A 115,343-nucleotide genomic window follows, 5' to 3' on the forward strand; every position below is an offset into this window, starting at 1 on the left:
TTGAACTTGACAATATTGAATTTAACCTTAAGTGATTCTACGGAAATCCAGTGAAACGAAGGTTGATTAGTTTATTAGGTCAAGCTAGTGCAAAGAATTAAAATATAGTTGGATAGAGTGTTTCATAAACTGCTACATAGTATTTATAAATAGTAAATAAGCCCAAATGTTACCTGAAAAAGATGAGGATTTATCCTTGTTCCATTCTGAAAATGAGGTTCTTGATCAATTAAATCGTATTCTCTCCAGCGATTTATTCTATAAGTCATCAGTACTTTGTAGTTTTTTGAAATTTGTGGTAGAAGAAACTATTGCTGGTCGGACAGATGGGCTCAAAGAATATACTATTGGCGTAAATGCTCTGGGGAAACCCGCTGATTTCAATCCCCAAATAGATGCAATAATTAGAATCCATGCGGGAAGACTAAGGCGTTTGCTGAATGAGTATTATTCAGGGCCAGGAAATCATGACTCGATTAAAATCGAGATAGTTAAAGGCACTTACGTACCGTTGTTTCGGAATCAGGTAATCATTAAAACAGAGGGTGAAGTTACGGAGCAACGTAAATCTGTAGAATTTGACCGAACAAAGCTCACACTTGCTGTGCTTCCTTTTCGAAACCTCTGTAGTAAAAATGAATTTCAGTTTTTTGTAGATGGCTTAGGAGAAGAACTGACCCGTAATTTTAGTCTCAGTCAGGATATTTCTGTAGTAGCACATTATTCTACCCGTAAGTATGCTGCTCAGCCAGAGGATATTCGTGTCATAGGTGCCGAACTGGGAGCTCATTATATGATTACTGGTTCAGTAAAACGTAGCGCTGGTGAAATTAGAGTAAATGTAGCTTTAGTGGAAACCATGAAAGGGATAGAGGTATGGTCCCATACCTATACTAATGTGCTGAATATTGATAACCTGATGAATATACAGGATCAAATTATTGAGAACATATATTCTTGTCTTGGAGGGTATTATGGGGTTATTATTCGAAAGAGTACTATAGCCCAGCGTAGAGGATTTTCTAATATTGCGTCTTTTGATGCTTCACTGTGGAATTATTATTATCACATGAACTTTTCACTAGAATCCTATTTAACTACCCGAAAGGCTTTGGAAGAGGCATTAGCAGTAGACCCTAATTATGCACATGGGTTGGCTATGCTTGCTGAATTGCACTTGGATGCTTATTCTCTTGGCTATCCTACAGTGGAAGATCCAGTTAATGAAAGCTACAAACTAGTCAAAAAAGCGATTAAAATTGACCCTGAATGTCAGCATGCCTATCAAGAGTTGGGCTGGACTAATGTTTATTTGAAAAGAAAGGAAGATGCCATTAATGCATTGGAACACTGCTTATCCTTAAATCCTTCTTCCGTTTCATCAATTGGTGCTGTAGGTTTTGGGATGGCATGTGCTGGTGAATATAAGAGAGCTCATATCTTGCTTACCCAATCCATAGAACTTAATCCACATTGCCCTTGGTGGTTTTATTTAGGCTTTTTCTTGGTGTATTATCAAAATAAGCAATACGAGAAAGCATTAGAATTTGCAAATAAAATTGAAACGAAGGATGTGTTTATGGATCCATTAGCCAAAGTCATCACAAAAGCGCAATTAGGCTTGACAGATAAATCTCAAGATGATTTAAATAAATTAGCTGAGGAGTTTCCAGAGATCATGGCCGATCTAGGGCCCACGCTTAATACATTTCTGCTGGATAATTCCTTGATAGATGATATAATGGCTGGTCTGAACAAGGCAAAAGTCACAGTTGCAAGGACTTTTTAGAGTATGATGGTTATTGATGTTTTTCCATTTGAACTTTTATCGATTTAATACCTGAGGAGCATCGAATGTAAAATAGAATTTGATAAACTCATGGATTGCGGGTATTTGGATTTCCCGTCTTACCTGGAGGAAACCAATATCGACATACTAATAGAATCCTTGCTGACTATCACAATAGGTATTATGGGTAGTGATTTTTCTACAGTCTTTGGTAATAAGAGCATTGACATTGCTTATAAACAGAGTCATATCAAAGAGGCGCCGTTCCTCTAAAATCGTATTGTTTCATGGACTAAGATATGCGGTTGATTTTACGGTTAAGTTACCGTGAAACACTTACTATTAGTTATGCTTCAAGGTAGATTCGTGTCTATATCAAAATTAGTACAAACCCTATGGCAGAAAATATAGAATCTATCGTTCGCGTATTTCCGCTTTATGAAGAGAAGATTGATTTTTTGTTTCAAGCCGACGAGAACTTCCGGGACCTCTGCAAAGATTATCTTTTGTGCGCAGGAAATGTATTAGAGATGAAGAAAAAAGCTGATTCCTATAGTGCTGAAATTGAGGAGTATGAGGAGTTACAAAGAAATCTAGAACAAGAGATTTTGCATATAATCATCAAAGAAGATCCAGCATACTAGTAACTATAATTAGTAGCGATTAAATACAGAAAACACAAAATCAAGTCAATTATGAAAAAAATAGTTTTAATTATTTCATTAGTCACGTTGTCCTTTCCAATACTAGCGCAAAGCAACCAAGAAGGGGTAGATATGATCCAATCTATATTTGGGATGGAAAAGAAAGAAGTCGTTTCTGAATTTATATCCTTGGAAGGATTTGAAGCAGATACGTTTTGGGCATTATACGATGAATACGAAACAAAGCGCAAAGAGCTTGGTAAAGCTCGCCTTGATTTATTAGAAGTTTACGCAGAGACATATGATTCCATGGATGAGGACACTGCGGATGACATCTTAAAAGAGATGATGAGGTTACAAATCAGCAATGATAAATTGATAAGTAGCTATTCCAAAAAGATTAAGAAGAAAATTAACGTAAAAACGGCAGCGCAATTTTATCAGATAGAAGGATATGTGTTAAGTAAGATTCGAACTGAAATTCTGGAAAATATTCCTGTGATAGGAAGTATGGATCCTATGTAAATCATCTTTCATCTTGCCTATGACTCACAGTAATATTGGGTTGTACGCGAAGGTGTGCGGAAGTAATGAGTATCATGGCGACCGGCTTCCTGCATAGGGAGCTGTTCTCTTAGATTCGATGTAACCAAATAGGGTAATTCTATCATAGGATTTTTACCAATCCCAATTCACCAATAACCAGTATGTTATGAATTTCAAACTCAAATTACCGATAGCTATAGCTATGCTCTCGATGATGACATTAAGCTGTCAAAATCCTAATGAAAATCTTCAAACTGAAGCTAAGGATGGAGAGTCCAGCTCACTAGCATCGATCAAAGAGAAGTACAATACCAATATTCCTGATAAAATTTTGACTCCTGATGTAGTTGAAACGCGACTAGGAACCTTAAACTTCTTTGATGGATTGCCATCGGAAGAGACTGTTGTAAAAGTTTATGACAATCTCGACTTTATGAGAGCGGTGGAAACTTTTCTTAATGGGATTCCAGCTACATCCATTGAAGGTATTCGCTTAGGGTTGGAAGAAGCAGGTTCCAAAAGCTCTAATCAAGTAGTCATCTTTGATGATTTGATGGATTCTAATCCATTATTCTTGACTGGTAATACCAGCACAGTATATGCAACTTCCTTTTTAGATTTAAAAAAGGATGGCCCCACGGTAGTGGAGATTCCTGCAAGATGCGGCCCAGGCACAGTCAACGATGCCTATTTTAGGTTTGTGGTAGATATGGGAGCACCAGGTCCAGATAGAGGAAAAGGCGGGAAATATTTAATACTTCCTCCAGATTACGAAGGAGATGTTCCTGAAGGTTATTTTGTAGCTAAATCAACAAGCTACGTCAATTGGCTTATTCTGAGAGGCTTTTTGGTAGATGGATCACCTGATTTCTCATCGCAGATGTTTCGTGATGGATTAAAAATCTATCCTTTAAAAGATATTGGTAATCGTCCTACTATGGAATTTGTTAATGGATCAAAAAAGTTGTTTAATACAATTCATGCTAATAATGAGGATTTTTATGAAGAATTGAATGATGTTATTCAGCGTGAACCAGTTTCATTTTTGGATCCTGAATTGCGTGGTTTATTTGCAAGCATTGGCATAGAAAAGGAAAAACCTTTTAATCCTGATGCAAGAATGAAAGCTATATTAACAGATGCTGTAGCAGTAGGGAATGCCACAGCACGAGCTATTACATTCAAAACCAGAGAGAAAGAATCTTCAATATTTAAAACTGGACAGTGGGAATCTGGCTTCATTGGCGGTAATTATCAATGGTTGAAAAATGAAGGCAAAGGCGGTCGTTTCTTAGATGCGCGAACACGCTTTTTTTACGCTGCCACGGTGAATACTCCTGCCATGGTATTAAAGATGATAGGATTGGGATCACAGTATGCCATAGCTTTTCTAGATGGAAAGGGTGAATATTTAGATGGAAATAAAAATTACAGCCTCACTATTCCTGCGAATGTTCCTGCAAAAGATTTTTGGTCGATAGTAATGTATGATCCTCAAACACGGTCGGAGTTGCAAACTAGCCAAGCTTTGCCTAGCATTAGCAGTCAGAGAACGCCACTTGTCGAGAATGAAGATGGGTCGGTGACTTTATATTTTGGAGCCACAAACAATGCCCCCAAAGGAATGGAAGCCAACTGGCTTCAATCTGTGCCTGGCAAAGGGTTTTTCGTAATATTCAGATTATATGGTCCACTAGATCCTTGGTTTGATCAGACATGGCAGCCAGGTGATTTTGAAGAGATAAATTAAAATCAGAAGGTCAAGAAATAAACTTATTGATTAAGCCAACAATCCCGTCTATGTACTAATACATGGGCGGGTTTTTGTTTTAGTAGACAGCTAACTTTCATTGTTGTTTTTGCACCACTATTAGCAAACCCAGGTCTTGGAGTTTGTCAGTAGGATTAAGGCCAGAAAGTTGCCTAAAATTCTGTTTTTTGAAATCTCTTCATATGTGGCCATTGGGTTCAAAATTCACAATTCTTAAAATCTCAACAGGCTTTTTTCATTTTGCACCCTGAAAATTTACCGAGTCTGTATTTTTATTTTGCATAATCCAACGATAGCAGTACTTTGATAGAACTATTACAGCTATTCTAATCACCATTAATCTAACCATACACTTTAACCAGGAGGTCAATTGAAATCGAGCATGAGAAAACCTACAGATCGTGGAAAAATAATACATGCCAGGTTCCTTTTGATTGCCCCGATACAAATCGGGGGGATGACCAAAAAAACAATTATTAACACATGAAAAGAAGAGATTTTATCCACCTTTCCGGAATGGGGCTTGGAGCCCTTGCCACTTCCGGATTAGTCATGATGGGAAATCCTGTCTCGGCTGAGCAATTGCTTGAGCCGGGAATGGATCCTGCGGCTAAGAAAGTACTTTCTGACATTGCGTTGAATGCCGCCCGATCCAAAGGCGCTACCTACACAGATGTTCGTATTGGAAGATATTTGCGCCAAAATGTAAGTACACGAGAGAAAAACGTACAAAACATCTCAAATTCTGAGACCTTTGGTGTGGGTATTCGAGTGATTGCTAATGGCACTTGGGGCTTTTCGGCAACTTCGGATGTTACCCCAGATGGGATCAAGAGTTGCGCAGAGACTGCAGTAGCTATCGCAAAAGCGAATTCTAAATTGCAAAAGGAGCCTGTAGTCCTAGCGCCTGAGAGCGGGCACGGAGAGGTGACTTGGAATACCCCTATCAAGAAGAATGCAATGGAAATCCCTGTGAAGGACAAAATTGATCTTCTTCTGAAAGTGAATAATTCAGCCATGGAGAATGGCGCTGCCTTCGTCAACTCAGCCTTATTTGTGATCAATGAGCAGAAGTATTTTGCATCCACAGATGGATCCTATATTGATCAGGATATACATCGTATCTGGCCGACCTTTTCAGTGACTGCTGTGAACAAAGGCGCAGGAGGATTTAGAAGTCGACAGGCTCTTAGTGCGCCGATGGGTATGGGTTATGAGTACCTGGATGGCCTAGCAGAGGATAAAATCATGAATCCTGCAGGCTTCAATAGTTACCGAAATTCCTATGATATGGTAGAGGATGCTATTAATGCCGCCAAGCATTCCAAGGAAAAAATTACTGCAAAATCAGTTATTCCAGGTAAATATGATTTAGTACTGGATCCAGATCACTTGGGTCTTACTATTCATGAATCCGTAGGACACCCGCTGGAACTGGATAGAGTGTTGGGTTATGAGGCAAATTATGCTGGAACCAGCTTTGCTACTTTGGATAAATGGAAATCAGGAGATTTCAAATATGGATCTGATAAGGTAAATATCGTCGCTGATAAGACGCAGCCTTTTTCTCTAGGGAATACAGGGTATGACGATGAAGGAGTGAAGTGTAAAGAATGGGATTTGATCAAAAATGGTATTCTGGTAAACTATCAGGCAATACGGGATCAAGTGAAAATCTTAGGGGAGAATGAGTCCAACGGTTGTGCATTTGCCGACAATTGGAGTTCTGTTCAGTTTCAGCGTATGCCTAATGTTTCATTGAAGCCTGGTACAGAGAAATTGAGTTCAGCGGAAATGATCAAAAACGTGGAGAAAGGTATTTATATCCTTGGTCGAGGATCTTATTCCATTGATCAGCAGCGTTACAACTTCCAGTTTGGAGGTCAGTTGTTCTACGAAATCAAGGATGGAGAAATTACGGGTATGCTCGAAGATGTAGCTTACCAATCCAATACCCAGGAGTTTTGGAATTCTTGTACGCAGATTTGCGACAAAGATGACTACAAGTTCTTTGGGTCATTCAATGACGGCAAAGGTCAACCTTCACAATCATCAGCAGTTTCTCATGGCAGTTCCACTACCCGTTTTGACGGAGTGAACGTGATCAATACGGGAAGAAACATTTAACCTCAACGCGGACATTATGGCCATATTAACTAAAGAAGAAGCAAAGAAAATTATAGACAAGGTACTTTCCTATTCCAAGGCGGACGAGATGGAAGTATCTATTTTCGGAGGAAAAACTGGTAACATTCGTTATGCCAGAAATACAGTCAACACAAGTGGAGAGACAAATGAGATACGTTTGTCTGTAAATTCAGTATTTGGTAAAAAAGTAGGATCATCATCTACCAATGAGCTGGATGATGCCTCTCTGAAAAAGGTGGTAGCACGTGCGGAAGAAATCGCAATGCTTGCTCCTGAGAATCCAGAGTACATGCCAATGTTAGGTCCTCAGGTTTATCCTGAAACGGCTACTTTCAGTTCTTCTACCGATAAGATCACCCCTGAATTCCGTGCGAATTTAGCTTCGGACAGTATTCAGGTGAGTGGTGGAGGAAATCTTACTGCAGCAGGTTATCTAGAGGATTTCTCAGGATTTACAGCTATGGGGAATAGTAAGGGGCAATTTGGGTACAATACCAGTACCTCTGTAGATTTCTCAATTACGGTAAGAACATCCGATGGAACAGGGTCTGGATATGCAATACGAGACTTCAATGATGTCAATCTTCTGAATTCAAAGGAGGTGACAAGTATAGCTATGCAGAAAGCACAGGCATCTGCAAACGCGCAGGCAATAGAGCCAGGCAAATACACGGTTATTCTTGAGCCTACTGCTGCAGGAGATCTATTGGGATTGCTTACGAGAGGTTTTGATGCTCGTAGTGCAGACGAAGGCAGAAGCTATATGAGTAAGAAGGGTGGAGGTACGCGGATTGGAGAGAAATTATTCGATGAGCGGGTTACTATCATTTCAGATCCCTTCAATACGGAAATTCCAACATCTCCTTGGGATGGAGATGGTTTGCCAAAGCAAAAAACTACCTGGGTAGAAAATGGCGTAGTGAAAAACCTAGCTTATTCTCGCTATTGGGCAGAAAAGCAGGGGGTAAAACCACTTTCCAGTGCTGGGGGAAGAGGATTTGGTGGTGGCGGATATATTTTCTCCGGAGGAGATGAGTCCATTGCAGATATGATTAAAAGCACCGAAAGAGGCGTGCTAGTTACCAGATTTTGGTATATCAGAGCTGTAGATCCTCAGACCTTGCTATTTACTGGATTGACTAGAGATGGTACTTTCTACATAGAAAATGGTCAGATCAAATTCCCGGTTAAAAACTTCCGTTTCAATGAGAGCCCGATTATTATGTTGAACAACATAGAAGCTATGGGTAAGCCTCAGCGAGTAGGAGGAAGCCTGATCCCACCTATGAAGATCAGAGACTTTACCTTCACCAGCTTATCTGACGCAGTTTAAATAAGTATTCAGTGATCAGTAGCAGTTTGCAGTCCTAGCTTGACTGCAAACTGTTTACTGACTACTCCCTGCGAAGTACCTTGCAAACTGAACACTAATCCTTAAAATGCAACCTTTCTTTTTCACTAGAATCAAATACAATTCCGGCAATTGGGATACAGATCAGCGTATGCCTGTCAACTTGCTCAATTCGCTGGTGGAATACACAACCATTCCAGTGGATGAGAAAGAAAAAATAGTAGAGTTAAGTAGCAAGGAGATTTTCAAAAGTCCTTTTTGCTATATCAGTGGACATAAGTTGGTGGAGTTTTCGTCTGAAGAGCGACAGAATTTCAAGACTTATGTGAACAACGGAGGTTTCGTCTTTGCTGATGATTGCAATCATGACATAGATGGGCTTTTCGCAAAATCCTTTGAGGCCGAGATGGCCAAGACTTTTGGAGAAGATGCGCTCCAAAAAATACCCAATAACCACCCCATATATTCCTCTTTTTTTGAATTTGAAGATGGGCCTCCAGCTACATCATTTGAACTCAATGGTTGGGGAGATGATCTGATTCATGATTACTTGAAGGCGATTGTTGTAAATGGAAGAATAGGAGTTCTTTATAGCAACAAAGATTACGGCTGTGAGTGGGATTATGACTTCAGAAATAAACGATTCTTAAAGGTTGATAATACCAAGTTTGGTGTCAACATAGTGGTTTATGCATTAACACAATGATTTTGGAAAAAACAGATTTAGCAGCCTATAAAGAGCTAGTGGATAAAATCCCCTTGCTCAAGAAAGAAATAGCAAAGGTGATCGTCGGTCAGGAGTCTGTGATCGAAGAAATCATCATCACTTTACTAGCTGGTGGACATTGTTTGCTAGAGGGAGTACCAGGATTGGCAAAAACGCTGATGGTGAATTCCCTTTCTCAGGGAATGGATATGAACTTTAAGCGAATTCAATTCACTCCCGATTTGATGCCTGGGGATATCCTAGGAACAGAAATCTTAGAAGAGGACCATGTGACAGGTAAGAAGTTCTTTCAGTTCAATCGTGGGCCGATCTTCGCTAATATGGTTTTGGCTGATGAGATCAACAGAACTCCTTCCAAAACCCAAGCTGCCTTGCTAGAAGCTATGCAAGAGAAGGTGGTCACTTATGGCGGGCAGCATCATCCGCTACCAGATCCTTTTTTGATTATCGCTACCCAAAATCCAATTGAGCAGTCTGGAACCTATCCGCTGCCAGAAGCACAACTAGATCGCTTTCTTTTATACATCAAATTGGGTTATCCTTCAGAGAGGGAGGAGTTGGAAGTGCTGGAAAAAACTACAGGAACTTACAAGGGCAAACCTGAGGTAGTCTTCAGCGGTACAAATGTGAAGACTTTGCAGAAGCTCACAAGAGAAGTACATATAGATTCTAATTTGCTTGCCCATGTCAATAAGTTAATTCGAGCTACAAGGCCTGATCATTCAGAAATACAGTCGGTTATAGATTACGTAGAGTGGGGTGCAGGCACCCGTGCTGGACAGGCTTTGATTCTTTGTGCCAAAGCTAGGGCGCTGGTGAAAGGACGCTTTGCGGTCACGCCTGAAGATATCAAGACACTGGCTTATCCCGTCTTGAGACATAGACTATCTCTACACTTCAGAGCAGAAGCTGAGAACGTACAGCCTGACGCTATCATTACCAAAATCCTTGAAGCATTACCAATCCATGCAAGCAAGTAACCTGGAGATTATCAAACTCAAAAACCTAAAGTTGGCTGCTAAAATCATCAGCGAACAACTCAAGCATGGGGTACACCTAGGCAAGCGCGTGGGCGTCGGTTCTGAGTTTGAGCAGTACAGGTATTATGAGCCGGGTGATGATCCCAAGAGGATTGACTGGAAGTACTTTTCCCGATCCGGTAAGCATATGATCAAGGAATCACAGACAGAAAGCCATTTGCATGTCCGTATGATGCTGGATCTCTCTGGATCGATGAATTACGAAGAGGAGGGGATCAAACGCCTTGATTACGCTAAAAACCTTATCGCCTCACTTTCTTTCCTAGCACATCAGCAAGGGGATTCTTTGACCTATTTCACTTTTCAGGATGGAAAAATCGAGCAGAAGGTATCGGCATCCCCGAAGTCATTCCAACGCATATTGTATTACTTGGAATCCGAAACAGCAGCAGGAACCTGGCCGACCTTAAAACAGGATTTTCCTGTTTTGAAAAGCAAGCAACGGGAATTGATTATTCTGGTATCTGATTTTTTGCAAAAGGATAGGGAATGGCTCGACCTAGTGGAGCAAATGAGGCATCCCAAAAAAGAGATTGTGCTGTTTCAGATACTGGGAAAACAAGAAGAAAAATTTGATCTAAAAGGCAATTTTAATTTTCATGATTTGGAATCTGATCGTACCATTATTCTGGATGGAAAAGCGATAGAAAAAAGCTATAACGATTCTATAAATACTTATTTATCAAATTTTAAGAAGTCTTTACTTCTACCTCAAGTTCATCTATTTCAAGTTCGATTGACAGATTCAATCGCTGGAGTAATCAGTAAGTTCCTCGCAGAAAGATCCCTATCCTGATGCAGTTTCTCCAACCCATTTTGCTTTGGGGATTGCTTGGAATATGCATCCCAATCCTTATTCATCTTTGGCGGGGAAAGAAAGGTCAAGTCATGTATTGGGCGGCCATGCACTGGCTTTCCACACAGGAAAGCTCAGTGGCTAAAGGGGTTCGATTGGAAAACATCTTGGTGCTACTACTAAGGATACTAATGCTAGTCTTGCTGGTGTTTCTGCTAAGTCAGGTCTTTATTCCATCGCTAAGCAAGGTCTCTGAGGAGAGAATTATTCATCTGGTACAGCCGAGTATTCAGATTAGCCAAGAGTATAAATTCGAATTGCAGCAGGCCTTGGAAAAGGACGAGGAACTGTATTGGGCTGATGAGAATCTCACAGAAATTGAAGACTTAGATGAGTTAAATCTAGCAGGAAGAACTGAAGATATTCAAGCGGCACTTAACCAAATTCCTTATGAGGCTACCCAGCTTAATTTGTATTTGAGCAACTCTCAAAACAACATAGGGTCTAAGAATTACCTCAGTAAAATCAAACCAAGACTTTTTTTGGGCTCAGCTGACTTGAAGAATTCATCACCACAGGTTATATCAATTGATGGAATCAAAACGATGGAGTTGAATCAAAATGGCCTTTTAGATTCCATTGCAGATGATCAATCGAGTGCTGATGGGATTAATTTGGAGGAGCGTGATTTCGCTTTCTATATGGGTAATGTATCCACATCTGAGCGTCTATTCATCAAGGCTTCACTCGAGGCTATCCAAGATGTCTACGGATTTGATTTTGTTGAAAATGAAGAGCTGGATGAGGCTAAGCTAGTTTTTGATCATGAACTTCCAAAAGGGAAAGACAGCGAAAAGCTCTACATTATCTCGAATAATTTCACTTTCTCAGAGCAAGCAAATTTGGTTTCTTTTTCGGATGAACTGGACTTTGAGCATTCTGAATTAGTACAAACAGGGAAATTACCTGAAGTTATTTTAGAGAGATTCCTAGCCTATTCTGGGCTTGAGCAGCAAGATGTGAAGTTGAGCCAAACTCAGCTTGAAAGTAGATTTTTGGTAGATAAGCCCAAAAACCAAAACAAAAAGGCAAATCTCAATTTGATACTCATAGGATTATTTTTGCTCTGTTATGCCGCAGAGCGTTACTTCGCAAATAAACAAGCGATATGAGTACCATTGAAAGCTATATCGCCAAAATTGAGCTACAGTTGCGTGTGCAAACTGGCTTGAAGGCTTTATTGATAAGTTTATCGCTGCTGGTATTTGGATATATTTTCACCTCTGCCCCTGCAGCAATCATAGTTCTAACTGTCCTTGGGTTTTTCGTTGCTGGATACTACTTGGGCTTATTTGTGAGACAGCGGCAAAAAGCTATTCAGATTCTTCATGAGCGATTTCCAGACTTGGAATTCAGTTTAGAACTCCTTGAGAAAGCGGACAAAAATATAGCAGAACAACTTCAGTGGGAGCGAGTGAATGCTAATTTTAAGGGTGGGGAAGTCCAACTTTGGTACAAGAATATCTGGCCATTTTTGACCGCATTACTTATTATGTCTGGAGTTTATGGACTGTCACAATTGAACCTTTCAGAAAGAAAGCCTGCTCAGATTCAGGCTAAAATGGAAGATAAGGTAGATGCTATTCCAGTAATAAATCTACCTGTGGAGATGAGTACAGTTGAAGTTTCCATCAAGCCTCCAGCCTATACAGCTTTACCAAATATCATTCAATCAGAACTTTCGATAAAGACTATTATTAGATCTGATATTGAATGGCTTGTGAGCATGAGTAATATTGAAGATGCCTCATTGGAATTGATTAATTCGAATGGTAAAAGTCTGCCTTTTTCTAAATCAGGAGAAAAATTTATTCTTAAGGACAAGGTTATAGGCTCTGGTATTTATGCACTTCGGGCGATAAAAGATCAGAAGGTTGTTTACGAATCTGATTATTTTCCACTGGAGGCAATTGACGATTTTGCGCCCCTGATCCAGCCAAGCGAAAAGGAGCTTTATAAATACCACTTCATCAAGGATCCACAAGTCATGGAGGTGAAAGCCAAGGTGTCTGATGATTTCAAAGTGATGGAAGTTTACTTGGTCGCTACATTGGCTAGAGGCTCTGGTGAGAATGTCAAGTTTCGAGAGAATCGCATTGCTATACCCTCACAGAATTTCAAATCCAAAGAGCTATCTGTTGCTCTGGATTTGAATGCATTTGATTTCAAGCCTGGCGATGAGTTGTATTACTACTGGGCAGCTAGGGATAATCGTTCTCCTGAACCTAATTTCTCTCGCTCTGATACTTATTTCCTCAACTATGTGGATTCTTCAGGGATTCAGGAGGAGGAATTAATTGGGATGGCGATCCATGTCATGCCCGAGTATTTCCGTAGCCAGCGGCAGATTATAATCGATACAGAAAGCCTTATTGCTGCCCAGAAGAGTAAGTCTGAGAATGAATTCAATTCTGCTTCCAATCTAATCGGTAGCGATCAGAAGCTGCTTCGGATGCGCTATGGTCAATACCTTGGTGAGGAGAATTCAGAAACTAATAACGGCTCGGAGCCAGTGGATTTCCTAGCGGGTCACGATCATGATCATGCCCATGAAGCCGGTCATGTCCACTTAGTAGATGAGCCTGAAAAGGTTAAATCAGATAGCAGCGCTCAAAAAGTTGTGTCAAATGACCTTGAGGATGGAATGGGAGGGCTTATGAGTGCATTTCTCAATAAAAGTCAGACCACTACACAAACTAATCTAAATGAGAATTCCTCGATGAACCTGCTCAAACTTGCCTTAGAGCAGATGTGGGAATCTGAGTTGCACCTTCGGCTTTTTGAACCAGAAAAAGCGCTACCCTTTCAGGAAAAGGCGCTGGAATATCTGAAAACTGTTCAGCAGAAGTCAAGAGTGTATGTAAAGCGATCTGGTTTTGATCCGCCGCCGATCAAGGAAGGAGAAAAGCGCTTGACGGGTGATCTGGATAAATTGAAAAATCAGATTGAAATCGAGCAAATAGCATTGACAAGGAACTTGGCTCCTCTAGCTGCTCAGGTACTTGGCTTACTGCCAAAGGCTCAACTTTCGGCTGTTGATAAAGCAGCAGTGCAAAAACTAGGCGAACTCTGGACTACACGCATGAATTATTCCGGAATTCAGGATTGGTCCGTTTTACTTAGACTGCAAGAGTTGAATGCTGGCAAAATTACAGAGGAGGGCAAGAGTGAATTGTTTCAGAAACTATATCCTCTGACAGCCCAAACTGAGGGTGTGAATGCCTCCTCACTCAAACAAAAAGAATTAGAAAAAGCCTTTTGGAACAAGTTGCAATGATTCAGATCGAACCTTTGATTTCCTGGACTTGGACATGGCTATTCGCTATAGCGATTATCCTTATTTTGGGTGTTCAGCTATTCTGGATACTTCAGGCAGAATTGAAAGCTTCTAGAAAAGTGATTAAAATCGCTTTGAATACGCTGTTTTCAATTGTTTTGCTTGCTTACCTTTTGCAACTAACTTGGACTTCGGATAGGCCAGAAGAAGCAGTGCTGCTACATTCTTCATCTAGTACAAAGGAGAAAGTACGCTTTTGGAAAGACAGCTTGGGAATCAAAAAATCAGTGGATATCAAGAATTACCAAGGGGAGGGGAATCCTCTTTATTTACTGGGATCTGACTTTTCAGAGCTTGAATTATTGAAATTAGGAGATCGGGATATTCAATGGGTTTCAGATGTCGAAGAAGGCGAGATTTCATTTCTGGAGTGGAAAGGGATACTTCGAAAAGGAGAAATGCAGAGGCTGAGGGGCAGAATAGCCTCAAGCGAATCATTGAAAATTTCCCTTTCTCAGCAAGGAGAGATCTTAGATGAATCTCAATCAGAATTAAATGAGGGCACATTTCAACTTGAATTTCCAGCAAAAGTTCTGGGTAGGAATCAGCTGGACTTGATGGTGAATGATAGCCTATACGGCAGCATTAACTTCTTTGCGCGTCCAGCCAAAGCAATTCAATACAGTTTGCAATTTGCTTTTCCTGATGCTGAAATCCGGAATTTAACTCAGTTCTTGATCAACTCTGGAGAAAAGGTCAATGAGAGTATCGACGTATCAATAAACTCAAGAATAAGCTCAGGAAGCTCTGCCTCCGATTCCCTTCAGTTTCTGATCATCGATCCAGCTCAGCTCAGCAAGAAGTCAACACAAGAGGCAATTGAAAATGGAGCCTCCGTCTTGGTGATTAACCTCAATGATATTGGCAAGGATATCCCAGCAGTCAATAAGGCCTTTGAAACCAAATTCAACGTGACGCGAAGCACGCCTGAAGAGAGTAGAGAAGTTGAGACTGATTTGGATGCTTATCCATACGAGTTCGAGTCAGTGATCGCTCAAAAACAACTTTTTGAAAATGCCTTTGCTGTACAGCAAATCGGAAACGCTAAGCTGGGAGTAAGTTTATTGGGTAAGACTTTTCCAATCAAACTAGCAGGAGATAGTCTGAGGTACCAAGCTATTTGGCAGAAAATATTAGGAGCAATGATCCCTCAGGAATCAGGCTCCATCGAGCTAAATCAGCCTATTTTTACAGGAATTCGAGCTGATATTCAGTTGAACCAACAGAAGTTCAAGGAGGATTTTGTAAGTGTTGAATCTGATTCAATCTTTCTTCGACCATCACTTGTCAACCCTTTTTCTAAAACTGCTGAGTTTGTAAGTCTGGACTCTGGATGGGTTTCTTTATCTGATAGTCTAGAATACTACAGCTATACTGATAATGAATGGCCAAGTCTTCAGTCCTCTAAAATGCGTGCTGATTTCTTGAGCGCAAATTCGCAATCTGATAGATCTTCAGCAGCTTTAGAAAACCATCAAAAGATTTCTGATTGGATCTGGTATGGGTTGTTTTTATTGGTCTTGACGCTGCTATGGCTTGAGCCTAAGCTTTTGAAATGAGTCTAGTTTTCAATGTTTTTTGCAGCTCATTTGAATTATAAGGGATATTTTCTACAATTTGTCTTAATTGTGACATTAAAATCCAGCCTGATTGGATTGATTTGAGTTAAATAGGAAGAGGCTGATTGTTTGATCAGCTAAAACCTAAAAAAGGATATGATGAATGATTATATAATAAAGGTGATGCTCAGTGTTGTGTTAATGCTATTGGTGGCTGTGGCTTATGCACAAAAACCGGAAGTATTTTCCAAAGATGAGAAAGCTATTGAAGGATATGATCCAGTTTCATATTTCACGGATTCCAAAGCCAGGCTAGGCAAGGACAAATTTACCTTTGTTCATGCTGGAGCCAATTGGTACTTTTCCTCAGAAGAAAATTTAGAATTGTTTCAATCCAACCCTTCGAAATACATGCCTCAATATGGCGGTTATTGCGCCTACGGTTTAGCAAGTGGGTATAAAGCACCTATTTCACCACAAGCCTGGACGATAGTGGATGATAAATTGTACCTGAATTACAATAAGAAAATTCAGGGTGATTGGCTGGCAGATCAAACAGAGAAGATCAAAAAGGCTGATGAAAATTGGCCAAACGTAAAAAATGACCAGTAAAAAATGCAGCTAGTAGCCAAAGATAATCTGGAAATACCGGAGCTAAACTCTACAGATTGGGAAAGGATGCCGGATCCAACTCGAATGACCAATTCATTTGAATTTGGACCTTCTTGGTGGTTTCATCTACCTATGGCATTAATCGGGATTTCATGGGCAATCCGACTGTGGAAAGCCAATTACTTCGCTGCCGCAAACCCAGCTTTGGAAAATGGGGGCTTGTACAACTACTCTAAGTATGCAGCGCAAAATCACTTTCCACAGGCTAATTTACCAGCAACATGTCTGATACATTCTGAGGAAGATATTGAGATGATTATGGAAAAGATAAGCGCTCAAAACTTACAATTTCCTTTTATTATCAAGCCTGATGTGGGAGAGCGGGGAAAGGGAGTAAAGCTAATTCATCAGCAAGAGGATTTAGAAATTTACTTGAAGGAGCAGCCAGTCGAGGCATATTTGATTCAAGGTTTCGTAGCAAAGTCGCAGGAATATGGTGTCTTTTTCTTTAAGAATCCTGCAACTGGAGAGTTGGAAATTCCTTCGCTCACTAGAAAGATTCCGCTTCAGATCCTTGGTGACGGTATCTCTAAGCTTTCTGAATTAATTCAGAATCATCCCCGTGCAAGTCGATATCAAAACCTTATCGAAGTTTCAGATCCGAGCTTTGTCCCGCTGCAAGGAGAACTGATAAAACTTAGTCCCATGGGTAACCACTGCAAAGGGGCGGTTTTTCTGGATTACAGCGCCTATATCAATGCCGATATGATAGCTGCATTGAGAAGAATCTTTGAATCTGTAGAGGGGATCAATTATGGCAGGTTGGATGTGAAAGTAGACCATTTAAGTGATCTTTCTGAACCTGATAGAATTTCCATTTTGGAAGTAAATGGTGCAAATGCTGAGCCTGCTCATCTATATTCCCCAGAGAAAAATTACCATGATGGATTGAAAACCATCAATTCCTATTTCCACACAATGGCGATGATAGCAAAACAGAACTTGCAGGACAGTAGGAATCGATATCGCGAAAGTGATACTTGGGCTAGTTTAATGCAGTATTTGAAAAAGTAAAGACTCGATTACCAGAAAGTATTTTTACTTGTAAACATCAACCACTTGGCCAGCTTGATACTTTGTGTAATTTTAAAAAATCAGAATTAAACCATTATAATAAGTACCTATGCTAGCTCAATTGAATTCAGAAGTTTTAGGAGAATTATCAGATTTTTTGGCCCAATTGAAATCAGAAGATTTTGCCGATCTTTCTCCAGTTTTGAAGACCTCGAGTATAGGCCAGCATGTTCGTCATGTTTTGGAATTGTATGAATGCTTGATTTCTCAGTATGAGTCTGGTTTTGTTTGTTATGACGATAGAAAGCGGGACAAAAGCCTGGAAACAGAGGTAAATATTGCCATGGCTAAGATCAGAGTACTCCAAGCAAATCTTCTTTTGGAGGATAAGGAGATTGTCCTAAAAATGGCTGTTGGCGAAGATTTTGAAATGATCCGGAGTAGCTACAACCGCGAACTATGCTATAATCTAGAGCACTGCATTCATCATCAAGCTCTGATCAAAATAGCCTGTAATCAGCTTGACTATATTACTTTGCCAGATAGTTTTGGGGTAGCCAAATCAACAATTGACTATGTCAAAAGCTTAGAGTCAAGCATTAATTGACATAGTCAAGTCGATAATTTTATTGCACTACAAGAACTACATTCTCAAATTCTTCATGTCAATAAGCTGTGGCTGGAATGGCTGGTCATAAAGCCTTTTGCCCGTTGCCTTGTACAATGAATTGCCCAAAGCTGCAAAAACGGGAGGGAAGAGTGGTTCGCCCAATCCGGTAGGATCTTCCTTATTATCCACGAAGTGAACTTCGATTTTCTTCGGTGCTTCTGAGTGTCGGATCATTCTATAGGTGTCGAAATTTCTTTTGGTAGGAGCTCCGTTTTCAAATGCCATTTCCCCATAGAATGCATTGCCTATCCCATCAATTATCGCCCCTTCACCCATGTTGGCCGCTGCGTCTGGATTTACTACGATTCCGCAATCCACCGCTGCATAGACATTTTCTACCACGGGTTGATTGTCCTTGATACTCACATCCACCACTTCGGCTACATAGGAATTGTGACAGAAATAGGCCGACACGCCTCGGGAAATCCCATTTGGTACGTTAGACCAGTTGGACTTATCCCTCACTAATTCCAGCACTCCTGCATATCGCTTAGGATCATAGTCGTTGTCCTTGCCCACGGGATTTGTTTCTGCTCTTTTCAGCAATTCCAGTCGGAATTCAATTGGGTCTTTGCCCATTTCCTCAGCCAATTCGTCCAGGAAGCTTTGCTCTGCTCCGGCGATAAAATTGGATCTAGGAGCCCTGAAAGCGCCGATAGTAATATTGGATTCTATTTGCCAACCTTCTGCCAGATAATTATCAATTGCCCCAGCTGGGAATCTATTCGCATGAATAGGAGATTCAGGTATTCCCCCTGCCTTCACATGAAGTGCTAACAGGTTATTATTTTCGTCTAATGCAGCCCGATACGTCGCTGAGTAAGTAGGTCTGTATACACCTGCAGTCATATCATCCTCTCGGGTATAGACCATTTTCACTGGAGCTTGAATTCTCTGGGATATCAAAGCAGCCTCAGTCAAATGATGGCTATAAGCCCTACGACCAAATCCTCCGCCCATCCGGGCAAGATTGATCTGAACGTTTTCTTTTTCTAATCCAAGGCTATTGGCTACAGTACCGTGGATAAAATCTGGTATTTGGGATGGACCATAGATAATTGCTTTATCGCCTTTCACATCTGCAAAGCAATTGATTGGCTCCATGGGATTGTGAGCTAAAAAAGGTGCAGTATACGTTCGTTCGATTACTCGGGAAGCTTTCTTAAATGCTCCTTCAGGATCACCGTCTTTTCTAAGAATATTACCTGGTTTGGTAATGTATTCAGCCATTTTTTCAGAATGGGTGGATGAGTTTTCAAGCCCACTTGGGACTTTTACTTCTGAGACATCTGGTCCCCAACCACTCATTTTGAAATTACTCTCGGGAGCTATTTCCCAATCTGCTTTCAATGCTTTCTTAGCCTGCATCACTTCCCATGTGGAATTTCCTACGATGGCGATGATCTCTGGAAAAGTAGTTGTATCAAAAGCATGTCGCTCAAAACCTTCCTTAAACAACTTGATAGAAAAGACGTCCTGAATCCCCGGCAGGGAGGTAACAGAAGCTTCGTCAAAGGACTTTATTTTCATTCCAAAAGCCGGAGGATGGACAATGGCGGCATATTTCATGCCTTCCACTTTATGATCCATTGCGTACATAGGTTTGCCGGTGACTATCTTCGAACCGTCAACATTCTTTTTAGAATTACCAATGATCTTAAATTCTGAAATATCTTTCAGTTTAACTGTTTCAGGATCTGGAGCTTCCAATGTTCCTGCTAAAGATGCTACTTCACCGTAACCTGCTCTATTACCACTTCCCTTATGTTCTAAATATCCTGTATTGGTTGTGATTTCGGTAGCTGGAACATTCCAGGTTTGGGCTGCGGCATTCACAAGTAACTGTCGTGCTGTTGCCCCAGCTGTTCTTAGCGGAACCCAGCCTGATCGAATCCCTTGGCTACCACCGGTAAACTGACGTTCAAATCGCTTAGGATAAAAATCTGCCTGCTCTACAAATACGTTCTTCCAATCCACATCCAGTTCTTCTGCTAGAAGCATAGGAAGGGAAGTTTTTACATTTGAACCAAATTCAGGGTTAGGATTAAAAAGCGTAACTGCCCCATTTTCACCGATTTTGATGTAGCTGTTGATTTCAAACCATTCTTTAGGCATGGTGAGAACCTGCTCGGGAGTGGGCTTACATCCTGCCAGCCAACTAAAGCTCAGCATCATTCCTCCTCCAGCAAGTGTGGAGACTTTCAGAAAGGACCTTCTATTTAACTTTTTATCTATTAATGTCATGATCTCGGGATTTAAGCTGATTTAGCGGCAGTTTTGATAGCCGCTTTGATTCTAGTGTAGGTTCCACAGCGGCAGATATTACCGTTCATCGCATTATCGATGTCCTCATCACTAGGACTGGGATTGCTTTTCAAAAGGGCAGTGGCTGACATAATCTGACCTGCTTGGCAGTAGCCACATTGAGGAACATCATGCTCCAGCCAGGCTTTCTGTACAGGATGATCACCATTTTCGGAGATACCTTCTATGGTGGTTATTTCAGTATTTTCTGCAGCCGAAACTGGCAATTGACATGATCTCACTGCATTGCCATTCAGATGAATTGTACAGGCTCCGCATTGTGCGATTCCACAGCCAAATTTGGTGCCGACCAGATCCAGATGATCTCTCAAAACCCAAAGCATAGGAGTGCTAGGATCGACATCTACGTTGAGAGATTTCCCATTGATAGTTAAGTTGTACTGTGCCATAAGTATTGTATTTATCTCTAAATTAATTATTTACAAGGAGTGATGCTTACGAAATTCAAACGAAACGCATATTCTGCCACTGATTTGAGTTATTTAAAAGGGTTCTAAATTTTTCTAACTATTTAACTGATTGATAAAAGGCTGATCATAGAACCTTTTTCCACTTCCTCTATATAAGGCATTTGCCAAAGCTGCAAAGACAGGAGGGTAGGCAGGTTCGCCCAGCCCAGAAGGATCTTCCCCATTTTCTACAAAATAGGTTTCTATAGAATTTGGAGCTTCCTGCATTCTTATCATTCTATAGGTATCGAAATTGGATTTGCTCGCCACACCTTCTTCAAATGTCAGCTCCCCAAACATAACGGTTCCGATTCCGTCAATGACCGCTCCTTCGCAGAGGTTTTTGGCTGCATCAGGATTCACGACCAATCCGCAATCTATCGCATTAATCACCTTGTCAATTTTCACCTGACCATCCACGATTTTCAAATCCAGGACCTGAGCCGCGTAACTGTTGTGGCAGAAGTAAGCAGAAAATCCTCTTGAAATTCCTTCCATATCTTGACCCCAATTGGATTTTTCTTTTGCGAGTTTAATTACTTCCGCAAACCGATCCGGGTCGTAATCATTCCCTTCTCCTACTGGATTAGCTTTGGCTTTCGCCAGTAATTCCAGACGGAAATCAATAGGATCTTTTCCAGCTGCCTCTGCTACTTCATCCAAAAAAGACTGCTCCACACAAGCCATAAAATTAGATCTCGGTGCACGGAATGACCCCGTAGTGATATTGGAAGGCACTTCCCAGCCTTCTGCCAGGTAATTAGTTACTGCACCTGCAGGAAAACGATCTGCATAAAGAGGGTTCTCAGGAAGTCCACCCGCATTGACATGAAAAGCAGTCAATTCATTGTTTTCATCCAAAGCTGCTCTATAGCTTGCCTGATATCTCGAGCGGTAAATACCTCCGGTCATCTCGTCTTCCCGGGTATAAATCAGCTTGATCGGCGCATTCATTTTTTGGGAAATTACAGCCGATTCTATCAGCCAATGCGCATAAGATCTTCGCCCATAACCTCCGCCCAATCGGGTCATTTTGATCTCAATGTTTTCTAAAGGAATTCCCAATCGGGAAGAAAGTGCCTGCTCGGTCAACTCCGGTTTCTGCAAGGGGCCGGCACATTCCACTTTTTCCCCTTGTACATGGGCAAAAAAGTTCATTGGCTCCATACAGTTGTGGGCTAAAAATGGCCCTGTATAACTTCTTTCTATGATTTTTGCGGCTTTGGCAAAAGCAGCTTCCGGATTTCCATCTTTTCGTTGCGTTTGAGGATTTTTTGCGGCTTCTATCATAGCCTGCTCCTGTGAGGCTGAACTTTCCAATCCTTTGGGAACTACTCTTATTCCCTCTCTGCCAAACATATCCCGCTTTTCCTCATAGCCTTCCTGGATTTCCCATTCTGCCTCTATAGCTTTTTTGGCCTGCAAAACCTGCCAGGTACTTTCACCCACTATTACTATTAAATCAGTGAATTGAGCGGTGTCGAAAAATGTCCTTTTGTAATCATCCTGCAAGGATTTGATCTGAAAAACATCCCTGATGCCAGGCATGTTTTTGGCTTTTGAGCGATCAAAAGATTTCAGTTTTTTACCGATTGCCGGTGGATGGACGAGCATGGCGATGAGCATTCCTTCCCGTTTAGTATCTATACCAAAAAGTGGTTTGCCAGTCACAATATTTTTAGCTTCCACATTCTTTTTGGAGCTACCGATAATGCCGAAATCCTTGCTGTCTTTCAGTTGCACCTCTTCCGGCACCGGCATCGTAGCAGCCAAGGAGGCAAACTCTCCAAAATGTGCTGATTTTCCAGATTGCTTATGAGTAATTGTTCCCGCTTTTATCGTGATCTCCGATGCGGGTACATTCCAACTTTGGGATGCTGCTGCGGCCAGCATAGCACGGGCAGTAGCTCCTGCGGTTCTAAGATTAGTATATCCTGAGCGTATCGCCTGACTTCCACCAATGAATTGTCTGGTAAAATACTTGGTATCCAAATCCGCCTGCTCCACGATGACATTTTCCCAAGCCACATCCAGTTCCTCGGCGACAATCATAGGCATGGAAGTCTTCACATTTTGCCCGCCTTCTGGATTCGGTGACATAATGGTGACCAATCCATTTTCCCCGATTTTGATGAATCCATTGAACTGAAACCACTCCTTTGGCATCTCTAAAGTTTCTGCCTGCTTGGGATTGCATGCTGCCAGCCAGTTGAGACTAAGCAGCATTCCGCCTCCGGAAAGTGCAGAGACTTTTAGAAATGATCGACGGTTGATTTTGGTGCTTTCAGTTTTCATGAATTGAGGTCAACTAGTATGATAACAACCACTTAGGCCTTTAAAATTTACTTTAATTGAGGTTTACAACAAAGGTTTTTTGAATAGAATAGGTCGTTTAGACCTTATTTTAAAGTCAGAAAAGCCAGACCCACACGGACCTGGACTTTCTCTTGTAACCCAATCAATCTATATTTTCAATCTTCGATCTGCGAAATTGTGAGGGATTCATGTCCATTTCCTTTTTAAAGAAGTTGTTGAAATGTGTCACTTCTGTAAAACCCAAGGCATAGGCTATTTCTGATACATTCCAGTCGCTTTGCTTTAGAAGACGCTTGGATTCTGCCAGAATTCTTTCCCGGATAATCACCGATGTTGCCTTATTGAAAATCGATTTGACACTTCTGTTAAGATGATTTACATGGATATTGAGCTTTTGGGCAAAGTCCGAAGCTGATCTTAGTTTAATTGTATTTCGCAGGTCTGTCACAGGAAATTGACTATCCAACAGTTCCATAAAATCTGCACTGATCCTGCTTGCGGCAGTATTTCCTGACATATCAGTTTTTATTTTTATTGGTGATTTACTTGCTGTCCGAATCATCCTGTTTTTAGTGCTGGTTAATTTTTTCTGGCTTCAATTTGAGGTTTTAAAAACCCAAGCTGCTCAGCCAGTCATTGACTTCCTTTTTTACTTCAACTTCTTTGGTACCCTCCATGACGAACAGGATTCCATCCCGCTCTATGCCTCCTTTTGTAGAATAGCCTTTCAGAATCTTACTATCCGGGCAAAGCTCCTCTACTTTATCAAAGCTGCTACCTATCCCATAACCAGCGTTGGTATTGAAAGGGATGACAAACTTTCCACTAAGATCATTTTCACTTAAGAAGGTTTTCATAGGAGGTGGCAGTTGCATTCCCCAAGTAGGAAAACCTAAAAAGACCACTTCATACTGGGTAAGATCAATTTTTGTCTTTAAGGGAGGTAGAATTCCAGTTTCATTTTCCTGAGCTACCTGCGCGACTATTGCTGCATAATCTTCCGGATAGGGAGTTTCTAGTTCCATAGTAACCAACCTTCCACCTACCTTTTCGTGAATCATTTCCGCCACAGCTTTGGTGTTTTTGGTGCGTGTGAGGTAAACAATAAGGATTTTTTCCGATGCTACCTCACTCAGCTGCACTTCAGGCTGGGTTTGACTGCTACAGCTCAGCGAGCTAATGAGGAAGATGAATAGGAAGAAATACTTCATGGTTAGTTTGAATTGTTGTGGCTAGTGCTACACTAACTGGGCTGTCGTGCCAAAGTGAGTGTCGCACTCACTTTAACTTACCGATCCCCAGGCCCCATTAGTTTGGTAAAGGAGAGCGAGCCAAGTTTCCATCCCTCAGCCTTTTTGATGTACACTTCCGTGACTTCAAATGGATTGGTTACTTCATTGCCACCGACTTCGGCGATCAGTGTGATCCTATTAAGTAGAATAGCGGTATTATCGATGATCTCTACAGAAACCTCGTGGACATCGGCTTTTTTATACCAGATACCACCCCTCCGAATGATGTCAACTTCCCTGTCTTTGCCCCAGGCACCGCCCATGTGTACGAAAACTGATTTGTCATCAAATAGCTCCGCAAGTTTATCAGCATCCTTGTCTGCCATCCATTGCCACTTGGCTTTGGAAAGCTCGATAATTTCCTGTTTGGTAGCTTCTTCTTGCGCGTAGGTAAACTGGGCTGCAAAAAGAAGAATTAATACTCCTAAGATTGTCTTTTTCATGATTGCTTGGTTTTGGGATTAATGTTCTATCTCGTGGGTATCTCTTACACTGCTGAATGTCAAAGCCAGCATTTTCCATTCTTCGCCCTGTTTTTGATATACCTCTGTCACGGTAAATTCATTTTCCACATCATTTCCTCTCACGTGAGCAGTCAAGGTGATTCTATTCCAAACCAAAGCAGTGTTTCCCGAAATCTCAATCGCCGTATCGTGTACATCCGCTTTCTTGTACCAAATGCTTCCGGATTCGATGATTTCCAGTTCCCGGTCTTTTTTCCAGCTTCCACTCATGTGAACAAACTTTGCTTTGTCATCGAATAACTTTTCCAGTTTGGCTACGTCCTTATCTGCCATCCATTGCCATTTGTCCATGGAAAGCTTTTTGATTTCCTGCTCTGTGGAAGATTGGGCAAAGGAGAAGGAAGCGTTTAATACTACTAGGATACAAAGGAGGAGGTGTTTTTTCATTTTCATGGTTGCTTTGGTTTTAAATGAATTGTTTTCAATGAGTTATAGTTTTGATTGACCCATTTCATCACTACTAATAGACGAAAAAATATCCAAGAGTTTGGCGCAAATCAATAGACAGCAAGGTTCTCTCACCCAGTCAACAGCTTTGATCTACGAATGAAAAATTATTTAGCATGTCTATCCTTAATGATGCCAGTAGCAGAATACTCTTGGCTTTACAGGACAGAGGACCGAAGCCAGGTGACCGATGTGCTTAATTGTGGAATTTAACTTATTCTTAGTTGCTTATACATCTTTGCTCGATAGAAAATGGAAGTACAAATTTCCATATAGGTAGTATAGGGAGGTTTTACCACTTGTTGGAGAAATACTGTCTTCTGTAGAGCGCAACAGTCAGTTGGATGATCGCTGAGATTTGGTGTTATTTAAAATTCTAAATTTCGAAAATGAAGAATACTGTCATATCGCGTCCGGCATTCTATGCGCTGCATGTACTTTTCTGGTTTTGCTATGGAGCCATATTATTTGCCTCACTGAGCAGCTGGATTGATTCTCCGTTGGAAATTTGGAAAATCGTCATTTCGGATGTGTTGACTTCCTCCGCCATCACCTATCTGAATTACTATTTGCTCCTGCCGAGGCTGTATGCTAAAGGCAAGCATCTTTCCTACGTTATCGCCTCACTTGCTTTGGTGATTGTCATTGTGCTTCTGAGGGTCAATATGCTCGGCATGTCACATCAATCTGTTGCTTATACTTATTTCATCAGATCGGTTCCGGCCATTGGTTTCTATTTGGTCACGACGGTGGTCTGGTTCTTTGCCAATCTGATCAAAGCTCAGCGAAATGAAATTGAACTTCGCAACAGTCAATTGGCCTCCGAACTGAAGTTTCTGAAGCTTCAGCTCAGCCCACATTTTCTCTTTAATACCTTGAATAACATTTATTCCATGGCATATTTCAAAGAGAATAATACAGCTCCGGCGATCATGAAACTCTCCGAGATGATGCGGCATATGCTCTATGAAGATCAGGGAAAGTTTGTATCCCTTTCCAGGGAAATCACCTTTATGGAGAATTTTATTGAGCTGTGGAGATTGAAGTTGGATGAGAAGCCCAAGATATTTTTTACCTATGAAGGTGTGAAAGATCGGCACAGGATTGCCCATCTGATATTTCTGGTTTTTCTGGAAAATGCCTTTAAACATGGAAATACAATTGATGGTACGATTGAGATCAAACTGACTATTGATGCAGATGACAGGTTACATTTCTATAGTAGAAATGATGTGATCGATGCCCGTAAGACAGCAGAGGAAGAAAGTGGAGTGGGGCTTTCTAATGTGAAAAAGAGATTGAATCTGATCTATCCGGAAAAGCATGAGTTGACCTTGGATCAACATGCGACGTACTTTGAAGTAAAGTTAACCATTGAATTAGGATGAGCTACCATGTTTTAATTGTAGACGACGAGCCACCAGCAAGGAAGTTGCTTTCCGATTATGTATCCAAAATGGCGAGTTTGGAACTCGCTGGGGTGTGCAAAAACGGGGAGGAAGCCTTGGGGTTATTGAAAGAAAATCAGGTTGATATCCTATTGCTCGACATTCGCATGCCGCTGATGACGGGTATGGATTTGCTGAATGAATTGAAGGAAAAGCCACTCACTATTTTTGTGACTGCCTATGAGGAATATGCAGTCAAAGGCTATGAGCTGGATGTGATTGATTACCTGATGAAGCCGGTTTCCTTTGAGCGGTTTACAAAGGCAATCGAAAAGGCAACAGAATACCTTTCGACGCAGGTGATTACAGAAGAAACCGCTGAGAAACCTGATTATTTTTTTATCAAGACCGATACCCGCATCGTGAAGTTTCTTTTTTCAGAAATCCAGGCGATAGAAGCCCAAAGAGAATACGTGAAATTTATAACCCCAAACCGAAAAGTAATGTCACTGGTTTCCCTGACCGGGATTGCCAATGCTTTGCCCGGAGAATTTGTGCGTATCCATCGATCTTTTATCATCAATATGCGGCATATCGATGAAGTGCAGGCTAATGAGGTTTTGATAGGAAAAGAGCTTTATCCTATCAGCAGGAATTATCGGGAGGATTTTTTCAGGAAATTGGATGGGATGAAGTTGTTGTGAGACGAGTTGTCAATATAGAAACCCAAATAACCAAAGGGGGATTTTGTTCTCCCCAAAAAACAAAAATACAGATTGTATTGTGGAGAGAACAATATTTTTGGATACGATATTTATCAAAAGGATAAAGCCCAAATAGCGTAATCAAGATAGCCAGGAAAGGTATTTAGCAGTCTTACTTTTGGGATACCTTACACCTCCAACTTGATCTTGGGAAGCAAGGGTTTTTTCTTCTGAAGTGACGTTGTGAGTTGACTTCTGACTCCACCAAAATCCACTTGTGTATTATATGAGGAAATAGTCATCTTTTAGGCTGTTTTTAATCCTCCGAGCCGTAAATTCGGGGCTGAAACTGAATCAACCTATTATGTCTATTTTCAAAACCCAAACTTTGGCCAAGCTTTCACTTTTTGCTGGACTCAGCTTAGCTTCTCACATTTCTTTTGCTCAAACCAATGATTCCATTCCAGAAACTCAACTTGGAGAGGTAATGGTAACTGCGCAGAAAGAGACTGAAAACCTTCAGAAGGTGCCAATTTCTGTGTCGGTAGTTGATGATCGGAAAGTGGAGGAAATGAACTTGTGGCAGACAAAAGATCTGCGTGGTTATATACCTAATCTCTATACATCCAATCCTGGAGATAATCGAAATGTCATTTCAATTCGTGGTATCACCACCACATCTTATGAGCCGGCAGTAGCAACTTACGTGGATGGAGTGAATCAATTTGGTTTGGACACCTATTTTTTCTTACTAAATGATGTGGAAAGAATCGAAGTTCTACGAGGGCCTCAAGGGACACTCTATGGTAGAAATGCTATGGGTGGAGTGATGAATATAATCACCAAACCTAAGTCTGATGAGTTGTCTGGCTTTGTAAGAACTGATATTGGTAATTATGGTTTTGCTAGAATTGCTGCCGGTGTGAAGACTATGGTTCTTCCGCAAAAATTATATGCTGGCTTCTCCGTGTTGTCGGACAAATTAGACGGGTATTATACCAATCTGTATGATGATACTGATTTTGATAAACAAAAGAACCTTTTGTTTTCGGGAAATGTGAATTATCTCTTTGCGAAAAATTGGGAGGCTGTTTTAAACTTCAAAAGTAACACTGGTAGAAATAGAGGGCCATTTTCACTTGCTCCTGATCCTGATTCAGCATTGGAGTTTCCTTTTGAAGTCAATCAAAATGCTACAACAGAAATGGTGGACAATAGCCAAAATATCTCCTTGGTATTAAAAAATGCTGGTCCGAAATTCAACTTTTCTTCACAGACCTCCTTCCAACATAATTATCGTTATTACAAAACTCCGATTGATGGCGATTTCTCCCCTATAGATGGAGTATCTATAGTAAATAACTATGGCAAAGATTGGAACACAGTTTCCGTTTGGACGCAAGAATTTAGGTTGGCTTCAGCAAATACTGGTCAGAAACTGAATTGGCAAGTTGGATTCTTTGGCTTCAACTCTGATGCCCCAACTAAGCAAGGTGTTTATTTCGGAGATGATGCAGCCTTAGTTGGCTCGCCTATTTCCAATTTTACTACGATCAATACTAATATTGCCACAGGATATGGTTTTGCATTTTTTGGTCAGGCGACTTACAGCCTAACAAATAAATTGAAAGTTACTGCTGGTCTGAGATCGGATTATGAGAAAAAGGAATTGACTGTTGGACAGGAACTGGACTTTGGTGGCTCTCAAGTGGTGACACAAGCAGATACGACGGGTAATGTGAATTACAATGCAATATCTCCAAAATTGGCTTTAGCCTATCAGCTCGCAGCTACTAATGAGGTATATGGTAGTTATAGCCGTGGTTTTAGACCTGGAGGTTTGACCCAGATAGGTTCAGATCCTAGCAACCCACCGCTGTTTGCCTACGATCCTGAGTTTTCCAATAACTTGGAAATAGGAAGTAAGAATTACTTTTTCGACAGAAGAGTTCGAGCAAATGTTTCCGTTTTCTATACTACTATTTCAGATGTACAGATTCCAGGATTGATCCTGCCAGATGCGATCGTGGTAACCCAGAATGCGGGTGATCTCACTAGCACAGGTGTAGAGTGGGAGATTAATACTATCCCAACTAATAATCTGAGCATTGATTGGAGTTTTGGCTATACCCATGCCACCTTTGATAATTTAATCCTTCCTGAAGATTCAGGTGAAGTGGACTTCTCGGGCAACAGGCAAATATTCACTCCTACTATGACTTCTATGGTGGCAGCACAATGGAACCCACAGTTTTTCAATTCCAGTACGCTCGATTGGATGCTGAGAGGTGAGTGGTTGTATTTTGGTGAGCAGTTCTTCAATTTGGAGAATACCATCAGCCAGGATGCTTATCAGATTGCCAATGTGAAGTTTGGCGTAGTTTCAGATACAATGGAGTTGACTGTATGGGGAAAAAATATCTTTGACACTACTTACATTGATTATGCATATAACTTCGGCCCATCTCACTTAGGCAATCCAGCGACCTTCGGTGTTACAGCGATGTATAAGTTTTAAAAATTCGAGAGTAGACAGGCGCGTAATTAGAAAATAATAGCCTTTGAAATCTTATGATCTCAGAGGCTTTTTAATGAGCTATTCCAATGCATTATCAGAAGTAGACTGCTATTCAAGCTTCAAAAATTCTTTGAAATATTTGACCAAATACCTGTAGTCCTCATCGTTTATAATCCCGTGCTCAATCACTTTCTTTACCACCTGGTATATTTCATTGAATGGATAGGTTTCACTAAGGTGCTCATTTTCATCCATCCATTTTTTGAGCATTTCCAGCTCATATTTATTGATGTCGCCGTCAGCCATGATACCATAGCAAACTCCCTGAAGAAAATGCAGATCAGCCTTGGTTTTATCATTTTCTTCGAAGTTCAACGCATGTTTTACAAGGATTTCTTTGAGTTCAAAGATTTCTTCCGAACCGATGGTTCCAGTTTTTACTTTAGCCGATATTTCCTCAAAAAAGGAGTGAAAGGGTTCTACGGAACAAAGTCCCTGATGTGTTTCACACCAGGCTTTTAATGCCTCATATTCGCTAGTGGTAATGATGCCATCCACGGCAATGCTATTGACCAAGCCATTTAAATTGTGAAAAGCTACTTGGGTTTGGGTCAAAAAATTATTTTCCATAATCTCTACAGTTTCGTATAAGATACAAAGTCTTGATAAACAATGAAATGAACTTGCTATACTATTTTATGACGTTTGAAGAAAAAACGGATTTTAGGATGCGATTGCTCAGACTTAAGCCTGTCTGGGATGAAAGTTTTTGAGATGAAAGAAATACGGCTGTTCGTGTGGACACGAACATGGGCGGGAGCCTCTGGGTCACCCTCCGTGTGCTTTGCGGTTTAAAAAGACTCTTTTATCTGAAATTCATCGTGAACACTGTGCGCTCGTTAGGAATAGAAGTTACTTGAAGACTGCCACGATGTAGATTCATGATTTGTCTCGAGATGGCTAGCCCAATGCCACTACCAGTTTTTTTGGTAGAGTAAAATGGCACGAAAATCCTTTCCAAGGCCTCGGGAATAATTCCCGGCCCACAGTCTTCCACTTGTATCATCAAGCCCAAATCTCCCTGTCCAATCGAGGATAGCCAAATCGTACGATCTGCCTGATTTTGAAGAGATTCTGAAGCATTTTTCACCAAATTGATCAGGATCATAGTGATCTGATCTGGGTCGCAATGAATCTCCAAATCAACAGGATGGATCTTCGTTTCTATTTTAACTTCAGCCGTTTTAAGATCCTCTTTCATCAAATTCAGCACATTTTCGAAGAGTTGACTTACCGGCATGGTTACTTTTTTCGGAGCAGGGATATTGGTATAATCCCGATAAGCATTCACGAAGTTTACCAAACCTTTACTCCGGTTGGCGATCGTGTCCAAACCTTCCTGCATATCCATAAATCCGTCTCTTTTGATCAAGAAACCTTCCTGTTGTACGTAGCTATCCTCATCCAAAATAGTGCGAAGTGAATCCACCAAACTTGAAATCGGTGTAATGGAATTCATGATTTCGTGACGAAGTACCTTAGTCAGATTTTGCCAAGCTTCGAGTTCGTTGGACTGAAGTTCCGCATTGATATTTTGAAGGGATAGTAAAGTCCAGCTTTGTCCGCCCATCTTCAGAGAAGTGGATTGTATAATGAGGTGGAGGGAGGGATTGACCTTTTTTGAAATTCGCTGTCCAGGCTTCATATCCATTACATCGGCCAGTAATTTTGGAGATAATTTCCCTAAATCACTGATATCCCGAAATTGCGGAATTTGCAACAAATGCTTTGCAGAATTGTTGATTACCCCAATTTTTCCTTCGTCATTGAAAGAGATTATTCCGGTATTGATGTGCTGAATAATTACCTGAAGGAAAAGCATCTGCTCTTCTTTTTCGGCACGCGTTTGCTTGAAAACATCCATCACCTCATTGAAGGAGGTATTTACTTCGCGAAAGGAGCTCCCCATTTTACTGTCTGAAGTAAAGGAACTAGAGAAATCAGCGTATCGAATGGAATCTAAAAACCGAGCAAGCTTATGATTGATGGAGTTGACATAATAGATCATTTCTCCAATCTGGATTAGGGCAACTATGCCCAAAATAGCTGGGGCCAACCAGAGGTCCTGACTGTAATACAGCCAAAGCCCGAGATAAAGACTCAGGATAATTCCGAAGATCCGTAAGCCTACTCCAAGTGAAAACCGCTTATAAACCATATTTCTCCAGTCTGCGATACAAGGAAGATCGAGTCAGACCGAGTTCCTCAGCCGCGCGAGTAATATGACCATTGTGTTTTTGCAATGCTTTACGAATTAGGATGCGTTCCACATCTTCGATATTCAAATGCTCCAAACTCACGGATTCATCCTGACGTTCCGGCTGATTCATCTTTTGCAAAAAGAGATCTTCTGGCTGCAATACATTATGATTTGACATGATTACCGCACGCTCGATACTATGCTGTAACTCACGGATATTACCAGGCCAGTGGTATTTTGTCATGCGTTTCACTAGCGGTTCAGAAGCTTTTCGGATGTCTTTATTGTATTTTTTTGAGTAAAAAGCAATGAAGTGATCAGCCAAAAGTGGGATGTCTTCGACACGCTCCCGAAGTGGAGGTAATTGTATTTCTATAGTATTGATACGATAGAGTAAATCTTGTCGAAAGCCATTATCATAGACCATATCATGTATCGGCATATTGGTTGCAGAGATCAGGCGGATATTTACATCCACCGCACGATTAGCACCTACGCGGGTGACTTGCCGATTTTGAAGTACCGCCAAAAGTTTGGATTGCAGTGGAAGTGGAAGATTACCAATTTCATCCAGGAAAAGTGTTCCTTTATTTGCCTGCTCAAATCTTCCTGCACGATCTTCTTTGGCATCAGTAAATGACCCTTTTTTGTGTCCAAAAAGCTCTGATTCGAAGAGCGTTTGTGTGATAGAACCTAAATCCACACCGACAAAGGCTTCTCTATTTCTACGTGAATGCCTGTGAATAGCCCGAGCAATTAATTCTTTTCCCGTGCCATTTTCTCCCAAAATCAACACATTCGCATCGGTAACCGCTACTCGCTCGATAGTTTCGAAAACCTTCTGCATAGACTCACTTTGCCCGATAATGTCCTTAAACTTATTATCTATGTCTTGCTGCATTGCCTCCTTCTGATCTTTTAGCAGATTCACTTCCATTTTCTTTTTGCGAAGCTGCAAGGCTGAATTGAGTGTAGCGAGTAAGCGCTCATTTTCCCAAGGCTTCAGCACAAAATCTGTAGCGCCTTCTTTGATTGCTTTCACGGCAAGATTCACATCTCCATAGGCCGTGATCAACACCACCACAGCTGAAGGATCCAGTTCTAGAATTCGATCCAGCCAATAGAACCCTTCCTGACCAGAACTCACATCTTTGGTGAAGTTCATGTCCAGCAAAATTACATCATAGGATTCGTTGTGTGTGAGGATGGGAAGTAGGTCAGGATTGGTTTCTGTATCCACTTGTGAAAAATGACGCTTAAGAAAAATTTTTGCCGCCTTTAAGAGGTCTTCGTTGTCATCTATTATAAGAATTTTGCCTGTTCGTTGCTCGCTCATAGTAAAAAGGAATTAATAAAGCCTGGAAATATACCTTGCTTGCTCTGGGCTCTTGTTCCAAAAGCATACCGAAAAAGCAGGTAGTATAAAATTGCTGCAAAACGTTTGATTTCGGACAATATGAGCCTGTTTTTGGGAAACTGAGGAAGTTTATAAGTTAAGAAAATATTATTCGACTTTGAATGCTTTTGTTCGCTTGCGGACGAAAATGTTCGCGAGTCTAGCTCCATCTTTTTTGTAAATCAACCAAACGAGCCTCTAAGGGCGATTTTTTGCATGGCATACCATTTGGCATACTGGGGTTAGCCCGAAAATGGCATTTACACACAATGGATAGAAAAATAGCTAAGAAAACCTGGACCCCTAAAAGAATCGCCTGGATAGTAGGTGGAGTCATTTTGGTCGCCGGAATTATTTACCAAATCGGATATGCTGATCATAGATCTACAATGAATGTGGAGAAGGATCGCCTCAGTATCGCAACAGTTTCGAAAGGTGAGTTTACGGATTATATATTGGTATCTGGACAGATCGAACCAGCCCAAACTTTCTTCCTCGATGCCGTGGAAGGTGGTATGGTAGCCGAGATTGTTCGTGAGTCTGGTGCAGTGGTAGAGGTGGGGGACACGATTTTGATTATGGCCAATTCCAATCTACAGTTGGACGTGATGCAGCGGGAAACCATGCTATATGAGCAAATAAACAACTTGCGTCAAACTCGACTGTTCTTAGATCAAAATGATTTGAGCCAGCAGGGGCAATTGGCAGAAATTGATTATCAGATCAGTTTGCTTCAGCCTCAGTACAAAAGATTCAAGGAGCTTCATGAGAAGAAGCTGGTTTCGGATCGGGAATTTGAGGAAGTGGCAGAGCAATATGAGTATAACCTGAAAAGAAAGGAATTGACCTATAAGTCTTATAAGAGTGATTCCATCGCTAGGTCTTATCAGCTAGCGCAGCTTCGACAATCAGAAAGTAGAATGAATGCTTCGCTGAATGGTGTGGGGCAGATTCTGAACGGCTTGGTGATCAAAGCTCCTATAGCAGGTCAGTTGGCAATGGAGCAAATCGAAGTAGGACAGGCGATCAATTCCGGCGAGAGATATGGTCAGATCGATGTGCAGGATGAATTTAAAGTGAGAGTTCCAATCGACGAATTGTATTTGCCAAGAATCGGTCGTGGTTTGAAAGGAAAGTTTACCCTTAGTGGTGTAGACCATGAACTTGAAATCATGAAAATATATCCAACGATTACTAATGGTCGATTTGAGGTGGATATGAAATTCACCGGTGACAGCCCTCAGGGAATCAGAAGAGGGCAGAGTGTGAGAATTAGATTGCAACTGAGCGACAGTGAGCAAAGCTTATTATTGCCAACAGGTGGATTCTTCAAGGATACTGGTGGAAACTGGGTATTTGTGATCAATTCAGACGGAAATGCAGAAAAGAGAAGTATCAGACTTGGAAATAAGAATCCTGAATTCTACGAAGTACTTGAAGGCCTAGTAGAAGGTGAAAAAGTCATCATCTCCGGCTACGAGAACTTTGGGAAGAATGAGATTTTGGATTTGAAGTAAGGAAAAAGTCGGAAGACCGAAGACGGGAGACGGAAGACGGGAGATTGCGGTTAAGTAACGTCATTGCGAGAGAGGTACGAACGAAGCAATCTTTGTGTCTTAATGAACAGATTGCTTCGGGGTTGATTCGCTATACTATCATTTGGCATAAGAAAACCCCTCGCAATGACGTGTCAAAACATTGTACTCAATTATGGTTATCGAATGTCTAAAAAAATAAAATAACAACTCATTAAGAATAAGCACTGAGCTATATCCGACACCAAACAATAAAAAAATGAACGTAATCAAAACAGTCAATCTTCGAAAAATGTATGCTACCGAGGAGGTAGAGACAACAGCATTGGATAGTATCCAGATCGAAATCAAAAAAGGCGAATTCGTCGCAATCATGGGGCCATCTGGTTGTGGTAAATCCACTCTCCTCAATATCCTCGGGCTACTGGATAATCCAGATGATGGAGAATATCACTTCCTGGATAATGAGGTGGCTAAATTCTCTGAAAGACAGCGTTCCTCACTCAGAAAAGGAAACATCGGCTTTGTATTCCAGAGCTTTAACCTGATCGACGAACTGACTGTATTTGAAAATGTAGAGCTTCCGTTGCTTTATCTCAAGATTCCAACCGATGAGCGCAAGACAAGAGTAGAAGAAGTACTCACTCGCATGAATATCATGCATAGAAGAAATCACTTCCCTCAGCAGCTTTCCGGTGGTCAGCAGCAGCGTGTTGCGATAGCCAGAGCAATCGTAGCGAAGCCTTCTGTGATCCTTGCCGATGAGCCTACAGGTAACTTGGATTCTACCAATGGCGAAGAAGTAATGCGTCTTTTGGAAGAACTCAATAATGAAGGAACAACCATCGTAATGGTAACTCACTCTCCTCATGATGCTAACTACGCACACAGAACCATCAATCTATTCGATGGTAAAGTAGTGACTGAGAATATCAGAGAGCAGTTCCACGTGTGATTTTGACCGATGTTAGATGACGGGTGTCGGGTGTTTGCATCGGGCACCGGACATTGGACATTGAGCAAATTTCAACTCTCCTAGCTAAAATTAAAGCCTTCGCCTCGGTTTGTGTCCTCACAGACCGAAATACTGATGGTATGTGCAGATAAAGAACACGGTGCCAAGACCGAAGTTTGCTCCGTCACTACGGGGAGGCACGACGAAGCAGTCTGCTATTGGAAAGATTGCTTCGCTTTGCTCGCAATGACGATCACTTGAACCTTTAGTATATAAACAGATTGCTTCGCCTCGATCCTCGTCTACCAATGACGTAACCAACAACATTTAACTAATCACAAACCATGCTTCGCCACCAACTTACCCTAGCTCTTCGCAGCTTTATGAAGTTCAAAAAGATCTTCGCTATCAACTTGTTTGGTTTGGCGATAGGTCTGACGACCGTGGTGTTGATTATGCTTTGGGTCAAGGATGAGCTAAGCATCAGTCGCAATCATGAAAAGATAGATCGTATCTATGCTGTGATGACCAATCACGATAATAGCGGTGGAATTGTGACGATTGGAATTACCCCTGGCGATATGGCAGAAGCCATGAAAGCTGAACTTCCTCAGGTAGAATTGGCTGCAGGAACTTCTCCTTTCATCGATGGAGTCTCTTTTGAAAATGGGGATACTAAAATGACTGGAGCAGGTCTCTATGTAGATCAAGCATATTTTGATATGTTCTCTGTGGATTTTATCGAGGGGAATCCAAATCAGATCATGACTGGTATCAATAGCCTTGCGATATCTGAAACTATGGCCAACAAATTATTTGGCTCAGCTCAAGATGCCTTGGGTCAATCAGTGAAATGGCAAGTTTTTGACTTTCACAACGATGTGGAAGTTACTGGTGTTTACAAGGATTTAGATTCTAGAAATGTCGATAAGCCTGACTATTTCCTTTCCTTTTCCTTCTTCAAGCAGATGCTTGGCGAAGGAGTTCACTGGGATAATTACAATGCTTCCACCTATTTATTACTTCGCGAAGAAACAGATGTAGCTGCTTTTAATGAGCAAATCGCTGGTTTCATTAAAGCTAAAGCGGAGGGAAGTAATGTTTCGGCTTTTGTGCAGCCATATGGAGACACCTATCTCTATGGAACCTATGAAGATGGGAAAGTAGTAGGAGGAAGGATCAGTTACGTGAAGCTGTTTTCGGCCATTGCCATCTTTATCTTGATCATCGCATGTATCAATTTCATGAACTTGACTACGGCCAGATCTATGTCCCGACTGAAAGAAATTGGAGTTAAGAAATCTATGGGAGCAAGCCGGGGAGGCCTTTTTGGACAGTTTATGGTAGAGTCTCTGCTGTTGACATTCTTGGCTTTGGTTCTAGCGATAATTGCCACATTTGTATTGCAACCATTTTTCAATCAGGTGACATCCAAAACAATAAGTATGTCATTTCAGCCCGAGTTGATCCTCATGCTATTGGGGATTTGGCTGTTGACCAGCTTTTTGGCAGGAATATATCCAGCTGTTTACCTCTCCAAGTTTAAGCCTGTGGAGGTGATGAAATCTAATATCAAGGGAAGTTTTGGGGAATTGCTGGCGCGAAAAGGCCTGGTGGTTTTTCAGTTTGCGATTTCTCTGCTACTGATCATCGGGATCTCCGTGATCGGCAGGCAAATGTCCTTTATCCAAGATCAAAACCTGGGTTACAACCAAAGTCATCTGCTTCAGATCAATGCATCTGTAGTTAATCCAAATCAATTAGAGTCATTTTTGGCAGAACTCAAGGATACTCCGGGAGTGGAGAATGCATCAAGTTTGAGTCATCCGCTGGTCGGCTTGAGCAGTTCGACGATTGGACTTACCTGGGAAGGAAAAAATCCTGAGGAACAGGTGAAGTTTGAAAATGTGTCGGTCAATATGGGTTTGATCGAAACTATGGGTTTTGAATTAGTCGGTGGAAGAGCATTTTCTCCAGAATTTGGAGAGGAAGAGTCAAAGATAATTTTGAATGAAGCTGCAGTTCGAACCATAGGTTTCGAAGATCCTGTGGGACAGATTGTTAACCTTTGGGGAGAAGACAAAGAGGTGATTGGCGTGATCAAAGATTTTAATTTCGAGTCACTGAAGGAGAGAGTAAAACCAGCTTTTCTGAAATATGATCCTGGTTTTGCCCAAAGAATTATGGTGAGAATTAATGCTCAAAATCAGGCAAAAACCATTGCTGGCATAGATGAGCTATTCGTGAAGCAGACGGCTCAGCCTATGGATTATTCCTTTATGGATGAGGATTATCAGTCACTTTATGCTTCCGAACAGCGTGTTTCCAAACTCGCGAAATACTTCGGCGTGATGGCTATCTTCTTGTCTTGCCTTGGGCTATTCGGTTTGGCGGCATTTACAGCTGAGAAGCGTAAGAAGGAAATCGGAGTACGTAAAGTGATGGGTGCATCTACCTTCGGGATTCTGACTTTGGTGTCCAAAGACTTCGTGAATCTCATTTTGATTTCCATAGTAATTGCTGTGCCGATATCCTGGTATTTTGCAGATTCCTGGCTGAAAACTTATGCTTATCAAACTAATCTCAGCTGGTGGATTTTTGCGGGTGCAGGTCTACTATTGGTGTTGATTTCTGTGATTACAGTTGGCTATCAAGCTTTCAAAGCTGCCTCAGCAAATCCAGTGAATTCATTGAAAAGTGAATAAGTAGTTTGTATCAAGACGTAAGAAATTGACTGGGAGTGCGTCATTGCAAGAAGGAAGTATGACGACGAAGGAATCAAAGACTTAATAATAGAGATTGCTTCGATCGTTCCTCACTGCCAATGACACGAGGTTAGGAAGGAGGAGCGGAATATCCAGCCTAGTTCTCTGTCTTCACTGACCGAAATACATAGGATGCACTTTCGCTTCAATCCGTGTCTTCAAGGACTGCTAATAAAAATGGCCCGTGAAGACAAGGGCCATGGCAAAGGATTGTGGATTGACACCAGTTTAGCTTCCAAATCTTCCTCGCGCTTAATGTCATTTCAAACCTCGGAAATAAACCTATAAGCTTTGCCCGAAAGCGAACGTTTCTGTACGAACTTAGATGGATAAAAAATTGAAAATTAGCTTTCTGGCCTCCAGAGCACTTTTTTTTAAATGGCATAAATCCTGAATAGCTGCTGGAACACCTTGATAGCCAATCTTAAATTCTATTTGCTATGCTAAAGAATTATTTCAAAATCGCCCTCAGAAACTTAAAGAAACATAAGTTCTACACCTTTATCAATATCCTTGGTCTATCGGTGGGAGTGGCGGTCTGTATGATTATTTCACTTTTTGTGATCAATGAGCTTTCCTATGACAAGCACTTCAAAGATGCTGATCAGATTTATAGGATACATGCCGATATCATATTTGGCGGAAATCACTGGGATATGATCCAAGCACCGGCTCCCATGGCTGAGGCGCTTCCGGAGGAGTTTCCCGAAGTAGAATATGCTGTTAATTTCCGTGCACGCGGATCTTATTTGGTCAAAACCATAGATGAAAACATCAAGGAAAATAATGTAATCTGGGCTAGCAAGGACTTTTTTAAGGTTTTCGGGACGCCACTAATTGAAGGAAATCAAGATGGGGTTTTGGCAGAACCAAATACCATGGCCATCAGTAAAAGCATGGCTGAAAAGTATTTCCCAGGGGAAAGTGCCTTGGGGAAATCCCTGATTTTGGATAATGATATGGACTTTAGAATCACTGGAGTTTATGAAGATATCCCGCAGAACAGCCATTTCCATTTCAACTTTTTACTTGCCATGGAAGGTTTGGAGGAATCCAAAACCACCTCTTGGCTAAGCAATAATTTCCAGACATATCTGAAAATCAGAGAAGATGCAAATCCTGAGAATTTGAATCAAAAACTGAAATCCCTTGTCGAGAAGAATGTAGAACCTGAATTAGGGCAATTATTCGGTGAGGGAGCCACTTTGGATGCCATGCTGGCCGATGGAGGGATGATGGAATACGAAGTTCAGCCCCTGCTGGATATTCACTTGAAAAGTGACTTGATGGGAGAGTTTGAACCTAATTTCAACATTACTTATATCTATCTATTTATTGCTGTAGCACTCTTTATTTTGGTGATTGCCTGTATCAATTTTATGAATCTGTCCACGGCGAGATCCTCCAGCCGTGCCAAGGAAGTGGGAATCAGGAAGGTGATGGGCTCTTTTCGCTCGCACCTGATCCGTCAGTTTTTGATGGAATCCATACTACTGAGCTTTATCTCCTTTTTGATAGCGATACCTCTGGTTTCCATCTTACTGCCCTTTTTCAATGATTTGGCGGGAAGAGAACTCTCGGTTCCCTTTACATTAGGTCCCTTTTACGGGATACTTCTTGTAGGAGCTATTGCTACAGGTTTGTTGGCGGGGATATATCCTGCATTTTTCCTATCAGGCTTCAAACCGATTAGCATTTTGAAGGGAAAAGTGTCCATGGGGATGAAAAGCGGAATGATTCGAAGTTCGCTGGTGGTGTTCCAATTTGCTATCTCTATCATTCTGATCATTGCCACCATCGCCGTGTTTAATCAGCTGAATTACATACAGAATAAGAAGATAGGCTTCAATAAAGAGCAGATTATCACGGTAGATGATGTTTATGCCTTAGATGGACAGGCGGAGACTTTCAAGCGAGAGATTTTGGCCAATAGCATGATGGAGTCCGGGACAATTACGGGTTATCTGCCAGTCTCTGGTACCTGGAGATCTGATACGCCTTGGTGGGCTGAGGGAAAAGATCCCAAGCAGACAGAGAATATGGTCAGCTTGCAAAACTGGGAAGTGGACTACGATTATGTGAAGACCATGGGGATGGAAATCGCTGAAGGAAGAGATTTTTCCATGGATTTCCCCTCTGATTCCAGTGCTGTGATTCTTAATGAAACAGCAGCAAAGAAATTCAACTTCGTCGGAGACCCTATAGGTCAAAAGATATATACCATGGCAGGTAATAACGAGACGGCTAATTTGGATGAATTGGAAAGCAAGACTGTGGTAGGAGTGGTCAAAAATTTCAACTTCGAATCTCTCAAAGAAAATATAGGCTCAGTGATGATCTTTCTGAGCGAGAGTCCAAGTGGGATCGCTTCCTTCAAATTCAACTCTTCTAATACCGATGAGGTAGTCAATTTAATCGAGACCAAATGGAAAGAAATGGCTCCCGGTCAACCCTTTACCTATTCCTTTTTGGATGATAGATTTGGGCAGATGTATGCCTCAGAAACCCGTCTGGGTAAAGTCTTTGGGATCTTTGCAGGCTTTGCAATTATGATAGCCTGCCTGGGATTATTCGCCCTGACGGCATTTACAGCAGAGCAGAGAACCAAGGAAATTGGGATACGAAAAGTGCTGGGTTCCAGCATAGGAAGTATAGTAGTATTGCTCTCTAAGGAATTTGCCAAGCTTGTTCTTATCGCATTTGTGATCGCATCGCCTATCGCTTGGTATGCCATGCAAAAGTGGCTGGAAGACTACCAATTCAAGCAGGAGTTAGGCTGGCAGGTATTCCTTGGCGCAGGTTTCTTCGCTATTCTGATCGCCTTGCTGACGACGAGCTATCAATCGATAAAAGCAGCTACCTCGAATCCGGTGGATTCTCTGAAGAGCGAGTAGTTTTTAGAGTAGCAAGAAGCAAGAAGTAAGACATAAGATTCATGACACAAGAGCCAAGTAAGAAAATTAAAGTCAGAAGTCTGAAAAATAGTTTTAATCAACGGATGAGGAATTACCCTGAGGGCTTGAGATAATAGAGTCTCGAAATCGAAAAATTCGAAGGTATTGGTTTTTTCTTAATTGAATTTATGCTATTTCATTTATTGTCAATTCGAAAATATTCGCCAGACTTTGTTTGCGTTGTAATTATTTTTGTCACTTGACCTTCCGTATAAATAAATTCAATGTAAGTCTTTATTCTCCTTATATCAGGCAAGATAAACTTTGTGGATGAAATGGACTTTAGAACCATTTTATAACCTGTCCCATTCAAGAAGTCAGCATATAAATTTCCATTTTCACTATAGATTTTAATAGTTTCATCGTACTCCTCGTTTTTATATAAACCCACATAATTTGCTATAGTTGATGAACTAAGCATGAGCTCCTTATCAGACTTAGTGCTGTTATTCTCTAAGATAATATTGCTAATAGTCTCAAATAAGTTTTGCAAATTATCTCGGTCACTGTTTCCTAATAAAGTAATGAAAATATCTTCCTCAGGATAGTACATTTCAACTGCCCTGAAACCATCAATAGCCCCTGGATGACCGAAGGATCTCCTATTGGTTTCATTATCGATAAAAAAACCATAGCCGTAGTTACTAAGTTTACCATCAGGAAATTTATAGGGTGTAATAGCGTTTAAGAAAGTTTCTTTCCTTATTAATTTTCCTTCATTCAAAGCTTTATGCCATTTGAATAAATCACTGACATTTGATCGTAAAGCACCGGCACTATAAACAAGAGACATACTAATAAAGTCAACATTCCAATACTTCCCATTCGAAAAAGAATAACCATTTGTGCGATTAGGAATTATTTCTATTTGATTTTCATAGTAGGTTGAATTAAGTCCTGCAGGGCCAAAAATATTTTCCTCTAAGTATTGCTGATATGATTTTCCGGTAATTTGTTCTATGATATAACCTAATAGGTAGTAGTTTGAATTGCTATAATTAAATTGAGTATTTGGTTCAAATTCCAAGGAAACTTTGTCAAGACTGTCAATCATAGCTCTTATCGGAAATTCCACTCGCATGGCATTTGGAATTTTTGAATCAAACTGTTCATAACCTCTTATTCCGGATGTGTGTGTGAGCAAATTTTCGATGGTAATTGTTTTACCCTTGAACTGGAAGTTCTTGATGAATTTTTGAATACTATCAGTAAGTGCCAGATCTCCTTTCTCAACCAATTGAAGAATTGCTATTGCTGTGAACTGTTTTGTTATAGAACCAATTCTAAAAACCATTTCAGGTTTCGTAGCTACACCCAGTTCCAAGTTTGCAGTTCCATAGGCTTTTTCAAGAATAACCTTTCCATCCTTAGCTATTAGTATAGCACAGCCTGGAGCAACATTTTCAAAACTTTCTAAAATTATTTTGTCAATTTGATCAATTATTCTTTTGTCATTTCTACTCTGCCCGAATGTATAAGTGGATAGGGAAATAAGAATTATAGTAAGAAAATGTTTCATAAAAATACTAGGTTTATACAATTGCTGGAAATAGAATTGGCTTTGAAAGGTTTTACTGAAAATTACAAATTTATCCAATTATAAGATGCCAAATTCTAAATGAATTCCTACTTTAAGCTTTTGCAGTGTATTCATTTGTTTTTATTATTTCTTCATTTTAGCAACTTCTTCTAGGTAGCTCTTATAATCAGAATAGGGTTCGTCCGATCTGTTATTCGGTTTTAAATAAGGGGCACCATTTTTATTGTCTAGGATTGCATTGAAGTGATTGAGCACTTGGTTTCCAAATAAAGTAGGTATTCCTTGGCGCAGGTTTCTTCGCTATTCTGATCGCCTTGCTGACAACGAGCTATCAATCGATAAAAGCAGCTACCTCGAATCCTGTGGATTCTCTGAAGAGCGAGTAGTTTTTAGAGTAGCAAGTAGCAAGAATTAAGACATAAGATTCAAGTCACAAGAGCCAAGTAAGAAAACTAAAGTCAGCAGATTACTAAAGTGTGGTGCCGTCATTGCGAGCGAAGCGTGGCAATCTTTAATGAGCAGCAAGTATCAAGTAGCATGACCCCAGAACCAAGTCAGAAAGCTAAAGTAAGAAGTCTGGAAAGTCATTTAACGGTTGAGGTTTTTAAAACTTCGAAGGTTGTTACCCATTACAAATGGGTAAGGATACGAGGGGTGGGACGGAAGGGTCTCATCGCAGGTAATTACTATTTACTGGAGCTAGCCTAGTTGCTGTCATTAAGCGACATTAAGATTTTTTCCAGGCTGGATAAAAGTGGCCAACAATCAATTGGTTGCTTAATCACTCGACTCACCCATACTGTCCTATCCGAATCCCAGCCATTAGTAGGAACAATATGATCATTGGAATCCCGTTTTGAGCCTTCCATTTTCAGAGTTCTGGCGACCCTATCTATTTTTGGAGACAGGCTATAAATGGGAGCTTGCCACCAAGCGGTTTTTTCGCAATAAAGAGCTACTAGAGTTTCATCATCACATGGGGAAAGATCTAAAAGTCCCTTTGGGTAGTAAGATTTTATCAAAAAGCCTAATTCTTGGGGATCATATGCTGTTTCTCCTACCTTTTTTGGTATATCATAAATCATCCATGGAAGTTGCGAATTGCCTCCTTTCTCTAAGCTGTTGAAAACTTCTGTATGAGTTGCACAAGCAATTGCTCCAGCCTTATAAACCCAAAGATATCGACTGTCCACTCCTATACCTACGAAATTAGCCCATGGTGAGACCATAAACTGATTCGTGGGTTGTTGTATATTTCCGTGATCCCATGTTATACCTCTGTAGCCAACACTTATTTCCATATGGTCTCTAGAGTTATAAGTCGGCATCACCATTCCCATCTTTGCTTTTCCTGCCTGACTTTTATCCGCTAATACCTCACAAGCCCCATATATAACGTGATTAGTATCTATTGAAAGTGTATTTTCTTCATCTTCAAAAGGCTTAGGTACCACAGCCCGCACCATTCCAACTTTATAACCATCAGGCATAGGAAACTGTCCTCTAAATAGTAGTTTCGTTTCTTCATCCGCTGTGTGTTCTTTACTTCCTTGTCTCCAAAATGTGATTTGTTTTCCTTCGGCAGTATATAAATCGATCTCACCTATATTGTGACCAGGAATAGCCCATACATCAAAATAATCAGGTTTAGAATTTGTATTGAAACGGACTAAAGTGTGTTCTTTTGCACGGCTGCTTAGCGGGGATGTTCCATACCTGGCAGATAGGATACCAGATCCAGAAGAGGCATGATCATCTTTTCGGAATGGATGATCTAAAAGAGTCGATTTTTCTCGAACCCAATCTTTATTCGCAGCAAAGGGATAGGTATTATCGATTGTGAATAATGCAATAGACTGCTTTTGGTTACCCATCTCAGAGGTTCGCTTTGAAACGGCAAAGCCTAAGGGGGTATTCTTTAGAGTATACTTCTGCCATTCTTTCTGATGTGAAACCACTGCATTCCGCTTGAATATTACGGATCCTCTAGGTCCATCATTCTGACTTCTGTTGCGGGCTGCCCAAACTGTGCCTTGATTTTGAGCTGCAGGTTTTATCTCTTGGATAAATTCTAATTGCATTTTATTCCGGCCTTTTAACATAGCTGTCAGATAGGTAATGTCTATATCTTTTTCAACTATGTTCATTGCCATAGTAAAGGCTTGCATCAACGAAAGATGTGCATAACAATGCCCAGCTAACACCGCATCCCAATGCTCAACATCTTGATTCCTCTTTATCCATTGACCAGCTTGTGTCATTTTCAGGCCTTTGTTTTCAATATCGAGAGATTTTTGAATTCTGTCGAATGGGAATTTTAATTCGCTTTTAGTATGTGATATAAATTCATCTATAACAGTGTTGATTTCTATTTGGATCGCTTGAAGTGAATCTTTTAACTCTTTCGCATCATGAGTGTCAATCACACTTTGTAGTTTTTGTTCGATTGATTTTTCTGGCTTCTGTTCAGAAAACATCTTCAAAATCATAGAAAAAATAGATAGAATTGAGCTTACAATAGCTCCTGGAGGGCCCCCACTAGCGCTCACTATCGAGCTAATCATAGTCACCATATTTCCAACAACGTCAGCCACCGCTGCACTACCTGCAATTGGGTTACCTCCTTGAAAGCTTTTTACTGCTCCTTGAATGCCAGTGGCAATTACAGGTAGTCCTTTTGCAATGGCACTTACTTGTCGATTATAAGTCTCTTTAGTCGCCTTGCTCGAACTAGCGGCTGATGCAGCTTTCGCAGCTGTTTTGAATTCTTCTGTACGCTCTTCAACCCAAACCAACATAGCCATCTGTTTATCGGGGTTTTTCTCCAAAGTCGCAATTAGAGTTCCAAGATCACTAAATTTATCAATATCGAAATCTGACATTTTTGTAACTGATTATTTAAAAATTGTATTTGAAAAAAAATGTTTTATGCCTTAAACTTTTTCATTTTCATAAAAGTTTTTCACCCTTTTCTTCAATGAATTACTCTTATGTCCTTGTTATTCTGAAAATAAGATAGTCCTATTTAGGGTATTTCTAGTTAATCATATGGAGTTTTTATAAAGAACTTAGCTAATCGAAAAGGCCCCTAATCAATTATTTTTTAGGATATGTAACGGATAAAAGCAACTAAACCCCGCTTTTTGTTATTCTCTTCACCTCGGTCTGTATCTGCTCCTCGGTCTGTGTCCCACAGACCGAAACGACATAAACTGAAAAAAAATGGTCTGTGTCTCGCAGACCATGGCACGGAAATTACAATGACGGTGTCAGGCTGACACCAACCCCACTACCAATGGCAGATTGATTTGAGGACACCAAAAACTGGTCAGTTCGAGCACCCGAGAGACGGGAGTCTAGAGGTTCGAGAACCTTTCGAATTCGAGACTCTCGTCTCTCAAGTGCTCAAGGTGACCATGGTTATGGTTTCAAAGCAAATTACTGTTATTTCATTTTTGTATGTTCAAAGAATATTTAATACTCAACCTGACAGTTATATAATCTGAATTGCCTACTTCCTCTCAATAACGTATTTTTAAAAATCCTGAAATAAACTTAACCAACACATGAAATTCCTTTCATTTTTTGCCTTAAGCTCAGCCCTTTGTTTTTGTACCACAAAGCTTCCTGCCAGTCAAGGAGAAGAAACTGTCCAAGAAATCAAAACAGGGGCGGAGCAAACGGAGCTGTACCTGCCACTTTTGGAGGGCAAAAGAGTAGCTGTTTTAGCGAATCAGACTTCCATCATTGGAGAAACTCATCTGGTGGATAGTTTGCAGAATCTGGGGATTAATATCGTAAAGGTGTTCGGGCCAGAGCATGGTTTTCGTGGAGATGCCAGTGCTGGGGCTACAGTGGCTGATGCAATAGACAAACAAACAGGCATTCCCATCATATCCTTGTATGGCAGAAAGAATAAGACTAGCAAAGAGGATTTAGCGGATGTGGATATTCTGATCTATGATTTGCAGGATGTTGGAGTGCGTTTTTACACGAATATCAATGCCCTATCCCGCCTGATGGAAGCTTGTGAAGAGAATGATAAACCCCTGATAATCCTAGACAGACCAAATCCTAATGGATATCTGATTGATGGACCGGTGCTTGATATGGACTATAAATCAGGAATTGGGATGTTTCCTATCCCTATGGCTCATGGACTTACGGTAGGTGAGTTTGCTATGATGGCCAATGGTGAAGGCTGGTTGACTAACAAAGTTAAAGCTGATATCAAGGTGGTTCCTGTTGCCAACTATGCACATGATATGCGGTATGAATTACCCGTTGCTCCCTCGCCAAATCTGAATACCCCGCAGTCGGTGTTGCTATATCCTAGCCTTTGCATGTTTGAAGGCACTTATATTAATTTGGGTCGTGGCACTTATTTTCCTTTTACTGTATTGGGAAGTCCGGCTTATAAGGGGATTTACGATTTTAGCTTTACTCCAACGGGTATCAAAGGCATGGCGGAAACTCCGCTTTTTATGGATGAACTTTGCTATGGCATTGATCTTCGGGAATACGATACAGAAAAATTGAGGGCTAGTGGCCAGATTAATTTTGACTGGATAAGGGAGCTTTACAAAGCCAGTCCAGAAAAGGAAAAGTTTTTTGATTCCAAGTTGAGTAATCAGATGAATAATATCGAAATCCAGATTGGAAGGGGAGATTTCAGACAGCAGATCATCGATGATGTTCCTATGGAAACGATTAGAGCTGGTTGGGAGCCTGAACTGACAGCTTATAAGAAAATGCGGGAGAAGTATTTGCTTTATCCTTGAGGGATTCTATTTGAAAAGAAAGTAAAGCCAGTTTTTGTTAGAGATTACAAATCTCAAGTATCGCTTGAAGCAATCTGTTTTGTGGAATCACTGGTAGATTGCTTCAGGGCAAGATGGTTGATGTAGAGCGTATATTTTGTTTTGCCCTTCGCAAAGACGTGTAGGCAAGGGGAATCTTAGTGATCTAGCTTAATTTCTGAATTCCTTTTTCTTAACTCCAAAGCGGTACTGCAAACCAGTCATAAGGAATCGTTGTGAGTCTGAAACACCATACTCTCCTCGAAGCATCCACGATTTATTTAGTTGTAAATTAAATCCGAACTGAAAAGTAACGGTCTGGATAAGGTCCTTTTTAATGTAATAATTAATGTTTGTAGTGAAAATCCCAGATTCATTTACTCCGTCTTCGATTGTTTGTAACGCTTGATTCTGAGCTTGAAGCTTGATCTTCTCAGCGGCTGAAGTAGAAGGGTCATTAATTATAGCATCATTACTAGCGATTTTTTCGTCCACCTTAGTATTAAATGCATCATCTAGTCCAGGAAAAACTTCATCCATGGATATATTCCCATTGCTTCCTCTATCGCCTACAAAGTTTCTGTACATTATTCCCATATAGGGTGCTAAAAAGAGGTCTTTATTATTTTTATTCAAGAAAAAACGATAGCCCATACGAGCAGACAAGGTCAGGTAACCTACTTGTTTTTCTAATAGCTCCGTATCAGTACGGGAATAGTTCATGTCAATGCTGGAAAAATATCCATTCCAACCATATACGATGGTAGTACCTGCCCCATAAGCTAAAGCATCGAATTGCACATTGGATGAAAACTCTGGTAACTGCAGAATTATTTCTCCTGTGGCATCTCTCCAAGTTGGTTGAAGCGTGACATCCGTGCCACCTGTGACTGTGGAGAACAACCCGTAAACATTCATAAATGGAAGAACCCAGGCATCAGCACGAAAGTTTGCGCCGTTGGTAGTCGCATTTACATTCGTGAAATTTAGGGTTTCGGTATTCAGAATTCCCGAGAAGTCTTTGTCCCCGATCATTAGCTCAAATTCTGTGATATTCAATTCCATATAGGCGTTGACATAATTCACATTAAAACCAAAAGGAAGCTGAAGTTGATCGGCCATGCCGCGCTCTTGAACTTTATCACCCCAAATAGGCAGTACATATGGAAAAGCTGTGCTGTCTTGTGATTGAGCGAAAAGGAATGTGCTAGAGCTAAAAAAGCAAAGTACTAGTATCAGAGTAGTTTTCAAGGTCATGATTTTGTTGGCTATCAAGGCGCAATATAGGATTTGTCCTCGATTTAAGTTCATTCTTTTATATAGGAACCATGTATAGAACAAGCTTTTTCCTTTGTTATTAAACAGTTTGTTTATTGGGAAAGTAGGGTTAAAATCAGGCCTATGACTATATAGTTGGAAAGAATGCAAGATTGTCGTCAGTCGTACTACCTTACTCTTTTTGGTCTTTTTTCATCCTTATTCATGTCATATGGAAGCTTCCAAACTTTCCCTTTACTATTACCAAAATAAAGCTGGGATTGACTTATCTCATCCGGGTTTCCATCTGCCCAAAAGTATAAGAAAGGATCTTTTCCGTTAACTACTTTTCGTACATAGTTATGGTTTAGCTCAGATTTCTTAGTCAATTGCTTAGCGTTTTCCCAAGTTATACCAGCATCGCTACTTTTCCACATCATCACTTCTCCACCTGCTCCCCATTGTTGAGGGCTATCCTCCGAAGGTCCTATCACCATCCATTCGTCTCCATCAATAAATATGCTTCCAGTATCATAGTTTTGGTCAGATTCGGTGATCTTATGATGCTCCCATTCAGAACCTTTATAATGGGCTATAAACCATTCTCTAGCGCCGTTATCTGGTCCCGGCTGATGGCCAGATCCTGCCAGATAAAGTGCTATGGGATTCCCTTGCTCATCAAAGTTTACATCCTTTATGTACACATTCTTTCCTTCGCTGTAAAATTCTTTCACCAATGAATGAGAATTGACATCGCTTAGCGGAATGTCAAGTTCTTCACCAGCTACAGTTGTCCATGTTTCACCAAAATCTGTGGTTTGGAGGTAGTAGATATTAGTTCTCAGATCTACATTTCCATCAGGATGCCAATTGAAGAAAAACACCACTTTTTCACCCAGTTGACCAGAGATCTGATAGTGTCCACCATTCTTATCTTCTGGTCTTTTCATGCCTACCAACTTTTGGTCTTCTGTCCAGGTCAGGCCATCTGGGCTGGTCTCGAAATATAATTCACGAATACCCGTGTACTTAGTGAACAAATGGAGAAAGCCTTTTCCAGGGATATATTTTGGCTGGGGATAGGTCATCTCTTCCTCTGTGATTTGCTCAAATGATGCAGTGCTGTATGGCTCGCTAGATCTGTATTTAAACCCTGGACGGCTCTTTCCTCTCCCGCTTACAAAAACCCAGAGGTATCCTTCTGCATCTATCGCCAAGCTAGGATTGTCGTGTGGATCGTCAACTCCCTGCTTATCATAGACGACGGTAGGTTTGGTGACCTTTCTATTGGAATGGTCATAGCTGCCTATCATACAGAGCAGGTAGCGATCTTCTGGGCCTGTAGTCCCTCCATAGACAAAGAAAGTCTTATTCACTTCTGGCGAATAGATGGACAGCGGAATATGCTTGGCAGTGTAAGTTCCCAATCCTCCCGAGTACTTATCTCCATACTCAGAAAACTGCCCGAGAGTAAACCAGATGCCTTTATACCCATCCACCGTTTGGTTATTTAGTAGGGTTGTATCCTGAGCTATGGAAAAATTAGCAAACAATAGCATTAAGAGGATTAAACAATTTTTCATGAGTGACTTCGATGAGTTTAGTTTGAATTTACTATATGATTTTTGGTAAAAGCTCTCGTATTCAAAAAATTATCGATTTTCTTTGAAATAGCCTGCTCCTTTAGCTTTGTGCCAAAATAATTGGATTACTTTGAATAGCCTCCTGCTTCAGAGGCACATAAACGGGTGATTGCCTAGTTGGGCTTCTTAATTCTATAGCCATAAAAAAATGGTCTGTGCGGACACAGACCATAATGGAGGTAGATGTATATGGGCGAATAAACATTCGCCCTTTTAGGGCTAAGTTTTATCTACTATCTTTTTCCCCGAACTCCGTGCAGGGTCATGAATGGTTAAGCACCTTCAGTGCCACCTTTCGATGATAGGCCCTTCGACTTCGCTCAGGCTGACAAAGGTTGTTTTGACCACTGGCGAACAAATATGTCCGTTTGATTTTAGGGGATTTGGAGGAATAGTGTCCAATTAGGCTCTGCCGAGGGTTATTGGATGGCATTAAAGTGGAAATACATCTTAAGTAATTTTTGCCTTTAGGGAAACAATTCACTCATATCGCCATGCTAAAACATCATCTGCTCCTTATCTACCGAAATCTCAGAAAAGACAAAAGTACTTTCCTGATCAATCTAATTGGGCTTTCTACCGGGCTAGCGAGCGTATTGCTGATTTTTCTCTGGGTAAATGATGAGCTGCAAATCGATAAGTTCTATGCCTCGGATGCACAACTGTATCAAGTGATGGAGAATGTGGATCAGGCTGGGGGATTGATTACGAGACAAACTACCGCCGGGCCTACAGCCCAGGCTTTGGAGGACGATTTTCCTGAGGTAGAGTCCGCTGTCACTGCCTTTTCCAACTATATTACAGGTAGCATCCTTTCATTTGATACCCATGATATAGAGGCGAAAAAGCTTTATGCCAGTGCTGAATTTTTCAAGCTTTTCCCCTACAAAATCACTCAAGGCAATAAGGATGAGATCAAGTCCCAACCAAATACCATTGTGATTTCCGAAAGTCTGGCTGAAAAGCTTTTTGGATCAGTTGAGAATGCTTTGGGCAAAACAGTGGAATTTGATCACAAGGAAGATTTAGCTGTTTCGGGGGTGTTTGAAGATGTTCCTACTGCATCCTCTATGCAGTTTGATTTTGTGATGTCTTTCGAAGATTTTCGTGAGGAAAACGAATGGGTGGAAAGCTGGGGTAATACTGCGCCATCCACCTTTGTGCTATTGAGAGAGGGAACTGATATTGCGGAATTCAATGCAAAAATCAAGGACTATGTGAAAACAAAAACTGAGGGTGAGATCACACACCGTTCCCAGTTTATCACCAAGTTTTCCGATGTTTATCTGAACGGCAGCTATGAAAATGGGGTACAGGCTGGAGGTAGAGTGTCCTATGTGAAGCTGTTTTCCATTATTGCAATTTTCATTTTGGTGATTGCCTGCATCAATTTCATGAACCTGTCCACGGCCAAGGCTTCCAAGCGAATCAAGGAAGTTGGGATCAAAAAAGCAGTGGGAGCCAGACGAGGGGAATTGATTTTTCAATATTTGGGAGAGTCTACGATGATGGCTTTTCTTTCGCTATTACTTGCGCTTCTACTGGTGATTTTACTCCTCCCTCAGTTCAATGTCATTACTGGAAAGCAGCTGTCTTTAGTATTCAGTCCTAGTTTGGTTTTGGCTATTGTCAGCATTGTATTGTTTACTGGCCTGATTGCTGGAAGTTATCCTGCCTTGCACCTTTCCAGTTTTAGTCCCTCGGCTGTTTTGAAGGGGAAAATAAGCTCTGCTGCCGGTGAACTATGGATAAGAAAAGGTCTTGTAGTTTTTCAATTCGCGCTTTCGGTAATCCTAATTGTATCAGTTTGGGTGGTGTATTTACAAATAGATTTTATCCAAACGGAGAATCTGGGCTATGAAAAAGACAATGTTCTGCTGATCAATAAACTGGGTCAGCTACAGGACACAGATAAGATGGAAGCCTTTATTTCAGAACTGAAATCTGTTCCGGGGGTAATTGGTGCTACGAGTACAGGGCATGATATGACTGGTCATAATGGCGGAACTTACGGAATAGAATGGCCGGGAAAAGATCCGAATGATAGAACAGAGTTTGAGCGAGTGGCGGTCAATTATAATATGATTGAAATGATGGGGATTCAGATGAAGGAGGGAAGAGCCTTTTCAGATGAGTTTGGAACAGAAACCGAAAAAATCATTTTCAATAAGGCAGGAATAGATTTTATGGGGTTGGAAGATCCAATAGGAAAAGTGGTCAAACTTTATGGAGAGGAAGTTGAAATCATTGGTGTCACAGAAGATTTCCATTTTGACTCCTTCCATGAGGTAGTGAAGCCACTCTTTTTCTATTACAATCCTAGCAATACCAACTTGATTGCAACGAAAATAGCTGCGGGAGAAGAAATGAAAACCATCAAGAGTATTGAAGCTTTGTACAGCAAATTTGATCCTGAATTTCTGATGGAATATCGTTTCCTCGATGAGGATTATCAGTCACTTTACGTTTCTGAGCAGCGTGTTGCCACCTTATCCCAGTACTTTGCTGGAATAGCTATTTTGATATCCTGCCTAGGATTATTTGGCTTGGCCACCTTCACAGTAGAACGAAGAGCGAAGGAAATCGGAATTAGAAAAGTGCTGGGTGCTAGTGAGTTTAAAATCGTCAGCATCTTATCCAGCGACTTTGCCAAAATGGTCCTAGTAGCAATCCTTATTGCACTTCCTTTAAGCTTTTTTATAGCTCAGGAATGGTTGGCAGGTTTTGCCTTCAAAATAGGCTTGAAGTGGTGGTTCTTCATCGGAGCCGGTGTGCTGACTATGCTGATCGCCTTGCTGACGGTAAGTTTCCAGTCTATTAGAGCTGCCTTGATGAATCCAGTGGAGAGTTTGAAGAGTGAATGATTTCACGTCATCCGCTAGCTACCTGATGAAGGGTAGGAAGGGGCGAGAATCTTTCGCGCTTAGGGCTTTACCATGGTCTAAGCTAAATAGTTTTTCGACCGAAATCGAACAATATTGTCCGATTGATTTACTGTAACAAGTGCTTATTGTGTCTGTTACAGCCATTTCATGGGTTTTTGGATGGCATAAAAGTGGAATAGAATATTGCGTCATTGCGAGGCACCAAGCAATCACTTTTGAAACACAGATTGCTTCGTTCGTTCCTCACTCGCAATGACGAATAACACGAATGATGAACGCTGAATGTCGAAGTGTTGAAAACAATCATAATCTAAGAACTAATCAAACCATGTGGAAAAATTACCTTAAAATCGGCTGGAGAGTCCTGAAGAAAAACAGACTTTACACAGTGCTCAATGTGCTGGGGCTGACGATGGGTATTTCTGGTTTTTTGATGATAATGATTTTCATTCAGGACGAGGTAAACTACGATCGTTTTTACCCAGATTCAGAGTCAGTTTTTAGGATTTCTTCCTATTGGGGAGATAATATAAATGGAGGAAATGCCACGGTAGCACCTTCAGTGGGTCCAAGAATCAAATCGGATATCCCAGAAGTGGAGGCAGTCACCCGAGTGCTGAAATGGAATGATTTCACCATACAACCAGCTTCTGGGAATAATAAGGATCAGGTTTTCCGAGAGGAAAAAGTCTTCTATGCCGAACCCAATTTCTTTGAAGTTTTTAATCTCAATTTGTTAGCTGGAAATAAGGAGAACGCGCTCGTTGACTCAAGAAATGTAGTTGTCACCGAAAGTTTGGGGCATAAATATTTTGGTGATATCTCCCCAGGAGAGATGATTGGCAAGACCATTTTGATGGGCAGTAACAATCCAGACCCCAAGCAAATAGCTGCCGTGGTGGAGGATATTCCTGCGCAGTCGCATTTTCATTTTGAGATGCTGGTGTATGAGCCAGGGATGAATGCAGAGATTTTTGATTCGGAAAACTGGTCTTGGTCTATCCTTCATACCTATGCCAAATTCCCAAAGGAAAAGCAGCAGGTGGTTGCCGCAAAGCTAGATCAGATGGTTGCTACCTATGCCAATTCCACATTGGATGCTGGAGATGAGAGCGGCACATACAATCTGAAAGTTATGCCCGTGCAGGATATTCACCTAAACTCTCATTTGCTTCGGGAACATGAGGCAAATAGCTACCAGAGTTATATTTATATTTTTTCCTTAGTCGCGGCTTTTGTACTGCTATTGGCTTGTATCAATTTCATGAATTTGGCGACAGCCAAAGCTGGGCTTCGCTCCATGGAAGTGGGCGTACGCAAAGTGATGGGCTCTCAGAAATCCCAATTGATTTACCAGTTTCTTATTGAGGCGTTGATTCTAGTTCTTATTAGCGTGCTGCTTTCCTTGGTGTTGGTCTCCCTTTCCAATGGGTTTTTTAATCAGCTAACTGGCAAAAACATCCAATTTAATCTTCTGGATAATACTATGATTCTTTGGATGATTCCAGCCTTGGTCGTCCTACTGACTCTTCTTTCTGGCTTTTATCCGGCTTTTTACCTTTCTTCTTTCAAGCCGCTACAGATCATCACAAAGCAATTATCTGTAGGGAAAAACAGCCATAGTTTCAGAAATGGGCTGGTTGTCTTTCAGTTTGCTACCTCACTTACTTTGATCATCTGCACCCTGCTGGTTCAGCGGCAGATGAGCTTTATCCAGAATTCAGATCCTGGGTTTGAGCGGGATCAGTTAGTAATTATTCATAATGATGGAGAAATTCAAAACTCACAACGTGAAGATTTCAAAGGGCATTTTGCATCCAGTACTAATGTGCAATCACTGAGTTTTTCCACCGGAATCCCCATGTCAGGCAAATTTCAGATACGCACCTTTAACCTCCCGACCAGTGATCTGAAGGATGGAATGAACTGGTATGAAGGGGATGCTTCCTATTTGGATACCTACCAATTTAAACTGCTAGCCGGGCGAAACTTTTCGGAGATCTCTGGAGCCGATCAAAACAAGGTGGTTATCAATGAGACTGCAGCTAAGCATCTGGGGATCTTGGATGATGCCATCGGTCAGTTGATCGTCAAAAATGAAGGGGAAAAGGATGAGGCTACTCTAGAAGTGATAGGGCTGGTGGAGGACTTTATATTTGAATCCTTTCGAAATGAAATCAAGCCACTGGTGATCGAATACATGCACGATTACTTCCTTCGAGATTATATTTCTGTGAAAATCCAAGGTGGAAATATCGAGGCAGGACTGGATGAGATGGAATTGGCTTGGAAGCAATTTGAGCCTAGAGTTCCGATGAATTATAGCTTCTTGGATGAGGATTTCGGCAGAGTGTATGAGTCTGAGATGAAAATGGCAAACCTGCTTCAAGTGTTAACAGGTATTTCGATTTTGATTGCTTGTTTGGGCTTGTTCGGCTTGACGGCTTATACTACAGAGTTGAGAAACAAGGAGATCGGAATCCGCAAAGTCTTCGGAGCTACCATGCCTGAGATATTTATGATGCTTTCAGCTTCCTATTTCAAATTGATTTTGATTTCTATGTTGTTCGCAGTACCACTGGCGATGGTATTTATGCAGAACTGGTTGGAGAGTTTTGCCTATAAAACAGGGATAGAAATTTGGGTAATTGTGGCGGCGATTGTGGCTTGCTTTGGATTGGCATTGGCTACGATCTTCTTTCAGACATATAAGAGTATTAGAGCAAATCCGGTGAAGGCGTTGAAGAGCGAATAGGGGGGGGGCAGTGATCAATTAACAGCCGCAGTGATCAGTTGCAGGTAGTCGGTAAGCTCGGAGTATGTATAAGGGTTCTTAGTTGTAAGTTGTAAGTTGGGGTAAATAGACGAGAAGTAAGGTTGTATAAATGAGATAAATGGGCTTTTCGTCAATGCGAATGACGGAGGACTGAAGCAATCTGTTAGTGAAAGTGAAAGAGATTGCTTTGCTCGTTCCTCACTCGCAATGACGGCATGTTTACGTCATTGCGAGGCACGAAGCAATCCCTTTTGTTCCGCAGATTGCTTCGTTCGTACTTTCTTCGCATTCAGAAGCGGATGACCATAATAATGAATCTTTCAATTATAAAAAACATGATCAAAACATATATCAAACTGGCGTTTAGAAACTTATTGAGAAATAAGACTTCGACGGCGATTCATATTGCGGGATTGGGAGTAGGGATCGTCTCAACCTTGATGATTTTGTTTTACGTGAATTATGAAAGGAGTTACGAGGATGTGCATGCCAAAGCAGAGAATATTTACCGTATCTCCCTAGATATCTATAATGGAAATGAGTTTGTCCTGAATGACGCGCAAACCTATCAGCTGATAGGTCAGGAACTGAAGGATCAAATGCCTGAAGTGCTGGATTATGTACGGATGTTCCCAATGGAGCCGATTGAGTTTAAGGCGCCATCTACCAATGTGAAAAGTTATGAATCCAGAGTCTATCTCGCAGATGAGTCAATACTGGATATCTTCACTTTTGAATTGATCGAGGATCAGGCGATCTCTAAGTTTTCGGAGCCTTTCAAAGTGATTATTTCTGAGTCGACTGCAGAGAAATATTTCGGGAAATCAAATGTAGTGGGAGAGATGCTCAGTTTTCCATATGATCCAACGCCGCTAGAAGTGGTAGGTGTGATGCGGGATTCACCTCAGAATACACATATAAAATATGATTTGCTAGTATCTCATACCACACTACCGATTGTTCAAGGTTGGTACAAAGAAAACCTTTGGAATGCCAATAATGAGTATACTTTTCTCCTGATGAATGACGGGGTGGACCTGGCTGATTTCAATCAAAAACTGGTGAAGTACTCGGAGGACAATGTACAGATGGAAAGTGAAATAGTGCTAGCAGAGCCTATGGAGGATATTCACTTGTACTCCAATAAAACCTATGAGCCTGAGGTAAATGGTTCTGCTCAAACGGTCAACTTTATGTTGGTAATAGGTATTTTGATTCTGGTGTTGGCTTGGATCAATTACGTCAATCTTTCTACCGCAAAGGCGATGGACCGGGCAAAAGAGGTGGGGATCAGAAAGACGATAGGTTCTACCAAAAGTCAATTGGTGTTCCAATTTTTCACTGAGGCATTCTTGACGAATTTGATTTCTGGGCTTGTCGCTATTCTGATATTTATAGTGCTCTTACCATACTTCAAATCCTTTACCAAGCTGGATTTGAGTATTGCCCATTTTGGTGAAATGAGACTATTTGCTTTGCTATTGGGCGTGGTACTTTTCGGTACCTTGGTTTCTGGTTTTTATCCGGCTATGGTACTTTCTGGCTTCAATCCGATTTCGGTTTTGAAAGGAAAATTCTCTAATACTGCCAAGGGTGTTGCGCTGAGAAAAGGGCTTGTCTATGTGCAGTTTATCGCTTCGGTAGTTTTGCTCTGTGTGACCATGGCAGTTTTCAAGCAAATGCAATTTTTGAACTCGCAGGATCTGGGAGTGGAAATTGACAATACGCTGGTCGTCCGATCTCCTCAAAATGTTCCAGACTCTCTTCGTCAAAGCCTAATATCGGCATTTGAATCTCAGGCTTTGCAAAACTCTTGGGTAGAAGGCCTGACTCTGGCAAACTCAGTTCCAGGCTCTGAAGTTAAGGACCTGAGCTCATCTTCAGGTGTCAGAAAACTGGGAGAGGATGAAAGCACTGGAGGCTTTACTTATTATCATTATGGAGTCAAGGAAAACTACCCAGAAGTAATGGGAATAGAGCTTTTGGCTGGTGAAAATTTGGAGCCAGAAACACCTTTCGAGCGAATTTTGATCAGTGAAACGGCAATGGAAAATTTGGGATATGCTACTCCTGAAGAAGCTGTAGGAGAGATCATAACTTTTTACAGAAGTTCAAAACCATCTGAAATTCAGGGTGTTTTCAAAAACTTTCATCAGCGCTCTCCAAAGGAAGCTTACATGCCCCTGATTATCTATAGAGGCAATATTCCTGACAATATCATTGTAAAACTGAACACTTCGGATTCTAAAATGGCAGTTGCAGGCTTGGAAGAAATATGGAATAAGGTCTATCCTGAGTCTAGTTACGATTACTACTTTCTCAATGATACCTACAATGCCCAGTATCAGCAAGAACAGCAGTTTGCAAAAACGGTCTTGCTCTTCACCTTATTGTCTATTTTAATTGCAGGATTGGGGCTATTTGGATTGTCAGCCTATATGGTGCAGCTGCGAACTAAGGAGATTGGTGTTCGCACGGTATTGGGAGCTTCCAAACCTTCCCTTGTCTGGATTTTGTCCAAAGGCTTTATGGGAATTGTAGCGACCTCAGGCTTGATCGCCATTCCAATTTCCTATTACTTTATTCAGACTTGGCTTGGGAATTACGCTTCTCAGGTGACTATTGGTTGGCAGTTATTTGCGATTCCATTACTATTTATATTGACGATAGCCATGGTCACAGTTGGTGCGCAAACGCTAAAATCAGCCTATGCTAATCCGGTGGATAGTTTGAAAAGTGAGTAACGTCATTGCGAACGATGTCCAGATAGCTCGGGAGAATGCGGCAATCTGATTGTGGAATCAATCTAATTATTGCTCCAAAAGAGATTGCTTCGCTTGTACCTCGCTCGCAATGACGATGTCAGGTTTGGGATTTCGTCATTGCGAGGTACGAAGCAATCCCCATTAAGGCACAGATTGCTTCAGGGCAAGTGTCTAATAGAAATGAATTGTCGTAATGCCCTTCGCAATGACGAATACAATGAATAGCGATTGTTGAATGACGAATGCTGAATATTGAAGTGCCAGAACTTTTGAATAATTAATGAATTAGGAATTATGTGGAAAAACTACCTAAAAATCGCCTGGAGAAATATCACTAGAAGTAAGGGATATGCATTAATCAATATTGCCGGACTGGGAATTGGGATGGCTGCCTCGATCTTAATACTGATCTGGGTACAATTCGAGCTATCTGTTGACCGTTTTCACGAGAATTCAGACCGGGTGTATGCCAACTGGAGAAATGCTGAAATGCAAGGGGAGATTTTTACATGGGATTACACCCCTGCACCCTATGCCGCTGCTCTGAAGGAACAGTTTCCTGAAGTGGCGGAGGTAGCTAGGATCACAGAGTGGGATCAACAACTCCTGACTGTAGGTGAGAAGAGTTTTTACGAAGAAGCTACTTTTACTGATCCCGGATTTTTTGAGATGTTTAGTTTCGAAGCATTGGAAGGTGATCCTATAGCTGCTTTGACTGAACCAGGGAATATAATATTGACTGAGTCTGTAGCCAAAAAACTCTTCGGCGAGTCCTCTGCAATGGGGAAATCCGTCACGGTAGAAAAGCAAATGGATTTTGAGGTGAAGGCTGTGATTAAAGATTTGCCAAATAACACTGATTTCCCCTTTACGGTATTTTTACCTTTTAAGAAGTTGGAAGCAATGGGCTGGGCAGATGATTACTGGGGGAATAATTCTTACCGCACTTTTACCATGCTAAATGAGGGGACTGATCTTGCAGGATTTACTCAGAAGTTTAATGACTTCACTGCCAAGAATTCTGAAATGAAAGATGTCTCAGATTTTCTATTTCCTATCAAGGATTTGCATCTGTATGCAAAGTTTGAAAATGGGAAATCTGTAGGTGGTAAAATAGAACTGATCAAGATGTTTGGGATAGTTTCTATCATTGTTTTGTTGATTGCTGCTATCAATTTTGTGAATCTGAGTACTGCACAAAGTGATAAGCGGTCCAAAGAAGTAGGCATCAGAAAAATCTCTGGAGCAGGAAAGGGAATGTTGATTGGTCAGTTCTTGGCTGAATCTATTTTGATTGCTCTTACGGCTTATATTCTAGCCATTGTCATTGTTTCTCTGTCTTTTTCATGGTTTAAAGATTTGGTTGGGCAGGACTTGGAGAATCCATTTACCCAGCCTTTCTTCTGGGGGATTTCTGTGGCTTATATCTTTGTGACAGGGATTCTGGCTGGAAGTTATCCTGCGTTTTTATTGAGTTCCTACAAGCCAGCAGTGGTGTTCAAGTCCAAGATGAATGGCAAAAAGAGCTTTGGTTTAAAGCCTCGTGAAGTCTTGGTTGTATTTCAATTTGCCGTAGTTGTAACCTTGATTTCGAGTGTGTGGATAGTGCAAGACCAGATGAAATTTGTGCAGAATAGGGATTTGGGGATAGATAAGGATAATTTGATTTTTCATACTGTAACCGAGAATATGAGGGAGAATAAAGCAGCACTTCGAAATGAACTGCTAGCACTCCCAGAAGTCAAATCAGTAAGCTACACTTTTTCGCCTTTGACAGAAATCTATAGTGATACAGATGCGATGAATTGGCAGGGAAAAGACCCTGAATTCAAAACCAATATTAGTCGGATGGGGACTGATGCCGATTTGGTACAAACAGCTGGGATGGAGTTGCTATCGGGAAGGGATATTGATATTTATAACTTCCCAAGTGATAGTCTAGCAGCGATAATCAATGAGAAAACCGTGGCAGTAATGGGTTTCAGGGACCCTATCGGACAGGTGATTGAAGATGATGAATTGAAGTTTACTGTAGTAGGAGTGGTCAAAGATTTCATTATGGATTCGCCTTTTGACAATGCTGTCCCGATCGTGGTGATGGGGCCGAAACGTAACTTGAATTTCATCCATATTCGATTTGCTCAGGGAGGAGATTATGTGAATTCTCTGGCAAGTGTGGAGACTGTTTTCAATAAGTTTAATCCTGACTCTCCTTTTGACTACAAGTTCGTGGATGAGGAACACGCACAGAAATTCAGTTCTCAGAAGCGTACTGCCAAGCTAACTTCTCTCTTTACAGGTTTAGCAGTGATGATATCTTGCATGGGACTTTTTGGCTTGGCCACCTTTATCGCTGAGCGAAGAAGGAAGGAGATCTCTGTACGAAAAGTAATGGGAGCTTCTATAAGCAGTGTGGTAGGATTGATATCTTCGGAATTCACCAAGTTGGTGCTAATTTCAGTGATCATCGGCATACCTACCACCTGGTACTTTATGTCTGACTGGCTGGAGACCTTCGCATATAGGACAACTATAAATTGGACCGTATTCCTATGGACAGGAGGTTTGACGCTTTTGATAGCGCTGCTTACTGTAAGTTCACAAGCGATTAAAGCGGCTTTGGTGAATCCAGCGGAGACTTTAAAATCTGAGTAGGGGAGAATTTTAAGATGTCCTGTGGTTTGACATAGGGCATCATACTTTGCTAGCTATGAGCCTTAGTTATTTGTAGTAGTCCCAAAGTACCTTTGAAAGGTAGATTTCCACACCAACATTGACCGACATATAGCCATCATAGCGATTGTCTAAGCCTGAACCACGGCGAATTCTTCCTCCATTTTCAAGAATTTTATCTACGTCTGGCATGCCATTACTGTCCATGAAATCAGGATTTCGAACAGCCAAGCGAAGACGATCAGGGTTGTTGCCAGTGACGTAGTCATCCACCAAATCAAGGTAAAATTCTGAGATGTTATATGCTGAAATATCGTCTAGATAGTCAGTCATAGTGAATCTGTAATTCCCCTCAATTATCAAATCCATATATACATTGAGCTTGTATTTTAGCCCTAAGCCCATTGGGAAAACCACTACATATTTCTCGTAGGGGTTGTTTTCCAGTTGTAGCGGACGTAACTCAACCCATTCTCCATCCAGTTGAGTTTTGGGATTGTTAGAAGATATTCCCAACCCCGCGAAAATGTATGGATTCCAGAATGCACGACTTATGGCATATTTCTTTACTGGAAATAAGTAGTACTCCACCATTCCTAACATCTCCCAATTAGTTGACTGGAAATCTAAGTTTCGCGGAATTCTTTCTGCACGAGGATCTGAAGGAGCATCTGATCCAGATATTTTGTAATAGCTGAATTGTGCTCGTGCTTTAAGGTTTGTACCGAAAGTGTAATTAGCATTAATGTTTACATTCCAATTCGGCTGTATTCCTTCTGAGTATTTCCAGAAATTGTACAATTCTCCGAAATACTGCGAGGCACCCGCTGTGGCGGATATGGACCAGGGCTCCTCAAAACGGTATGGATAGAAACTCTGGGAATAGGCCAGTGAAGATGAGAGAAAAAATAAAACGAAGAGTGTTTTTTTCATAGAAGCCTTCGCTATAGTGTTCCAGAACTTGGATGGGCGCTGAAAATTAGACTAATTTTCTAACTTTTCAAATCCTGACCTGAGATGAAGATCGCGTTGTGGGAATGGAATCTCAATGCCTTCCTCACCAAATTTTTTGAAGATCGCATAATATAATTGGCTTTTCAACACTTTTGGGCGGTTGATATATTCAGATGACCAGACACGAAGGATGAAGTTGATGCTATTGTCTCCGTAGCTATCGAAAAGCACATCTGGAGCAGGAGTATTCAGTACACCATTGTTTTCTTTTGCGGCTGCTATAAGGATACTTTTTACCTTTTCTGGATCTTCCTTATATGCTACTCCAACTGGAAAATTGAAGCGAATATTTCTGTCATTATGAGACCAGTTGATTACAGGACTGTCAATAAATTGACTGTTTGGGACAATGATCGTAATGTTGTCATTGGTGACGATAGTGGTAGATCGAGCTGAAATTCGGATTACATCTCCAGATACGTCGCCCACTTCGATGCGATCTCCCACTTTTATTGGCTGTTCAAAAAGGATAATCAGCCCAGAAATAAAGTTGTTGGTGATGTTTTGTAGACCAAAACCAATACCCACACCAAGTGCTCCGGCTAGTATCCCGAAGGCACTCAGATCTACTCCGTTTGTTTGGAGGATAGAAAATACACCGGCCAAAATCAGCACGTACTTGACTATCATCCCGATGGAGGATCTGGTGCCTGAGTCGATCTGATATCGTGTCAAAACCTTGTGAACCAGCAATCTTCGAACCCACTCGGTTACGATGAATAGGACTATAAATGAGATGATCAAGGTGAGGATCAAGCCTACCGTGAGCTTAGAGTCTCCTAGGTTGACTAGGCTGTAATTGAATATTTCCTGTATCCATTCGATAAAGCCCTGGGCCTTCTCTTCAGCTACTTCTTTTATTTGCTGCTGCATTTAGTTGGTGCTTTCTATTCTTCATTCAATTCTAAAGCTATTCAGAATTACCTTTTAATGTAATATAATTCTATCACAACATGCTATTTTATGGATTGTTCTGTTTCTTTTGGTAAGGAAGCAGTCTTTAGAAATAATTAATTGAATTTGGCTAATTTTGGAGTATGAGCAAGCAAAAGGAAGAGCTAGAGCACAGGCTTAAGCTTAGAAATATAAAACTCTCGGATTATGATGATATCCGTGAGATAATGGTTTCTATTTATAAAAATGAAAGTGGAGTCTGGACCAAAGAAGAGTTCAAAAACCAAATAAAAGCTTTTCCTGAAGGTCAGATTGGGATCGAAGACAACGGCAAAGTAGTAGCGGCAGCGATGAGTTTGGTGGTCGATTACAATAAATTCGGGGACAATCATACCTATGATCAGATCACTGGCTTTGGCAAATTCGACACACATGACATGGAAGGGGATACCTTGTATGGCACGGATGTGTTTGTGCATACGGAGTACCGTGGCATGCGACTTGGCAGAAGGTTGTATGATGTGCGTAAGGAAATTTGTGAAAATTTAAATCTTCGCTCCATCATCGCAGGTGGCAGAATTCCCGGTTATACAAATTACGCGGAGGAGATGACTCCAAGGAAATATATCGATTTAGTCAAAAACAAAGAGATTTTTGACTCAGTCTTGTCTTTCCAGTTGGCTAATGAATTTCACGTAAGAAAGGTGATTACTAAGTATTTACCTTCAGATACTGATTCCCGGGCTTATGCAACACTTCTCGAGTGGATCAATATCTACTACGAAAAGGACGAGAAACTAATAGGAAATAAAAAGTCAATTATCCGCCTCGGATTGGTGCAGTGGAAGATGCGTCGATTCTCCAATGTGGATGATCTGATGCAGCAAGTGGAGTTCTTCGTGGATACAGTTTCTGGTTACAAATCAGATTTCTGCCTACTTCCCGAATTTTTCAACGCACCGCTTCTGGCAGAATTCAATGATATGGATGCTTCTGAAGCAATCCGAAATCTCGCAGATTATACAGACGAAATTATTAGCCGCATGAGCGATCTGGCGGTTTCTTATAACGTGAACATCGTCGCGGGTTCCATGCCTGAGTATGATGGAAAAAAGCTGAGAAATGTGAGTTACCTCTGCCGAAGAGATGGTACGCAGGACAAGCAATATAAACTTCACATTACTCCTGATGAGGCATCTTACTGGGGACTTCAGGGTGGAAATGGTATCAATGTATTCGAAACTGATGCGGGAAGAATAGGTATTTTGATCTGCTATGATGTGGAATTCCCAGAACTGGGAAGAATTCTCGCGGAGCAAGAAATGGACATTTTATTTGTGCCGTTTTGGACAGATACTAAGAATGCATTCCTCAGAGTAAATACCTGCGCCAAATCTCGAGCGATCGAAAATGAATGTTATGTAGCGATTACTGGTTCGGTGGGTAACCTGCCGAAAGTGGAGAATATGGATATTCAGTATTCTCAGGCTGCGATTTATTCTCCTTCAGATTTCTCTTTTCCTCATGATGCGGTAGTGGCGATGGCTTCAGAAAATGAAGAAACAATCATCGTGGCCGATGTGGATTTGGATCTTTTGACCAAGCAGCGAAAAGCAGGAAGTGTACGAAATCTCGAGCAAAGAAGGCTCGACCTTTATTCAATTCAATGGAAACAGAAAAAATAGTAGCTGATTACTTCGCCCACGTTTCGGATGAGGTGTGGGAAAGAGCAGCCAATATAAAACTCATCATCACAGATATAGATGGAGTGATGACTGACGGCGGAATTATCTACGATGATAATAAGCTGGAATTCAAAAAATTCAATGTAAAGGATGGCTTAATAGTTTATCACTTGCGAAAAAGCGGCTTGATGGTAGGAGCAATCACCGGTAGAGAATCCTTCGTGGTGCAAAATCGCTGTGAGGAACTCAAGTTTGATTTTCATTACCATGGCGTAAAAAACAAGGGTAAGAAGTTTAACGAAGTCTTAGAAACCCTTGAACACCAAACTGATGAAGTTGCTTACATCGGAGATGATTTGATTGATCTCCCGATTTTGGCTCGTGTAGGTCTGGCAGTAGTGTCTGCCGATGCGGTGGAATACGTGAAGCCTATCGCTCATTATGTGTCTAGATTTAAAGGCGGAGAAGGCGTTTTTAGAGAAGTTGGAGATTTACTTCTTCATGCCAAGAAACAACTTGTCCCATTAATTGATACTTTATCCCAAAAGGAAAATGATAAGAAATAACCAAGCTATGCGTATCACAGATTCGGTGATTTTAGGAGAAGATAAACCTGTATTATTCTCTGGCCCATGCGCTGTAGAAAGCTATGATATCTGTCTGGAAATAGGGACAAAAGTCAAGGAATGGGCCGATCAGCATGGATTTTCATATGTGTTTAAAGCTTCCTTTGATAAAGCCAATCGAACTTCCTCAGGATCTTTTCGAAGCATCGGAATGGACAAATCATTGGAAGTTCTACAGCGCGTAGGTAATGCATTGAATGTTCCCTTGGTTACAGATATCCATGAAAGCTATCAGGTGAAGGATGTTGCGGAAGTAGTAGATGTGTTGCAGATCCCTGCGTTTTTATGTCGGCAGACGGATTTGCTTTTAGCCGCAGGCGAAAGTGGAAAAGCTGTCAAGATCAAGCGTGGCCAATTTATGGCTCCTGAGGACATGCAATACGCAGTGACCAAAGTGAGGTCTACAGGAAATCAGAATGTCTGTTTGACAGAAAGAGGTTTTTCTTTGGGTTACCACAATTTGGTGGTAGATATGAGAGGTTTGCCGATTATGCGCCAGTTTGCACCAGTAGTTTTTGATATCACGCATTCTGTGCAGCAGCCAGGAGGTCAAGGCGGAACTAGTGGAGGTCAACGTGAATTCGCGCCAATTCTAGCTAGAGCAGCAGCGGCAACTGGAATTGATGGATTCTTTATTGAGACTCATCCAGACCCATCTGTAGCACTGAGCGATGGGCCAAATTTGATCCCTCTTCACAAAATGGGACAATTCTTAGAGATGCTCAAGGAAGCTTGGGAGCTGGGAAGAAAGTACCAGGGTTTTGATGTTAACAACTAATTAGACCATGAAAAACAAACAGTTTTTGTACTTTCTTATTCTGTTTTTGGCAGGGAGTACTGTGGAGGCTTTTACGATCGACACCACCAAAACTTCAGAATTGATCAGGTTTCGTATCGAAACCGATAGTCCTGGTGAGAAAATAAATATTCGAGGCACATCTTTGCTAACTACGGACGAGATCGTGAATTTTTACACATCACGCTATTTTGAAGAAGTCTGGTCCAGGGATGGGGTTTTGTCAGAGCTGGCCTATGAAATGAGATTTGAAATCAAACAAACACAGTTTGATGGATTAAATCCCAAGGACTACAACCTGGATATGATTGAGCTCCTATTTAGCAAGTTCGAAGCGAATAAATTGGCTAAGGAAGCTAATGATCCAGGTGATCTTGCTGACGTGGACATGTTGTTGAGCGATGCGTTTTTTTATTTGGCGAGCCACCTAGAAAGAGGAAAAGTGGATCCTTCCAAAATAGATGAAGAATGGGAAATTTCTCGAAAAGATCAATTGGTGAATTATCAGGATTTGCTATTGGAAGCAATCAACAAGCGCGAAATCCGCCAAAGCTTGGAGTCACTTTATCCTAAATTCAGTATCTACAAGAAGGGTAGAGAGGTACTTAGAGCTCTGGTGGAAGTAGAAGCTGAAGATACCCTTAATTGGAAAAAAATTAATGTTTCAAAGGCTCTGCGGGCTGGTGATCAGGATAGTAGTATTCCTATCCTTCGTTCTAGACTTCAGTATTGGGGCTTTTTGGAAACCTATGAACTTGAGCAGCCTAAGCTGTATGACTCCACTATGATGATCGGCGTGAAGAGTTTTCAAGCTGCTCACGGAATGGACAATGATGGGATCATTGGGAAAATGACCGCTGCTGCCATGAATGACTCTCCAAGTAGGAAGGTCGAAAAGGCTAGAGTAAATATGGAGCGTCTAAGATGGCTTCCTGATACCGTCAAGAAAGCTGAATTTATATTAGTGAATATCGCCAACTATCAGTTGGACTATTTGAAAAATCTGGACACGCTGCTCACAGAGCGGGTCATCGTTGGAAGAAAATACCATGAGTCGCCAATTTTCATGGCAGAGATGAGCTATATCGTTTTCAGTCCGTATTGGAATATTCCTTATTCTATCACCCATGCCGAGGTAATTCCGAGCGCGAGAAAAAACCCTAATTACATTGCTTCTCGCAATATGGAAGTGGTGACGAGTTCTGGGAAAGTCGTTAATCCGGCCAGCATCGATTGGAATGCCAAGTCATTTCCTTATATGGTGAGACAGAAACCTGGACCTCACAATTCACTTGGTGAGGTCAAGTTTATGTTCCCAAACAAGCACAATGTCTATATACACGATACCAATGCGCGTTCACTTTTTGAAAGTGATGATCGCTCGAGAAGTCACGGTTGCATAAGAATCCAGAATCCTCAGGATTTTGCCAAAGCGCTTTTGCGAGATGACCCAAGCTGGACCATGGATCGAATCGAATCGGCAATGGGACAGGATCATGAGCAGGTCGTGAAATTGGATAAACCAATTCCTGTTGTGTTAGTTTATCTGACATTCTGGGCAGATTCTAACGGACAAGGGCATTTCCGCGAAGATATTTATGACCGCGATGTGTCAGTGTTGGTGGCCTTGAATAAGTAAAATTCTGAGTCTGGATTTCCCAGATTGGGCAAATCCAGACTCAGTGATAATATAATTGATTTTTGCACCCTGCAATTTCAGGATATCTTAATGCATTGATTGCTAATGGGATAAAATGAAGTTGCAGGGTTTTATTTTTTCAAACATTTAAGCGTACGAACTTTGACTAGTATAGGGTGATACAAAACGCCTTTTATGAACAAAAAGATAATTATCCCGATTGCAGCAGTTTTAGTCCTAGTGGTAGGATTGATTTGGTTTTTCAATCAGCGTAGATCTGATATTTCAGATGAATTAAAGACAAATCTAAGTAGCGAACAATCTGCTGTTTTAGCCCAGTCTGCTTATTTCGAGGAAATACAAAGTTTTTATGCAGATAGAGACTTTTTGGAAATTTGGCTTTTCAACGGGAAAGTTTCCAATGCTGGTGAGGAATTGCTCGAACAGATTGAGAATTCGAAATATGACGGCTTGCTGCCTGAGGATTATAATCTCGATGAGATTTATGCCTTATCTACTGATCCAGAAAAGAAAAACAAGAAATTCAAAAACCTTTCCTCAGATGAGAAAGTCGGCCTGGAGCTATTACTTACTGATGCCTTTTTCAACTTAGCCCATGACTTGGAAAAAGGAAAAGTGAATCCTTCAAGCCTAGATCCTAATTGGAAGTTTGAAGAGAAGGAATCCGAGGTAAATTACACAGCATTACTTCAGGGCATTGCCAAGGGAAGTTCTGTAGAGAAGACTTTCGCAAGTTTATATCCAAGTTCGGATTTGTATGCACAGGGTAGAGAAGCGATTGAGGAACTGTATGAAATTCAAGAAAATGGTACGCTGACTTGGGATTTTGCTCAGGTAGATGGTGCGATCAAAGTAGGAGAGAAGCATGCGGCTATTCCCGCTTTGCGAAAGCGTCTGATCTTTTGGGATGTGCTAAAACCTTACGAGATGGAAGAACCTACGCTTTTTGACTCTACCATGTTTGCAGGGTTACAGAAATATCAGGAGTCCAATGGTATGAATCCTGATGGGGTGATTGGTTCCTTAGTAGCCGAATCCCTTAATAATTCTCCACAAAATCTTATAGATATCGCATCTATCAATATGGAACGACTTCGCTGGATGCCAAAGATGGATTGGGATCAGGAGATGGTTCTAGTGAATATCGCCAACTATCAGTTAGACTACATGAATAAATCGGATACTGCATTTACGGCAAAGGTGATCGTGGGTAAGGAATATAATGAGTCCCCGACTTTCACAGCACCTATGAGTTACATCGTTTTTAGCCCTTATTGGAATATCCCTGAGTCGATTACGAATGATGAGATTATCCCATCTGTTCAGAAGAATCCAGACTATCTCTCTCAGAAAAACATGGAAGTTGTAGACGGAAATGGAGAAGTGGTGAAAACATCCAAAGTCAATCTATCAAAAAAAGAAGGATATAGGGTTAGACAAAAGCCAGGTGGAGACAATTCCTTGGGTTTGGTGAAATTTATGTTCCCAAATGAATACAATATTTATATCCACGATACACCTGCTAGAAGTCTTTTTAATCGGGAAACAAGAGCGCTAAGTCATGGCTGTATCCGAATTCAGAATCCAGATCAATTTGCCAAAATCTTACTAGATGATAAGTCTTGGGATGATGAAAAAATCCAAGAAGCGATGAATCAAGAAAATGAAAAGGTGGTGGAGTTGGATAGAAAAATACCTGTGGTGCTGGTTTATATGACATTCTGGGCAGATAAGGATGGGAAAGCTAATTTCCGATCTGATGTCTACCAAAGAGATCAGGCGTTGCTGAAAGCACTTAGAAGCAAAAAATCAAGCCTTGATCAGGCTTGATTTAGCTAAGTAATTGTCGTCTTTTCCAAAGATGAACAATAAAGATCCGTCCTTGATCAGGTCAATCGCTTGAGCGGAAAGCTCACTTGGAAGTGCTGGACAGCCTAAGCTTCGGCCAAGTCTTCCTACTGACTTTGCGAATTCTTCACGAGCATAATCTGCTCCATGAATCACGATTGCGCGGTCTCTAGCCAGATCGTTAAAGCCTTTTTCCAAACCATCCAGTCGAAGAGAATAACCGTGTTTTCCAGAATAGGTTTCTGCTGTTTTATAGAATCCCAAGCTACTTTTGAAAGATTCTGGAACATTTGAAAACGTCTTTGCCATCAAATCACCAGAGTTTCTACCGTGAGAAACCACTGAATTTAACAGCACTTGGCCTTTTTCAGGATCTATAATCCACATACGCTTGGCAGTAGAAGGGAGACTGAAATCAATTACAGTTAAGACTTTAGATTTAAGATTTTCCTTCATTTTGTACCAACCTTGGATAGCCATAGTAAAGACCTCCTTAGAAGGAAGAACTCCGTTTTCAGTATGTAATCCATCGTATATCACTGAGATTGGATCAATAGAACTGATATAAGTTGGGTTGTTATCTTTAAAATCTGGATTGGGGAAAATTCCTATGAACAATAGGAAGGTAATCGCAAGAGTCTGTGAAAGCATAAGCATTTGGGTGATTGTGCAAAGTTAGGAGTATATCCTATCAGTTCAAACGAACTTGAAGTCAGTCTCTTATGATTTTGGTCATAAAAGTTGTGAAAATATCTCGGGAACCATCTTAGTCTATTTGAGGGTTCTTGGCTTGATGAGTTTCTGTTATGATTTTGGAACCAATTATTATTCTGTAATTTTGCCTTCCCAAAATTATTCCTCTGTCTCTCAGGATACTTCATATAGGCTAACAGAGATAAGGAGAAATAATTCAAACAAAAACAGAAAAGAGGCTGTTTCAGCATTCCATGAAAGTATCAGTTTATAGAAAAGAACATTTCAACGCGGCACACCGTCTTCATAATCCTGACTGGTCAGATGAACAGAATCAAGCCGTATTTGGAAAGTGCAATAATCCTCATTTTCATGGTCACAACTATGAATTGGTCGTGAAGCTGAGAGGGGAAGTAGATCCTCGAACAGGCTATGTTTATGATATGAAAGTACTCTCTGACTTGATCAAGGAGCATGTGCTGAGAAAATTAGATCACAAAAATTTAAACTTGGATACCGATGAATTCAAAGAACTTAACCCAAGCGCTGAGAACATTGCAGTGGTTATTTGGAATATTTTGAGGGAAAAAATTGATCGAAAATTCGAGTTAACGATTCGACTTTATGAAACAGAAAGAAACTTTGTTGAATACGATGGGAATTAAAATCGCCCGCGCTTCATTCGAGGAAATCGGTGAAGAACACGTAGGAACTTCCTTGGAGACTCCTCTTCGCGAGGATGCTTTTGAAATGGATGACGACCTGAAAGTCGAGTTGATCGAGAAGCATTTCAGAGAAATCATGAACATCATGGGGCTTGATCTCACAGATGATAGTCTCAAAGGCACTCCGCATCGTGTAGCAAAGATGTATGTGAAGGAAGTATTCTCTGGGTTGAACCCGAAGAATAAGCCTGTCGCAAAGCTTTTTGAAAATAAATACAAGTACAACGAGATGCTGGTAGAGAAGGACATCACTGTGCATTCTCACTGCGAACATCATTTCGTGCCGATTTACGGGAAAGCCCATGTGGCATACATTTCCAACGGAAACGTAATCGGACTATCCAAAATCAACCGAATCGTGCAGTATTTCTCACAGCGCCCGCAGGTGCAGGAGAGATTGACTATGCAGATTGGGAATGAACTGAAAGAAGCGCTTGGAACAGACGATGTGGCGGTAATCATCGATGCCTATCATATGTGCGTGAGCTCCAGAGGAGTGAAGGACACGCAGAGTTCTACGGTGACATCTTTTTATTCAGGGAAATTCGAAAAAGACGAGCAATCAAGAAACGAATTCATGCAGTACATCAGTCTTGAAAAGTAACGAAGAAAACGAAAACCAACATTGAAACCGGGCTGAGAGGCTCGGTTTTTTTGTGCCGCCGTTTGTGTCACACGAATGGAAAAGAAGGTTTTTAGCCACAAAGGACGCGGAGAAAGCGCGGAGGATCGCAGGGTTTGGCTGAGCTTTCTTCTGCAGTGAATTTTCCAAATCAACTACCATGACAGACTTTACTTTGCCGCCGTGAGTGTCGTCACTCACGGCATTTCTTATTAATGTTATTCAAGCGAGTGAAGACACTCACTTGGGCGGAGTTGGGGCTATTCAGTCCTTCCAAGTCCTACCTTCATTTAACTATTTCATAGAATTGCTCTTGATTCTCTGAACTTACGGCAAGTTGATCTAGAACAATCCCTGTTTGATTGACTGATATTTTCAGGCTGTGTTTCCCGGATTTATCAATGAGAATAGGGTGAGTCACCTTTACAAAATTCCTTAGTACATTTTCCTTCCATTCCTCTGATCTTCCCTGAGTATTCAAAGAGAATTCATGGGGCTCCTGATCATCAATTGAGATCCATATCTTTTGATCAAAATTATTTGAATGCGTAGGTAAGAATCGCAGTTCTAGTACATACTTTCCTGGGTTTTGAAGATCGAATTGATATTCCAAGAATGGATTTTCTGATTCAAACAGCTGGTTTGCAAAAGGAAATAGCGTGACAGCGGCATTGCTGTAACCTAATCCTTCCACTGCTTTCCATTGGTAATTTGCTGTACCTTGGGCTTCTGCATATTCATTCCCTTGGATAAATATAGGCGTAGAAAGAGTAGAATTTCCATCGGCATGTTTTTCTACAGGCTTCTCATCTGTCTGGTGATAGCTTGGCATTGAGAAAACAGGAAGATCTCGAGGATGCATAGACATCATTTCATTCCACTTACCATTGCTGATTTTTAGGTTATATTCTTCAGTAAGCGCTACAATGTCCTTATAAGCTTGCTGCGATTGCTTAGTGAGTTTCATCTTTTGTTCAGGACTTGTGCTGAGATAAGATTCCTGAGCAAGAAGAAATTTCTCATTCATGAGCGCTGCTCCTTTTATCGGGTATTCTACCAGTTGGAAATAGGCGTCAAGACGCTCTTTGGAAAGGGAAGGTTTTATCGCATTTACTTTTTCAACCAACTTAGCATAAGCTTCTAGTCTGTGATTTGCTTCATTGGAGTTAAACTCAGTTATTCTTGTTGGGGTGATCGGCTCTGTTTGGCTCCATCCCATATATTCGGGTTTGCGCAAAAAAGCCAATCGGTAATATTCGGCAAACACCTTGGCAATTTCTTCTCCTTGTTCTTCTCCAAATTCCCGGCGGCTCCATGCCTCCAAATGGGAATCTATGGTGGTTTCAGAGATGCTATTGATGTCCCAGGCTAGGTCGAGGAAAAACTCTATATCGTATTCAGCAGGCTTAATATCTCCTACGTTGGCAATCCATAGTTTTTTGGCTCCGTTTTGATAGGCTCTGGTCATTTCATACCAGATCAATCCTGGCTGTGTGGTAGAGAGCCAAAGATGGTCATGAGGTCTACCCCAATAACTCAAATGATAATATACTCCGCTGCCACCTTTTCTGGCCTGTTCCTGCTCATCGCTTAACCTGCGGATGTAGCCATAATTGTCATCTGTCCATACCAAGGTAATGTCTTCTGGGACTTGTAAGCCATCATTGTACAGATCCAATACTTCCTTGTAGATTGTAAATGCCTGAGGGATTTCTTCGATAGGTTTGTCGATTGTATTTGACAAAATACTCCGCTGATCCTGAAAAATTTGTTCTAATAGTTCAACTCGCTCTTTTTGAGTAGCATTTCCTTGCATTCCCGAATCATGGATTCCCCGCATGCCCATACTAATAATGTTGTTCCCATTTTTGGCTTCTGTGATTCGCTCCTGCCAATACTGCTTGACGTTTTCACTGTTGGTGAAATAATTGAAATCACCATAGGCTTCCTCATCCCACTCATCCACATTGTTTCGGAGCATGGGTTCAGCATGTGAGGTACCTATGGAAATGTGATACTTCTCCGCCATTTCCCGATTTCCTGGAATGCTAAAAAACGCCTTGGTGGATGGATGCATGGCAGGCCATATGGTATTAGCCTTTAGGCGAAGCAGCAATTGAAAGATTTTCTCGTAAGTTTTGGGGCCAATATCACCAGTCTCTGGTTCGAAGGTTTTTGCCGCCCAAGGTTGTAATCCCCAATCTTCATCATTCAAAAATATCCCTCTGTATTGCACGGAAGGACCAGCTTCAATTCCATCAACAGGCAATTTTACTTCGATCTCTTCACTTTTCTCAGGATGAACATCTGCCCACCATTTCCAAGGAGATATACCGATTTGCTCAGCTAGTTCAAAGATTCCATAAACAGTGCCTCTAATGTCGCTGCCCACGATAAAGAGGTTTTCCTCATGCTTATTGATAAGGAATTTTTCCCATTCACCGCTTAAAGTACTATTGAGGTTTTCGGGTAAAGTTTCAATTAATGGATCATCAAATTTCCCGATATAAATTCCTTTGTCATCAGGATTGAATTTATCAGTATAGCTAATAGTAATCTCTGTGCCGAGTATGAATTCTAAGTCTTCGGCAAGGTCATTTGCAGCCCATTTTACCAATTCATCGGAATTGTGACTGATGTAAATGGATCTGTATGATGAATCTTTATCGATGACAAAATTCTCGCTTGTATCTGAATTACATGAAAATGAAAAAATTACAAGCAGGTGTAAAACATACTTTTTCATAGCTATAGGATAGGTTTTATTAGGTTGATTCTAAAGGCAGAGATTTATCATAACTGACACAGAGCACTCAAATGGAAGTTTAAATCTAATGGAATTGTGAATCAATTCACAGACATTAAGATTTAGCTTAAATCAGCTAATTATGTGACCATATTACTTTCGTCAAAATTTTTTTGGGGGTAATAAACCTCTGACGTTCTGAGTGTTCTCACACACGGTTTTTACCTAGGATTAATAAAGTGAGTGATGATACTAACTCTGGCGGTAAAGAATATTATAAAACAGAAATTAGCAAAATAGATTTTGACCCTACAATTTTAAAGTATTTCAACTTATGGATATGAAGTGGAAAGTGCTGACTCCGCAGTATTGTCAGGTAAGCGTGAAATCACATTAAAGATGGCTCAAAAGCTCAAAAATTTTTTCAGTATTCCCGCTGAAGTGTTTCTTCATAACTCCTAATCTTTAATCAATCGGTACAGGTCTATATATTTGTCAGAAGTTGCAGAACGATAATCTCGTGAAAACTCCAGAGAACTACCAGTTTTTGTCAATTTGTATTCCCCTGAAAGAATTAAAGTCCAATCAAATTCGGCAGTCCAAGGACACTCATTCTGAAAAGTTATTTTTTTGCCATCTATGGCGTAGGTGCCTTTGCAAAGTGCTGGATATTTTGGATAATCTCCAAACCCGCTCCATCTATTGCCATCAAATGTCAATGTAATATTCGCAATTTCACTGTCACCCAAATCCCTTTGGAATGTGCCACTGAATGTGCCTTCCTGAAACTTTTGTTCTAATTGCCCATCTTCGCTGCAACTAGATAGTATTAATAGAAAGAAGAGGATATATGGAACTTCGCGCATTTTAAAACTGGGTTGTCTTTAATAAACGTAGTTGAGTAGTCAAACGCTACTTTCCTATTTTGCAGGTAAGCGAAAATACGACTTTACTCTATCATATATTAATTGCAGAAGTTATATTGTTAGTAAATCAAAACCTATGAAGAATTTTTTATTACTTCTTTTAGCTGCTATAGTCGCTTGCAGCGAAAAGACACAAGAAACACAATCAGATGCCTATGTTCCCGACCTGGTGATTGCAGATAGCTTGGTGATTGATAACCTGACCCAACTGACTTTTATAGATGTGAAGGAGGATCATTCTGAATATTTATTTTATGATTTTAAAACGAGTGAGTTTTTTAGAATAGGTAAATCTGGAGAAATAATCCTTAAGGCTAATCGAAGTGAAGATGGAAAGGATAGTTATAAATCAAGCTATTTTTCTACCGCTCATTACTTGAAAAATGATCGCATTTTAGTGTTGACCTATGCACTAGCATCAATTTATGATCTTGATTTTAATCTGATAGAATCTAAAAATGTCGATTTTGAGTTGATTACAAGAACCGGTGGTGGAAGTAGAGCGGCGCTTACTTCAGGGGATTATTTATATACTTTCTCGCTTGATACCGACGGCGATGTTGATACAATAGTTGGATCTGAAGAGTTCAGTATTGCGTATCCATTTATGAGAATTAGAGATATCAATATATTCGATACGTTGTACACGAGCTTCATTCCGAAAGAAACTCAAATGGCAGTAAACCCTGGGCTATACAACAATTTAGATCCTATAGTAAAAATAATAAAGGATGAGATGTATGTGCTTTTCCCAAATTCACCTGAAATGTACGTGTATGATTTTCCTGCATTGAATTTGAAAACTTCATGGGATCTGAATCCTGGAGATAATTACAAACAAACTTTACCGCAGGATCCTGATATTAATTTTGATGGCTTCCTGAAAGAGCTAGCTGGTTCACAATACAAAGCTTTCACTTTCTCCAATGGAAATCTTTTAACCATATATGAAGGAGCCGCTCCGCAGGATGAAGTGGATAAGTTGCCAAAGGAATATATAGGAGGTCCTGAATTTACTGAAATGGCGGAGAAATATAAAAACAAAACTTACTATCAGATTTTCAAGGATGAGAAAAAATTATGGGAAGGTTTTTGGGATATTAATCTTATGTCAGTGCGTGACATTCTCTATTCTAATGCTAAGCCTGGCGAAGATCCCGACGCTGTGGAGAAGGATATGCAGACCTATTATTTTTATGAGTTGAGATAAGTAGAATTATAGATGAAAAAATCCCTATTGCTAGCTTTTCTGACGATTCTATGCACTACTTCTTGCTCAGAATCTGAGTCAAATTCACAATATGTCAATACAGTGACTGGCTCAATACCCATAGATTCCATGGGACTTACACTGATTCATGAGCATATGCTGGTGGATTTTATAGGTGCGGATTCTGTCTCTCCAGCACGTTATGATCAAGAGGAGGTGATTGCTAAAGTTCTGCCTTATCTACTGGAGGTGAAAAAGTACGGGGTGAAAACGATTTTTGACTGTACGCCTTCCTATTTGGCAAAGGATCCTGTTCTGCTTAGAAAACTCAGTGAGCAATCAGGAATTCAACTTATCACTAACACTGGGTTTTATGGTGCAGTAGGAGGTAAGTATTTGCCTGATTTTGCTTTTGAGGAAACTGCTGAAGAGCAGGCGAATCGCTGGATCGAAGAATTTGAAAATGGAATTGGAGATACAGGCATCAAACCTGGCTTCATCAAGATCTCTGTAAACGAAGAATCGCCACTACGTGATATGGATGCGAAGCTCGTCAAAGCTGCTGGAATAACTCATCAAAAAACAGGTTTGCAAATAGCTTCGCACACAGGAACTTGGGCTACAGCCAAGCAGGAAGTGGAAATTTTACAGGAAATGGGAATTGATCCTTCCGCGTTTGTTTGGGTACATGCGCAGGCAGAAGAGGATTTCGAGAATTACCTAGAAGCTGCTAAGACGGGCGTTTGGATCAGCTTAGATGGGATTGGTTGGAGCGTGGACGAATATGTCGCTCGCTTACTTTTTGCCAAGGAAAATGGATTTTTAGATCAGGTGCTGATTTCCCATGATGCAGGTTGGTACGATCCCGCCAAACCTATGGGCGGAGATTTTCAGCCTTTTACTAATATTTTTGAGATACTGATACCTGATTTGAATGACAAGGGATATGATGAAGATGATTGGAAACTACTTTTGGAAGAGAATCCGAAGCGCGCTTTTGGGCTTAGAAATTGAATGTCCCTGATTTCTTGTTCAGCTACACAAGCTGCTAAGTAGATCATTCAATTTAGTGCCTAAATTTTTTCAAATACTAGTCGGTAATGTTCCATGATTTCTTTCTCAAAACACACCCTATTTGGGCTTATTTTAAAAACTTCTACTTGATGTCTAAAGTCCTTCGTAGTAATGTATCTAGGTAATAATGAGGCGTAAAGCCAATATTTCTTCAAGCTGAACTTTCGGAATTTCTTTCTCCATTGTCCGATAGTTTCGATATAGTCTAGCCTGCCGCTGCTTTGAGATATAAGTTTAAAATGTGGGGCGGCATTTCGTATCACCATTTCTGGCCCATACGGAAGCCAGGAGCCTGGAAATTCTTCGATCATTAAGGCCAAAACATGTGCAGCAGATCCCTTTTCAGCATTTATATCTATATCCTTGAAGTCGATCATGTTCTTGCCAAAAGTCATGGTTTGCATGTAAAACCTTCCTCCTTTGGGCAAAAGATTATATAAGGTTTGGAAAAAGTCACTGTAAACCTGCTCTTGTTTCCCTGCTTTCCATTGCTCTACAGAACAAAAATGCTCTAGTCCACCTATACAGGAAATAGCATCAAAAGTCCCGAAATCCTCTGGTTTTACAGTTCGACAATCTTTCACAATCACGTTCATGCCATTTTTTTGGCAAGCCTTTGCTTGTCCTTCTGAAAGTGTCAAACCCATCACTGTGGCATCTCTTTCCTTAATGCAATACGTAATAAAAGGCCCCCAGCCACATGCCATATCCAATACCTTACTTCCTTTTGTGATGTTAAGGCTATCGGCGATAAATTTATGTTTGGCCTTTTGAGCTTCTTCTAAAGACATAGAAAAATCACCATCATATTTGGCACCACTGTAATCACCAGTCTCGCCAATACTTAAGCGAAATATGTTATCGATGGTAGTATAGGTAAAATCAAGATCTTGTTTATCTGCCATGTTTCAATTTCTTAAGGGAACTAAAAATCACGCTAAAAAGGAACTGTCCTTCTATTTAGACAATATTCTCTTCGTTTCTTAAGATAGTTGGAAAAAATGGTAGCTGATCAAAAATATAGTGAAGTGTTTTTAAGCCAAATCAATAGGGATGCTGCTGATGGATAATTCGGTAGTAGTTCTTGATTTTTGAAAATGTTCTATGATCAATGATCAAACTCAATTTTCAATCATCAAATTTGACTAATGATGACCATCGTTTTTGCTATAGTTTCATTAATGAAATAGGATCTACTAAGGTAGAATCGCTATGCCGTTGCGGGGTCATTCTAAAGTTTAGGCACCTGAGACTTGATCGCTGCTTTTGCTAATGCTATTTTTTTCAGTGTTTTCTCATCATCAGCAGCTACCAAATCTTTGATCGAATCTATAGCCTTCGCATAATAGTCCGTCCAAGTGTCTAAGATCAATTGCTCATCTTCTTTGGATCCTCCATCTGCAATCGCTTTTTTGCTAAGTTGAACTTCTGTCAGTAATCGTATCTGGGCCTTTGCTGTGATCATAGCTATCATGTGATCTACAGTTTTAGCATCTGCATTCAGTAAGGTATATGCAGACACTAATGCCCCTGTGCCCACATTGACCATTGTTTTCTGAGAAACTTTGTCCAAGCGATCATTGTCCGTGTGGTAAAACTGATCAGTAAAGTGCCAAAGCAACAATCCTGGGATATCGGCTTGCAAAAATGGTGTATGATCAGAACCACCTTCGAAAGGATTGGTTTTCACTACCCAGTTGGCGTATTCTCCCTGAGCTTCGAAGTTGGTCAGGATAAAATCATTCAAATAATGAGGCTTCATGTCTTCGACTTTCAATGGTCTACCTCCCCATTCGCTGTGTTTGTCCTCTCCACGTGTCCAGATTGCACTCGGATCAGGCATCTTTTCTATCAGGAATGTTCCACCAGTGACATCTGTATTTTCACCGACCATATCCAGAGAAATCCCCCAGTTGATTGCCACAACTCGCTTATCTTCTTCCTGTATATATCTGCGAGTTGATACGATCTCATCTCCCCAAAGGAAGGTTAGGGTTCGCTTCAGATCCAATTTCCCTTTTTTCATCAAATCAGCAGTAATACTTGCCATTTCCAATTGGGTGCCAACTCCAGTAGCATTATCGTTTGCTCCAGGTTCTTGGATGTGAGCTGAGAAAACCAAGCTTTCCAAAGGCAATTCAGATCCAATTATATTTGCTACAATCGTTAGTTCTTCAGAATCATAAATCTTCGTCTCCATCTTTGCCAACACTTCTACCTTGCCTTTTGCTAGCTCAGCTTTCAATTTTTCTTTGGCTTCAAAAGAAAGTGCCATTGCCCAGGTAGGATTATCGGCATCGTATCTCATTCCACGAAACTGAATAGAGGTAACGTTTTTCTCAGCCTGCAAATAGCTTGGCATGTCATAAGTGAGCATTCCCAGCGCTTTGCCTTTACCTACCTCAGCTTGTAAAAGTCTACTTGAAACCTTATCCGAAAAGAGAATTTTACCCTGAAGATCCTTTTTGCTTAGATCATCTTTGCTCTCAATATATATCACCTCGCCTGTGACTCCTACTGATGGAGTAGAACTGGAATACATATAAGGCATATTCCTGTTGGTAACTGAGGAAAGTAAATTTTCAGAGGAACCGATGATTTTCAAAGAAGCAGAAACTGGCTCCCAAGTCGGTTGACGCATATCTCGCGTTTCGATTCTATAGGTGAAGCGATCGGAGTCTTTTGCATTTTCTTCCAGGACATAACCCGCAGCTTCCAGCTTCTCCGCGATTCGATATACAGTATTATTGAAACCGGTATTTCCCGCAACTCTCCAATATTGCTCCACATATCCTACGGTTTCATAAGCCAAATCACCCTTAAATTCTGGTCTTATCAACTTAAAATAAGGATCGGTAACTTTCTGAAGCGGAGCATTTTGAGCAAAAGAAATAGTACTGAGAATAAGCAAAAAGAGAGGGAGGATAACTTTGGTTTTCATATTAACAAGTGACTTCAAGTTGGTTTAATGATGCTAGATACTATATTCTTCGCTGAAATGAATAACTGTTTAGATATTTACGAATAGATGATGTGTCAGTTCGAGCGGAGTCGAGAACCTGGCATATTCGTAAAATGGTAAAGTGGAAATGGCTTCGACTTCGCTCAGCCTGACCTTAATCCATTATCTTCCTATACATACCATAATCCTCCAATACCTCTTCGCCAAACATTATTCTGTAAAATTTCTCAGATCATTTCCTCAGTTTGTCTGACCTGATTACCTTTGCGCATGGCAGAACAAATCTTGATCCTCGATTTCGGTTCTCAGTACACACAACTCATCGCCCGACGAGTTAGAGAACTGAACGTTTATTGCGAAATCCACCCTTATAACAAAGTTCCAGAAATCACCTCCGACATCAAAGGAGTGATACTTTCAGGCTCTCCATGCTCGGTAAGAGATGCGGGTTCTCCTGATTTGGACTTGGACGCTTTGAGAGGCAAACTCCCTCTTTTGGGGGTATGCTACGGTTCTCAACTTTTGGCTCAGAAATATGGGGGAGAAGTGCTTCCATCTGAGATCAGAGAATACGGTCGCGCAAACTTGAGTCACATCGATACGCATTACGACCTGCTCAAGGAAATGAGTCATGGTTCGCAAGTATGGATGTCTCATGGAGATACGATCAAGAATTTGCCTGATAACTTCGATGTGATTGCCAGTACAGATTCAGTACGTGTGGCTGCATTCAAAATAAAGGAAGAAGAGACTTACGGTATTCAATTTCACCCAGAAGTAACTCACTCTTCGGAAGGGAAAAATCTCCTTAGAAATTTCGTGGTTGGAATCTGTGGTTGTTCTCAGGATTGGACTTCTGATGTTTTTATCGATGCAAGCATCGCGGACTTGAAAGCTAAGATCGGTTCGGATAAGGTCGTAATGGGTTTATCAGGAGGAGTTGATTCTTCTGTGGCTGCTACTTTGATCCACCGCGCGATTGGCGATCAACTGATCTGTGTTTTTGTTGATAATGGCTTGCTTCGCAAAAATGAATTCGAAGAAGTATTGGATTCGTACAAGCACATGGGATTGAATGTGATTGGCGTAGATGCCAAGCAGAAATTCTATGATGCACTTGCAGGTGTGACTGATCCAGAAGGGAAGAGAAAAGCTATTGGTAATGCCTTTATAGAGGTTTTCGACGAAGAATCCAATAAATTGGAAGGCGTAAAATGGCTTGGACAAGGAACGATTTATCCGGATGTTATTGAGTCGATTTCTGTAAAAGGTCCTTCTGCTACGATCAAATCTCACCACAATGTGGGTGGTTTACCTGACTTCATGAAGCTTTCTGTTGTGGAGCCATTGAATACGCTTTTCAAAGATGAGGTAAGAGAAGTAGGTAGAGCCTTGGAGATTGTAGAGAAAATCATCGGTCGTCATCCGTTCCCAGGTCCGGGGCTTGGAATCCGTATTTTGGGAGATGTGACTGCTGAGAAAGTGAAGACACTTCAGGAAGTAGATTATATTTTTATCCAAGGATTGAAAGATTCTGGACTTTACGATCAGGTGTGGCAAGCAGGAGCGATGTTGCTACCGATTCAGTCTGTTGGAGTGATGGGAGATGAGAGAACCTATGAGAAAGTTGTTGCGCTAAGAGCCGTTGGTTCTGTAGATGGGATGACTGCTGATTGGATTCACCTTCCGTATGAGTTCTTGGGCAAGATTTCCAATGATATCATCAATAAGGTAAAGGGTGTTAATAGAGTTGTCTATGATATCTCTTCCAAACCACCAGCTACTATCGAGTGGGAATAACCTCCTTTGAGGTGTCATTCCGCCGACGCAGGAGGAGGAATCTCCTCGAAGGTGTTAAATGCAACTCAGTTAACTATTCAAAAACCCGGAGATTCTTCTTCGGGTTTTTGCTTATTGAGCCATATGCATCTTAATATTTGGTCCGAATAAAGCACTGAGGCTACTTATGTCTCCCGACTCTGAAAACAAGGAAATTGAGAATATTGACATCTATTAAGATAATCATATTCCCTCCAAACCCTTTTCGGCCTGAACTTTGGGTTTGAAAATATTGGGTTAAATTTGCAGACCCTGTTTGATGTTTGATTCACCTACATAAAATGAAAAAATTTCTTTTAGCACTTCCGGTATTTTTCATCTTGAGCTTAGCTGTCGCTCAAATCCCCACACCGGACGCTTATCGCAAGGCTCAGTCCGAATTAGCCGCCAAAAACTACTGGGAAGCTATTCCACTTTTCAAGCAATTCACTGATCCCAAAGAGTACGGTAATCTTGCCAACTATGCATCATTTCACTTGGCTGAGGCATCACTTGGTGCCAATCAACCTGGGCAGGCAGTAGCCGCATTGGAGCCAATAGTCTCAGCAAACTGGGCTAAATCTGATGATGCAAAATATCTTTTGGCAATAGCCTATTTCAAAAATCAGCAGAATATCGAAGCGCTTCAGATCATCAAGAAAATCAAGGATGATAAGATCATGGGGATGGCTGAGAATGCTACATACGAAAATTTGAAGCAAGTCAGTGTGAGTTTTATGATAGCGAATTTGCAGGAATTCAAAGAGAATAAGGGCTATGGAGAAGCTTTGAAGCGCGTTTTGGAGAGCCAAAGTATTCTTTCAGCTACCGAGCGAGCAGCTTATTATGAATTACAAGGCAAAGCAAACGAGAGTACTAATGTGGTAAAAGATCAGATATTGGATATCGTCGTTATTTTGCCCTTTACCAATTCCTCCCGTACTAATTTGTCCAGTATCCCACAAAACGATTTTGTTTTTGAACTGTATCAAGGCTTGGAATATGGCGTGGAGCAGCTAAAGAAAAGTGGCACCAAAGTCAATATGCTGACTTTTGATTCTAAAAGAGATGCAGCACACTTGCAAAACTTGCTAGCAGATCCGGCTATCGCATCCGCTGATATAATCATTGGTCCGATTTATCCTGAGGAAGCTGATATAGTGAGCAACTTTGCCGAAACTGCTAGGATTCCATTTGTTCATCCACTTTCTAATTTGGGAGATAGATTTGAAGAATTGAACTATAGCTACTTATTCAGACCTGCAGTAAGTTCTATTGCCAATGGGATTGTAGACGGTTTGAGAAAGCAAAATTGGGGTAAAAGAGTAGCAATAGGTTATAGCGGTAGTTCCCGTGATGAAATGCTTGCCAAAATGCTTCAGGATCAATTGGGGAGAGCAGGTTTTCAATTGGTGAAATTTGAGCAGATTAATTCTAGAAACACCTCTGAATTTCTGCAAGGATTGGGGATTCGTCAAGGTCAGGCAAGTATGGCTGTAGATCAGGTGATATTGCTTTCCGATGATCCAACTATTGCTCAGCCAGCTTTTTCTTTGATGGAATCAATCACCGCTTCTATCCCGACCCTGGTTATGGATTCTTGGTTGGGTTTCAATTTTGCCAATTACGAGATGCTTGAGTTTCCGAATTTCTATTTCATAGGAAATAATACCTTGAATTTCTACAGTGAGCCGATGGAGCAGTTTCGAAACAAATTCTATTCTAAATACCTGAATTTCCCAAGTATGAATGCTTCACTTGGTGCTGAGGTAGTCAACTGGGTTTCCTCTAATTTGTCGGAAACCAAAGGATTTGATTTGAGAAGAAATCTAGACCAGAAAGCCTTCCAAGCAGGCAAATTGACTTGGGGATTTAATTTCCAAGGCGCACATAATAATCAATATGTACCTCTGTTTACGTTAGAGGCAGGGGAATTGAAACCATTACAATAGTCCATGAATATTTCTAAGAGTAAAGCCCTTTTTGCAAAGGCCCAAAACTTCATCCCTGGTGGAGTGAATTCACCTGTTCGCGCTTTTAAAGCTGTAGGCGGAGATCCGCTTTTTATCAAAAAAGCCGATGGCGCTTATCTGTACGATGAGGATGGGAATCAATTCATCGAACTAGTCAACAGCTGGGGACCAATGCTCCTGGGACATAATCATCCCAAAGTGAAGGAAGCTGTGATCGAAGCGATGGAAGATGGTACGTCTTTCGGTGCTCCAACAGCTCGTGAAGTGGAAATAGCTGAGTTGATCGTAAGTATGGTTCCTTCCATTGAGAAAGTTCGTATGGTGAACTCAGGTACTGAAGCGACGATGTCTGCTATTCGTGTTGCCAGAGGCTTTACTGGTCGAGACAAATTCATCAAAATGGAAGGGCATTATCATGGACATGGTGACTCGTTTTTGATCGCTGCAGGTTCCGGTGCAATGACCATGGGCGATCCGGATTCTCCTGGAGTGACCAAAGGAACTGCCAAGGATACCTTGATTGCTCCATACAATAATCTAGAAGCTATCGAAGAGTTGGTAGCTGCAAATCCAGGTGAGATTGCAGCCTTGATATTGGAGCCTGTTCCGGGAAATATGGGATTATGTCTTCCAAAAGAAGGTTACTTACAAGGACTGCGTGATATCTGTACTAGAGAAGGAATTATCCTGATCTTCGATGAAGTGATGACAGGTTTTCGCTTGGCAAAAGGTGGCGCTCAGGAGGTTTTCGGAGTAACTCCAGATATGACAACCTTGGGCAAAATCATCGGTGGAGGTATGCCAGTGGGAGCTTATGGTGGAAAGAGAGAACTCATGGAGTTTGTTTCTCCAGCCGGACCTGTTTACCAAGCTGGTACGCTTTCTGGTAATCCAATTGCAATGGCAGCAGGTTTGACGATGCTCAATCACCTGAATACAGATCCAAATGTCTATGCAGAGTTAAATCACATCGGGACCAAACTGACGGAAGGTATAAAAAGCATCAATCAGGAATTAGGCTTGGACTATACGATCAACAGTAGAGGAAGCATGTATTCCTTGTTTTTCACGGATAAGCCAGTCTTTGACTTTGAATCTGCGAAGAATGCTGATACAGCCTTATTCGGGAGATATTTCCAAGCTATGCTAAAAAGAGGTGTTTACTTGGCCCCAAGCCAGTTTGAGAGTATGTTCTTGTCGACAGCATTGAAGGATGATCTGATCGATCAAATCTTAGTTGCTCACAAGGAGGCGATGGTGGAGATATTGGGATTGTAGATTATTGTAATTATTCTTTATGATTATCCGCAATGATGCCAGTCACCTTAGATTCTTTGCTTATCAGGCTGGAAGACCGATGACCGAAGACCGAAGTGGCCTCAATTTTTAAGTTTAACCTATCTTATATTGCTTTTGCCACCTTACTGGTAGAAAAGCGGATATACTATTATTCTTATTTGAGCCAGTTCATTATCACCTTGATTTAAAGGTTGGAAGACCGGAGACGCTTGCCCGTCCGCAGGCGGGGGAGACGGAAGTGTCCTAAAGTCAGGTGTTTACCATGTCGTAAGATCGTTTCTCTCTTTATGTTTAGAAGACCAGATCTGCAAAAAAAATATTTAAAATACAAACCTCATGTCCATCAAAGTTTACGGAATTAAGAATTGCAATACGATGAAGAAGACCTTCGATTTCCTAGCGGAAAAAGGAGTGGAGTATGACTTTATCGATTATAAAAAGCAGAAGCCAGATGCTGCTCTTTTAGAAGGTTTTTTGAAGAAAACAGATCTTGCTTCTCTTGTGAATAAGAAAGGAACGACCTATCGAAAAATGAGCGATGAGCAGAAATCGGCCCTTGAAAACGAAGAAACTGCGATCCCTATTCTTGAAGAAAACTCAAGCATGATCAAGCGTCCAGTGATTGTTTACAAAGATGGAAGTTTGAGTTTAGGCTTTGATGTGGAGTTGATTGAGGGGCATTTGAAATAGAGTCTCTCGCAACGGCGCGGCGGCGCAACGTTTTGATAATAGCTCCTAAGGATTTGTAGTACCGAAATTTCACAAAAAGATTTACAACCCAAAGCTTCTTAGAAAAAGTTTAAAAAAATACTGATCGAAACTTCGAAACTAAGAGGAACAGATTGATCTAGGAAAGTATTTCACACGTTGCGCCGTTGCGCCGCCGCGAGATATTACCGAGATATATTAGTACACAATTGTATCCGTCGCCAACACAGGTAAGCTTAGATTCCCTGTTTCTAAGTGAAAGGTAAATTGTGATGAGCTGCCCGAATCTGCCGCAGGGGTTTCAAAAGCGAATACTTTTTCCAAAGTAGGATGTCCATCTAGCGCTCCTAATTTATCAAAACTGACGTTGGTGTCGTTGAAGTAAAGCAGTTTCAAGTTTTTGTTTTCAACTAATTTTCCCAAATCTGCACCCTCGATGGCAGTCTGATTAAGCTTCAAAACAGTCAGGCTAGGAAGAGTAGCTATTTGGGCTAAGATAGAATCAGTAACAGCAGTGCCAGTTAGATCTAAGTAAACGATCTGCTCTTTTGCGGAAAGCAATAAAGACCAATCAGCATCTGAAAATGCAGGAAAATTGATGCAGCTAACTTTTAGAAATGGGGAGTCCTTTTTAATTATTTCAGCAAAGAAACCCAGCTCTCTAAGTTTGGATATGGAATCTTGTGGGAGTTTCTCTACCTCAACTACCGGGTAAAATGGTTTTTCATCCTTTTTGAAAAATGGCTCTACCATACTCACATTTATTGCAGCATCTCCAAGCTTTGATTTTTCGGAAGAGCCCGATTCAATCCAAGCCTTGATCAGTTCGATTTCTTCTTTTCTTGGCTGACGCTTGTCCTTGGGTGGCATATGATCATCATCATCTTCAGAAAGGACCAGTCGAGAGTATAGTGAGCTTTTTTCTGGATTTCCATTTTCTAGAATCGCCCCATCTTCCCCGCCTTTGTGAATTCCCTTGAATGAGGTGAGGTCCAATTCACCTTTGAGTTTTTTTGGATTATGACAGCTTTTGCAATTTTGATCCAAGATAGGCTGTATCGCTCCCGTGTAGAATTCTACTTCTTCCCAGTTGTTGGCAGGAAGTTCTAGCGGTTTAGCAATTCCACTTTCTCCGCCCAGAAATGCTTGTAAATCTGGAGGTAATACTTCTGTGAAGTAATCATCCCCATGCGTGATATTCCCTCCTAGATGCCCTGTGGTGGTCAAAATCACTAGTAAACCAAGTCCTTGAAGCTTTAATGCTTTTGGATTGGCTACTGAGTATTTCATTCGATACCAAATCAGCAATGAAAGTATAGCCGTAATGATCCCAAGTATCAGGTGGATCTTGACCGTATCCCAGCTATAGCCTTCATTCTTATATTGAAGAAATCCGCTGATGCTTGCTAGTGCGGCGAAAAGTCCGCCAAGGAAAAATGACAAACTAAGAATAGGGAGATAGGTGGTGATGTTTTTTCTGCTCCAGAAAATCAGGATTACACCAAACACCAAAAAACCAATAGGAAGGTGAACCAAGATCGGATGAAATCGTCCGAATAATGGCAAGATAAAATCAATCATTTGCGAATCTTGCTTTAATGGCATTCATGATAAAAACGTTCGCTTCCCACTGATCTGCAATGGGTACATTCGAAAATGGAACTGTTGGTAAATAAGGTGGAGGTCCAAATTCAGTGGTAATCGTATAGACTTCTTGACCAGAATTTCGGATGATATGTTCCCAAATATCCAAGTGTGTATTTAGTGCAGATTCCCATTCAGGAGCAGCGGGATTATTTACTTGTGGGCCTTCAGCGAACCCAACTCGCGCGTGAATGTGATCTACACGTGGAATGATCTGCTGTAGCAAGGGATCTTTCAATCCTATCAATCGCTCATGAACCACCATCCAATGAGAGATGTCAAGGTTCAAGCGTAAATCTGGCGCTACCTTCACCATCTCCGCCGTAAGTGGAACATTAAAAGAAAATCTGCTTCGATGTGTCTCATGTACAATTGGAATCCCTGATTCCTTGCTGGCTTTGCTCGTTATATCGATAAACGCCTTATTCTGTTCCAAAGTCCAATAATCTGAACCTGTATGGGAGTTGATCTTGACTGGATTCCAAGCAATTATCTTTTGCAGATTTTCTTCATAGACTTTAAGAGCTTCTGCATAGGGAAGTCCTTTGTTTGTTCCATGAAGGAAAACCACCTTCAAGTCGTACTTTTCTAAACCCGCTTTCAATTCATTTTGGGCATCCTCTGAGAATGGAAACCAAGTTTCAATCCCATCATAACCATCGTTTTTGGCATGGTTTAGAAACTCATCCAGAGAGCGCTCATTTCCCCAATCTGTTTGGAAGAAAAGGAGTTGCTGCTGGGCAAAAAGGGTAGAGGATAATACTAGAAATAGAACTGAGAGGAAGGTGATTCGAGTAAGCATGCAAATGTTAAGCTAATATTTTATTGATCAATTCACCTTCCACATCCGTCAATCGGAATGGACGGCCTTGGAATTCATAGGTGAACTCCTCGTGGTCAAAACCCATCAAGTGTAGAATAGTGGCATGAATGTCATGAACAGAAACTTTATCCTCAATGCCAGAAAATCCAAAATCATCAGTTCGACCATACGTCACGCCTGGCTTAATTCCGCCTCCTGCCATCCACATGGTAAAGGCATCACCATGGTGATCTCTACCAAGGAAACTTTGAGTTTTACCTTCTCTGTTTTCCTGCATTGGCGTTCTTCCAAACTCACCACCCCAGACTACCAAGGTGTCTTCGAGCATTCCTCTTTGTTTCAAGTCGAGTAGCAAAGCGGAAACAGGTCTATCCATTTCACGGCATTTATTTCTCAATCCCATGTCAATCGATCCGTCATGATCTGTGCCATGAGTATCCCAGCCCCAATCATACAATTGAACAAATCGAACTCCTTTTTCCACTAGTTTTCTGGCAAGGAGACAGTTGTTTGCAAAGGATTCTGTGCCGGGATTTGTGCCATATAGTTCATGAACAGCCTTTGGCTCATCATTGATATTCATAACTTCTGGTACTTCGATTTGCATGCGATAGGCCATCTCGTATTGATTGATTCTTGCGAGAATTTCAGGATCTCCATACGCATCAAACTCCTCTTTATTCACGGTATTGATCGCATCAATAACATTTTTCTTCAGGTTCCGAGACATTCCAACTGGGTCATCTAGGTACAGAACTGGATCGCCTTTGGATCGGCACTGCACGCCTTGATAGACAGAGGGTAAAAATCCTGATCCCCATACACTTTTGCCTGCATCTGGAGTTTTTCCTCCTGAAGTAAGCACTACGAAGCCAGGAAGATTTTGATTTTCTGTTCCGAGACCATACGTCACCCAACTACCAATGCTAGGACGTCCAAGTCGTGCACTTCCTGTTTGCATCAAAAGTTGCGCAGGGCCATGGTTGAATTGATCTGTATGTACAGCTTTCAAAAAGGAGACTTCATCAGCCAGTTTTTGAAAGTGGGGCATGAAATCTGAAATCCAGGCGCCAGATTCTCCATGTTGGGAAAAGTTTGCTTGAGGGCCCAAGAGATTAGGGGTTCCCCGGATAAAAGCGAATTTCTTTCCTTCCAATAGTGATTGCGGAGCGGGTTGGTTATGATATTTTGCCAACTCGGGCTTATAGTCAAAAAGCTCTAGTTGAGATGGCGCACCGGCCATGTGTAAATAAATGATTGACTTTGCTTTTGCACCATAAGGAGGAGGCAAAGGAGAAAGCGGATTCAAATCTCGCTGACTAAGGTTTAATCCAGTCGATCCTGCTGAGGTGCCAGTGCCACAGCCAAACATCAATGGTGCCATTGCCAGACCACCAACTTTAGCGACACAATCCATCAGGAAATGTCTTCGTGTTTGCTTTTCTAGCTTTTGCTTCGCAAACTCAGCTAACATTCTATCGAGACTTTGCATATTAGGGTTTGGTTAAGAATTCGTCCATGTTTAGCAGGGCGTTGGCCACGACAGACATTGCCGCTTGCTCAGGATTAGTTGATTTGTCTTTGATGTCAAAGAAGGCTACCAAAGATTCAGGGTCACTTTTGTATTCGGCGAGCGCTTCCTCATAGAGTGTGGAAAGTGTCTCTAGTTTTACTTCTGTAATAGGATTTAGAACTAGCTTTTCATATCCGTAAGCAATGCCTTTTTCCGGTTTATCCGCATCTTGTTTGACCATATCCTCAGCCAAATAATAAGCTGCTTCAAGATACACAGGGTCATTTAATGTGACCAAAGCCTGTAGTGGAGTATTTGTCACAATTCTTCTACTCAGGCAAACTTCTCGGCTGGCTGCATCAAAAGAAATAAAGGATGGATAAGGACTTGTGCGCTTCAGAAAAGTATAGATACCACGTCTATGAGCATCTTCGCCCATACTTTCGTTCCAGGATTCTCCATTATAAACTGTCTGCCAAATACCTTCTGGCTGATGAGGTTTTACTCCTGGACCATACATCTTATCACTTAGCAATCCAGAAACAGCCAGTGCTTGATCACGAACTTGCTCAGCATTTAATCTGAACCTTGGTCCACGAGCATACCATTTGTTTTGGGGGTCTAGTTTGAAAAGCTCGGCAGAAAGAGCTGAAGATTGCCTGTATGTAGCCGAAGTGACGATTTCACGAATCAAGCTTTTCATGCTCCAATCGTAATCATTCATAGTCTTCCAAGCTAGGTAATCTAGCAATTCAGGATGAGAAGGCGGGTCAGACTGCGTACCCATATCTTCCAGAGAACTAACGATTCCCCTGCCAAAAAGCTGATCCCAGACTCTGTTTACCAAGGTTCTGGAAGTCAGTGGATTCTCCTTATCCATCAACCAATAGGCAAAACCTAAGCGATTGCTAGGCCATTCTGGATTCCAGTTATTTAGGATTTTTGGGGTTTCTGGATTTACTTTTTCGCCCAGAGTCATCCAGTTGCCTCGCTCAAATACATGCGTTTCCCGAGCCATATAGCTAGGGTTTTCGATTAGGATAGGCAACCTTGTTCCTCTGAAATTCAAGGCTGTTTCCCATGTGTTCTGAACATCCTTGAAACCTGGTTTGTCTTTCCCGGCAAGTGATGGTACAAAGGCAAACCAAACGAATTTGGCAGCATTTTGATCAGAGGTTACTCTTGTATTTTCCACCTCTAGATAAAGGTCAATTAGGCCAGTTACAGGTTTGAGGGGAATCGCCCGGGTAATGTCACCTTTAGTTTTGTTGATTGGGAATTCAGCAAGAATTTCTCCTGTAGGTCCTCCATTTCGGATGGTCATCTTACTGCCATCGAGTCCAGAGCCATAGTACATCAGCATTTGGTCAGAACCGCGAGTATCTACCTTTCGGAGATAGGCAGAACCATTCGCCTGGATTCCCAGCCATTTGGTATCTATGAGTTCAGCATTATCGAAGTCTACAGCATTGTGTGAAGGATACTTAGGTTCAAGGTAAGTCAGGAAGTTTTTACGCTCTGTAGCTGCTTTTGAACTTTCATTTTCTTTGACCCAGCTTAGCACCGACTCAATTTCAGATTTCTCCTCAGGTGAATAAAATCTTAGTCTAGGCTCCTCATCGTGGGTGTCTTCGTCGCGGGAATTATTGAAAAAAGCAGCTGATTCGTAAAACTCTTCGTGTCGGATAGGATCGTATGGATGACTGTGACACTGCACACAGGCCATGGTGGTGCTTTGCCAAACTTCATAAGTGGTGCCCACTCGATCGAGAACAGCTGCCACTCTGAATTCTTCATCGTTAGTTCCACCTTCATCATTGTTCATGGTGTTGCGATGAAAAGCTGTGGCTGCTAACTGATCTTCCGTAGGATTTGGTAGTAAGTCACCAGCCAATTGCTCGATGGTAAATTCATCGAAGGGTTTGTCGTCATTGAAGGCTCGAATAACGTAATCACGATATGGCCACATGGTGCGGGAAACATCGCGCTCGTAGCCTTTAGTATCTGCGTATCGTGCTAAGTCTAGCCACCAAGTTGCCCATTTTTCCCCGAAAGTAGGAGCAGAGAGAAGTTTGTCCACAGCCTGTTCGTAGGATATTTCTTGAGAAGTAAATTGATCCACTAGTTCGGCAGTAGGAGGCAAGCCCGTAATATCGAGTGCAGCTCTTCTCAGTAATTTAAGAGGCTGTTCTTCTTTCGAAAAAGCTAGCTCATGCTCTTCGAGCTTTTGGCCTACATAAAAATCTATGGTATTGGTGGATGTTGGATTGTTATCTGGAGAGAATCCAGCAGAAGTTTTTTGAGTTATAGTTTCTGGAGCTTGAACAGGATCATACGCCCAATGTTCACCCCATTTAGCTCCTTGTTTTATCCAGGTTTTTAGTAGATCGATTTCCTCTGGAGAAAGCGGTGTCCTTTCATAAGGCATTCTGACTTCAGGATCATTTGAAGTCAAGCGTCTAATCATCTCGCTACCATTTGGGTCGCCAGGGATTATTGCGGGATGTCCAGATTGAGTATTGGCAAAAGCTTCCTCTTCGAAAAGCACTGAAAAGCCACCGCTCTTTTTCACTCCTCCATGGCAGGAGATACAGTTTTTATTCAGAATGGGTTTGATCTGCGTGCTGAAATCCACTTCCTTCTCCTGACCAAAAATCATAAAACCAGCAATGGTAATGATTATGGCGAGGGTGAGAAAACCAGCTATTTTGAGGTTGTTCATTTTCTTGGGATGAATCACCAAAATAATGAATATTAGATTACTACAAAAGCTTCCTGTGTAATATTAGTGCGTAAGACCTAGATGTTAGAGGGAGTCAAAAAATCGATTTTCAATATCACAAAAAATAATTTGTAAGAATTTGAGATCACCACGGTATTAAAAAAAACACCCCGCTTGAAATAGCAGGGTATGAATATTAGAATTTGAAGTTTGGAAGATTCTCCAAAATGTCTTTCGTCATGGCGTCTAGATCATAGTCATGTTTCCAGCCCCAATCTTTCCTTGCGCAGGAATCGTCGATGCTATCTGGCCAGCTGTCAGCGATGGACTGACGGAAATCAGGATTGTACTCGATTTTGAAGTCTGGGATATGTTTTAGAATGCTTTCATAGCTCTCCTTAGGTGTGAAATTCATTGCAGCCAGATTATAACTAGAGCGAATTTTGACAGATTCACTTGGAGCATTCATGAGGTCCAATGTCGCTTTGATCGCATCTGGCATATACATCATTGGCAGAGAACTATCTTCACGTAGGAAGCAGTCAAATTTTTCTCCTGCCAATGCTTTATGGTAAATATCCACTGCATAATCTGTCGTGCCGCCACCAGGAAGTGATTTATATCCGATCAAACCTGGGTAACGCAGACTGCGAACGTCCACATTGAATTTCTGAAAATAGTATTCACACCATCTTTCGCCCGCTTGTTTGGAAATACCATAGACGGTATTTGGCTCTTTGACGCAGTATTGGGGTGTGTTGATTTTCGGAGTATTTGGTCCAAAGACAGCAATGGACGATGGCCAGTAAACTTTATTAAGCTTGAATTCTTTGGCTAATTCTAGCACATGAAGCAAACTCTCCATGTTGAGTTCCCAAGCGAAAAGTGGTTTTTTCTCACCTACAGCCGAAAGAACGGCAGCTAAATGATAGATCTGAGTGATTTTTTCGTTTTTGACCAAATTTCTTAAGCCATCCTTGTCCATCACATTGAGGACTTGAAAGCGGCAAAAGTCAAATTTTGCTTGTGCTGATTCGTTGAGATCAGTAGCGATTACTTGCTCTGCACCAAACTGATCTGCCAGAGAACGAGTGAGTTCCGAACCCAATTGCCCTGCGGCGCCTATTACCAGGATTTTTTCCATTGATATTTCTTTCAAAATCTACCTAAAGAAGAGCTCTAGGTTTTTGTTTATATTTGGGTTTGCAGTCGCAAAAGTAAGAAAAAACTGCTTCCTGAGCAGAGTTTTTGACCAAAGGAATTATACGTTTTTGCATCACATAAAAATCAACTAGCTATCATGTACGATCAGTTCAGACCCAAATTACAAGAAGAACTTAAAGGAATAGAGGAAGCCGGACTTTTCAAAAAAGAACGTGTTATCACTTCGCCACAGTCTGCAGAAATCACCATTGCAGGTGGACAGAATGTTTTGAACTTCTGTGCCAACAATTATCTAGGGCTCTCTTCACATCCAAAAGTGATCGAGGCAGCCAAGGCAGCGATTGATTCTCATGGCTATGGGATGTCATCCGTACGTTTTATTTGCGGGACGCAGGACATTCATAAGGAGCTGGAGAGAAAGATTTCCGAGTTTCTCGGTACGGAAGATACTATACTTTATGCAGCGGCTTTTGATGCAAATGGTGGTGTATTCGAACCTATTTTAGGAGCTGAAGATGCGATTATTTCTGATGCATTGAATCACGCTTCTATTATCGATGGTGTTCGTCTTTGCAAGGCCATGCGTTTCAGATATCAGCACAACGATATGGCTGATTTGGAAGCTCAATTGAAAGATGCTGTGGCAAAGGGAGCGAAGCAAAAAATCATTGTGACAGACGGAGTGTTCTCAATGGATGGGACAATTGCACAGTTGGACAAGATAGTGGAGTTGGCAGAAAAGTATGAAGCGCTAGTGATGACGGATGAGTGTCACTCTACAGGTTTCATGGGAAAAACTGGTCGTGGTGTTCATGAGCATTGTGATGTGATGGGTAAGATAGATATCATCACGGGCACGCTTGGAAAAGCTTTGGGAGGTGCTTCAGGTGGATTTACTTCAGGAAGAAAGGAGATTGTAGAACTGCTACGTCAGCGCTCTAGACCATATTTGTTCTCCAATACCCTGGCGCCATCCATCACAGGTGCTTCTATAGCAGTTTTTGATCTGCTTTCTGAGACCACTGAATTGAGAGATAAACTAGAAGATAATACCAAGTACTTCCGTGAGAAAATGACTGAGGCAGGATTTGATATTAAGCCAGGAGAGCATGCCATCGTTCCGATTATGCTGTATGATGCGGTACTATCGCAGCAAATGGCGGAGAAAGTATTGGAGAAAGGTATTTACGTGATTGGTTTTTATTTCCCAGTGGTGCCAAAAGGCCAAGCAAGAATCCGTGTTCAGATCTCAGCTGGTCATGAGCGAGCACATTTAGATCAGGCAATTGCTGCTTTCACTGAGGTTGGAAAAGAATTAGGGGTAATCGATTAACAGAATTGTCCGCAAGGACAGTATTTACTTTATTGGTTGGATGTCCGATGCTAGGTGTCCGATGCAGAAAAGCCGGGTTTCTAAGTTAGATTCCCGGCTTTTTTATGATTTATTAATCGAAATGACGCGATAGAGGTAATAGGAGCGGAGTTATTTTAACCTTGAAAATTGAGTTTTGTGAATTGATCATTGAGACTTTATACACTTCTCTCGTCTCTAAAAATATTACCGAACTGTCACGTGGTAACAACTCTGATTTCTTTCTTTGATGAAGACGATTTTATCAGCTTTTTGAAATTCATCTAGAATCTTTTCAAGCTTTTTCTTCGCTGCCCAGTTGGAGCCTTTCTTGCCGTTAAATCTCACGTAAGAAATGTCAAAGGAAACCCCGTAGGAGTGAGAGCTTATGCCGGAAGTTGCATTTCTATTTCTCTTTCTTAGACTTTTTTGCTGCTCCGGAGTTCGCGTTACGGATGTTATGGTAAAGAAACTTTCGTCTTCAGTTAGTGTTTGGAAAGCTAGTCCCAATTCTTCAAGGACGACTTTTGAGTAAGGGGTGACGTAAGGATGGCTATGAGTAAGTTTCATCACTTCGTATCCATTTCCTTGGCTTATTAGCACTAACTTTTTCTCCTCAATTAATTTATTGTAATGCTCTTCATCATCAATTAGTCCAAATCCATTATGCTCTGCAGCATAGAGATGCTTATCATATTCTTTGGTGATTAAATCATCAGGAATAGGTGGAATTACTCTAGGAGCGGGTAAGTCTATTGTGATAGGCTCTAGTTTTTCAGATTTTGTATCAGCGGTTTTTGGTTCACTGGTTAAGCTAGAATAGGTGTCTTTTAATTGCTGTTTCAATTCAGGCATATATACTTGCGTAGCCCAAGCACCTGCCGAAAAAAGTACAAAAAAAGCGGCAAGGTAAATTAGAGAAGGTTTTTTCATAGGAAATGAGGTACTCGATTTTTTCAGGTTTTGCAGATAATCAATAAAGAATGCGGAGCAAAGATTAATCCATACTAAATCCTAGCTACAAACTATTTTCTTTTTTTTGAGTGCTCCTGCCTCCATTTTGATGGTGTTGGCAATTTGTCTTTTTTTGGAATTAAATCCCAAAGGAAATTTTCCTGAGGGTAAAATGAATTTATAAGAGGTGTTCTAAGAGGAATAGGGCGGTATGACACAAATGACGTAAGAATGACGTATCCAAGTCACAAATATTTTAGTCTTGCCAAACTATTTTTGAATTCCACAAAATGAGCATGAAAATGGATAGCAAAGCACTTGGTGTAAAGTTGAAGACTCTTCGGTTAAAAAAGGGGTATTCGCAGGATGAATTGGCGGAATCTGCGGGTGTTAGTTTGAGAACTGTCCAGCGAATGGAGAATGCAGAAGCAATCCCACGTATGGACACGGTAAGGCGATTGTTTCAGATTTTTGGTATGAGTCCCGATGAGGTTTTTGACTGGACTCAAACCGAAGACAAGGGGTATCTAATTGGGATGAATTTGTCAGGACTTGCATTTGTGTTGATTCCTTTGTTAGGAGTTGTCTTACCAATAGTTCTATGGATGAGTCGAAAAGATAAAATAACTGGAGTAAGTGAACTTGGGCGGCAATTGGTCAATTTCCAGATTACATGGGCTGCATTTTATTATTTGGCTACTTCGCTCATTATTTGGATTGCGAGCTTAATGGTGATTTCAGGATCTGGGGATATACAGCCTAGTTATTTGGTGAATGGGTCATTTATCCGCCTTGGGTTAATTGCTATTTTGTATTCCTTTATAATTGTGATGATATCCTGGAATACCTATAGAATCTATAAGGGCTTACCAAGCAAATACTTTCCTAAAATTAATTTCTTGAAATAATAAACGGCTAGTGAGAACATGCAGTTCTTCTAAGAAGCTGACTTACTCGTCATGGCAAGTTTTCTGCGCTTCTTCATCTCGTATTCTTCGAGATCTTCAAATCGCGCATCCAAGTCTATGCTGTTCAAGTAATCATTGATTGTTTCTCTGATTTCTTGAAAGGACATATTGTGCAAAATTTTACCATTCTTGGACATGGAAAGTTGCCCTGTTTCTTCCGATACGATCAATATCAATGCATCCGTGGACTCAGACATGCCGATAGCTGCGCGGTGACGAAGCCCAAATTGCGCTGGGACTTCGCGCTCTGTAACGGGTAAGATGCAGCGAGCGGCCTTTATTTTGCCGTTGTGGATGATTACAGCGCCATCATGTAGGGGACTGTATTTGTTAAAAATGGAGATCAGTAGTCTTTTGGATAATTCTGCATCGAGAATATCGCCACTTTCTGCATAAAACTTCAATTCTGTACCTTTTGAAATCACCATCAAAGCTCCAGTATTACTTCCTGCCAAAGTTTTGGATGCATCTATGATCGGGCTAATATTGAAAATAGCATTGTCCTTTTTTCTCCAGAAGAACAGCATGTCGCGCCAGACATTGTCGTCAGATAGGAGAGAGGATCGGCCTATAAGCAATAGAAATTTCCGGATTTCTGGAGCAAAAATAATGATCGCGGCTATCACACCTACTCCCATGAACTGTCCTAAGATCGCAGACAGAAGCTCCATTCTAAGTGCCCGAACTAACAGGTAGATTAGGTAAATGGATAGAAAGCCCAGAAAAATTTTAATTGCGACACTGCCTTTTAGCAGTTTATAAACTTGATACAATAGGGCAGCTACTAAAGCAATATCAATGATATTGACGATAGAGATGTCTAAAAATCCTATTTTGAAAAGTAAAGTCAAGGGTATAAAGTTTTGTATATTTTTATCGTTTCGTTAGCTTCTTTAACGTCATGAACTCGTAGGATGTTTGCCCCATGACACAAAGCAAACATATTTAATGCAGTAGTTCCATTCAGTGCCTCGCCAGCATCTAGATCAAGTGCTTTTGAAATCATTGATTTTCTGGAAATACCTACCATTATTGGTGTTGAAAGCGACTGAAACTGGTGAAGGTTCCGCAAGAGGAAATAATTTTGTTCTAAAGTTTTTGCAAATCCAAACCCAGGGTCAATTATTACATCTTTGATGCCAAACTTTTTGAATTGTTCCAGTTTTTCAGCGAAATAATACAATATTTCTCCTAAAATATCTGAATAATTCGTTTTTTTCTGCATGTTTTGAGGATTTCCCCGCATATGCATAGCTATGTATGGGACCTGAAGCTTTCCAACCGTCAGGAGCATTTCCTCATCTAAATCTCCTGCCGAAATATCATTTACTATATGAGCTCCAGAACCTATAGCTTCCTCAGCAACTTTTGCACGAAAAGTATCTACTGAAATTAATATATCTGGATAATAAGTAGCAATCCATTTAACCGCAGGAATCACTCTGTCGATTTCTTCTTGTAAACTTACTTCGGCAGCTCCTGGCCTAGAACTATAACCTCCAAGATCCAGTATACTAGCACCGTAAGAGATGTGTGACTTTACTAAAGTTGCCACTTTATCCAAGGATTTTTCGGTTCGACTCCCTTCGAAAAATGAATCTGGTGTCAAATTGACTATTCCCATCAGTTGTGGTTTGTCCCAACTGATTAGCCGTCCATCGATTAGGAGGGTGTTTTTTTGGGGAAATGATTTATCTTCGATTTTGGAAGACTTGCCCGGAAGAGGAAACATTAAATTAAGATACTTTGGAGACGCAAACGAGTAACGAATATAAGGAAGTTATCAGCCGTTGTAAAGAACTATTTCGTAAGAAGACTATAGATTATGGTACAGCTTGGAGAATTTTCCGGCTTTCTTCGATTACAGACCAGATTTTCATCAAAGCACAACGGATTCGCTCCATTCAGGAAAAGGGCAGTCAAAAGGTAAATGATCCGATTGAGGATGATTTTGTAGGGATTATTAATTATTGCCTAATTGCTCTGTTGCAAATCAGCTATTTGAAAGATGAGCGGATGGAGATTCCCTTTGACGAACTCGAACCAGCATACGATCACTGGGTGACTGAGACAAAAGGTCTATTGGAAAATAAAAATCACGATTATGGAGAAGCATGGCGGGAAATGCGTGTGAGTTCTATGACCGATATAATTTTGATGAAATTACTTCGAACGAAGCAAATAGAGGATAATCAAGGACAAACTTTGGTGTCTGAGGGAATAGAGGCTAACTATCAGGATATGATCAATTACGCAGTATTTTGTTTGATTAAATTAGATTATCATGTTTAAGCAAGGGTTTTTATGGGTGATTCGATTTATTGTCGGCGGCCTTTTTATTTTTTCTGGATTGATTAAGGTCAATGACCCAGTAGGAACAGCGATAAAATTGGAGGAATATTTTGATGTTTTTTCTAATGACATCGCAGGTTTCTTTTATTACTTCAAGCCAATTGCACTTGAGCTAGGAGTATTTCTGGTAGTCTTGGAGGTGGTTCTTGGTATAATGTTGATTTTGGGTGTAAAAAGCAGATTTACCGTTTGGGCACTCAGCCTGATGATCTTGTTTTTTACCTTTCTTACCTTTTACTCTGCCTATTTCAATAAGGTAACGGATTGTGGCTGCTTTGGTGATGCGATCAAATTGACCCCCTGGGAATCCTTCTATAAGGATTTGATCCTTTTGGTTTTGATCTCTATTCTCTTTTTGTTTCAAATGGATTTGCCAAAAACATCGCCTAATTGGGCAAAAGGGCTGACTTTAGTAGCCTTGGTCATGTCCTTAGTATTGGCAGTACTTGCTATCCGTAATCTTCCATTTATTGACTTTAGAGCATATAAAGTAGGGGTGAATATTCCTAGAAATATGCAGCCGTCTTCTCCTTTATTGTATTCCTACGTGATGAAAAAAGATGGGGAGCTACAAACTTTTGATCAGTATCCTGCTGACGAGAGCCTGGAGTTTGTTGAGATGAATTTGAAGAATCCAGATGCCTTACCTAAGATTTCTGATTTCGCTGTTTGGAATGCCGATGGAGATTATTCTGAAGAGATTTTCACGGGAAATAAACTACTAATCTTAGTAAGTAGCATGGCCAAAATGAGTGACTCAAACCTGGATCGTATTGATCAACTAGTTCAATCACTAACAGGATCGCCAGTGCAGCCGGTTTTTGTGGCAGCCGCATCCGAGGAAGAGATCCGGAATTTCATCAAATCAAGAGGATGGGATATACTGTCACTTCAAGCAGATGCTACTGTAGTCAAAACTATGATTCGTTCAAATCCAGGGATTTTGGTATTGAAAGTAGGAACGGTTCTAGGAAAGTACCATCACAATAATACTCCTGAGCCAGGCGAGATTTTAGATTTATACATGAAATAGGAGATGGGAAAGGATTTGAAGATTGTATTGGTGGGATTGCCAGGATCTGGAAAAAGCACTTTTGGTAGACAATTAGCTGCTGTTTTGCAATTCCCTTATTATGACTTGGACCATCTTATAGAAGATCGTTTCCAGATGAAGATTCCTGATATTTTCTCTCGATATGGTGAGGGTAAATTCCGTACATGGGAAACTGAGGTACTGCAAGATCTTTTGAATAAAGAGGATTCTTATGTCCTTGCTTCTGGTGGTGGTTGCCCCTGTTTCAATGACAACATGGATCTGATCAATGAAAAAGCAGTGTCTGTTTACTTAGATGTGCCTTTATCAGAGATTTCCATGAGGCTTAGCACTTCAAAAGCCCAAAATAGACCAATGTTTTTGGGACTGGATCAGGGCGAAATAATCTTGAAATTGAAAAATTTACTCGTACAGCGGGATTCCTTTTATAGCCAATCAAAAATAAAGCTCAGCGGGGAAGATTTCTCCGCTGAGCTTTTGGTATCTGAATTAATACGTCTGCTTAAAAGCTAAGTCCAAGGGTTAGCACACCGTTGATTTGACTATTTTTGATTTCAGCGACTGGGCCAATGTTATTCCCCTGATTGTCCAGGACTTGATAACTACTATAAAGAGTATTGTACTTTTGATTGATTAATGCAAAGTCAATAGAGAATTTATTGATTTTCATTCCCAGGCCACCACTGATTTGCTGTGTGCTTCTGTCATAATCCGATTCTGCAATAGGGTCTCCGTAATAGCCATATCCACCTCTAAATCGGAAATTATTCAGTCTAAACTCTGCCCCTAATCGGAAGTTGACCGTACTGGCATATAGGTTTTGAATTTCTAAATTATCTGAATCCACATTAAAATCCCTTGATTTTATTCTTGCTGCGCTGTAATCAACCCAATCAACATCCGCTGAAAGAAACCCACTTTTACCTAAGAAAAAGGTAGCCCCAGCACCAATTTTTAACGGAGTATTTAGATTGTAGGAACTTATAATTATATCAGATAAAGCCTCTTCAGTACCCAATGTGATACCTTCAGGCTCATAATCGTAATTATCGTAGACAGCAATTGTGCTAGAGCTGTATTCGTCATTGAGGGCATACCAAGTAGGAGATTGGAAGTTGAACCCAAGATTCAAATAATCTATTGGTTTATAGATTAAACCTAGATTAAGATTGATTCCTCCACCATTGATAAACAAATTTTCTTGCAGATTAGAATTGATCAGTGGTTCATTAAAAAAGTTTTCTGAATAAATCTTTCTGGAATTGAAGTTTAAAGTCCGAACTCCCACAGAACCACCTACAAATAACTTGTAATTGAAATTAGCTCCGTAGGCAATAGTTATTTGACTGGAGCTACCTTCTTGAACTATATTCTCAGCTTGATTGGGAAAGCCTAAAACAAATGAGTCATATTGTCTAGGATTCTGAATTGGGGTTCCGTCCTCATTAAAACTAATTGGATTGATCTGGTAAGTAAGGTAAGCCAAGCCGGTAATTCCAAAGGATTCAATTTGATTCTCGGGAATTCCGGCTCCGTTGTATCCATTATTTGCAGTCTGAAGATAGTAATCGATAATGGATGTTTCCCCTGCTTTGTCTGAGTTATAGCCATATTCAGTGTTGAAATTGGCTATTCTCTGAATACTAAAACCAAAAGAACCTCCTTTGAATGCCCCTCTATCAAACTCTCCTTTAGGATTAGCCATCACAAAACTGACATTTGGCAAGGAGAAGTTGGTCGTATTGTAATCTCTATTTTGATCTAGGTAATTTGTGTTTACGCCCCAGTTAGAGTAGCCTATGGTGGCAGATGCCTCTGAGGATCTGAAGAAGCCTAAACCAGCTGGATTTCCAGCTATATTGGATACATCACCACCTAAAGACCACTGCGTTCCGCCTACACCGATTATCCTTGCTGAGCCGCCAGGGATTACTTGGCTGAAGCGATAGGCATCTTCAAAGTATCCACCTTGTGCTACTACCATGGAACCTGTAAATAAAAATAGGGATAAAACCAGAATGGATATTCTCATTTAGATTTGATTTGGGTGTGATTAATAAACGTGAAGTTGGGCAAGAAATGTTACTTAAACTTAAATTTCTTTTACAAAAAACACTTAAATACCTTAACTGACAAGATCAATAAACCAATAAACAAAAGTAAGGCAGTGATTCCACTGCCTTACTTTTGTTTATTTTAATACGCAATAATTAATTTCCTCGACCTCCTCTAGAAGTACTTGAGCTACTTCTAGTAGTAGTTCCTCCTGTAGATCCACTACTTCTGCTAGGTGCAGTATAAGTTGGTGTGGTGGTTCTAGTTGGAGTAGTTGTCCTCGTTGGAGTTACGGTTCTTGTATTAGTGTTAGTATTGCTTCTATTGTACGTTGGGGAAGTTGTTCTTGTAGGAACGTTACTTCTATTGTACGATGGACTTGACGATCTGCTATTTGAAGGAGATATTGTTCTTACTGAATTACCTCTTCCTGTATTTGTAGTAGTACCTACACTTGGTCTAGCAGAAGGCATTGCACTTCTTGTTCTAGAAACTGGTCTATCCATTGCAGCAGAACTTACATTTCTAGTGCTTCCTTCTCTAGTTCTAGAGTTGTAGTAATCATTTTGAGAAGAGCTGAAATCTCTTGCTGTCATTCTAGAGCTATTAGAATTAGAAATTGATCTTCTGTCTGTAGAGTTACTAGTATTTAGGACATCTCTTCTAGCTTGTGCTCTAGCTGTGCTTGGTTGAAGCGCTGCATTGGAAATATTTCCTCCTCTAGATGCTGCAAGTGATGTTCCTCTTGAAGGTCTTGCACCTCTTACTACGCTGCGACTACCATATTCTCCACCAGGAAGGATAGGGTTGCTTGGGTAGATAGGGTATCCCCCGTAGCCATAGCCTGGATATCCTCCATAACCATAACCTGGGTAGCCTCCACCATATATTGGAGGATAGTATCCGCCACCATAGCCAAAGCCAAAACTAAATCCAAAAGATGGTCTGAAACCAAAAGATGGTCCAAATCCATATCCGTATCGTGGTCCATAAAATGGATCATAGAAATTTGGGTACATCCATGGATTCATCATTCCACCGTACATCATGCTGTATCCCATTCCAAAACCCATAGTGAAAGCCATGTTTGAGTTAAAGGCTGATCCAGAATTGGAACCATTACCACTTACGGTGTAATTATCGTAAGCATTAATGTTTGGATTGCTTCCTTCATCTCCAACTTCATCGTAGTATACAATTTCATCTGAAACTGGTTCTTGATCAGCCTGATACCTGGCGATATAGTCTGGATTCACGTTCCTAGAGCTAAAGCTTTCCTGAGGAATAGCTTCAGTTGCCGTGGATGATAGAGTTTGAAATTGTTCAGGATTATTGTTTTGCACCGCATATTCAGTTGCTACTTTTGCATCTGATGCCATGAAATACAAATTGTCATTAGCATCTGTAGTAGCCAATTGACTCGTGCTACACGAAGCTAAAATCAACGATCCAAGGATGAATGAGGAGGTTATAATTAGTGGATTCTTCATAGGTGAAGTTTAAGTTGTTACTTTCTTATACGTGGGTAGGGGTGAAGGGTTATACTTTTTGGTTTATATTTGCCCCGCATAAGTTAGCAAAAATAACGATAATCTGTATCCCAACCAACCACAATGAGTAAAGGACTACCTAAGAGAAGCGAGGATTATTCGCTTTGGTATAACGAATTAGTAAAAAAAGCCGATTTGGCTGAGAATTCAGCTGTTAGAGGCTGCATGGTCATCAAACCCTACGGCTATTCTATATGGGAAAAAATGCAAGCGGAACTTGACCGGATGTTTAAAGAAACCGGTCACTCTAATGCCTATTTCCCACTTTTTATCCCAAAATCATACCTGAGCAAGGAGGCAAGCCATGTAGAAGGTTTTGCAAAGGAATGTGCTGTAGTTACACATTATCGGTTGAAAAATGCTGAAGATGGTAGTGGCGTAATCGTAGATCCAGAAGCAAAGCTTGACGAAGAGTTAATTGTACGCCCTACTTCAGAAACTGTTATTTGGAGTACTTACAAAAATTGGGTTCAATCCTATAGAGATCTTCCCTTGTTGGTAAATCAATGGGCAAACGTAGTTCGCTGGGAAATGAGAACTAGACTATTCCTTCGTACCACAGAATTCCTTTGGCAGGAAGGGCATACAGCCCATGCTACCAAAAAGGAAGCTGAAGTGGAGACTAAGCAAATGATGAATGTCTATGCACAGTTTGCTGAAGATTTTATGGCTTTGCCAGTAGTACGAGGAAGAAAAACTGAAAGCGAGCGTTTTGCTGGAGCTGATGACACCTTATGTATCGAGGCTATGATGCAGGACGGAAAAGCACTTCAGGCAGGTACTTCTCATTTTTTGGGACAGAATTTTGCTAAAGCATTTGATGTGAAATTTGCTACCAAAGAAGGTGGTCTCGAATACGTTTGGGGTACTTCCTGGGGAGTTAGTACACGTTTGATGGGAGCATTGATTATGGCTCACTCAGATGATAATGGTCTAGTTTTGCCTCCAAAGTTGGCTCCAATACAAGTTGTCATTATTCCTATTTATAGAAAAGAGGAAGAATTTGACGCTATTACTGAGAAAGTAAATGAGATTACCGCTGAACTCCGTAAAGTAGGGGTTTCAGTGAAATATGATAATCGTGATACGCATAAGCCAGGTTGGAAATTTGCAGAACATGAATTGAAAGGTGTTCCTTTGAGAATTGCAATTGGCCCAAGAGATTTGGAAAATGGCACCATAGAAATTGCTAGAAGAGACACTTTGACCAAGGAGCAATTTGAATTGGCTTCCCAACCGATCTCTGAGAAGATTTCTTCCATGCTTGATGAAATTCAAACTAGTATTTATTCTAAGGCATTGAACTTTCGCACAGAAATGACTACGGAAGTAAACTCATGGGATGAGTTTAAAGAATTACTAGAAGAGAAAGGTGGTTTCCTTTCAGCTCATTGGGATGGGACTTCGGAAACCGAAGATAAAATCAAGGATCTCACCAAAGCGACTATTCGCTGTATTCCTTTAGATCAAAAGGAAGAAGCTGGAGTTTGTGTCTATTCAGGCAAGCCCTCAACTGGCAGAGTCCTTTTTGCAAAAGCCTACTAATCAGCAAGCCCGGAAATATCCGGGCTTTTTTTGTTTTAATTGACGAGGGGTAACAATGAAACTTGTATTTTAGACCTCAATTCTTTTCCTGATAAAGTCAATGACCCTCCTAGTACTATCCAGTCTCCTAATTATCGGCCTTGTCCTATTGCTTGCTGAGGTACTCTTTGTGCCAGGCACCACTGTAGTTGGCATATTTGGTTTAGCAGTAAGTTTGGCAGGAATTGTCTATGCTTTTCTGAGTTTTGACACTGAGGTCGCATGGTGGATTACAGCATTGGCGGTAATCTTGAACCTTGCTGCTATTGTGTACGGATTTAGCTCTGGTGTTTGGAATCGATTTTCTCTTAAGACTTCCATGCAAGGAGGGACTTTTGATGGTCGTACTGATTCCTTACAAATAGGAATGGTTGGAAAAACAATATCAGACTTAAAGCCAATAGGAAAAGCTAGCTTTGAAGATGATGTGTATGAGGTGAAATCAGAAAACGGGTTTATTACAGTGGGAACAGAGGTCACCATTATCAAAATTGAAAACAATAAAATTATAGTCAAATAATATGGAGAATTTAGATCCGAACAGTTCAATGTTCATCCTAGTGGCCGCGGTCGCAGGAATTGTCCTACTTTTCATCTTCTTGTACTTTGTTCCAGTCAACCTCTGGATCACGGCTCAATTTTCCAATGTGAAAGTTGGGATAGGAGAGCTAATCGGGATGAGAATTAGAAAAGTGCCACCTAGTATTATTGTTAATTCTCTGATTACAGCCACTAAGGCTGGGGTGGAGCTGACGACCAATGACTTGGAAACTCACTACATGGCAGGCGGTAATATCCCCAACGTGATCAGAGCTTTGATCTCAGCTGATAAGGCGAATATTAACCTGACCTTCAAGCAAGCTACAGCAATTGATTTGGCTGGTAGAGATGTATTTGAAGCGGTTCAGATATCTGTAAACCCGAAGGTGATCAATACGCCTAATGTAGCTGCAGTAGCCGCAGATGGTATTCAATTGATCGCTAAAGCTAGAGTGACTGTTCGTGCAAATATCGCGCAATTAGTCGGTGGAGCTGGTGAAGAAACCATTCTTGCCAGAGTAGGTGAGGGAATTGTAACTTCAATCGGTTCAGCTGCTACGCACAAAAGTGTACTAGAAAATCCTGATAAAATCTCGAAGCTAGTTCTTCAAAGAGGTTTGGATGCTGGTACCGCATTTGAAATCTTGTCTATTGATATTGCAGATATCGATGTGGGAACAAACATTGGCGCGAAACTTCAAATCGATCAAGCATCTGCGGATCTAAAAGTGGCGGAAGCAAGAGCAGAAGAGCGACGTGCGATGGCAGTAGCCCTAGAGCAGGAGATGAAAGCGAGAAATGTAGAAATGAGAGCTAAGGTAATTGAAGCTGAAGCTGAAGTGCCAAGAGCATTGGCAGAAGCTTTCCGTAGTGGTAGACTTGGAGTGATGGACTATTACAAAATGGAAAACATCCAATCGGATACTTCGATGCGGGAATCCATAGCCAACTCGGATTCTGAATCGAAAGATTCATCGAAAGGCAAAAACGAGAAAAAATAAAGAAAGGGGCTTAGGCCCCTTTTTTGTTTTTCTTATTTGATTCGACTACGATTTTAATCACCGTAGGTGTATAATTATTTTTTGTGAAAATCTGATCATTTGCCCAATCCACCAGGACTTCTTCATAGGCTAAAGGAATAATAATATCTCCTGCCTCGTTGATTACTCCTGTGAATCCATCTTTCTGTACGATCACAAAATTCTTTCTTTCTCTTCTCAGATTTTCAAACTCCGCAGGGATTACTTCATTTGCCTCACTATCAAGAAGACCGGATTTTCCTGACTTTTCTACCATGAAATAGCCATCAGTAGTGCGGTAAATATTGTCAAAACCTTCCGAATTAAGAACTGCGCCAAATGTGTTCAAAAGAAAATATTTGCCATTTGTTTTTGCAATAGCTAGTCCCTTATAGAATGGCTTTATTTCTTCCCAAGTGGCCTCGGAAATCTGTTCGCCTGATGGGCTAATTAAACCCCAGTTTTGTGTGGTACGATAAGCTGCGATATTCTCTGCAAACATAGTTGCCTCAGCGTATTGAGGCTCAATAATCCAAGTTCCGGCTGAATTCACATAGCCAAAAGCGCCTTTTGATTTAGCAGGAAAAAGCCCCTCAGTCCCAAACTCAATCTCCTCTACATCTAGCATTGGTTGCACCAACCAGCCCTTTTTGCCTAAAAGTCCAATTTTTTCATCCCGAAAATGAACATTGTATAAGTCCTTACCGATTTTGTTTACAGCTGTCATGCCTACATCATCCAGCAAAATACCATCATCTTCCATGACACGACGAAGCTTGCCATGAATGTATTCTAGCATGATGTCATTCTCAAAAGTAATTTTATGGAAAGAGTTGTAGCGGATATTTGATTTGATATCATTTCCCTCGATCAGCAAGTACTGATCTTGGTTGAATCCATAAAAGAAATTGCTATGGGTATGCTGTAGTGTCTCAATGATGGGATCCATTACATAGTCTCCTTCTCTATTGATCAGACCATAACCAGAAGCTTCCTTAGCTAAAACAAACTCACCTTCATTATCTGAGAGAAGCTCAAAAGTTTTGTCGGGATTGATAGATAATGGCAAAGAATACTCATCCCCTTTACGGACGATGATTAAGCCTGTATTGGTGATCTTAGCTTCATCCAATTCTCCTAAATAAGTTGTCTTGTTATGACCTTTTTGAAATAACCAGTACTCATTGCCTTTGCTTGCCAACAAAAAGCTGAAGTAAGTGTCTATTTTTTCGTATTCTAAGGGTAATACTTTCTGTCCATATTCATGAAATGCCCCAATTCCGTTTGGTCCTTTTACAAGTATCCACGGACTTAGGTATTGATAGATTTCAGTTCCTTCCAGTGAAACGGCCGGGCTCAAATCGTTGGACAATAGAGAGAGTTCATCGCCTACCTTGCCCACTCGGACGGTTTCACTGAGGATATCTATATCATCGTAAATCAAACGTGATTGAAGCTGAATTTTGGTGTTGTATACCTCCCAAGATTGAGCTTGTGCAGACTCAGAAATCCAAAAAGTAAGTAGGAGACTTAGGAGCGGGGTAAAGATTTTATTCATTTAGATATAGGTTATTCGGCAAGGTGCTATAGGTAAAATGACCAAAGGTTTGGGACAATCCTTTGGTCATTTTTTATTGAGTTGGTAGTGTTACTTATTCTGTTTTAACCTTCTCTAGATCAAATAGATCTGAGATTATTTGGATCATTTCTTCCGCTTGGTCACGCTGACAAGCAGCTCTAAGTTGTACTACCGGAACTTTGAGGATTTTTTGCATCATACTCTTTGTGATTTTGTCGATCACAGCAAATTCCTTTTTATCAGCATTTTTCGTAAACCTCGCCATCTCTTCTTGACGGATTTGCTCTAAAGCTTTCTTAAGTTTATTGATAGTAGGAGAGGCGATCATTTCTTTTTTCCAATCGAAAAACTCACTAATGCTCTCCTCAATTATATCTTCCACTTTTGGTACAGAAGCCAATCTCTTTTCCAGGGTTTCAGAAGCTTTACTTCGAATGTTGTCTACATTATAAAGCACTACACCAGGAACATCTTCTACGGAAGTCTCTATGCTTCGAGGTACTGAGAGGTCTACTAGTAATTTGTAACTGTTGATCTGGAATTTATTGACCAGCTCCTTGGTGATAAAAGGTTCTGATCGCTGAATAGAACAAACTATTACATCGGCTTCCTCCATAGCCTCAAGGCAGTTCTCAAAAGGAACTACTTCAAATCCCATTTCCGCAGCGATAGTTTCTGCTTTGGATTGTGTTCTATTGGTGATCTTGACTTTCGCAGTAGGGATATGAACCATATTCTTGGCTACATCTTCACCGATTTCACCTACTCCAATCAATAGTATTCTTGGTTCAAAGGTGTTTGAAGTCAAACTTTCTATCAATTCAATCGCAGCATAAGATAAGGATGCCGCCCCATCTCTGAAGGCTGTTTCTTGTACGATACGCTTATTGGTAAAAAAGACGGTATGCATCAATCGATGAAGAAACGGACCCGTCATATTCAAATCAGCAGAAGCCTGATAGGATCTTTTCACCTGATTGGAAATCTGAATATCACCTACGACCTGAGCTTCCAATCCCATAGATACCCTGAACAAATGCCTGATTGCGGCTTTGTCATTATTGAAAATCTCAAAATATTCTAGGTAATTAACGATATCAGTCAGGCCTTTCTCAAGTCCTATCAGCTTAATGATCTCAGTGCTTATGTCTAGATCATGGCTGTAATAGACTTCAGTTCTATTGCAGGTGGAAAGTATCAATGCATCATTTAAGCTAAAAAAGTCCTTGAGCTTCAGTAATATAGCGTGTATAGCCTTATCGTCCAGAGAAATGATTTCCCGGATTTGTACAGGTGCATTTTTATGTGATAGACTGAGGGCTCTTAATTTGACTTGCATCATGTATAAGCTTGGACTGCAAATTTAACAGACATAGGCACGGGACCTGCCATTTCGGGCAGGTATCTATTAATTTGTAACCTGTCTAAATAACTTTCAAGTATTAGGATACAAATATAGTGGTTCTTGATTTACTAGACTAAAACTATTATCTTATGTAATTGATAGTTTATGTCACCTTTTTTGATGAACTATGGTCGCTAGATTTTTTTATTGGATGAAAGTATATCTGGGGTTTTCCAGAAAAGAGTCACGAGGTTTTGTGCTGCTCATCCCCGTTTTGCTACTACTCGTTATTTCCAGCCCTGTTTATAAAGCTATTAGAACCTCAAAATCAGAGAATTTTCATCTGCAGTATTTAGCGAGTATTGATAGTCTTGAGAAGTCAGGATTTGTCCTGCTTACTTCGCCTTTTCCGGTGTTTAATCCTCAAGATACCATTGTAAAGAAGTCAAATTCTAAACAGCTTGAAAACCTAAACCGAATCCCATTTTCTGAAGCAGATTCTGTCACCCTCCAAATAGTGCCTGGAATTGGGCAAAGTACCGCTGGTAGGATCGTGAAGTTTAGAGAAAGTCTTGGTGGGCTTCATAGCAAAAGTCAGCTCTCTGAAGTGTATGGACTGAAACCAGAGACAATTGATGCAATCTGGGAATATTTTGATTTTTCTCCAGCGATTTTTAGGAAGATTAAAATCAATCAAGTTGAAATTGATGAGCTAAGGCAACATCCTTATGTCAGTTATGCGGAGGCGAAAGTCATAGTCGCCTTTAGAGATCAACATGGTGATTACCAGAACTCTGATGACCTTCTAAAGATAAAGATTTTCAAGCAGGAATGGATCAATAAAATTTCTCCATACTTAGATTTTCAATAATAGGGCAAATTCACTATTCCCAACTGAGTGATTTTCCCCATCTTTGGATCATGGATTCTCACTTGGATCAGATTCAATTACCCAAACTTAATTTGCCACATTTCGAGCCACAGCTTCAGGAGAAGGATGGGAAGTTTTGGGTGTTTGATTCGCTACGCAAAAAACAGTTGGTATTGACCCCCGAAGAATGGGTTCGACAGCATTGGATTAATTTCCTGATCAACCAATTGAAATTCCCCAAGGGGCTATTGGCCATGGAAAAAGGCTTGCTCTACAATAAATTGCTCAAGCGGACTGATCTCGTTGTCTGGGATAAAAGTGGAAATCCTTATTTATTGATAGAATGCAAAGCACCCAAAGTGAAATTGACGCAAAAAACAATCGAACAGGCATGCATGTATCATAAAAAATTGAAAACGCCATTTTTGCTCATTAGTAATGGATTACAACATATTTGCTTGAGTTTTGATGCTATGGAGGAGAAGTTTACACAAGAGAAAAATTTTCCAGAACCTCCGATTTAAATCCTGTGTTGTAAATTTGTCGTTATAATAACCTGAAATTATCTCATCTAAGTATGTCCAAGCCCGATTCAGTTCATCCTTGTGATCTTTGTTCCAGTCGGAGATTTTCTATGTTTTCTGATCTTACCAAAGAACAGGCATGTAATATTTCTGATAATAAAAACATGATTTCTCACCGAAAAGGGCAAATGCTTTATTACGAAGGAGCAAAGCCACTAGGGGTTTTTTGTGTGAATGCTGGAGTAATCAAGATTTTCAAAACTGCTTCTAATGGCAAGGATCAGATCATTCACTTGGCAAAAACAGGTGATCTATTAGGGTACTCAGCCTTACTAGGAGAGGAAAATTACACGAATTCTGCGATGGTGATAGAGGATGCCAAAATCTGTTTTATTCCAAAAGAAAATTTCCTCAAGGCATTGATTAGTAATGGGCCTTTTTTCAGAAGACTTACCAAAGCGCTTAGCAATGAAATAGGGGTGATGGAAGAAAAATTGGTCGATGCTTCGCAAAAGAGTATTCGAGAGAGATTAGCTTATTTGATTGTGCAGTTGGCAAATTCTTATGGAATGGATGGTGGAGGTCATCAGCAGATCAATTTGGTCTTGAGTCGTGAGGAAATAGCCGGCTTGATCGGTACTGCCACCGAGTCAGTTATTCGATTATTGTCAGAATTCAAAAAGGATAAATTGATTGAGTTTGAAGGTAAAAAAATCATTATTCTAGATAAGGAAGGTTTAGTCAAGCTATCAGATTTTTATGCCTAAACTGAACATGATAGCTTCTATGTGGGTTGTGCTGGTATGAAGTCAACATGCACTAGAAACACGCTTTCGCTAATTATCCTAATTTTATTTTTGCATTTTTCCAGTGATTTGGCAGCCCAATCGGTTGCCTACAAAGCGCTGCTTTCTACACTTTATGATTCTGATTTTCCTATTGTAAAACCTGCTGAATTGACGGATTTGAGCAAATATCAGATTGTTGACACCAGAGAAAAAGAAGAATTCGAAGTAAGCCATCTGAAAGGAGCCAATTGGGTTGGTTACGATACTTTTAGCATTGATAATGTGTCCGGATTGGATAAGAATCAGCCCGTTTTGGTGTATTGTACTGTCGGAGCTAGGTCTCAAGAGATTGGCAAAAAGCTCAAAGAAGCAGGATTCAACCAAGTTTATAATCTATACGGTGGCTTGATCGAATGGGCGAATGAAAAAAAACCAATTTTTCATGAGGGCTCGCAAACCAATAAAGTCCATACCTATTCCAAATCTTGGGGAATTTGGCTGACCAAAGGAGAAAAGGTTTATTAAAAGCCTCTTTTGGTCTTCAACCCGACCAATTCCTATTTCATCAAATCCTTATTTTGAATCGGATCGTAAATCATCCTAAACAATTTCTTATGAAAAATCTAAAAATACATATTGCCCTATTCTTCAGTATGGTTCTTTTGAGCTGTCAAAGCTCCGTGCCAGGAATGGCAGGCACAAGTCCTCCGAGCAACAAAGCTTGGAATGAATTGCTCAAGGCAAATGTGAGTGCCGATGGAAAAGTGAATTACAAAGGATTCATTAAGGAGAAAGCAAAACTGGAAGCCTATGTGAAAAGCATCAGCGAAAATGCTCCCGATCGCAAAACATGGTCAAAAAACGAGCAATTGGCGTATTGGATTAATGCTTACAATGCTTTTACCGTGAAATTGATTGTGGACAATTATCCAGTAGAAAGTATCAAAGACCTGGGGCCAAAATTGAAAATTCCGATGATCAAGGACGTCTGGCATTACAAGTTTTTCAAAATTGGAGGTGAGGATTCCAGTCTAGATGAGATCGAGCATTCGATTTTGAGAAAAGAATTTGAAGAACCTAGAATCCACTTCGCTATTAACTGTGCTTCTGTTTCCTGTCCGCCTTTGCTCAATGAAGCTTTCGAGGCAGATACTATCGATGCTCAATTGGATAAGGTCGCCAAAGGCTTTATCAACGATTCCTCTAGGAATAAAATTACTGCTGAATCCGCACAGGTGTCATCTATTTTCTCATGGTTCAAAGGTGATTTCACCAAGAATGGCGATCTAATAGACTTCTTGAATAAGTACAGTACCACTAAAATCAAATCCTCTGCAAAAGTGAGCTATTTGGATTATGATTGGAATCTGAACG

At 40.8% G+C, this 115,343-nt stretch carries 87 protein-coding genes and 1 pseudogene (1 of these 88 only partly in view); 55 read left to right on the plus strand and 33 right to left on the minus strand.

The genetic code is table 11. The features are described 5' to 3' along the window. Positions 1-166 precede the first annotated feature (166 nt). From LV85_RS03985 to LV85_RS04060, 16 genes are all read left to right on the plus strand, one after another. Positions 167-1,789 (plus strand): tetratricopeptide repeat protein, encoded by a 1,623-nt coding sequence (locus LV85_RS03985; protein WP_111316895.1) that lies wholly within the window; start codon positions 167-169, stop codon positions 1,787-1,789. 90 nt (positions 1,790-1,879) lie between these two features. After that, entirely contained in the window at positions 1,880-2,062 is a 183-nt protein-coding gene (locus LV85_RS03990) for a hypothetical protein (protein WP_111316896.1), read from the plus strand. Positions 2,063-2,184: 122 nt separating this feature from the next. Continuing rightward, positions 2,185-2,433 (plus strand): hypothetical protein, encoded by a 249-nt coding sequence (locus LV85_RS03995; RefSeq protein WP_111316897.1) that lies wholly within the window; start codon positions 2,185-2,187, stop codon positions 2,431-2,433. A 51-nt stretch (positions 2,434-2,484) separates the two neighbouring features. Then, complete coding sequence (locus LV85_RS04000) at positions 2,485-2,958, plus strand: hypothetical protein (protein ID WP_146260425.1); 474 nt, start codon at positions 2,485-2,487, stop codon at positions 2,956-2,958. Positions 2,959-3,145: 187 nt separating this feature from the next. Further along, a complete protein-coding gene (locus tag LV85_RS04005) occupies positions 3,146-4,729 on the plus strand; it encodes a DUF1254 domain-containing protein (protein WP_111316899.1) in 1,584 nt (527 codons plus the stop codon). Positions 4,730-5,233: 504 nt separating this feature from the next. Then, on the plus strand, positions 5,234-6,877 hold the full coding sequence (locus tag LV85_RS04010; RefSeq protein WP_111316900.1) for a TldD/PmbA family protein: 1,644 nt from the start codon (positions 5,234-5,236) through the stop codon (positions 6,875-6,877). A 16-nt stretch (positions 6,878-6,893) separates the two neighbouring features. Next, on the plus strand, positions 6,894-8,231 hold the full coding sequence (locus LV85_RS04015) for a TldD/PmbA family protein (protein WP_111316901.1): 1,338 nt from the start codon (positions 6,894-6,896) through the stop codon (positions 8,229-8,231). Between the two features lie 106 nt (positions 8,232-8,337). Next, complete coding sequence (locus LV85_RS04020) at positions 8,338-8,955, plus strand: DUF4159 domain-containing protein (RefSeq protein WP_111316902.1); 618 nt, start codon at positions 8,338-8,340, stop codon at positions 8,953-8,955. Then, complete coding sequence (locus tag LV85_RS04025) at positions 8,952-9,956, plus strand: AAA family ATPase (RefSeq protein ID WP_394336108.1); 1,005 nt, start codon at positions 8,952-8,954, stop codon at positions 9,954-9,956. Before LV85_RS04020 ends, LV85_RS04025 begins: the two co-directional genes overlap by 4 nt. Further along, positions 9,943-10,812 carry a DUF58 domain-containing protein gene (locus LV85_RS04030; protein ID WP_111316903.1) on the plus strand — a complete coding sequence of 290 codons (870 nt, stop codon included), beginning with the start codon at positions 9,943-9,945 and terminating at the stop codon, positions 10,810-10,812. Before LV85_RS04025 ends, LV85_RS04030 begins: the two co-directional genes overlap by 14 nt. Then, positions 10,812-11,984, plus strand: a complete 1,173-nt coding sequence (locus tag LV85_RS04035) for a BatA domain-containing protein (protein WP_111316904.1) — start codon at positions 10,812-10,814, stop codon at positions 11,982-11,984. The genes LV85_RS04030 and LV85_RS04035 overlap by 1 nt, the downstream gene beginning before the upstream one ends. Next, a complete protein-coding gene (locus tag LV85_RS04040) occupies positions 11,981-14,149 on the plus strand; it encodes a hypothetical protein (protein ID WP_111316905.1) in 2,169 nt (722 codons plus the stop codon). The genes LV85_RS04035 and LV85_RS04040 overlap by 4 nt, the downstream gene beginning before the upstream one ends. Continuing rightward, positions 14,146-15,768, plus strand: a complete 1,623-nt coding sequence (locus LV85_RS04045; RefSeq protein WP_111316906.1) for a hypothetical protein — start codon at positions 14,146-14,148, stop codon at positions 15,766-15,768. Before LV85_RS04040 ends, LV85_RS04045 begins: the two co-directional genes overlap by 4 nt. A 156-nt stretch (positions 15,769-15,924) precedes the next feature. Then, positions 15,925-16,380 carry a YHS domain-containing (seleno)protein gene (locus LV85_RS04050; protein WP_245942137.1) on the plus strand — a complete coding sequence of 152 codons (456 nt, stop codon included), beginning with the start codon at positions 15,925-15,927 and terminating at the stop codon, positions 16,378-16,380. Positions 16,381-16,383: 3 nt separating this feature from the next. Beyond that, positions 16,384-17,454 (plus strand): ATP-grasp domain-containing protein, encoded by a 1,071-nt coding sequence (locus LV85_RS04055; protein WP_111316908.1) that lies wholly within the window; start codon positions 16,384-16,386, stop codon positions 17,452-17,454. A gap of 109 nt (positions 17,455-17,563) precedes the next feature. After that, complete coding sequence (locus LV85_RS04060) at positions 17,564-18,061, plus strand: DinB family protein (RefSeq protein WP_111316909.1); 498 nt, start codon at positions 17,564-17,566, stop codon at positions 18,059-18,061. Between the two features lie 36 nt (positions 18,062-18,097). On the opposite strand, the gene LV85_RS04065 is transcribed toward LV85_RS04060, so the two are convergent. The 7 genes from LV85_RS04065 to LV85_RS04095 form a co-directional block, all read right to left on the minus strand. Then, entirely contained in the window at positions 18,098-20,368 is a 2,271-nt protein-coding gene (locus LV85_RS04065; RefSeq protein WP_111316910.1) for a xanthine dehydrogenase family protein molybdopterin-binding subunit, read from the minus strand. An 11-nt stretch (positions 20,369-20,379) separates the two neighbouring features. Next, positions 20,380-20,838, minus strand: coding sequence for a (2Fe-2S)-binding protein (locus LV85_RS04070; protein WP_111316911.1), 459 nt, complete (start codon positions 20,836-20,838; stop codon positions 20,380-20,382). Positions 20,839-20,952: 114 nt separating this feature from the next. Next, on the minus strand, positions 20,953-23,193 hold the full coding sequence (locus LV85_RS04075) for a xanthine dehydrogenase family protein molybdopterin-binding subunit (RefSeq protein ID WP_111316912.1): 2,241 nt from the start codon (positions 23,191-23,193) through the stop codon (positions 20,953-20,955). Between the two features lie 163 nt (positions 23,194-23,356). Beyond that, positions 23,357-23,731 carry a helix-turn-helix domain-containing protein gene (locus tag LV85_RS04080; protein WP_245942139.1) on the minus strand — a complete coding sequence of 125 codons (375 nt, stop codon included), beginning with the start codon at positions 23,729-23,731 and terminating at the stop codon, positions 23,357-23,359. A 91-nt stretch (positions 23,732-23,822) separates the two neighbouring features. Continuing rightward, entirely contained in the window at positions 23,823-24,425 is a 603-nt protein-coding gene (locus LV85_RS04085; RefSeq protein ID WP_111316914.1) for a flavodoxin family protein, read from the minus strand. A 77-nt stretch (positions 24,426-24,502) separates the two neighbouring features. Continuing rightward, positions 24,503-24,949, minus strand: a complete 447-nt coding sequence (locus LV85_RS04090; RefSeq protein WP_111316915.1) for a nuclear transport factor 2 family protein — start codon at positions 24,947-24,949, stop codon at positions 24,503-24,505. A gap of 18 nt (positions 24,950-24,967) precedes the next feature. After that, a complete protein-coding gene (locus LV85_RS04095) occupies positions 24,968-25,417 on the minus strand; it encodes a nuclear transport factor 2 family protein (protein WP_111317159.1) in 450 nt (149 codons plus the stop codon). Between the two features lie 449 nt (positions 25,418-25,866). Here LV85_RS04095 and LV85_RS04100 point away from each other — a divergent pair, with 449 nt between their 5' ends. From LV85_RS04100 to LV85_RS04110, 3 genes are all read left to right on the plus strand, one after another. Continuing rightward, positions 25,867-26,865: a sensor histidine kinase gene (locus tag LV85_RS04100; protein ID WP_111316916.1), complete on the plus strand. Its 999-nt coding sequence runs from the start codon at positions 25,867-25,869 to the stop codon at positions 26,863-26,865. Next, positions 26,862-27,569: a LytR/AlgR family response regulator transcription factor gene (locus tag LV85_RS04105; protein ID WP_111316917.1), complete on the plus strand. Its 708-nt coding sequence runs from the start codon at positions 26,862-26,864 to the stop codon at positions 27,567-27,569. The genes LV85_RS04100 and LV85_RS04105 overlap by 4 nt, the downstream gene beginning before the upstream one ends. A 364-nt stretch (positions 27,570-27,933) precedes the next feature. After that, positions 27,934-30,087 carry a TonB-dependent receptor gene (locus LV85_RS04110; RefSeq protein WP_111316918.1) on the plus strand — a complete coding sequence of 718 codons (2,154 nt, stop codon included), beginning with the start codon at positions 27,934-27,936 and terminating at the stop codon, positions 30,085-30,087. Positions 30,088-30,195: 108 nt separating this feature from the next. On the opposite strand, the gene LV85_RS04115 is transcribed toward LV85_RS04110, so the two are convergent. From LV85_RS04115 to LV85_RS04125, 3 genes are all read right to left on the minus strand, one after another. Beyond that, on the minus strand, positions 30,196-30,717 hold the full coding sequence (locus LV85_RS04115) for a hypothetical protein (protein WP_111316919.1): 522 nt from the start codon (positions 30,715-30,717) through the stop codon (positions 30,196-30,198). Positions 30,718-30,952: 235 nt separating this feature from the next. Further along, positions 30,953-32,305: a sensor histidine kinase gene (locus tag LV85_RS04120; RefSeq protein ID WP_111316920.1), complete on the minus strand. Its 1,353-nt coding sequence runs from the start codon at positions 32,303-32,305 to the stop codon at positions 30,953-30,955. Beyond that, the gene (locus tag LV85_RS04125; protein ID WP_111316921.1) at positions 32,295-33,683 is read right to left on the minus strand and encodes a sigma-54-dependent transcriptional regulator; all 1,389 of its coding nucleotides are present in this window, start codon (positions 33,681-33,683) and stop codon (positions 32,295-32,297) included. Before LV85_RS04125 ends, LV85_RS04120 begins: the two co-directional genes overlap by 11 nt. A 329-nt stretch (positions 33,684-34,012) precedes the next feature. Between LV85_RS04125 and LV85_RS04135 the strand changes: the two genes are divergently transcribed. The 4 genes from LV85_RS04135 to LV85_RS04150 all read left to right on the plus strand — a co-directional run bounded on the left by LV85_RS04135 (position 34,013) and on the right by LV85_RS04150 (position 41,892). Next, positions 34,013-35,260, plus strand: a complete 1,248-nt coding sequence (locus LV85_RS04135) for an efflux RND transporter periplasmic adaptor subunit (RefSeq protein ID WP_111316923.1) — start codon at positions 34,013-34,015, stop codon at positions 35,258-35,260. A gap of 277 nt (positions 35,261-35,537) precedes the next feature. Then, positions 35,538-36,233 carry an ABC transporter ATP-binding protein gene (locus LV85_RS04140; RefSeq protein WP_111316924.1) on the plus strand — a complete coding sequence of 232 codons (696 nt, stop codon included), beginning with the start codon at positions 35,538-35,540 and terminating at the stop codon, positions 36,231-36,233. 344 nt (positions 36,234-36,577) lie between these two features. Beyond that, complete coding sequence (locus tag LV85_RS04145) at positions 36,578-38,938, plus strand: ABC transporter permease (protein WP_111316925.1); 2,361 nt, start codon at positions 36,578-36,580, stop codon at positions 38,936-38,938. 500 nt (positions 38,939-39,438) lie between these two features. Next, positions 39,439-41,892, plus strand: a complete 2,454-nt coding sequence (locus tag LV85_RS04150) for an ABC transporter permease (RefSeq protein WP_111316926.1) — start codon at positions 39,439-39,441, stop codon at positions 41,890-41,892. Positions 41,893-42,088: 196 nt separating this feature from the next. On the opposite strand, the gene LV85_RS04155 is transcribed toward LV85_RS04150, so the two are convergent. Next, complete coding sequence (locus tag LV85_RS04155) at positions 42,089-43,471, minus strand: serine hydrolase (RefSeq protein WP_146260426.1); 1,383 nt, start codon at positions 43,469-43,471, stop codon at positions 42,089-42,091. A gap of 296 nt (positions 43,472-43,767) precedes the next feature. On the opposite strand from LV85_RS04155, the pseudogene LV85_RS22455 reads away from it, so the two are divergent. Then, positions 43,768-43,878, plus strand: a pseudogene (locus tag LV85_RS22455) (cell division protein FtsX); the annotation flags it as partial. 318 nt (positions 43,879-44,196) lie between these two features. On the opposite strand, the gene LV85_RS04160 reads toward LV85_RS22455, so the two are convergent. Then, on the minus strand, positions 44,197-46,374 hold the full coding sequence (locus LV85_RS04160; protein ID WP_111316928.1) for a hypothetical protein: 2,178 nt from the start codon (positions 46,372-46,374) through the stop codon (positions 44,197-44,199). 684 nt (positions 46,375-47,058) lie between these two features. On the opposite strand from LV85_RS04160, the gene LV85_RS04165 reads away from it, so the two are divergent. Continuing rightward, on the plus strand, positions 47,059-48,273 hold the full coding sequence (locus LV85_RS04165; RefSeq protein WP_111316929.1) for an exo-beta-N-acetylmuramidase NamZ family protein: 1,215 nt from the start codon (positions 47,059-47,061) through the stop codon (positions 48,271-48,273). 189 nt (positions 48,274-48,462) lie between these two features. Here LV85_RS04165 and LV85_RS04170 read toward each other — a convergent pair whose 3' ends face one another. Both LV85_RS04170 and LV85_RS04175 read right to left on the minus strand, forming a co-directional pair. Then, the gene (locus LV85_RS04170) at positions 48,463-49,548 is read right to left on the minus strand and encodes a hypothetical protein (RefSeq protein WP_158531135.1); all 1,086 of its coding nucleotides are present in this window, start codon (positions 49,546-49,548) and stop codon (positions 48,463-48,465) included. A 188-nt stretch (positions 49,549-49,736) separates the two neighbouring features. Further along, positions 49,737-51,131, minus strand: coding sequence for a BNR-4 repeat-containing protein (locus LV85_RS04175; RefSeq protein ID WP_111316931.1), 1,395 nt, complete (start codon positions 51,129-51,131; stop codon positions 49,737-49,739). A 554-nt stretch (positions 51,132-51,685) separates the two neighbouring features. Here LV85_RS04175 and LV85_RS04180 point away from each other — a divergent pair. The 4 genes from LV85_RS04180 (at position 51,686) to LV85_RS04195 (ending at position 62,272) form a co-directional block, all read left to right on the plus strand. Beyond that, positions 51,686-54,055 carry an ABC transporter permease gene (locus LV85_RS04180; RefSeq protein ID WP_111316932.1) on the plus strand — a complete coding sequence of 790 codons (2,370 nt, stop codon included), beginning with the start codon at positions 51,686-51,688 and terminating at the stop codon, positions 54,053-54,055. Between the two features lie 349 nt (positions 54,056-54,404). Next, complete coding sequence (locus LV85_RS04185; RefSeq protein WP_111316933.1) at positions 54,405-56,831, plus strand: ABC transporter permease; 2,427 nt, start codon at positions 54,405-54,407, stop codon at positions 56,829-56,831. Positions 56,832-57,187: 356 nt separating this feature from the next. Continuing rightward, positions 57,188-59,596: an ABC transporter permease gene (locus LV85_RS04190; RefSeq protein ID WP_158531136.1), complete on the plus strand. Its 2,409-nt coding sequence runs from the start codon at positions 57,188-57,190 to the stop codon at positions 59,594-59,596. Positions 59,597-59,911: 315 nt separating this feature from the next. Then, a complete protein-coding gene (locus tag LV85_RS04195; RefSeq protein WP_111316935.1) occupies positions 59,912-62,272 on the plus strand; it encodes an ABC transporter permease in 2,361 nt (786 codons plus the stop codon). A gap of 66 nt (positions 62,273-62,338) precedes the next feature. On the opposite strand, the gene LV85_RS04200 is transcribed toward LV85_RS04195, so the two are convergent. Both LV85_RS04200 and LV85_RS04205 read right to left on the minus strand, forming a co-directional pair. Further along, the gene (locus LV85_RS04200) at positions 62,339-63,223 is read right to left on the minus strand and encodes a DUF6089 family protein (protein ID WP_111316936.1); all 885 of its coding nucleotides are present in this window, start codon (positions 63,221-63,223) and stop codon (positions 62,339-62,341) included. Between the two features lie 51 nt (positions 63,224-63,274). Beyond that, positions 63,275-64,177, minus strand: coding sequence for a mechanosensitive ion channel family protein (locus LV85_RS04205; protein ID WP_111316937.1), 903 nt, complete (start codon positions 64,175-64,177; stop codon positions 63,275-63,277). Between the two features lie 164 nt (positions 64,178-64,341). Here LV85_RS04205 and LV85_RS04210 point away from each other — a divergent pair, with 164 nt between their 5' ends. From LV85_RS04210 to LV85_RS04230, 5 genes are all read left to right on the plus strand, one after another. Further along, positions 64,342-65,883: a carbon-nitrogen hydrolase family protein gene (locus LV85_RS04210; protein ID WP_111316938.1), complete on the plus strand. Its 1,542-nt coding sequence runs from the start codon at positions 64,342-64,344 to the stop codon at positions 65,881-65,883. Next, positions 65,865-66,449: a KdsC family phosphatase gene (locus LV85_RS04215; protein ID WP_111316939.1), complete on the plus strand. Its 585-nt coding sequence runs from the start codon at positions 65,865-65,867 to the stop codon at positions 66,447-66,449. Before LV85_RS04210 ends, LV85_RS04215 begins: the two co-directional genes overlap by 19 nt. Then, on the plus strand, positions 66,436-67,287 hold the full coding sequence (gene kdsA, locus LV85_RS04220; protein WP_111316940.1) for a 3-deoxy-8-phosphooctulonate synthase: 852 nt from the start codon (positions 66,436-66,438) through the stop codon (positions 67,285-67,287). The genes LV85_RS04215 and kdsA overlap by 14 nt, the downstream gene beginning before the upstream one ends. A gap of 7 nt (positions 67,288-67,294) precedes the next feature. Then, the gene (locus tag LV85_RS04225; protein WP_111316941.1) at positions 67,295-68,944 is read left to right on the plus strand and encodes a L,D-transpeptidase family protein; all 1,650 of its coding nucleotides are present in this window, start codon (positions 67,295-67,297) and stop codon (positions 68,942-68,944) included. A 195-nt stretch (positions 68,945-69,139) separates the two neighbouring features. Continuing rightward, positions 69,140-70,795: a L,D-transpeptidase family protein gene (locus LV85_RS04230; protein WP_111316942.1), complete on the plus strand. Its 1,656-nt coding sequence runs from the start codon at positions 69,140-69,142 to the stop codon at positions 70,793-70,795. On the opposite strand, the gene LV85_RS04235 is transcribed toward LV85_RS04230, so the two are convergent. Next, the gene (locus tag LV85_RS04235; protein ID WP_111316943.1) at positions 70,775-71,464 is read right to left on the minus strand and encodes a murein L,D-transpeptidase catalytic domain family protein; all 690 of its coding nucleotides are present in this window, start codon (positions 71,462-71,464) and stop codon (positions 70,775-70,777) included. The genes LV85_RS04230 and LV85_RS04235 overlap by 21 nt on opposite strands. Before the next feature lie 296 nt (positions 71,465-71,760). On the opposite strand from LV85_RS04235, the gene LV85_RS04240 reads away from it, so the two are divergent. Both LV85_RS04240 and folE read left to right on the plus strand, forming a co-directional pair. Then, positions 71,761-72,171 (plus strand): 6-pyruvoyl trahydropterin synthase family protein, encoded by a 411-nt coding sequence (locus tag LV85_RS04240; protein WP_111316944.1) that lies wholly within the window; start codon positions 71,761-71,763, stop codon positions 72,169-72,171. Continuing rightward, positions 72,131-72,835, plus strand: a complete 705-nt coding sequence (gene folE / locus LV85_RS04245) for a GTP cyclohydrolase I FolE (RefSeq protein ID WP_111316945.1) — start codon at positions 72,131-72,133, stop codon at positions 72,833-72,835. Before LV85_RS04240 ends, folE begins: the two co-directional genes overlap by 41 nt. Before the next feature lie 304 nt (positions 72,836-73,139). Here the strand turns inward: folE and LV85_RS04250 are convergent, their stop codons facing one another. Together LV85_RS04250 and LV85_RS04255 are read right to left on the minus strand one after the other, a co-directional pair. After that, on the minus strand, positions 73,140-75,599 hold the full coding sequence (locus LV85_RS04250) for a glycosyl hydrolase 115 family protein (protein ID WP_111316946.1): 2,460 nt from the start codon (positions 75,597-75,599) through the stop codon (positions 73,140-73,142). Positions 75,600-76,057: 458 nt separating this feature from the next. After that, positions 76,058-76,465: a hypothetical protein gene (locus tag LV85_RS04255; protein ID WP_111316947.1), complete on the minus strand. Its 408-nt coding sequence runs from the start codon at positions 76,463-76,465 to the stop codon at positions 76,058-76,060. A gap of 136 nt (positions 76,466-76,601) precedes the next feature. Here LV85_RS04255 and LV85_RS04260 point away from each other — a divergent pair, with 136 nt between their 5' ends. Beyond that, complete coding sequence (locus LV85_RS04260) at positions 76,602-77,735, plus strand: hypothetical protein (RefSeq protein ID WP_111316948.1); 1,134 nt, start codon at positions 76,602-76,604, stop codon at positions 77,733-77,735. A gap of 12 nt (positions 77,736-77,747) precedes the next feature. Continuing rightward, positions 77,748-78,749, plus strand: a complete 1,002-nt coding sequence (locus LV85_RS04265; RefSeq protein WP_111316949.1) for a phosphotriesterase family protein — start codon at positions 77,748-77,750, stop codon at positions 78,747-78,749. Positions 78,750-78,808: 59 nt separating this feature from the next. Here the strand turns inward: LV85_RS04265 and LV85_RS04270 are convergent, their stop codons facing one another. Continuing rightward, positions 78,809-79,714, minus strand: coding sequence for a class I SAM-dependent methyltransferase (locus LV85_RS04270; protein ID WP_111316950.1), 906 nt, complete (start codon positions 79,712-79,714; stop codon positions 78,809-78,811). Positions 79,715-80,040: 326 nt separating this feature from the next. Then, entirely contained in the window at positions 80,041-81,750 is a 1,710-nt protein-coding gene (locus tag LV85_RS04275; protein ID WP_111316951.1) for a M28 family peptidase, read from the minus strand. A gap of 291 nt (positions 81,751-82,041) precedes the next feature. Here LV85_RS04275 and guaA point away from each other — a divergent pair, with 291 nt between their 5' ends. From guaA to LV85_RS04295, 4 genes are all read left to right on the plus strand, one after another. Continuing rightward, positions 82,042-83,571, plus strand: a complete 1,530-nt coding sequence (gene guaA, locus LV85_RS04280; protein ID WP_111316952.1) for a glutamine-hydrolyzing GMP synthase — start codon at positions 82,042-82,044, stop codon at positions 83,569-83,571. 320 nt (positions 83,572-83,891) lie between these two features. Then, the gene (locus LV85_RS04285) at positions 83,892-85,541 is read left to right on the plus strand and encodes an amino acid ABC transporter substrate-binding protein (RefSeq protein WP_111316953.1); all 1,650 of its coding nucleotides are present in this window, start codon (positions 83,892-83,894) and stop codon (positions 85,539-85,541) included. A 3-nt stretch (positions 85,542-85,544) separates the two neighbouring features. Then, positions 85,545-86,840: a glutamate-1-semialdehyde 2,1-aminomutase gene (gene hemL / locus LV85_RS04290; RefSeq protein ID WP_111316954.1), complete on the plus strand. Its 1,296-nt coding sequence runs from the start codon at positions 85,545-85,547 to the stop codon at positions 86,838-86,840. A gap of 357 nt (positions 86,841-87,197) precedes the next feature. Next, positions 87,198-87,551 (plus strand): Spx/MgsR family RNA polymerase-binding regulatory protein, encoded by a 354-nt coding sequence (locus tag LV85_RS04295; RefSeq protein WP_111316955.1) that lies wholly within the window; start codon positions 87,198-87,200, stop codon positions 87,549-87,551. Positions 87,552-87,767: 216 nt separating this feature from the next. Here LV85_RS04295 and LV85_RS04300 read toward each other — a convergent pair whose 3' ends face one another. From LV85_RS04300 to LV85_RS04320, 5 genes are all read right to left on the minus strand, one after another. Continuing rightward, positions 87,768-89,150, minus strand: a complete 1,383-nt coding sequence (locus LV85_RS04300; RefSeq protein WP_158531137.1) for a c-type cytochrome domain-containing protein — start codon at positions 89,148-89,150, stop codon at positions 87,768-87,770. Further along, positions 89,143-90,015: a sugar phosphate isomerase/epimerase family protein gene (locus LV85_RS04305; protein WP_245942141.1), complete on the minus strand. Its 873-nt coding sequence runs from the start codon at positions 90,013-90,015 to the stop codon at positions 89,143-89,145. Before LV85_RS04305 ends, LV85_RS04300 begins: the two co-directional genes overlap by 8 nt. Before the next feature lie 7 nt (positions 90,016-90,022). After that, positions 90,023-91,528: a DUF1501 domain-containing protein gene (locus LV85_RS04310; RefSeq protein ID WP_111316958.1), complete on the minus strand. Its 1,506-nt coding sequence runs from the start codon at positions 91,526-91,528 to the stop codon at positions 90,023-90,025. 1 nt (position 91,529) lies between these two features. Continuing rightward, a complete protein-coding gene (locus LV85_RS04315; protein ID WP_111316959.1) occupies positions 91,530-94,271 on the minus strand; it encodes a DUF1553 domain-containing protein in 2,742 nt (913 codons plus the stop codon). 196 nt (positions 94,272-94,467) lie between these two features. Then, positions 94,468-95,415 (minus strand): NAD-dependent epimerase/dehydratase family protein, encoded by a 948-nt coding sequence (locus LV85_RS04320; RefSeq protein WP_111316960.1) that lies wholly within the window; start codon positions 95,413-95,415, stop codon positions 94,468-94,470. A gap of 156 nt (positions 95,416-95,571) precedes the next feature. On the opposite strand from LV85_RS04320, the gene kbl reads away from it, so the two are divergent. Continuing rightward, complete coding sequence (kbl, locus tag LV85_RS04325) at positions 95,572-96,768, plus strand: glycine C-acetyltransferase (RefSeq protein ID WP_111316961.1); 1,197 nt, start codon at positions 95,572-95,574, stop codon at positions 96,766-96,768. A 225-nt stretch (positions 96,769-96,993) separates the two neighbouring features. Here kbl and LV85_RS04330 read toward each other — a convergent pair whose 3' ends face one another. Continuing rightward, entirely contained in the window at positions 96,994-97,719 is a 726-nt protein-coding gene (locus LV85_RS04330) for a DUF5715 family protein (protein WP_111316962.1), read from the minus strand. Between the two features lie 323 nt (positions 97,720-98,042). Between LV85_RS04330 and LV85_RS04335 the strand changes: the two genes are divergently transcribed. Further along, a complete protein-coding gene (locus tag LV85_RS04335) occupies positions 98,043-98,648 on the plus strand; it encodes a helix-turn-helix domain-containing protein (protein ID WP_158531138.1) in 606 nt (201 codons plus the stop codon). 29 nt (positions 98,649-98,677) lie between these two features. Here the strand turns inward: LV85_RS04335 and cdaA are convergent, their stop codons facing one another. Together cdaA and folP are read right to left on the minus strand one after the other, a co-directional pair. Further along, positions 98,678-99,559 (minus strand): diadenylate cyclase CdaA, encoded by an 882-nt coding sequence (gene cdaA / locus LV85_RS04340; protein WP_111316964.1) that lies wholly within the window; start codon positions 99,557-99,559, stop codon positions 98,678-98,680. After that, positions 99,556-100,440 (minus strand): dihydropteroate synthase, encoded by an 885-nt coding sequence (folP, locus tag LV85_RS04345; RefSeq protein WP_111316965.1) that lies wholly within the window; start codon positions 100,438-100,440, stop codon positions 99,556-99,558. The genes cdaA and folP overlap by 4 nt, the downstream gene beginning before the upstream one ends. A gap of 14 nt (positions 100,441-100,454) precedes the next feature. Between folP and LV85_RS04350 the strand changes: the two genes are divergently transcribed. From LV85_RS04350 to LV85_RS04360, 3 genes are read left to right on the plus strand one after another with little or no spacing between them, the layout of a single operon-like run. Then, positions 100,455-101,000 carry a DUF1599 domain-containing protein gene (locus tag LV85_RS04350; protein ID WP_111316966.1) on the plus strand — a complete coding sequence of 182 codons (546 nt, stop codon included), beginning with the start codon at positions 100,455-100,457 and terminating at the stop codon, positions 100,998-101,000. Beyond that, on the plus strand, positions 100,993-102,093 hold the full coding sequence (locus LV85_RS04355) for a BT_3928 family protein (RefSeq protein WP_111316967.1): 1,101 nt from the start codon (positions 100,993-100,995) through the stop codon (positions 102,091-102,093). Before LV85_RS04350 ends, LV85_RS04355 begins: the two co-directional genes overlap by 8 nt. A gap of 3 nt (positions 102,094-102,096) precedes the next feature. After that, entirely contained in the window at positions 102,097-102,627 is a 531-nt protein-coding gene (locus tag LV85_RS04360) for a shikimate kinase (protein ID WP_111316968.1), read from the plus strand. Here LV85_RS04360 and LV85_RS04365 read toward each other — a convergent pair. Together LV85_RS04365 and LV85_RS04370 are read right to left on the minus strand one after the other, a co-directional pair. Further along, a complete protein-coding gene (locus tag LV85_RS04365) occupies positions 102,617-104,146 on the minus strand; it encodes an OmpP1/FadL family transporter (protein ID WP_111316969.1) in 1,530 nt (509 codons plus the stop codon). The two genes, LV85_RS04360 and LV85_RS04365, sit on opposite strands and share 11 nt — an antisense overlap. A gap of 178 nt (positions 104,147-104,324) precedes the next feature. After that, positions 104,325-105,659, minus strand: a complete 1,335-nt coding sequence (locus LV85_RS04370; RefSeq protein ID WP_111316970.1) for a hypothetical protein — start codon at positions 105,657-105,659, stop codon at positions 104,325-104,327. Between the two features lie 123 nt (positions 105,660-105,782). Here LV85_RS04370 and proS point away from each other — a divergent pair, with 123 nt between their 5' ends. The 3 genes from proS (at position 105,783) to floA (ending at position 108,844) form a co-directional block, all read left to right on the plus strand. Further along, a complete protein-coding gene (gene proS / locus LV85_RS04375) occupies positions 105,783-107,264 on the plus strand; it encodes a proline--tRNA ligase (protein ID WP_111316971.1) in 1,482 nt (493 codons plus the stop codon). A 100-nt stretch (positions 107,265-107,364) separates the two neighbouring features. Further along, on the plus strand, positions 107,365-107,823 hold the full coding sequence (locus LV85_RS04380; protein WP_111316972.1) for an NfeD family protein: 459 nt from the start codon (positions 107,365-107,367) through the stop codon (positions 107,821-107,823). Position 107,824: 1 nt separating this feature from the next. Beyond that, a complete protein-coding gene (gene floA / locus LV85_RS04385) occupies positions 107,825-108,844 on the plus strand; it encodes a flotillin-like protein FloA (protein ID WP_170125598.1) in 1,020 nt (339 codons plus the stop codon). Between the two features lie 10 nt (positions 108,845-108,854). On the opposite strand, the gene LV85_RS04390 is transcribed toward floA, so the two are convergent. Both LV85_RS04390 and hemA read right to left on the minus strand, forming a co-directional pair. Further along, positions 108,855-110,420 (minus strand): WG repeat-containing protein, encoded by a 1,566-nt coding sequence (locus LV85_RS04390; protein ID WP_111316973.1) that lies wholly within the window; start codon positions 110,418-110,420, stop codon positions 108,855-108,857. 94 nt (positions 110,421-110,514) lie between these two features. Next, positions 110,515-111,780, minus strand: a complete 1,266-nt coding sequence (gene hemA / locus LV85_RS04395; RefSeq protein ID WP_111316974.1) for a glutamyl-tRNA reductase — start codon at positions 111,778-111,780, stop codon at positions 110,515-110,517. Between the two features lie 217 nt (positions 111,781-111,997). Here hemA and LV85_RS04400 point away from each other — a divergent pair, with 217 nt between their 5' ends. The 5 genes from LV85_RS04400 to LV85_RS04420 form a co-directional block, all read left to right on the plus strand. Further along, positions 111,998-112,657, plus strand: coding sequence for a ComEA family DNA-binding protein (locus LV85_RS04400; protein ID WP_245942143.1), 660 nt, complete (start codon positions 111,998-112,000; stop codon positions 112,655-112,657). Between the two features lie 50 nt (positions 112,658-112,707). After that, on the plus strand, positions 112,708-113,181 hold the full coding sequence (locus LV85_RS04405; protein ID WP_111316976.1) for a type I restriction enzyme HsdR N-terminal domain-containing protein: 474 nt from the start codon (positions 112,708-112,710) through the stop codon (positions 113,179-113,181). Positions 113,182-113,291: 110 nt separating this feature from the next. Beyond that, a complete protein-coding gene (locus tag LV85_RS04410) occupies positions 113,292-113,948 on the plus strand; it encodes a Crp/Fnr family transcriptional regulator (RefSeq protein ID WP_111316977.1) in 657 nt (218 codons plus the stop codon). A 36-nt stretch (positions 113,949-113,984) separates the two neighbouring features. Beyond that, positions 113,985-114,494, plus strand: coding sequence for a rhodanese-like domain-containing protein (locus LV85_RS04415; RefSeq protein WP_111317161.1), 510 nt, complete (start codon positions 113,985-113,987; stop codon positions 114,492-114,494). An 89-nt stretch (positions 114,495-114,583) separates the two neighbouring features. Then, positions 114,584-115,343 carry the 5' portion of a DUF547 domain-containing protein gene (locus LV85_RS04420; RefSeq protein WP_111316978.1) on the plus strand. The gene runs 5 nt beyond the window's last position, so 760 of the gene's 765 nt are visible here — the first part of the coding sequence; the start codon lies at positions 114,584-114,586; the stop codon falls past the right edge of the window.

The organism is Algoriphagus chordae (assembly GCF_003254055.1).
GTDB lineage: Bacteria > Bacteroidota > Bacteroidia > Cytophagales > Cyclobacteriaceae > Algoriphagus > Algoriphagus chordae.

Coding starts and splice junctions, on each gene's coding strand:
- LV85_RS04155 (WP_146260426.1), bottom strand. CDS start 43,471: ATGAAACATTTTCTTACTATAATTCTTATTTCCCTATCCACTTATACA.
- LV85_RS04170 (WP_158531135.1), bottom strand. CDS start 49,548: ATGACCTTGAAAACTACTCTGATACTAGTACTTTGCTTTTTTAGCTCT.
- LV85_RS04025 (WP_394336108.1), top strand. CDS start 8,952: ATGATTTTGGAAAAAACAGATTTAGCAGCCTATAAAGAGCTAGTGGAT.
- LV85_RS04300 (WP_158531137.1), bottom strand. CDS start 89,150: ATGATTGATTTTATCTTGCCATTATTCGGACGATTTCATCCGATCTTG.
- LV85_RS04240 (WP_111316944.1), top strand. CDS start 71,761: ATGAAAGTATCAGTTTATAGAAAAGAACATTTCAACGCGGCACACCGT.
- LV85_RS04150 (WP_111316926.1), top strand. CDS start 39,439: ATGCTAAAGAATTATTTCAAAATCGCCCTCAGAAACTTAAAGAAACAT.
- LV85_RS03985 (WP_111316895.1), top strand. CDS start 167: ATGTTACCTGAAAAAGATGAGGATTTATCCTTGTTCCATTCTGAAAAT.
- LV85_RS04045 (WP_111316906.1), top strand. CDS start 14,146: ATGATTCAGATCGAACCTTTGATTTCCTGGACTTGGACATGGCTATTC.
- LV85_RS04295 (WP_111316955.1), top strand. CDS start 87,198: ATGTCCATCAAAGTTTACGGAATTAAGAATTGCAATACGATGAAGAAG.
- LV85_RS04005 (WP_111316899.1), top strand. CDS start 3,146: ATGAATTTCAAACTCAAATTACCGATAGCTATAGCTATGCTCTCGATG.
- LV85_RS04310 (WP_111316958.1), bottom strand. CDS start 91,528: ATGCAAAGTCTCGATAGAATGTTAGCTGAGTTTGCGAAGCAAAAGCTA.
- LV85_RS04335 (WP_158531138.1), top strand. CDS start 98,043: ATGGATAGCAAAGCACTTGGTGTAAAGTTGAAGACTCTTCGGTTAAAA.
- LV85_RS04095 (WP_111317159.1), bottom strand. CDS start 25,417: ATGAAAAAACACCTCCTCCTTTGTATCCTAGTAGTATTAAACGCTTCC.
- LV85_RS04160 (WP_111316928.1), bottom strand. CDS start 46,374: ATGTCAGATTTCGATATTGATAAATTTAGTGATCTTGGAACTCTAATT.
- LV85_RS04185 (WP_111316933.1), top strand. CDS start 54,405: ATGTGGAAAAATTACCTTAAAATCGGCTGGAGAGTCCTGAAGAAAAAC.
- LV85_RS04405 (WP_111316976.1), top strand. CDS start 112,708: ATGGATTCTCACTTGGATCAGATTCAATTACCCAAACTTAATTTGCCA.
- LV85_RS04115 (WP_111316919.1), bottom strand. CDS start 30,717: ATGGAAAATAATTTTTTGACCCAAACCCAAGTAGCTTTTCACAATTTA.
- LV85_RS04195 (WP_111316935.1), top strand. CDS start 59,912: ATGTGGAAAAACTACCTAAAAATCGCCTGGAGAAATATCACTAGAAGT.
- proS (WP_111316971.1), top strand. CDS start 105,783: ATGAGTAAAGGACTACCTAAGAGAAGCGAGGATTATTCGCTTTGGTAT.
- LV85_RS04330 (WP_111316962.1), bottom strand. CDS start 97,719: ATGAAAAAACCTTCTCTAATTTACCTTGCCGCTTTTTTTGTACTTTTT.
- LV85_RS04050 (WP_245942137.1), top strand. CDS start 15,925: ATGATGAATGATTATATAATAAAGGTGATGCTCAGTGTTGTGTTAATG.
- hemL (WP_111316954.1), top strand. CDS start 85,545: ATGAATATTTCTAAGAGTAAAGCCCTTTTTGCAAAGGCCCAAAACTTC.
- LV85_RS04255 (WP_111316947.1), bottom strand. CDS start 76,465: ATGCGCGAAGTTCCATATATCCTCTTCTTTCTATTAATACTATCTAGT.
- LV85_RS04215 (WP_111316939.1), top strand. CDS start 65,865: ATGGAAACAGAAAAAATAGTAGCTGATTACTTCGCCCACGTTTCGGAT.
- floA (WP_170125598.1), top strand. CDS start 107,825: ATGGAGAATTTAGATCCGAACAGTTCAATGTTCATCCTAGTGGCCGCG.
- LV85_RS04125 (WP_111316921.1), bottom strand. CDS start 33,683: ATGAGCGAGCAACGAACAGGCAAAATTCTTATAATAGATGACAACGAA.
- LV85_RS04175 (WP_111316931.1), bottom strand. CDS start 51,131: ATGAAAAATTGTTTAATCCTCTTAATGCTATTGTTTGCTAATTTTTCC.
- LV85_RS04055 (WP_111316908.1), top strand. CDS start 16,384: ATGCAGCTAGTAGCCAAAGATAATCTGGAAATACCGGAGCTAAACTCT.
- LV85_RS04320 (WP_111316960.1), bottom strand. CDS start 95,415: ATGGAAAAAATCCTGGTAATAGGCGCCGCAGGGCAATTGGGTTCGGAA.
- LV85_RS04400 (WP_245942143.1), top strand. CDS start 111,998: ATGAAAGTATATCTGGGGTTTTCCAGAAAAGAGTCACGAGGTTTTGTG.
- folP (WP_111316965.1), bottom strand. CDS start 100,440: ATGTTTCCTCTTCCGGGCAAGTCTTCCAAAATCGAAGATAAATCATTT.
- LV85_RS04190 (WP_158531136.1), top strand. CDS start 57,188: ATGATCAAAACATATATCAAACTGGCGTTTAGAAACTTATTGAGAAAT.
- LV85_RS04285 (WP_111316953.1), top strand. CDS start 83,892: ATGAAAAAATTTCTTTTAGCACTTCCGGTATTTTTCATCTTGAGCTTA.
- LV85_RS04120 (WP_111316920.1), bottom strand. CDS start 32,305: ATGGTTTATAAGCGGTTTTCACTTGGAGTAGGCTTACGGATCTTCGGA.
- LV85_RS04205 (WP_111316937.1), bottom strand. CDS start 64,177: ATGCAGCAGCAAATAAAAGAAGTAGCTGAAGAGAAGGCCCAGGGCTTT.
- LV85_RS04030 (WP_111316903.1), top strand. CDS start 9,943: ATGCAAGCAAGTAACCTGGAGATTATCAAACTCAAAAACCTAAAGTTG.
- LV85_RS04105 (WP_111316917.1), top strand. CDS start 26,862: ATGAGCTACCATGTTTTAATTGTAGACGACGAGCCACCAGCAAGGAAG.
- LV85_RS04305 (WP_245942141.1), bottom strand. CDS start 90,015: ATGCTTACTCGAATCACCTTCCTCTCAGTTCTATTTCTAGTATTATCC.
- LV85_RS04140 (WP_111316924.1), top strand. CDS start 35,538: ATGAACGTAATCAAAACAGTCAATCTTCGAAAAATGTATGCTACCGAG.
- LV85_RS04080 (WP_245942139.1), bottom strand. CDS start 23,731: ATGTCAGGAAATACTGCCGCAAGCAGGATCAGTGCAGATTTTATGGAA.
- LV85_RS04210 (WP_111316938.1), top strand. CDS start 64,342: ATGAGCAAGCAAAAGGAAGAGCTAGAGCACAGGCTTAAGCTTAGAAAT.
- LV85_RS04110 (WP_111316918.1), top strand. CDS start 27,934: ATGTCTATTTTCAAAACCCAAACTTTGGCCAAGCTTTCACTTTTTGCT.
- LV85_RS04060 (WP_111316909.1), top strand. CDS start 17,564: ATGCTAGCTCAATTGAATTCAGAAGTTTTAGGAGAATTATCAGATTTT.
- LV85_RS04010 (WP_111316900.1), top strand. CDS start 5,234: ATGAAAAGAAGAGATTTTATCCACCTTTCCGGAATGGGGCTTGGAGCC.
- LV85_RS04365 (WP_111316969.1), bottom strand. CDS start 104,146: ATGAGAATATCCATTCTGGTTTTATCCCTATTTTTATTTACAGGTTCC.
- kbl (WP_111316961.1), top strand. CDS start 95,572: ATGTACGATCAGTTCAGACCCAAATTACAAGAAGAACTTAAAGGAATA.
- LV85_RS04020 (WP_111316902.1), top strand. CDS start 8,338: ATGCAACCTTTCTTTTTCACTAGAATCAAATACAATTCCGGCAATTGG.
- LV85_RS04015 (WP_111316901.1), top strand. CDS start 6,894: ATGGCCATATTAACTAAAGAAGAAGCAAAGAAAATTATAGACAAGGTA.
- LV85_RS04165 (WP_111316929.1), top strand. CDS start 47,059: ATGAAATTCCTTTCATTTTTTGCCTTAAGCTCAGCCCTTTGTTTTTGT.
- LV85_RS04360 (WP_111316968.1), top strand. CDS start 102,097: ATGGGAAAGGATTTGAAGATTGTATTGGTGGGATTGCCAGGATCTGGA.
- kdsA (WP_111316940.1), top strand. CDS start 66,436: ATGATAAGAAATAACCAAGCTATGCGTATCACAGATTCGGTGATTTTA.
- hemA (WP_111316974.1), bottom strand. CDS start 111,780: ATGCAAGTCAAATTAAGAGCCCTCAGTCTATCACATAAAAATGCACCT.
- LV85_RS04235 (WP_111316943.1), bottom strand. CDS start 71,464: ATGCTTTCACAGACTCTTGCGATTACCTTCCTATTGTTCATAGGAATT.
- LV85_RS04355 (WP_111316967.1), top strand. CDS start 100,993: ATGTTTAAGCAAGGGTTTTTATGGGTGATTCGATTTATTGTCGGCGGC.
- LV85_RS04070 (WP_111316911.1), bottom strand. CDS start 20,838: ATGGCACAGTACAACTTAACTATCAATGGGAAATCTCTCAACGTAGAT.
- LV85_RS04415 (WP_111317161.1), top strand. CDS start 113,985: ATGAAGTCAACATGCACTAGAAACACGCTTTCGCTAATTATCCTAATT.
- LV85_RS04135 (WP_111316923.1), top strand. CDS start 34,013: ATGGATAGAAAAATAGCTAAGAAAACCTGGACCCCTAAAAGAATCGCC.
- LV85_RS04390 (WP_111316973.1), bottom strand. CDS start 110,420: ATGAATAAAATCTTTACCCCGCTCCTAAGTCTCCTACTTACTTTTTGG.
- LV85_RS04100 (WP_111316916.1), top strand. CDS start 25,867: ATGAAGAATACTGTCATATCGCGTCCGGCATTCTATGCGCTGCATGTA.
- LV85_RS04065 (WP_111316910.1), bottom strand. CDS start 20,368: ATGACATTAATAGATAAAAAGTTAAATAGAAGGTCCTTTCTGAAAGTC.
- LV85_RS04200 (WP_111316936.1), bottom strand. CDS start 63,223: ATGAAAAAAACACTCTTCGTTTTATTTTTTCTCTCATCTTCACTGGCC.
- LV85_RS04075 (WP_111316912.1), bottom strand. CDS start 23,193: ATGAAAACTGAAAGCACCAAAATCAACCGTCGATCATTTCTAAAAGTC.
- LV85_RS04370 (WP_111316970.1), bottom strand. CDS start 105,659: ATGAAGAATCCACTAATTATAACCTCCTCATTCATCCTTGGATCGTTG.
- LV85_RS04085 (WP_111316914.1), bottom strand. CDS start 24,425: ATGAAGTATTTCTTCCTATTCATCTTCCTCATTAGCTCGCTGAGCTGT.
- LV85_RS04230 (WP_111316942.1), top strand. CDS start 69,140: ATGAACAAAAAGATAATTATCCCGATTGCAGCAGTTTTAGTCCTAGTG.
- LV85_RS04275 (WP_111316951.1), bottom strand. CDS start 81,750: ATGAAAACCAAAGTTATCCTCCCTCTCTTTTTGCTTATTCTCAGTACT.
- LV85_RS04315 (WP_111316959.1), bottom strand. CDS start 94,271: ATGAACAACCTCAAAATAGCTGGTTTTCTCACCCTCGCCATAATCATT.
- LV85_RS04040 (WP_111316905.1), top strand. CDS start 11,981: ATGAGTACCATTGAAAGCTATATCGCCAAAATTGAGCTACAGTTGCGT.
- LV85_RS04090 (WP_111316915.1), bottom strand. CDS start 24,949: ATGAAAAAGACAATCTTAGGAGTATTAATTCTTCTTTTTGCAGCCCAG.
- LV85_RS04035 (WP_111316904.1), top strand. CDS start 10,812: ATGCAGTTTCTCCAACCCATTTTGCTTTGGGGATTGCTTGGAATATGC.
- LV85_RS04270 (WP_111316950.1), bottom strand. CDS start 79,714: ATGGCAGATAAACAAGATCTTGATTTTACCTATACTACCATCGATAAC.
- LV85_RS04225 (WP_111316941.1), top strand. CDS start 67,295: ATGAAAAACAAACAGTTTTTGTACTTTCTTATTCTGTTTTTGGCAGGG.
- LV85_RS04145 (WP_111316925.1), top strand. CDS start 36,578: ATGCTTCGCCACCAACTTACCCTAGCTCTTCGCAGCTTTATGAAGTTC.
- LV85_RS04000 (WP_146260425.1), top strand. CDS start 2,485: ATGAAAAAAATAGTTTTAATTATTTCATTAGTCACGTTGTCCTTTCCA.
- LV85_RS04250 (WP_111316946.1), bottom strand. CDS start 75,599: ATGAAAAAGTATGTTTTACACCTGCTTGTAATTTTTTCATTTTCATGT.
- LV85_RS04260 (WP_111316948.1), top strand. CDS start 76,602: ATGAAGAATTTTTTATTACTTCTTTTAGCTGCTATAGTCGCTTGCAGC.
- guaA (WP_111316952.1), top strand. CDS start 82,042: ATGGCAGAACAAATCTTGATCCTCGATTTCGGTTCTCAGTACACACAA.
- LV85_RS04410 (WP_111316977.1), top strand. CDS start 113,292: ATGTTTTCTGATCTTACCAAAGAACAGGCATGTAATATTTCTGATAAT.
- LV85_RS03990 (WP_111316896.1), top strand. CDS start 1,880: ATGGATTGCGGGTATTTGGATTTCCCGTCTTACCTGGAGGAAACCAAT.
- LV85_RS04380 (WP_111316972.1), top strand. CDS start 107,365: ATGACCCTCCTAGTACTATCCAGTCTCCTAATTATCGGCCTTGTCCTA.
- folE (WP_111316945.1), top strand. CDS start 72,131: ATGAAACAGAAAGAAACTTTGTTGAATACGATGGGAATTAAAATCGCC.
- LV85_RS04180 (WP_111316932.1), top strand. CDS start 51,686: ATGCTAAAACATCATCTGCTCCTTATCTACCGAAATCTCAGAAAAGAC.
- LV85_RS03995 (WP_111316897.1), top strand. CDS start 2,185: ATGGCAGAAAATATAGAATCTATCGTTCGCGTATTTCCGCTTTATGAA.
- LV85_RS04265 (WP_111316949.1), top strand. CDS start 77,748: ATGAAAAAATCCCTATTGCTAGCTTTTCTGACGATTCTATGCACTACT.